103 protein-coding genes and 1 pseudogene (1 of these 104 cut by a window edge) are annotated in these 112447 nt (G+C 69.0%); 43 read left to right on the forward strand and 61 right to left on the reverse strand.

Translation table 11 applies throughout. The annotated features are described in order from the left end of the window. Positions 1 to 140: 140 nt before the first annotated feature. A complete protein-coding gene (locus ACZ7OI_RS23225) occupies positions 141 to 1082 on the reverse strand; it encodes a zinc-binding dehydrogenase (protein WP_470266279.1) in 942 nt (313 codons plus the stop codon). A 190-nt stretch (positions 1083 to 1272) separates the two neighbouring features. Here ACZ7OI_RS23225 and ald point away from each other — a divergent pair, with 190 nt between their 5' ends. Together ald and ACZ7OI_RS23235 are read left to right on the forward strand one after the other, a co-directional pair. After that, positions 1273 to 2388, forward strand: a complete 1116-nt coding sequence (gene ald / locus ACZ7OI_RS23230) for an alanine dehydrogenase (protein ID WP_470266280.1) — start codon at positions 1273 to 1275, stop codon at positions 2386 to 2388. Positions 2389 to 2956: 568 nt separating this feature from the next. Then, positions 2957 to 6673 carry an ABC transporter ATP-binding protein gene (locus tag ACZ7OI_RS23235; RefSeq protein ID WP_470266667.1) on the forward strand — a complete coding sequence of 1239 codons (3717 nt, stop codon included), beginning with the start codon at positions 2957 to 2959 and terminating at the stop codon, positions 6671 to 6673. 435 nt (positions 6674 to 7108) lie between these two features. Here the strand turns inward: ACZ7OI_RS23235 and ACZ7OI_RS23240 are convergent, their stop codons facing one another. The 5 genes from ACZ7OI_RS23240 to ACZ7OI_RS23260 form a co-directional block, all read right to left on the reverse strand. Further along, positions 7109 to 7870, reverse strand: coding sequence for an ABC transporter permease (locus ACZ7OI_RS23240; protein WP_470266281.1), 762 nt, complete (start codon positions 7868 to 7870; stop codon positions 7109 to 7111). After that, positions 7831 to 8637 carry an ABC transporter ATP-binding protein gene (locus ACZ7OI_RS23245; RefSeq protein ID WP_470266282.1) on the reverse strand — a complete coding sequence of 269 codons (807 nt, stop codon included), beginning with the start codon at positions 8635 to 8637 and terminating at the stop codon, positions 7831 to 7833. The genes ACZ7OI_RS23240 and ACZ7OI_RS23245 overlap by 40 nt, the downstream gene beginning before the upstream one ends. Further along, positions 8634 to 9017: a DUF1048 domain-containing protein gene (locus ACZ7OI_RS23250; protein ID WP_470266283.1), complete on the reverse strand. Its 384-nt coding sequence runs from the start codon at positions 9015 to 9017 to the stop codon at positions 8634 to 8636. The genes ACZ7OI_RS23245 and ACZ7OI_RS23250 overlap by 4 nt, the downstream gene beginning before the upstream one ends. Further along, positions 9007 to 9348, reverse strand: a complete 342-nt coding sequence (locus tag ACZ7OI_RS23255) for a PadR family transcriptional regulator (RefSeq protein WP_354747336.1) — start codon at positions 9346 to 9348, stop codon at positions 9007 to 9009. The genes ACZ7OI_RS23250 and ACZ7OI_RS23255 overlap by 11 nt, the downstream gene beginning before the upstream one ends. A 288-nt stretch (positions 9349 to 9636) precedes the next feature. After that, positions 9637 to 9909, reverse strand: coding sequence for a hypothetical protein (locus ACZ7OI_RS23260; protein WP_470266284.1), 273 nt, complete (start codon positions 9907 to 9909; stop codon positions 9637 to 9639). A 751-nt stretch (positions 9910 to 10660) separates the two neighbouring features. Between ACZ7OI_RS23260 and ACZ7OI_RS23265 the strand changes: the two genes are divergently transcribed. Continuing rightward, on the forward strand, positions 10661 to 14344 hold the full coding sequence (locus ACZ7OI_RS23265; protein ID WP_470266285.1) for a multifunctional oxoglutarate decarboxylase/oxoglutarate dehydrogenase thiamine pyrophosphate-binding subunit/dihydrolipoyllysine-residue succinyltransferase subunit: 3684 nt from the start codon (positions 10661 to 10663) through the stop codon (positions 14342 to 14344). Positions 14345 to 14402: 58 nt separating this feature from the next. Here ACZ7OI_RS23265 and ACZ7OI_RS23270 read toward each other — a convergent pair whose 3' ends face one another. Next, entirely contained in the window at positions 14403 to 14852 is a 450-nt protein-coding gene (locus ACZ7OI_RS23270) for a nitroreductase family deazaflavin-dependent oxidoreductase (RefSeq protein WP_470266286.1), read from the reverse strand. Positions 14853 to 15002: 150 nt separating this feature from the next. Between ACZ7OI_RS23270 and ACZ7OI_RS23275 the strand changes: the two genes are divergently transcribed. Both ACZ7OI_RS23275 and ACZ7OI_RS23280 read left to right on the forward strand, forming a co-directional pair. Further along, entirely contained in the window at positions 15003 to 16241 is a 1239-nt protein-coding gene (locus ACZ7OI_RS23275) for an FAD-dependent oxidoreductase (RefSeq protein WP_470266287.1), read from the forward strand. A 115-nt stretch (positions 16242 to 16356) separates the two neighbouring features. After that, positions 16357 to 17553, forward strand: coding sequence for an MFS transporter (locus ACZ7OI_RS23280; RefSeq protein ID WP_470266288.1), 1197 nt, complete (start codon positions 16357 to 16359; stop codon positions 17551 to 17553). 31 nt (positions 17554 to 17584) lie between these two features. Here ACZ7OI_RS23280 and ACZ7OI_RS23285 read toward each other — a convergent pair whose 3' ends face one another. Further along, positions 17585 to 18016, reverse strand: coding sequence for a WapI family immunity protein (locus tag ACZ7OI_RS23285; protein WP_470266289.1), 432 nt, complete (start codon positions 18014 to 18016; stop codon positions 17585 to 17587). 163 nt (positions 18017 to 18179) lie between these two features. On the opposite strand from ACZ7OI_RS23285, the gene ACZ7OI_RS23290 reads away from it, so the two are divergent. After that, positions 18180 to 18707, forward strand: a complete 528-nt coding sequence (locus ACZ7OI_RS23290; RefSeq protein WP_470266290.1) for a GNAT family N-acetyltransferase — start codon at positions 18180 to 18182, stop codon at positions 18705 to 18707. On the opposite strand, the gene ACZ7OI_RS23295 is transcribed toward ACZ7OI_RS23290, so the two are convergent. Then, positions 18680 to 19465, reverse strand: coding sequence for a Scr1 family TA system antitoxin-like transcriptional regulator (locus ACZ7OI_RS23295; RefSeq protein ID WP_470266291.1), 786 nt, complete (start codon positions 19463 to 19465; stop codon positions 18680 to 18682). The genes ACZ7OI_RS23290 and ACZ7OI_RS23295 overlap by 28 nt on opposite strands. A 36-nt stretch (positions 19466 to 19501) precedes the next feature. Continuing rightward, complete coding sequence (locus ACZ7OI_RS23300; RefSeq protein ID WP_470266292.1) at positions 19502 to 19765, reverse strand: hypothetical protein; 264 nt, start codon at positions 19763 to 19765, stop codon at positions 19502 to 19504. A gap of 338 nt (positions 19766 to 20103) precedes the next feature. Here ACZ7OI_RS23300 and ACZ7OI_RS23305 point away from each other — a divergent pair, with 338 nt between their 5' ends. The 3 genes from ACZ7OI_RS23305 to ACZ7OI_RS23315 are packed head-to-tail and all read left to right on the forward strand — an operon-like array spanning position 20104 to position 22061. Next, a complete protein-coding gene (locus ACZ7OI_RS23305) occupies positions 20104 to 21405 on the forward strand; it encodes a helix-turn-helix domain-containing protein (protein WP_470266293.1) in 1302 nt (433 codons plus the stop codon). Positions 21406 to 21423: 18 nt separating this feature from the next. Continuing rightward, entirely contained in the window at positions 21424 to 21795 is a 372-nt protein-coding gene (locus ACZ7OI_RS23310) for a hypothetical protein (protein WP_470266294.1), read from the forward strand. After that, positions 21792 to 22061 (forward strand): hypothetical protein, encoded by a 270-nt coding sequence (locus ACZ7OI_RS23315; protein ID WP_470266295.1) that lies wholly within the window; start codon positions 21792 to 21794, stop codon positions 22059 to 22061. The genes ACZ7OI_RS23310 and ACZ7OI_RS23315 overlap by 4 nt, the downstream gene beginning before the upstream one ends. Here the strand turns inward: ACZ7OI_RS23315 and ACZ7OI_RS23320 are convergent. From ACZ7OI_RS23320 to ACZ7OI_RS23335, 4 genes are read right to left on the reverse strand one after another with little or no spacing between them, the layout of a single operon-like run. After that, complete coding sequence (locus ACZ7OI_RS23320; RefSeq protein ID WP_470266296.1) at positions 22058 to 22948, reverse strand: ABC transporter substrate-binding protein; 891 nt, start codon at positions 22946 to 22948, stop codon at positions 22058 to 22060. The genes ACZ7OI_RS23315 and ACZ7OI_RS23320 overlap by 4 nt on opposite strands. Beyond that, positions 22945 to 23649: an ABC transporter permease gene (locus tag ACZ7OI_RS23325; RefSeq protein ID WP_470266297.1), complete on the reverse strand. Its 705-nt coding sequence runs from the start codon at positions 23647 to 23649 to the stop codon at positions 22945 to 22947. Before ACZ7OI_RS23325 ends, ACZ7OI_RS23320 begins: the two co-directional genes overlap by 4 nt. Beyond that, positions 23646 to 24338, reverse strand: coding sequence for an ABC transporter permease (locus ACZ7OI_RS23330; protein WP_470266298.1), 693 nt, complete (start codon positions 24336 to 24338; stop codon positions 23646 to 23648). The genes ACZ7OI_RS23325 and ACZ7OI_RS23330 overlap by 4 nt, the downstream gene beginning before the upstream one ends. Continuing rightward, complete coding sequence (locus ACZ7OI_RS23335; RefSeq protein WP_470266299.1) at positions 24338 to 25426, reverse strand: ABC transporter ATP-binding protein; 1089 nt, start codon at positions 25424 to 25426, stop codon at positions 24338 to 24340. The genes ACZ7OI_RS23330 and ACZ7OI_RS23335 overlap by 1 nt, the downstream gene beginning before the upstream one ends. A gap of 96 nt (positions 25427 to 25522) precedes the next feature. Here ACZ7OI_RS23335 and ACZ7OI_RS23340 point away from each other — a divergent pair, with 96 nt between their 5' ends. Next, entirely contained in the window at positions 25523 to 26947 is a 1425-nt protein-coding gene (locus ACZ7OI_RS23340) for a bis-aminopropyl spermidine synthase family protein (protein ID WP_470266300.1), read from the forward strand. 514 nt (positions 26948 to 27461) lie between these two features. Here the strand turns inward: ACZ7OI_RS23340 and ACZ7OI_RS23345 are convergent. Both ACZ7OI_RS23345 and ACZ7OI_RS23350 read right to left on the reverse strand, forming a co-directional pair. Then, entirely contained in the window at positions 27462 to 28331 is an 870-nt protein-coding gene (locus ACZ7OI_RS23345; protein ID WP_470266301.1) for a TIGR03620 family F420-dependent LLM class oxidoreductase, read from the reverse strand. Between the two features lie 104 nt (positions 28332 to 28435). After that, a complete protein-coding gene (locus tag ACZ7OI_RS23350) occupies positions 28436 to 29617 on the reverse strand; it encodes an NAD(P)-dependent malic enzyme (RefSeq protein ID WP_470266302.1) in 1182 nt (393 codons plus the stop codon). A gap of 371 nt (positions 29618 to 29988) precedes the next feature. On the opposite strand from ACZ7OI_RS23350, the gene ACZ7OI_RS23355 reads away from it, so the two are divergent. Further along, positions 29989 to 30597, forward strand: coding sequence for a dTDP-4-dehydrorhamnose 3,5-epimerase family protein (locus ACZ7OI_RS23355; RefSeq protein WP_470266303.1), 609 nt, complete (start codon positions 29989 to 29991; stop codon positions 30595 to 30597). Here ACZ7OI_RS23355 and ACZ7OI_RS23360 read toward each other — a convergent pair. After that, positions 30594 to 32216 carry a GMC oxidoreductase gene (locus ACZ7OI_RS23360; protein ID WP_470266304.1) on the reverse strand — a complete coding sequence of 541 codons (1623 nt, stop codon included), beginning with the start codon at positions 32214 to 32216 and terminating at the stop codon, positions 30594 to 30596. The two genes, ACZ7OI_RS23355 and ACZ7OI_RS23360, sit on opposite strands and share 4 nt — an antisense overlap. A gap of 124 nt (positions 32217 to 32340) precedes the next feature. After that, positions 32341 to 32817, reverse strand: a complete 477-nt coding sequence (locus tag ACZ7OI_RS23365; RefSeq protein ID WP_470266305.1) for a hotdog fold domain-containing protein — start codon at positions 32815 to 32817, stop codon at positions 32341 to 32343. An 86-nt stretch (positions 32818 to 32903) separates the two neighbouring features. On the opposite strand from ACZ7OI_RS23365, the gene ACZ7OI_RS23370 reads away from it, so the two are divergent. Both ACZ7OI_RS23370 and ACZ7OI_RS23375 read left to right on the forward strand, forming a co-directional pair. After that, positions 32904 to 33494 carry an acid phosphatase gene (locus ACZ7OI_RS23370; protein ID WP_449670460.1) on the forward strand — a complete coding sequence of 197 codons (591 nt, stop codon included), beginning with the start codon at positions 32904 to 32906 and terminating at the stop codon, positions 33492 to 33494. 1 nt (position 33495) lies between these two features. Further along, positions 33496 to 33978 (forward strand): GNAT family N-acetyltransferase, encoded by a 483-nt coding sequence (locus ACZ7OI_RS23375; protein WP_470266306.1) that lies wholly within the window; start codon positions 33496 to 33498, stop codon positions 33976 to 33978. Between the two features lie 51 nt (positions 33979 to 34029). Here the strand turns inward: ACZ7OI_RS23375 and ACZ7OI_RS23380 are convergent, their stop codons facing one another. After that, positions 34030 to 35619 (reverse strand): alpha/beta hydrolase, encoded by a 1590-nt coding sequence (locus ACZ7OI_RS23380; protein WP_470266307.1) that lies wholly within the window; start codon positions 35617 to 35619, stop codon positions 34030 to 34032. A gap of 120 nt (positions 35620 to 35739) precedes the next feature. Beyond that, on the reverse strand, positions 35740 to 36222 hold the full coding sequence (locus ACZ7OI_RS23385) for a hypothetical protein (RefSeq protein ID WP_470235902.1): 483 nt from the start codon (positions 36220 to 36222) through the stop codon (positions 35740 to 35742). Between the two features lie 353 nt (positions 36223 to 36575). Between ACZ7OI_RS23385 and ACZ7OI_RS23390 the strand changes: the two genes are divergently transcribed. Continuing rightward, entirely contained in the window at positions 36576 to 37502 is a 927-nt protein-coding gene (locus ACZ7OI_RS23390; RefSeq protein ID WP_116202565.1) for a diacylglycerol/lipid kinase family protein, read from the forward strand. A 271-nt stretch (positions 37503 to 37773) separates the two neighbouring features. Continuing rightward, the gene (locus ACZ7OI_RS23395; RefSeq protein ID WP_009082948.1) at positions 37774 to 38028 is read left to right on the forward strand and encodes a WhiB family transcriptional regulator; all 255 of its coding nucleotides are present in this window, start codon (positions 37774 to 37776) and stop codon (positions 38026 to 38028) included. Positions 38029 to 38294: 266 nt separating this feature from the next. On the opposite strand, the gene ACZ7OI_RS23400 is transcribed toward ACZ7OI_RS23395, so the two are convergent. Both ACZ7OI_RS23400 and ACZ7OI_RS23405 read right to left on the reverse strand, forming a co-directional pair. After that, positions 38295 to 39251, reverse strand: coding sequence for a GNAT family N-acetyltransferase (locus ACZ7OI_RS23400; protein WP_470266308.1), 957 nt, complete (start codon positions 39249 to 39251; stop codon positions 38295 to 38297). A 44-nt stretch (positions 39252 to 39295) separates the two neighbouring features. Further along, positions 39296 to 40816, reverse strand: a complete 1521-nt coding sequence (locus tag ACZ7OI_RS23405; protein WP_470266309.1) for a sensor histidine kinase — start codon at positions 40814 to 40816, stop codon at positions 39296 to 39298. A gap of 192 nt (positions 40817 to 41008) precedes the next feature. Here ACZ7OI_RS23405 and ACZ7OI_RS23410 point away from each other — a divergent pair, with 192 nt between their 5' ends. After that, positions 41009 to 41083 (forward strand): 50S ribosomal protein bL37, encoded by a 75-nt coding sequence (locus ACZ7OI_RS23410; protein WP_098515123.1) that lies wholly within the window; start codon positions 41009 to 41011, stop codon positions 41081 to 41083. Positions 41084 to 41146: 63 nt separating this feature from the next. On the opposite strand, the gene rsrA is transcribed toward ACZ7OI_RS23410, so the two are convergent. Then, entirely contained in the window at positions 41147 to 41470 is a 324-nt protein-coding gene (gene rsrA / locus ACZ7OI_RS23415; protein WP_116202568.1) for a mycothiol system anti-sigma-R factor, read from the reverse strand. Further along, on the reverse strand, positions 41467 to 42093 hold the full coding sequence (locus ACZ7OI_RS23420; RefSeq protein ID WP_037816837.1) for a sigma-70 family RNA polymerase sigma factor: 627 nt from the start codon (positions 42091 to 42093) through the stop codon (positions 41467 to 41469). Before ACZ7OI_RS23420 ends, rsrA begins: the two co-directional genes overlap by 4 nt. A 189-nt stretch (positions 42094 to 42282) precedes the next feature. On the opposite strand from ACZ7OI_RS23420, the gene ybaK reads away from it, so the two are divergent. Then, positions 42283 to 42762 carry a Cys-tRNA(Pro) deacylase gene (gene ybaK, locus ACZ7OI_RS23425; protein ID WP_470266310.1) on the forward strand — a complete coding sequence of 160 codons (480 nt, stop codon included), beginning with the start codon at positions 42283 to 42285 and terminating at the stop codon, positions 42760 to 42762. On the opposite strand, the gene ACZ7OI_RS23430 is transcribed toward ybaK, so the two are convergent. Together ACZ7OI_RS23430 and ACZ7OI_RS23435 are read right to left on the reverse strand one after the other, a co-directional pair. Then, positions 42759 to 43454, reverse strand: a complete 696-nt coding sequence (locus ACZ7OI_RS23430) for a class I SAM-dependent methyltransferase (RefSeq protein WP_470266311.1) — start codon at positions 43452 to 43454, stop codon at positions 42759 to 42761. The genes ybaK and ACZ7OI_RS23430 overlap by 4 nt on opposite strands. 26 nt (positions 43455 to 43480) lie before the next feature. After that, complete coding sequence (locus tag ACZ7OI_RS23435) at positions 43481 to 44455, reverse strand: Lrp/AsnC family transcriptional regulator (protein ID WP_470266312.1); 975 nt, start codon at positions 44453 to 44455, stop codon at positions 43481 to 43483. A gap of 169 nt (positions 44456 to 44624) precedes the next feature. Here ACZ7OI_RS23435 and ACZ7OI_RS23440 point away from each other — a divergent pair, with 169 nt between their 5' ends. Together ACZ7OI_RS23440 and ACZ7OI_RS23445 are read left to right on the forward strand one after the other, a co-directional pair. Next, positions 44625 to 45521, forward strand: a complete 897-nt coding sequence (locus ACZ7OI_RS23440; protein ID WP_470266313.1) for an MBL fold metallo-hydrolase — start codon at positions 44625 to 44627, stop codon at positions 45519 to 45521. Further along, positions 45518 to 46933 carry a carboxylesterase/lipase family protein gene (locus ACZ7OI_RS23445; RefSeq protein WP_470266314.1) on the forward strand — a complete coding sequence of 472 codons (1416 nt, stop codon included), beginning with the start codon at positions 45518 to 45520 and terminating at the stop codon, positions 46931 to 46933. Before ACZ7OI_RS23440 ends, ACZ7OI_RS23445 begins: the two co-directional genes overlap by 4 nt. A 558-nt stretch (positions 46934 to 47491) precedes the next feature. On the opposite strand, the gene ACZ7OI_RS23450 is transcribed toward ACZ7OI_RS23445, so the two are convergent. Together ACZ7OI_RS23450 and ACZ7OI_RS23455 are read right to left on the reverse strand one after the other, a co-directional pair. After that, positions 47492 to 48100, reverse strand: a complete 609-nt coding sequence (locus ACZ7OI_RS23450) for an alpha/beta hydrolase family protein (protein WP_470266315.1) — start codon at positions 48098 to 48100, stop codon at positions 47492 to 47494. After that, positions 48097 to 48852 (reverse strand): SOS response-associated peptidase, encoded by a 756-nt coding sequence (locus ACZ7OI_RS23455; protein WP_470266316.1) that lies wholly within the window; start codon positions 48850 to 48852, stop codon positions 48097 to 48099. The genes ACZ7OI_RS23450 and ACZ7OI_RS23455 overlap by 4 nt, the downstream gene beginning before the upstream one ends. A 113-nt stretch (positions 48853 to 48965) precedes the next feature. On the opposite strand from ACZ7OI_RS23455, the gene rsgA reads away from it, so the two are divergent. From rsgA to ACZ7OI_RS23475, 4 genes are all read left to right on the forward strand, one after another. Next, entirely contained in the window at positions 48966 to 49985 is a 1020-nt protein-coding gene (gene rsgA, locus ACZ7OI_RS23460) for a ribosome small subunit-dependent GTPase A (protein ID WP_470266317.1), read from the forward strand. 72 nt (positions 49986 to 50057) lie between these two features. Beyond that, positions 50058 to 50858, forward strand: a complete 801-nt coding sequence (locus ACZ7OI_RS23465) for an SCO4651 family lipoprotein (protein ID WP_470266318.1) — start codon at positions 50058 to 50060, stop codon at positions 50856 to 50858. Between the two features lie 179 nt (positions 50859 to 51037). After that, positions 51038 to 51940, forward strand: coding sequence for an SCO4651 family lipoprotein (locus tag ACZ7OI_RS23470; protein WP_470266319.1), 903 nt, complete (start codon positions 51038 to 51040; stop codon positions 51938 to 51940). A 151-nt stretch (positions 51941 to 52091) separates the two neighbouring features. Next, positions 52092 to 52889: an SCO4651 family lipoprotein gene (locus ACZ7OI_RS23475; RefSeq protein ID WP_470266320.1), complete on the forward strand. Its 798-nt coding sequence runs from the start codon at positions 52092 to 52094 to the stop codon at positions 52887 to 52889. On the opposite strand, the gene ACZ7OI_RS23480 is transcribed toward ACZ7OI_RS23475, so the two are convergent. The 3 genes from ACZ7OI_RS23480 to ACZ7OI_RS23490 all read right to left on the reverse strand — a co-directional run bounded on the left by ACZ7OI_RS23480 (position 52873) and on the right by ACZ7OI_RS23490 (position 55492). After that, the gene (locus tag ACZ7OI_RS23480; RefSeq protein ID WP_470266321.1) at positions 52873 to 53475 is read right to left on the reverse strand and encodes a MarR family winged helix-turn-helix transcriptional regulator; all 603 of its coding nucleotides are present in this window, start codon (positions 53473 to 53475) and stop codon (positions 52873 to 52875) included. The two genes, ACZ7OI_RS23475 and ACZ7OI_RS23480, sit on opposite strands and share 17 nt — an antisense overlap. A 131-nt stretch (positions 53476 to 53606) precedes the next feature. Continuing rightward, positions 53607 to 54098: a DUF6912 family protein gene (locus ACZ7OI_RS23485; protein ID WP_470266322.1), complete on the reverse strand. Its 492-nt coding sequence runs from the start codon at positions 54096 to 54098 to the stop codon at positions 53607 to 53609. Further along, on the reverse strand, positions 54095 to 55492 hold the full coding sequence (locus tag ACZ7OI_RS23490; RefSeq protein ID WP_470266323.1) for a WS/DGAT/MGAT family O-acyltransferase: 1398 nt from the start codon (positions 55490 to 55492) through the stop codon (positions 54095 to 54097). Before ACZ7OI_RS23490 ends, ACZ7OI_RS23485 begins: the two co-directional genes overlap by 4 nt. Positions 55493 to 55526: 34 nt before the next feature. On the opposite strand from ACZ7OI_RS23490, the gene ACZ7OI_RS23495 reads away from it, so the two are divergent. Then, the gene (locus ACZ7OI_RS23495) at positions 55527 to 56291 is read left to right on the forward strand and encodes a TrmH family RNA methyltransferase (RefSeq protein ID WP_470266324.1); all 765 of its coding nucleotides are present in this window, start codon (positions 55527 to 55529) and stop codon (positions 56289 to 56291) included. Here ACZ7OI_RS23495 and ACZ7OI_RS23500 read toward each other — a convergent pair. Next, complete coding sequence (locus ACZ7OI_RS23500) at positions 56284 to 56667, reverse strand: HAD-IA family hydrolase (protein ID WP_470266325.1); 384 nt, start codon at positions 56665 to 56667, stop codon at positions 56284 to 56286. The two genes, ACZ7OI_RS23495 and ACZ7OI_RS23500, sit on opposite strands and share 8 nt — an antisense overlap. 164 nt (positions 56668 to 56831) lie before the next feature. On the opposite strand from ACZ7OI_RS23500, the gene ACZ7OI_RS23505 reads away from it, so the two are divergent. After that, positions 56832 to 57311 (forward strand): Rv3235 family protein, encoded by a 480-nt coding sequence (locus ACZ7OI_RS23505; RefSeq protein WP_470266326.1) that lies wholly within the window; start codon positions 56832 to 56834, stop codon positions 57309 to 57311. 523 nt (positions 57312 to 57834) lie between these two features. Here ACZ7OI_RS23505 and secA read toward each other — a convergent pair. The 6 genes and pseudogenes from secA to mtrA form a co-directional block, all read right to left on the reverse strand. After that, a pseudogene (gene secA, locus ACZ7OI_RS23510) lies at positions 57835 to 60391 on the reverse strand (preprotein translocase subunit SecA); the annotation flags it as partial. A 262-nt stretch (positions 60392 to 60653) separates the two neighbouring features. Then, on the reverse strand, positions 60654 to 61337 hold the full coding sequence (gene hpf / locus ACZ7OI_RS23515) for a ribosome hibernation-promoting factor, HPF/YfiA family (protein WP_451997816.1): 684 nt from the start codon (positions 61335 to 61337) through the stop codon (positions 60654 to 60656). A 1103-nt stretch (positions 61338 to 62440) separates the two neighbouring features. Further along, positions 62441 to 63079 carry a ComF family protein gene (locus ACZ7OI_RS23520; protein WP_470266327.1) on the reverse strand — a complete coding sequence of 213 codons (639 nt, stop codon included), beginning with the start codon at positions 63077 to 63079 and terminating at the stop codon, positions 62441 to 62443. Positions 63080 to 63163: 84 nt separating this feature from the next. Further along, the gene (locus ACZ7OI_RS23525) at positions 63164 to 64918 is read right to left on the reverse strand and encodes an LpqB family beta-propeller domain-containing protein (protein ID WP_470266328.1); all 1755 of its coding nucleotides are present in this window, start codon (positions 64916 to 64918) and stop codon (positions 63164 to 63166) included. Beyond that, on the reverse strand, positions 64915 to 66645 hold the full coding sequence (mtrB, locus tag ACZ7OI_RS23530; RefSeq protein ID WP_470266329.1) for an MtrAB system histidine kinase MtrB: 1731 nt from the start codon (positions 66643 to 66645) through the stop codon (positions 64915 to 64917). Before mtrB ends, ACZ7OI_RS23525 begins: the two co-directional genes overlap by 4 nt. A 7-nt stretch (positions 66646 to 66652) precedes the next feature. Beyond that, the gene (mtrA, locus tag ACZ7OI_RS23535) at positions 66653 to 67330 is read right to left on the reverse strand and encodes an MtrAB system response regulator MtrA (RefSeq protein ID WP_005150760.1); all 678 of its coding nucleotides are present in this window, start codon (positions 67328 to 67330) and stop codon (positions 66653 to 66655) included. Positions 67331 to 67503: 173 nt separating this feature from the next. Between mtrA and ACZ7OI_RS23540 the strand changes: the two genes are divergently transcribed. The 3 genes from ACZ7OI_RS23540 (at position 67504) to solA (ending at position 71830) form a co-directional block, all read left to right on the forward strand. Then, entirely contained in the window at positions 67504 to 68289 is a 786-nt protein-coding gene (locus tag ACZ7OI_RS23540; RefSeq protein WP_470266330.1) for an IclR family transcriptional regulator, read from the forward strand. Positions 68290 to 68474: 185 nt separating this feature from the next. Next, on the forward strand, positions 68475 to 70709 hold the full coding sequence (locus tag ACZ7OI_RS23545; RefSeq protein WP_470266331.1) for an FAD-dependent oxidoreductase: 2235 nt from the start codon (positions 68475 to 68477) through the stop codon (positions 70707 to 70709). After that, positions 70706 to 71830 carry an N-methyl-L-tryptophan oxidase gene (solA, locus tag ACZ7OI_RS23550; RefSeq protein ID WP_470266332.1) on the forward strand — a complete coding sequence of 375 codons (1125 nt, stop codon included), beginning with the start codon at positions 70706 to 70708 and terminating at the stop codon, positions 71828 to 71830. The genes ACZ7OI_RS23545 and solA overlap by 4 nt, the downstream gene beginning before the upstream one ends. On the opposite strand, the gene ACZ7OI_RS23555 is transcribed toward solA, so the two are convergent. Next, positions 71820 to 72722 carry an SDR family oxidoreductase gene (locus ACZ7OI_RS23555; protein ID WP_470266333.1) on the reverse strand — a complete coding sequence of 301 codons (903 nt, stop codon included), beginning with the start codon at positions 72720 to 72722 and terminating at the stop codon, positions 71820 to 71822. The two genes, solA and ACZ7OI_RS23555, sit on opposite strands and share 11 nt — an antisense overlap. 84 nt (positions 72723 to 72806) lie before the next feature. Between ACZ7OI_RS23555 and ACZ7OI_RS23560 the strand changes: the two genes are divergently transcribed. Beyond that, the gene (locus ACZ7OI_RS23560) at positions 72807 to 73379 is read left to right on the forward strand and encodes a TetR family transcriptional regulator (protein ID WP_470266334.1); all 573 of its coding nucleotides are present in this window, start codon (positions 72807 to 72809) and stop codon (positions 73377 to 73379) included. On the opposite strand, the gene ACZ7OI_RS23565 is transcribed toward ACZ7OI_RS23560, so the two are convergent. Both ACZ7OI_RS23565 and ACZ7OI_RS23570 read right to left on the reverse strand, forming a co-directional pair. Continuing rightward, positions 73376 to 74017, reverse strand: a complete 642-nt coding sequence (locus tag ACZ7OI_RS23565; RefSeq protein WP_470266335.1) for a dTMP kinase — start codon at positions 74015 to 74017, stop codon at positions 73376 to 73378. The two genes, ACZ7OI_RS23560 and ACZ7OI_RS23565, sit on opposite strands and share 4 nt — an antisense overlap. Positions 74018 to 74043: 26 nt before the next feature. Next, the gene (locus tag ACZ7OI_RS23570) at positions 74044 to 74289 is read right to left on the reverse strand and encodes a hypothetical protein (protein ID WP_470266336.1); all 246 of its coding nucleotides are present in this window, start codon (positions 74287 to 74289) and stop codon (positions 74044 to 74046) included. 366 nt (positions 74290 to 74655) lie between these two features. On the opposite strand from ACZ7OI_RS23570, the gene ACZ7OI_RS23575 reads away from it, so the two are divergent. Further along, positions 74656 to 75618: a hypothetical protein gene (locus tag ACZ7OI_RS23575; protein ID WP_470266337.1), complete on the forward strand. Its 963-nt coding sequence runs from the start codon at positions 74656 to 74658 to the stop codon at positions 75616 to 75618. A 3-nt stretch (positions 75619 to 75621) separates the two neighbouring features. Here the strand turns inward: ACZ7OI_RS23575 and ACZ7OI_RS23580 are convergent, their stop codons facing one another. Then, positions 75622 to 76086, reverse strand: coding sequence for a YbaK/EbsC family protein (locus ACZ7OI_RS23580; RefSeq protein WP_470266338.1), 465 nt, complete (start codon positions 76084 to 76086; stop codon positions 75622 to 75624). 47 nt (positions 76087 to 76133) lie between these two features. On the opposite strand from ACZ7OI_RS23580, the gene ACZ7OI_RS23585 reads away from it, so the two are divergent. Beyond that, a complete protein-coding gene (locus tag ACZ7OI_RS23585; protein WP_470266339.1) occupies positions 76134 to 76676 on the forward strand; it encodes a helix-turn-helix domain-containing protein in 543 nt (180 codons plus the stop codon). On the opposite strand, the gene ACZ7OI_RS23590 is transcribed toward ACZ7OI_RS23585, so the two are convergent. The 3 genes from ACZ7OI_RS23590 to ahcY all read right to left on the reverse strand — a co-directional run bounded on the left by ACZ7OI_RS23590 (position 76673) and on the right by ahcY (position 78974). Then, positions 76673 to 77119, reverse strand: a complete 447-nt coding sequence (locus tag ACZ7OI_RS23590) for a type II toxin-antitoxin system VapC family toxin (protein WP_470266340.1) — start codon at positions 77117 to 77119, stop codon at positions 76673 to 76675. The two genes, ACZ7OI_RS23585 and ACZ7OI_RS23590, sit on opposite strands and share 4 nt — an antisense overlap. Further along, a complete protein-coding gene (locus ACZ7OI_RS23595; RefSeq protein WP_470266341.1) occupies positions 77113 to 77400 on the reverse strand; it encodes a FitA-like ribbon-helix-helix domain-containing protein in 288 nt (95 codons plus the stop codon). The genes ACZ7OI_RS23590 and ACZ7OI_RS23595 overlap by 7 nt, the downstream gene beginning before the upstream one ends. A 101-nt stretch (positions 77401 to 77501) precedes the next feature. Next, entirely contained in the window at positions 77502 to 78974 is a 1473-nt protein-coding gene (ahcY, locus tag ACZ7OI_RS23600; RefSeq protein WP_470266342.1) for an adenosylhomocysteinase, read from the reverse strand. A gap of 128 nt (positions 78975 to 79102) precedes the next feature. On the opposite strand from ahcY, the gene ACZ7OI_RS23605 reads away from it, so the two are divergent. Next, the gene (locus tag ACZ7OI_RS23605; protein ID WP_470266668.1) at positions 79103 to 81340 is read left to right on the forward strand and encodes a hypothetical protein; all 2238 of its coding nucleotides are present in this window, start codon (positions 79103 to 79105) and stop codon (positions 81338 to 81340) included. Between the two features lie 64 nt (positions 81341 to 81404). Here the strand turns inward: ACZ7OI_RS23605 and ACZ7OI_RS23610 are convergent, their stop codons facing one another. From ACZ7OI_RS23610 to ACZ7OI_RS23620, 3 genes are all read right to left on the reverse strand, one after another. Next, positions 81405 to 82124, reverse strand: a complete 720-nt coding sequence (locus ACZ7OI_RS23610; protein WP_470266343.1) for an LPXTG cell wall anchor domain-containing protein — start codon at positions 82122 to 82124, stop codon at positions 81405 to 81407. Positions 82125 to 82416: 292 nt separating this feature from the next. Continuing rightward, positions 82417 to 83961, reverse strand: coding sequence for an amino acid permease (locus ACZ7OI_RS23615; protein WP_470266344.1), 1545 nt, complete (start codon positions 83959 to 83961; stop codon positions 82417 to 82419). A 78-nt stretch (positions 83962 to 84039) separates the two neighbouring features. Continuing rightward, positions 84040 to 84954, reverse strand: a complete 915-nt coding sequence (locus ACZ7OI_RS23620; protein ID WP_470266345.1) for a cation diffusion facilitator family transporter — start codon at positions 84952 to 84954, stop codon at positions 84040 to 84042. Between the two features lie 170 nt (positions 84955 to 85124). Between ACZ7OI_RS23620 and ACZ7OI_RS23625 the strand changes: the two genes are divergently transcribed. Beyond that, on the forward strand, positions 85125 to 85643 hold the full coding sequence (locus tag ACZ7OI_RS23625) for a helix-turn-helix domain-containing protein (RefSeq protein WP_470266346.1): 519 nt from the start codon (positions 85125 to 85127) through the stop codon (positions 85641 to 85643). After that, positions 85640 to 85909: a hypothetical protein gene (locus tag ACZ7OI_RS23630; RefSeq protein ID WP_470266347.1), complete on the forward strand. Its 270-nt coding sequence runs from the start codon at positions 85640 to 85642 to the stop codon at positions 85907 to 85909. Before ACZ7OI_RS23625 ends, ACZ7OI_RS23630 begins: the two co-directional genes overlap by 4 nt. Before the next feature lie 7 nt (positions 85910 to 85916). Here the strand turns inward: ACZ7OI_RS23630 and manA are convergent, their stop codons facing one another. From manA to ACZ7OI_RS23655, 5 genes are all read right to left on the reverse strand, one after another. Next, on the reverse strand, positions 85917 to 87149 hold the full coding sequence (manA, locus tag ACZ7OI_RS23635) for a mannose-6-phosphate isomerase, class I (protein WP_470266669.1): 1233 nt from the start codon (positions 87147 to 87149) through the stop codon (positions 85917 to 85919). An 82-nt stretch (positions 87150 to 87231) separates the two neighbouring features. Then, the gene (locus tag ACZ7OI_RS23640) at positions 87232 to 88317 is read right to left on the reverse strand and encodes a hypothetical protein (RefSeq protein ID WP_470266348.1); all 1086 of its coding nucleotides are present in this window, start codon (positions 88315 to 88317) and stop codon (positions 87232 to 87234) included. Between the two features lie 2 nt (positions 88318 to 88319). Further along, the gene (locus ACZ7OI_RS23645; protein ID WP_344286243.1) at positions 88320 to 88535 is read right to left on the reverse strand and encodes a Trm112 family protein; all 216 of its coding nucleotides are present in this window, start codon (positions 88533 to 88535) and stop codon (positions 88320 to 88322) included. A 68-nt stretch (positions 88536 to 88603) separates the two neighbouring features. Next, entirely contained in the window at positions 88604 to 89959 is a 1356-nt protein-coding gene (locus ACZ7OI_RS23650) for a phosphomannomutase/phosphoglucomutase (RefSeq protein WP_470266349.1), read from the reverse strand. Positions 89960 to 90034: 75 nt separating this feature from the next. Then, positions 90035 to 90388: a DUF3499 domain-containing protein gene (locus ACZ7OI_RS23655; RefSeq protein ID WP_116206536.1), complete on the reverse strand. Its 354-nt coding sequence runs from the start codon at positions 90386 to 90388 to the stop codon at positions 90035 to 90037. 115 nt (positions 90389 to 90503) lie between these two features. On the opposite strand from ACZ7OI_RS23655, the gene ACZ7OI_RS23660 reads away from it, so the two are divergent. Beyond that, complete coding sequence (locus tag ACZ7OI_RS23660) at positions 90504 to 90932, forward strand: metallopeptidase family protein (RefSeq protein WP_116206535.1); 429 nt, start codon at positions 90504 to 90506, stop codon at positions 90930 to 90932. Between the two features lie 236 nt (positions 90933 to 91168). Further along, a complete protein-coding gene (locus tag ACZ7OI_RS23665; RefSeq protein ID WP_470266350.1) occupies positions 91169 to 92374 on the forward strand; it encodes an IS110 family RNA-guided transposase in 1206 nt (401 codons plus the stop codon). Between the two features lie 204 nt (positions 92375 to 92578). Here the strand turns inward: ACZ7OI_RS23665 and ACZ7OI_RS23670 are convergent, their stop codons facing one another. Continuing rightward, positions 92579 to 95881: a glycosyltransferase gene (locus tag ACZ7OI_RS23670; RefSeq protein WP_470266670.1), complete on the reverse strand. Its 3303-nt coding sequence runs from the start codon at positions 95879 to 95881 to the stop codon at positions 92579 to 92581. Between the two features lie 456 nt (positions 95882 to 96337). Further along, positions 96338 to 96661 carry a WhiB family transcriptional regulator gene (locus ACZ7OI_RS23675; protein ID WP_037355639.1) on the reverse strand — a complete coding sequence of 108 codons (324 nt, stop codon included), beginning with the start codon at positions 96659 to 96661 and terminating at the stop codon, positions 96338 to 96340. Between the two features lie 223 nt (positions 96662 to 96884). On the opposite strand from ACZ7OI_RS23675, the gene ACZ7OI_RS23680 reads away from it, so the two are divergent. Continuing rightward, entirely contained in the window at positions 96885 to 97634 is a 750-nt protein-coding gene (locus tag ACZ7OI_RS23680; RefSeq protein ID WP_470266671.1) for a site-2 protease family protein, read from the forward strand. 4 nt (positions 97635 to 97638) lie between these two features. On the opposite strand, the gene ACZ7OI_RS23685 is transcribed toward ACZ7OI_RS23680, so the two are convergent. Genes ACZ7OI_RS23685 through mshB form a run of 3 tightly spaced genes read right to left on the reverse strand, consistent with a single transcriptional unit; the run spans position 97639 to position 99657 of the window. Continuing rightward, the gene (locus ACZ7OI_RS23685) at positions 97639 to 98430 is read right to left on the reverse strand and encodes a hypothetical protein (protein WP_470266351.1); all 792 of its coding nucleotides are present in this window, start codon (positions 98428 to 98430) and stop codon (positions 97639 to 97641) included. After that, complete coding sequence (locus tag ACZ7OI_RS23690) at positions 98423 to 98785, reverse strand: hypothetical protein (protein WP_470266672.1); 363 nt, start codon at positions 98783 to 98785, stop codon at positions 98423 to 98425. Before ACZ7OI_RS23690 ends, ACZ7OI_RS23685 begins: the two co-directional genes overlap by 8 nt. Positions 98786 to 98829: 44 nt before the next feature. Then, positions 98830 to 99657, reverse strand: a complete 828-nt coding sequence (gene mshB / locus ACZ7OI_RS23695) for an N-acetyl-1-D-myo-inositol-2-amino-2-deoxy-alpha-D-glucopyranoside deacetylase (RefSeq protein ID WP_470266352.1) — start codon at positions 99655 to 99657, stop codon at positions 98830 to 98832. Positions 99658 to 100314: 657 nt separating this feature from the next. Here mshB and ACZ7OI_RS23700 point away from each other — a divergent pair. The 5 genes from ACZ7OI_RS23700 (at position 100315) to ACZ7OI_RS23720 (ending at position 106306) form a co-directional block, all read left to right on the forward strand. Beyond that, a complete protein-coding gene (locus tag ACZ7OI_RS23700; protein ID WP_470266353.1) occupies positions 100315 to 102063 on the forward strand; it encodes an ABC transporter family substrate-binding protein in 1749 nt (582 codons plus the stop codon). 188 nt (positions 102064 to 102251) lie between these two features. Beyond that, complete coding sequence (locus ACZ7OI_RS23705) at positions 102252 to 103232, forward strand: ABC transporter permease (RefSeq protein WP_470266354.1); 981 nt, start codon at positions 102252 to 102254, stop codon at positions 103230 to 103232. Continuing rightward, positions 103225 to 104184, forward strand: coding sequence for an ABC transporter permease (locus ACZ7OI_RS23710; protein WP_470266355.1), 960 nt, complete (start codon positions 103225 to 103227; stop codon positions 104182 to 104184). Before ACZ7OI_RS23705 ends, ACZ7OI_RS23710 begins: the two co-directional genes overlap by 8 nt. Further along, entirely contained in the window at positions 104181 to 105278 is a 1098-nt protein-coding gene (locus ACZ7OI_RS23715; RefSeq protein WP_470266356.1) for an ABC transporter ATP-binding protein, read from the forward strand. Before ACZ7OI_RS23710 ends, ACZ7OI_RS23715 begins: the two co-directional genes overlap by 4 nt. Continuing rightward, positions 105275 to 106306 (forward strand): ABC transporter ATP-binding protein, encoded by a 1032-nt coding sequence (locus tag ACZ7OI_RS23720; RefSeq protein ID WP_470266357.1) that lies wholly within the window; start codon positions 105275 to 105277, stop codon positions 106304 to 106306. Before ACZ7OI_RS23715 ends, ACZ7OI_RS23720 begins: the two co-directional genes overlap by 4 nt. Before the next feature lie 58 nt (positions 106307 to 106364). Here the strand turns inward: ACZ7OI_RS23720 and ACZ7OI_RS23725 are convergent, their stop codons facing one another. The 3 genes from ACZ7OI_RS23725 to ACZ7OI_RS23735 all read right to left on the reverse strand — a co-directional run bounded on the left by ACZ7OI_RS23725 (position 106365) and on the right by ACZ7OI_RS23735 (position 111419). Continuing rightward, positions 106365 to 108095, reverse strand: coding sequence for an ABC transporter family substrate-binding protein (locus ACZ7OI_RS23725; RefSeq protein WP_470266358.1), 1731 nt, complete (start codon positions 108093 to 108095; stop codon positions 106365 to 106367). Positions 108096 to 108311: 216 nt separating this feature from the next. Further along, the gene (typA, locus tag ACZ7OI_RS23730; protein ID WP_470266359.1) at positions 108312 to 110243 is read right to left on the reverse strand and encodes a translational GTPase TypA; all 1932 of its coding nucleotides are present in this window, start codon (positions 110241 to 110243) and stop codon (positions 108312 to 108314) included. 873 nt (positions 110244 to 111116) lie between these two features. Beyond that, entirely contained in the window at positions 111117 to 111419 is a 303-nt protein-coding gene (locus ACZ7OI_RS23735) for a YciI family protein (RefSeq protein WP_470266360.1), read from the reverse strand. Between the two features lie 175 nt (positions 111420 to 111594). On the opposite strand from ACZ7OI_RS23735, the gene trpS reads away from it, so the two are divergent. Next, a protein-coding gene (gene trpS / locus ACZ7OI_RS23740) for a tryptophan--tRNA ligase (protein WP_470266361.1) crosses the window boundary here: on the forward strand, positions 111595 to 112447 show its 5' portion. Its footprint extends 113 nt past the window's final position; 853 of the gene's 966 nt are visible here — the first part of the coding sequence; its start codon is at positions 111595 to 111597; its stop codon lies off the right edge, out of view.

The following is a 112447-nucleotide window of genomic DNA, read 5'->3' on the forward strand; positions in this document are numbered from 1 at the left end:
AAATGCTGCGGGGGGGTGTTGTCCAACCCCTCTTCCCCCCCTCGAAAACCCCCCCCGCGCCGTCGTCACAATCAGCTTCGGGGTGCCCACCCAACGAACCCGGCGCAATGTCGCCGCCAGGCGACGAGCGGCGAAGCCACTCACGCGATCAACAGCGTCTTCCCAATCGTCCCGCGAGACTCGATCGCCGCATGCGCGTCAGCCGCGCGTTCCAACGGAAACCGCTGCCCGATCACCGGAGTGAGCTGCCCAGCCGCCGCAGCCTCCAACGCCGATTCGGTATAGCCGCGCATCGCCTCCGCGTCACCGATCGACCGCACCAGCTTCACGCCGCGCACCGCAGCGTCCTCTTCGGACACTTCCGCCCACGAACCACTCGCCAGACCGTAAATCGCCATCCGCCCGCCAGACCGCAGCAAGGAAAACGCCGCAGTACCGACCGCTCCACCCACACCGTCGAACACCACGTCCACCTCACCGGCCTCCGCAGTCCACTGTGGATCGGTGTAGTCGACCGCCAAATCCGCACCCAATTCCCGGGCACGGGCAAGCTTTTCCGCCCCTCCCGCGGCAGCCACGACCTCCGCCCCCGCGGCCTTCGCCAGCTGCACCAAGAGGCTGCCGACCCCTCCTGCGGCAGCCTCGACGAGCACCCGTTCCCCCGGAGCCACCGCGGTCGCGTGCACCAACCCGGTCGCAGTGCGGCCGTCGGCCAGCAGCGCGACGGCTGCGTCGAGGCTGAGCGCGTGCGGCACCGGGAACACCAACGCCGCGTCCACGACCACGCGCTGGGCGTAACCGCCGCTGCCGCCGGTCGACGTCACCACGCGTTTCCCGATCAGCGCCGGGTCCACGCCCTCCCCGGCGCGGCTGATCACACCCCCGACGCCGTTGCCCGGCACCATCGGCAGCGCGCCCGCGAACGGCCCGGTGCCGGTCGCCCGGAACTGCGTTTCCACGAAGGTGACGTTGGCGAACGCCACCTCGATCAGCACCTGCCCCGGCCCGGGAGCCGGATCGGGGGCGTCCCCCGCCTCCAGCACCGCCGGCCCGCCGAACTCCCGCAGCCACACCGCTCGCATTTAAGCCCTTCCTCGAGTCTCCGCCATGAGCCAGCCAACTACCTCAAGTGCGGTCGAGGTCAAGTGCGTTGTCCTCGCAGCACTACTGACCCGACGCAAGACTGTGGCGGCGGGATGATGACACCGCCGTCCGGGTAGATCACCGTGAGTGGCAACACCTTCGCCAGAACCGCCGCCAGGAGGCAAGACAGTGCGCATCGCCGTTCCCCGTGAGATCAAGAAGCACGAGTACCGGGTCGCGTTGACCCCGGCAGGCGTGCACGAGCTGGTCGGTCGCGGGCACGACGTCTTCGTCGAGACGGGTGCCGGGACCGGGTCGTCCATCACGGACGAGGAGTACGTCGCCGCGGGCGCGAAGGTGCTCGCCACGGCGGACGAAACGTGGTCCGAGGGCGAACTCGTGCTGAAGGTGAAGGAGCCGATCGCCGAGGAGTACCCGCGACTGCGCAAGGATCTGGCGCTGTTCACCTACCTGCACATCGCCGCGGACCGTCCGCTGACCGACGCGCTGCTTGCCGCGGGCACCACCGCGATCGCCTACGAGACGGTGCAGAAGCCGAACGGCGCGCTGCCGCTGCTGGCTCCGATGTCCGAGGTCGCGGGCCGGCTGGCCCCGCAGGTCGGCGCTTACGCCCTGATGAAGCCGAGCGGCGGCCGCGGCGTCCTGCCCGGCGGCATCCCCGGCGTGCACCCGGCCCGCGTGGTCGTCATCGGCGGCGGCGTGGCAGGCCTCAACGCCGCCCGCGTCGCCCTCGGCCTTGGCTCCGACGTCGAAATCCTGGACACGAACGTCGACCGCCTCCGCCAGATCGACAACGACTTCGGCGGCCGGATCCGCACCGTCACCTCGAACCGCCTGTCGGTCGAAGAGTCGGTCCTGGAAGCAGACATGGTCATCGGCGCAGTCCTGGTCCCCGGCGCCAAGGCCCCGAAGCTGGTCTCCAACGACCTGGTCTCCCGCATGAAGCCAGGCAGCGTCCTCGTGGACATCGCCATCGACCAAGGCGGCTGCTTCGCGGACTCCCGCCCCACCACCCACGACGACCCGACCTACACGGTCCACAACTCGGTCTTCTATTGCGTAGCCAACATGCCCGGCGCAGTCCCGCGCACGAGCACCTACGGCCTCACCAACGTGACCCTCCCCTACGCAGTCCAGTTGGCGGACAAGGGCTGGAAAGCCGCCCTCTCCGCCGACCCCTCCCTGGCCCTGGGCCTGAACACCCACTCGGGCGCCCTGACCAACGCCCCAGTAGCCACCGCCCACAACCTCCCCCACACCCCCGTAGAAACCGCCCTGGCGTAACCCCCCAACGACGAAAAAGCGGCGAGGCCCCACAGGACCTCGCCGCTTTCCTTACGCCACAACTCTTTTTTGTTCCAACAGACCCACTACCCAACCCGCCGCCTCAAGCACCGCGGGGGTCCGGGGGGCTCGGCCCCCCGGGCAATACGACGCCCCTTCCCCGACGAAGCGCGGCCACGCGCGAGTAGGGGAAGGCCAGAAGGGGCGACCCGCTCAACCAGCCTGGGGGTCACTGGGAGCGGGTCGCCGAGTACTAGCTTAAAGAACATTGGGCGGGAGCGCGCGCCCGGGGGTGGATTTGGCCGGGGTTCTTCCCGGTGACCAGGTGAACGTTCAACCTTCCACCTTTGGCCGCCGGACCAGGGTTTCCCTGCTCCATGCGGCTTCCAAGGTCCGGGGAAACCCGCTGGGGTGCCGTTCGTCACCTCTGCCTTGAAGCCGCTCGCGACCGCGCCGGTTGTGCCCGTTTGGTCCGGGGCGGCGGCTCGTTGGGGAATAAATTGTCGGTGCCGCTCCCTAACCTTGTGATGTGACCACCACTGCGACGCCCGCGCGTCAAGACCGTCCGATTGCTGAGACGGCGCCCCGACCGGCCGGCTGGGTGCGCCGGTTGTCCGCTGCCTGCTGGGAGCACCGCGGCGTTGTCGTGCTCGCGATGACGGCGGCGATCTTGAGCGTCGGCGTGCAGGCGGCGAGTCCGTTGCTGGTGCGGTCGGCGGTGGACGACGCGGTGGCCGGGCACACGTCGCAGCTGGCCGGGCTCGCGGTGGGGCTGGTGGCGTTGCAGGTCGTCGCGTTCGGCTCGGCGTTCCTGCGCCGGTATGTCGGCGGACGGCTGGCGCTGGACGTGCAGCACGATCTGCGGAACCGGGTGTTCGGCGCGGTGTCGCGGCTGGACGGCGGGAAGCAGGACGCGTTGCGCACCGGGCAGGTCGTCTCGCGCGCGATTTCGGATTTGCAGCTGGTCACCGGGTTGCTGATGCAGGTTCCGCTGTCGGCGGGCTCGGTGATTTTCGCGGTGCTGGCGCTGGGGGCGATGTTGTGGATGTCGCCGCTGCTCACGCTCATCGCGCTGGTGGTCGCGCCCGCGGTCGGGATCGTCGTGGCGCTGAGCAGGCGGCGGCTGTTCCCGGCGACCTGGTCGGCACAGCAGCGCGCGGCGGATGTCGCGCAGCACGTCGAGGAAACCGTCACCGGCGTGCGCGTGGTGAAGGGGTTCGGGCAGGAGGCGCGCGAGGTCGCCCGGCTGGAGCGCACGGCACGAAAGCTTTTCGCGGAACGGTTGCGCGCGGCGAAGCTGTCCGCGCTGCCGACAGCGACCACGTCGGCATTGCCTGCCGCGGGTCAGGTCGCGGTGCTGGCGATCGGCGGCATGCTGGCGTTGAACGGGCAGATCAGTCTCGGCACGTTCCTCGCGTTCGCCACCTACCTCGCGGCGTTGATCGGCCCGGCGCGGTTCTTGTCCGGTCTGGTCGTGCAGGCGCAGCTCACGCGCGCCGGCGCGGAGCGGGTGTACGAGCTGATCGACGCGCAGCCGGAGGTCGCCGACAGCCCGGACGCGCGGCCGTTGCCGCCCGGCACGCTGGGCGTGGAACTGGACGACGTGAAGTTCGGCTACACCCGCAGCGACCCGGTGCTCGACGGGCTCACCCTCGAAGCGCGCCCCGGCGAAACGCTCGCGCTGGTGGGCACGGCGGGGTCGGGCAAGTCCACGATTTCCATGCTGCTGCCCCGGTTTTACGACGTGCATTCGGGTTCGGTGCGAGTCGGCGGGCTGGACGTGCGCGACGCGGCGCTGAAAGACCTGCGGCAGGCGATCGGCGTGGTCTTCGAGGAAGCGTTCCTGTTCTCCACGTCGGTGCGCGACAACATCGCTTACGGCCGCCCGGACGCGAGCGACGAGGAGGTCTTCGCGGCCGCCCGCGCGGCGGAGGCGGACGAGTTCATCCGCGCGCTGCCGGACGGATACGCCACCGAGGTCGGCGAACGCGGGCTCACGCTGTCCGGCGGGCAGCGGCAACGGCTCGGGCTCGCCCGAGCACTGCTCACCGACCCGCGCGTGCTGATCCTGGACGACGCGACGTCGGCCATCGACACCGTCACCGAAGCCGCGATCCACGACACTCTGCGCGCGGTCACCGCCGAACGCACCACGCTGCTCATCGCGCACCGGCGATCCACGCTGCAACTGGCGGACCGGATCGCGGTGATGGACCAGGGCCGAGTGGTCGACGTCGGCACCGAAGAGGAACTGCTGGCGCGGTGCGCGCTGTTCCGCGAACTGGTCGCGGGGCCGGGCGACGACGTCGAAAAACCGCACCGTTGCGACAATCTCGAGCCCGGCGCGGACGGCACCACAGCAGTCCTGTGGCCGCACGACGACCGCGACGAGGTCGACGCTCTCGCCGAAGCCGCGCAGTCCCGCGGCGGCGCCCCAGGCGGTGGGACCGGCTTCGCCGGCAGCGGCGGCGCGGACGTGCCGCCGACCCCGGAACTGCTGGAAGGCGTGCGCCGGCTGCCGCCGGCGACCGACCGGCCCCGACTGTCCGATGTGGACGTCACGGCCCCCGATCCCGGCTTCCGGCTGTCCCGGATCCTGCGTCCGGTGCGGTGGCCGCTCGCCGGAGTCGTCGGCTTGGTCGCGGCCGACGCGCTGGCGTCGCTCGCGCTGCCCGCTCTGTACCAGCGCGGGGTCGACCACGGCGTGCTGCCCGGGGTGGCGAGCGTGGTGTGGCTGCTGGCCGGGATCGGCGTACTCGTGGTGGCGGCCGACTGGTTCGTAGTGCGCTGGCAGACGCGGCTCACCGCGCGCGTCGGCGAGACGGTGCTGTACTCGCTGCGCGTGCGCAGTTACGCACACCTGCAACGGCTTGGGCTGGACTATTACGAGCGCGAGCTGTCCGGGAAGATCATGACCCGGATGACCACGGACGTCGACGCGTTGTCCACGTTCCTGCAGACCGGCCTCGCCACCGCGGTCGTCAGCGCGCTGACGTTGGTGGGCATCACGGTCGCGCTGCTGGTCACCGATGCCGCTCTGGCCGTGTACGCGCTGGCCATGCTGCCGATCCTGCTCGTCGCGACGTTCGTGTTCCGGCGGGTCGCTTCGCGCGCGTACAGCGAGGCGCGCGAGAAGGTGAGCGTCGTCAACGCGGACATGCAGGAGAACGTCAGCGGTCTGCGCGTCGCCCAGGCGTACACGCGCGAAGAGCGTTCGGCGGCGGTGTTCGCGTCGCGCAGTGACGACTACCGGCGGTCGCGGCTGCGCGCGCAGCGGTACATCGCGACGTACTTCCCGCTCGTCTCGCTGATGTCGGATCTGGCGACCACAACGGTCCTGGTCGTCGGCGCGCACCGCGTCGCGGGCGGCACGCTCGAAGCCGGTGTGCTGCTGGGCTTCCTGCTGTACCTGCAGCAGTTCTTCTCGCCGATCCAGCAGCTGTCGTCGGTCTTCGACGGCTACCAGCAGGCCCGCGTCGGCCTGAGCCGCATCGGCGACCTGCTGCGCACGCCGACGTCGGTGCCCGCGGCCGAGCAGCCGGTCGAACTGCCCACGCGCCTGTCCGGCGAAGTACGGTTCAAGGACGTCGATTTCGCCTACACCGGCACGGAAAAGCCCGCGCTGGAGAACCTGACGCTCGACGTCGCGGCAGGCGAAACCGTCGCACTGGTCGGCGCGACCGGCGCGGGCAAGTCCACCGCGGTGAAGCTGGTCGCGCGCTATTACGACGCCACCGGCGGCGCAGTCTTGATCGACGGGATCGACGTCCGCGAATACGACCTGCCCGCACTGCGCGCTCGGATGGGCGTGGTGCCGCAGGAAGCCCACCTGTTCTCCGGCACCGTCGCGGACAACGTGCGATACGGCCGCCCCGAAGCCACCGACGCGGAGGTCGAAGCCGCCGTACGCTCAGTCGGCGCCTTGGACGGAGTAGCCGCGCTGCCGGCCGGTTTCCGGCAACCAGTAGGCGAACGCGGCCGCTCGCTGTCCGCCGGCCAGCGGCAGCTCGTCGCGCTGGCCAGGGCCGAACTGGTCGACCCGGACGTTCTCCTGCTGGACGAAGCCACCGCCGCCCTGGACCCGGCCACCGAAGCCGCCGTGCTGCGAGCCACCGAACACCTCGCCCGCCGCCGCACCACGTTCGTAGTCGCCCACCGTCTGGCAACCGCCGCGAAAGCCGACCGCATCGTGGTGCTCGACCACGGCCGCATCGTCGAACAGGGCACGCACGCGGAGTTGGTCGCAGCAGAGGGCCACTACGCGCGGTTGTGGGCGCTGGGATAACGGCGACCGCCAAGACCCCGGCGCACCACGCGAGCGCCGCTGGCTACTCGGGCGCTCGCGTGGTGCTCGCCACAACCGCATTGCTGGACAACTAACACCGAACCGGTCGCACCGCCCGTCGCCGCGAGCGCTGAGGTGAGCCAGGAGGTCTTCCGGCGCTAATCACGTTCGTGAAGAAGGACGCCGACCCACCACGCGAGCGCCCTACCTACCTGACGCTCGCGTGGCGACCAACCAAAACCGCAAAACCGAACCGCCCTGCCCCAGACACCACCCGCGGCCACGGGCGCCGAGACGAGCCAGAAAAGCCTGCGGCGACAGATCACGTCGGCAAGCAAGCACGCTCCCGACCCACCGCCGCATCGCCAGACAACACACCCACCGAACCAGCCGCGACCACCAGCCCCGACCCGCCACAGCGAGCGCCGGAGAAACTCAGGAAATCTTCCGGCGATAAATCATATTCGCGAAGACATACGCCACCGCCAAAATCCCCACGCACCAACCGAGCGCGACCCAGATCCCGCTCCCCACCGGACGCTCCGCGAACAGGTCCCGGATGGTGTTCACGATCGACGTCACCGGCTGGTGTTCGGCGAACGCGCGCACCGGCCCGGGCATCGTGCCGGTGGGCACGAAGGCCGAGCTCACGAACGGCAGGAAGATGAGCGGGTACGAGAACGCGCTCGCGCCGTCCGCGGATTTCGCGGTCAGCCCGGGGATCACCGCGATCCAGGTCAGCGCCAGGGTGAACAGCACCACGATGCCGAGCACCGCGAGCCAGGCCAGCGGTCCCGCGCTGGTGCGGAAGCCCATCGCGAACGCGACGAGCACCACGACCGCGACCGAGATCAGGTTCGCGATCACCGACGTCAGCACGTGCGCCCACAGCACCGCCGAGCGCGCGATCGGCATGGACTGGAAGCGCTCGAAGATGCCGCCCTTCAGGTCCAGGAAAAGCCGGAACGCGGTGTAGGCGATGCCGGACGCGATGGTGATCAGGAGGATGCCGGGCAGCAGGTAGGTCACGTACGACTCGGAGCCGGAGTTGATCGCGCCGCCGAGGACGTAGGTGAAGAGCAGCAGCATGATGATCGGCGTGACCGTCGTGGTGATGATCGTGTCCAGGCTGCGGGTGATGTGCCGCAGCGACCGTCCTAACAGGACGGAACTGTCGGCGACGAAGTGATTTCCCATTGCCCTTCCCCCTTTCTTCCGGTGCCGACGAGGGAAAAGAAGACGTCTTCCAGCGTCGGCTGCTTTTCGACGTACTCGACCTTCGCCGGCGGAAGCAGCTGCTTGAGCTCGGCGAGCGTGCCGTTCACGAGCACCCGCCCCTCGTGCAGGATCGCGATCCGGTCGGCGAGGTGTTCGGCCTCGTCCAGGTACTGCGTGGTGAGCAGCACCGTCGCCCCCTGTTCGGCGAGCTCCTCCACCGCCTCCCAGACGTCGTTGCGCGCCTGCGGATCGAGCCCGGTCGTCGGCTCGTCGAGGAAAATGACCTGCGGGTCCCCGATCAGACTCATCGCGATGTCGAGGCGGCGACGCATACCCCCGGAATACGTCGACACCTTCCGCGCCCCGGCGTCGGTCAACGCGAACCGCTCCAGCAGCCCGTCCGCGATCTCGCCCGGATTCTTGAGATGCCGCAGCTTGGCGACCAGCACCAGATTCTCGCGCCCGGTAAGGATTTCGTCGACCGCCGCGAACTGCCCGGTGAGGCTGATCGACTCGCGCACCTCCGCCCCCTGGCCGGCGACCGCGAACCCGTTCACCTCGGCCTCCCCCGCGTCGGCCTTGAGCAACGTGGACAAAATCCGCACGACCGTGGTCTTGCCCGCGCCGTTCGACCCCAGAAGCGCGAAAATACTGCCCCGCGCCACCTCGAAATCGACCCCGCGCAGCACCTCCAATGTCCCGTACGACTTCCGCAGCCCCCGCACCCGAATCGCCGGCGCCGTCATCGCGCACCCCCGGCCGCGCGGTCGATCGATTCGGTCAGCTTTGCCCGCTCCCGGGAAATCCAGCTTCCCTCCGGGTAACTCCGGAGAAACTCCTCCGCGAACTCGACCGGCTCGTCGCCGACGATTCCCCGGACGGTCGTCCCGTTCGCCACGCTCTGCTCGAACAGGTCGATGAGATCGCCCAGCATCCGCAGATGGCTCTCCGACGTCCCCGGCCCGAAGTACTGCAGGTACCGGTGCAACGCCTTGATCGCCGCCCGGTAATCCGGCGGCAGCTCCTCGACGCGCGCCTTGTACCGCCGGTACCGCTTCTTGTCCTCCAGCGGCCCGGTGACCACTTCCAGGTAATGCAGATACTTGCTCTTGGATTCATTCCCCATGATCGATTCCCTCCTTGCGCAGCTGTTCGAGCCGGTCCGAGAGAAATCGCCAGTTCCGCCAGAATTCGTCGAGACTCGCCCTCCCTGGCGCGTTCAACGAATAAACCTTCCTCGGCGGCCCTTTCTCGGACGGCACTTTCTCGACGTCGACGAGCCCGCGCTGCTCGATTCGCACGAGCAGCGCGTAAACGGTGCCCTCGGCGAGATCGGTGAACCCCCGTTCGCGCAACCAGGAGGTGATCTCGTACCCGTAGGCGGGCCGCCCGGCAAGAATCGCGAGGACGATGCCCTCCAAAGTCCCCTTGAGCATCTCCGTCGCCTGCTTGCCCATCGAACGCCCTTCAGCTAGTCAGTGTTGCTGAGTACCAGTAGATAGTAACACTGACTACCGGCGGCAGGGAGGGGCATCTCGCGAGCGCCGCGAGAAGGCACGCCAAACGGGCCCGAGCGACGCGGCTGCGTCCAGGCAGGACGAGGACGTGTCTACGTTCAGGCAGAACGAGGACGTGTCTACGTTCAGGCAGAACGAGGACGCGGCCAGGTCCAGGCAGGACGCAGCTACGTTCAGACAGGACGAGACAGGCAGGACAGGTTCACAAGACCTCGCGGGGCCGCGAGGTCAGGGCAGCTCGCGCCACCGGAGGTCGCCCCAGCCGGCCGAGGTGACGTCGGCCAGTTCGGCCCAGCGAGTCGTCCCGGGACGAACGTGCGTGTCCGAGCCGACGGCCCACTCGGGCGCCTCCGGCTCGACGTGCTCGAACTCGTCGATGCCGGACGGGGTTCGCCACACCGCGGTGCAGGAATCGCACATCAGCACGACCTTGCCGTGCTCGGTGACGAGCGGGCGAATCAATCCCTGGTCCCAGAACGACGGACATTCGACCAGCCACATCGCGTGATCACCGCCTCGCGCTTCGAAGACCGCTGCGCCCGGGGAGGCCGCAGCCTTTCGACAGCACAACACCGCACAGTGAACGACCCGCTACGCACATCCCAACGCGGCCGGAACAGGCGCGGACGACCGCACACCGCGCCACCTGGACGAACGACCCCGGCCGCCTCGGACGCCCGCTTCGGCCCCCGCGAGCACCGCGACGGTCGACGCGCAGCAGGGCGAGGACCACACCGGCACCTCCGCCAGACCGTGCGACCCGACCTCGCCGCCACACCGCGCCGCCCGGCCCCGCCGCAACCCCCGCGTCAGCACCCAACTCGCCCCAGGCCCGGCGACCAGCCCACCAGCGAGGCACCCCGCCCACGGCCCCACCCGCCGCGCGACTGACGGAAGGCGCGGACACGAGCCAGCCGACCTGCGCGAAGCCCGGCGCACATGGTCCGGACCAACCCGAACCACCACCGCCCGCCCGCGGCCTGCCCGCCACCGCCAGCCGAGCGAGCTGCGACACCGGGCACCTGCTGTGTCCGGGATCACCCCAAACCAGCCGAGGTGACGGCATTCGGCTCTTGCGACGCGTACGGTGGTCCCTGCTGTCTGTCAGGCTGGGCCTCTCAACCGATCCAGACAATGACCTGTCTCACGAGCGTCCAGGTGGCGTGTTTCGGGCCACCGGCAGGGGACTAGCCTGGCGGTCAGCAGATGCTTGTGATATCGGATCGAGAATGGATAGAGGCGAGAGCCAGCCGTGGCCAGCAGCAGTCCCGCATCGCAGTTCGGTGCCAATGAGTGGCTCGTCGAAGAAATGTACGAGCGGTTTCTCGCGGACCCCCAGTCGGTAGACGCCGCCTGGCACGATTTCTTCGCCGACTACAAGCCCACTCCAGGCGGCAACGGCACGCAAGCGGGAGGGAACGGAGAGGCCAAGGCCTCCGCGCCGGCCCCCGCCGCCAAGCCCGCCCCGTCCGCGAAAGCCCCAGCGGCTCCGGCGGCCAGCGCGCCCGCCGCCAAGGCTCCGGCGGCGAAGGCACCGGCCGCCAAGCCCGCTCCGGCGGCCAAGCCCGCGGCGGCCGCTCCGGCAGCCAAGTCCGCGCCGGAATCCAAGCAGCTGCGCGGTGCCGCCGCGGCGATCGCCAAGAACATGGACGCCTCGCTCGCCGTGCCCACCGCGACCAGCGTGCGCGCGGTCCCGGCGAAGCTGATGGCGGACAACCGCATCGTCATCAACAACCACCTCAAGCGCACCCGCGGCGGCAAGATCTCCTTCACGCACCTCATCGGCTACGCCATGGTGCGGGCGCTGAAGGACTTCCCGAACATGAACCGGCACTACCAGCTGATCGACGGGAAGCCGTTCGCGATCACGCCGGAGCACGTGAACTTCGGGCTTGCCATCGACATGAAGGGCAAGGACGACTCCCGCACGCTCGTCGTGGCCTCCATCAAGGCCACCGAGAACATGACGTTCATGCAGTTCTGGCAGGCCTACGAGGAGATCGTCAAGAAGGCCCGCACGAACAAGCTCACCGCGGACGACTTCGCGGGCACCACCATCTCGCTCACCAACCCGGGCGGCATCGGCACGAACCACTCGGTGCCGCGGCTGCAGGCGGGCCAGGGCGCGATCATCGGCGTCGGAGCGATGCAGTACCCGGCGTCGTTCGAGGGCACCAGCGAGAAGACCCTGGTCGACCTCGCGGTCAGCAAGATCATGACGCTGACCTCGACGTACGACCACCGCATCATCCAGGGCGCGGAGTCCGGCGAGTTCCTGAAGCGCATTCACGAACTGCTGCTCGGCGAGGACGGCTTCTACGACGACGTCTTCACCAGCCTGCGGCTGCCGTACGAGCCAATCCGCTGGGTCGCCGACATCCCGGACGGCCCGGTCGACAAGACCGCGCGCGTCATGGAGCTGATCGAGGCGTTCCGGATGCGCGGCCACCTGATGGCCGACACCGACCCGCTGAACTACCGCCAGCGCAGCCACCACGACCTTGACGTGCTCAGCCACGGCCTGACCCTGTGGGACCTGGACCGCGAGTTCGCGGTCGGCGACTTCTCCAGCCGCGAGCGGATGAAGCTGCGCGACATCCTCGGCGTGCTGCGCGACTCCTACTGCCGCACGGTCGGCGTGGAGTACACGCACATCCTCGACCCCGAGGAGCGAGGCTGGATCCAGGAGCGCGTCGAGGTCCGGCACAGCAAGCCGGAGCCGTCCGCGCAGAAGTACATCCTGTCGAAGCTCAACGCCGCCGAGGCGTTCGAGACCTTCCTGCAGACCAAGTACGTCGGCCAGAAGCGGTTCTCGCTGGAGGGCGGCGAGACCGCGATCCCGCTGCTGGACACCATCCTGGACAAGGCCGCCGAGCACGAACTCGACGAGGTCGTCATCGGCATGCCGCACCGCGGTCGGCTGAACGTGCTGGCGAACATCGTCGGCAAGCCGATCAGCCAGATCTTCCAGGAGTTCGAGGGCAACCTCGACCCGGGACAGGCGCACGGCTCCGGCGACGTGAAGTACCACCTCGGGGCCGAGGGCAAGTACTTCCGGATGTTCGGCGACGGCGAGACCCGGGTGTCGCTGGCGTCCAACCCGTCGCACCTGGAGACCGTCGACCCGGTGCTCGAGGGCATCGTCCGCGCCAAGCAGGACGTCCTCGACAAGGGCGGCGAGGGCTACACCGTGCTGCCGGTCCTGATGCACGGCGACGCGGCCTTCGCTGGCCAGGGCGTCGTGGCCGAGACCCTGAACCTGGCGCTGCTGCGCGGCTACCGCACCGGCGGCACCGTGCACGTCGTCGTCAACAACCAGGTCGGCTTCACCACCGCGCCGGAGCACTCGCGGTCCAGCCAGTACGCCACCGACGTCGCGAAGATGATCGGCGCACCGGTCTTCCACGTGAACGGCGACGACCCCGAGGCCGCGCACTGGGTCGCGAAGCTGGCGGTCGACTACCGCCAGGCGTTCCACAAGGACGTCGTGATCGACCTGGTCTGCTACCGCCGCCGCGGGCACAACGAGGGCGACGACCCGTCGATGACGCAGCCGGCGATGTACGACATCATCGATTCCAAGCGTTCGGTCCGGAAGACCTACACCGAATCGCTGATCGGCCGGGGCGACATCTCCGTCGAAGAGGCCGAGGCCGCGCTGCGCGACTTCTCCAGCCAGCTCGAGCACGTCTTCAACGAGGTCCGCGAACTCGAGCGGCACCCGGCGAAGGCGAGCCCGTCGGTCGAGGGCGAGCAGCAGATCCCGGCGAAGGTCACCACCGCCGTGTCGCGCGAGGTCGTCGAGCGGATCGGCGACGCGTTCGTCAACCTGCCCGAGGGCTTCACCCCGCACCCGCGGGTCAAGCCGGTCATGGAGCGCCGCCACAAGATGTCCCGCGAAGGCGGCATCGACTGGGCGTTCGGCGAACTGCTCGCGTTCGGCTCGCTGGCGCTGGAAGGCCGCCTGGTGCGCCTGTCCGGCCAGGACTCCCGGCGCGGCACCTTCACCCAGCGGCACTCGGTGTTCATCGACCGCAAGAACGGCCAGGAGTACTCGCCGCTGCAGCACCTGGCCGACGGCCAGGGCCGCGTGATGATCTACGACTCGGCGCTGTCGGAGTACGCGGCCGTCGGCTTCGAGTACGGCTACTCGGTGGCGAACTCCGAGGCGCTCGTGATGTGGGAAGCGCAGTTCGGCGACTTCGTCAACGGCGCGCAGACCGTCATCGACGAGTACATCTCCTCCGGCGAGGCCAAGTGGGGCCAGCGCTCGGACGTCGTGCTGCTGCTGCCGCACGGCCACGAGGGCCAGGGCCCGGACCACACCTCCGGCCGGATCGAGCGGTTCCTGTCGCTGTGCGCGGAAGCGTCGATGACCGTCGCGGTGCCGTCCACCCCGGCGAACTACTTCCACCTGCTGCGCCGCCACGCCCTCGACGGCATCCAGCGTCCGCTGATCGTCTTCACCCCGAAGTCGATGCTGCGGAACAAGGCGGCCACGTCGTCGGTCGAGGACGTCACCGGCCAGAGCCGGTTCATGTCGGTCATCGACGACACCACGCAGGACCCGGCGAAGGTCCGCAAGGTGCTGCTCACCTCGGGCAAGCTCTACTGGGAGCTGGTGGCCGAGCGCGAGAAGCGCGGCGCGGACGACGTCGCGATCGTGCGGATCGAGCAGTACTACCCGCTGCCGAAGAAGAAGCTGCTGGCGGCGGTGGAGCGCTACACGAACGCCCAGCAGATCGCGTGGGTCCAGGAAGAGCCGGAAAACCAGGGCGCGTGGCCGTTCTTCGGCCTCAACCTGCCGCGGAAGTTCCCGGAGTTCTTCGGAGGGCTCGACGTGGTGGCGCGGCGTCCGATGGCCGCCCCGTCGGCCGGTTCGTCGAAGGTGCACGAGGTCGAGCAGAAGGCGTTGATCGCCAAGGCGTTCGACTGATTTTTGCTTGCTGCGAAGGCCGTCGCGGGACCCGTTCCCGCGGCGGCCTTCGCCGTTGTCAGACGGCTTCCACTCGAAACACCGCGATCTTTGCCGCGGCCGCCGCGACCCCGTCCGGCGTCGGTGACTCCGCCAGCCCTGTCGTCACGTAACGCTTCCCGACACTCGCCGGCCCGCCCGCCACTACCTCCCGCAGCACCGGCCCCCGCTCCCCGACCGGCAGTTCCGCGAACCGCACCCGCCGCGACCGCCGCCCGCGAGACAACGTCCCCTCCCCAGCCGCCCGCACGTTCGCGACCCATGCCGCCTTCGGGAACGCCTGGATCAGGTACTGGTCACCCTGGACTTTCAATACTGCCAACGGAAACGTCCGCGGTTCGCCGCTGCGCCGTCCGGGGACGGTGAGCAGCTCCATCGGCCCGAACGCCAGCCCCGCGCGCTGCAGGGCGGTGATGACCCGGTTGATCGTGTTGACCTTGCGCCGGTATCCGGCTGCCTTGGTGTCCATGGTCTCGAGCGTACGCCAACTTGTATGAGTTTCATACTTTCTCGACTTCATAGCTATACCTTCCGGTTATGCCCGGGGTGCCGTAAAGGCAGTGGCGACGCCCCGGCCGCACCCAGTTGACTGGTCGGCAAACACCCGAGGAGGGCTGAAGTGCACTACGACGTCGTCGTAGTCGGAGGCGGTGCTGGGGGTATCGCCTCCGCGGCCGGGGCGGCGCGGACCGGGGCGCGGGTGCTGCTGGTCGAGCAGTACCCGTACCTTGGCGGCGCGGCGACGATCAGTTCCGTGCTGACCCTGTGCGGTTTCTTCGACCAGACCGGCGAGCAGGTCGTCGCGGGCGTCGGCGAGGAGGTGCTGCGGCGGCTGCGCCAGCGCGGCGCCTACGAAGAGAAGACGATGGGCTGGACCGGCAACAAGATCGTCCTGCTCGACCTGGAGACCACCAAACTGGTCTACGACGAGCTGGCCGCCGACGCCGGCGTGGACGTCCTCCTGCACACCAAACTCATCGGCGCGAAGCGGACGCACGGCGTCGTCACCGAAGTCGAGCTGCACCATCGCGGCGGCATCGAACGCGTCACCGCCGGAGCGTTCATCGACGCCAGTGGCGACGGCGCGCTCCTGGCCGCCGCCGGAGCCGCCGTCCGCGTCGCGCCGCTGAGCGACCGGCAAACCAGCACGCTCGTCTGCCGATTCTCCGGCGTCCCCGAAGACGCCGACCTTTCGCGCGAGGGCCTGCGCGCCGCAGTCGCCGCGTACCAACGAGAAACCGGCGTCCAGCTGGCCCGCGACTACGGCATCGCCGTGCACCTTCCCTTGACCCGCAACGTAATCGCGCTGCTAGTGGACGAACAAACCGACGTCCTGGACGCCGCCGCGCTAAGCCGCGACGAAGCCAACGCGCGACGTCAGGCGTGGCAATACCTGGACGCCCTGCGCAAACACCTGCCCGGCTGGTCCTCCGCACGACTCGAGGAAACCGGCCCACAGCTAGGCATCCGCGAAGGACGTCACCTGGTAGGCCGCGAACAACTCACCGGCCGCGACGTCCTGACCGCCCGCAAACGTCCCGACGCGTCCATCGGCCGCTGCGGCTGGCCGATCGAAGACCACGCAGGGCCAGGCGTCACCCGCTACGAACCGATCGCCGACCGAGGCTGGTACGACCTCCCCTACGGCGCGATCTGCTCCGCCGACACCGCGAACCTCTGGGCCGTCGGCCGCCTGACCAGCTCCGACGACGACGCGTACGCCTCAGTCCGCGTCATGGGCACCGCCTTCGCGACCGGACACGCCGCTGGAGTGGCCGCCGCACAGTACGTCGACGGCCGCGCCCACGACGTCCGCGCGATCCGCGCCGAGCTGCACCGCCAAGACGCCCTGGCTTGATCCGGGAGTACGTCGGCAATCGGGCGGCAAGGCCCAGATAAGGGTGCCTCGGCTTGACCCGCCGAGCCCGGTAACGAGAACCTTCCCTGATCGTCCCCAGGCCGAAGGAGCCCTCATGCCGAGCCGCTATCGCTGGGTCATCCTGCTGCTTTGCTGGGCAGTGTTCACGATGACCTCGGTAGACCGGTCGACCTGGGGACCGGCGTCGTCGGCGGTCAGCGATTCGCTCGGCGTCCCGCTGGCCGCGCTCGGGATCTTCGCCACCTGCTACTACATCGGCTACGTCATCTCCAACACCGCGGGCGGCTTCCTCTCCGACTGGCTCGGCAGCCGGGCGATCCTGGGCATCAGCTCGCTCGTGGCGGGCGCGCTGATGGTGGGGTTCGGCTCGACCACCTCCATCGCCTGGGGCCTGGTCCTGCAAGCCTTGCTGGGCCTGTTCGCCGGAGTCGACTTCTCCGCCGGGCTGAAGCTGATCACCACCTGGTTCCGCCCGGAAGAACACGGCCTGGCGAGCGGCATCTTCATGACCGCGACGTCGCTGGGCACCGTCGTGGCCAACGCCGTCGTCCCGACCCTGGTGAAGAACAGCGGCTGGCCAGTGTCGTACCACCTTTTCGGCGGAGTCACCGTCGTACTCGGGCTGCTGTGCCTGGCCTTCATCCGCAACGGCACCCCCTCGACGGCCCGCCGCGCCCTGCCCAACCCGCGCCCGCTTTTCCGCAACCGCGACCTGCTGCTGCTCGGTTTGGCCGGTTTCGGCGGCCTGTGGGGCACCTACGGTTTCGTCACGTGGTCCAACACCCTGATGATCCGAGGCGAACACATCGACCCGGTGCGAGCGGGCGTGGTCCTGGTGATCTTCTCCGGGACCGCGGTGGTCATCAAACCGCTGATCGGCTGGCTCACCGACAAAGTCGGCCTGGGCAGGCGAATCCCCATCATCGCCGTCCTCATCCTCTTCGGTGCGGCGTTATTGGTCTTCGGTTCCCTGAACAGCTACAGCGCTTTCCTAGTCGTAGCCCCGATTCTCGGCATCGGCGCATACGCCTACAGCCCGCTGACCGCCGCCATGATCCCCGCCCTGACCGGCGCGCGCCTAGCCGGTTCCGCCGCCGGCGCGGTGAACGCCTTCTGGCAGTTGGGCAGCGTAATCGTGCCCGCTGTGGTCGGCCCGGTCTTCCATGCGAGCGGCTCGTTCTACGCGGCCTTTCTCACCCTGGCCGCCGGACCGCTCGCGGGAGCGGCGGTTCTGCTCTTCATGCGCGACGACCGTCCAGCGAGGGTTTCCCCGCAAGCAGCGACGATGTGAGTGATCAGCCTTCCTCACGTGCGGCCGGAGATCAGTGTTGGCCGAACACCGGGAACACCTCCTCGATCGAGGACAGGCCGTCGAGGATCGCCGGAAGGTGGGTCTGGTCAAGCTCGCCGATGCGGAAGGACAGCTTGTTCCCCGTCCTGTGTCCGTCGATGGCCACGCCCTCGACCTCGACCGCGCCGGATGCGGCCACGGTGACCGTCAGGTCGAGCCACTTCTCCATCGACGTCAGCCGGGCGACTCCGCCGAAGCCGTCGTAGGCCTTCGCCAGCTGCTCCCGGAAGCTTTGCAGTTCGTCGGCCCGCAATCCCGCGGGCACCCGGGCGGTGAACCCGCCGGCCACGAGGCCAACCGGGCTGAAAAGCCAGTTGCCGTCCCAGGAATCGGTCGCCCCGGCGTGCATCCGCCCCAGGACGGTGATCACCAGCCGATCACCAGCCTTCGCGCCGATGGTCACTGAAGGGTGGTCTTCGCTTCCACCGAAATCGCTCAACGCATGATCACCGTCATCCCGTCGGCCGAGCCCTCGAGAAGCACCTTAATGCGACCGGGCTGGCCATCGCGGTCTCCACGCGAAATCAATTTCCGCGCAGCCCCGTCGCTCAGGGAGACTGAGCGGCATGCAGATCCGCCAGTCGACCGCCGACGACGCACCCGCGATCCACGCCGTGCACACCGCCGCCTTCCGCGTCCACAACAAGGACGTCACCGGCGAAATGCCAGAAGCCAAGCTAGTCACCGAACTTACCGCGGACGGCGATCTGCTCCCCGCCCTCTCGCTCGTCGCGATCCGCGACGGCGAGGTGATCGGCCACGCCTGCTCCAGCCCAGGCCGCCTCGGAGACGACCCAGAATCCGCCATCGGTTTCGGCCCGCTCGGCGTCCTCCCCTCCCGCCAACGCAGCAGGGCGGGATCAGCCTTGGTCCACGCGACGGTCGGTGCCGCCAATGCCCTTGGCTACGGCCTGATCATTCTCCTGGGAGACCCGGGCTACTACTCCCGCTTCGGCTTCGTACTGGCTGAGACGCTCGGCATCACGCCCCCGGTGCCGGAATGGGCCCCGCACTTCCAGGCCCTCCGACTGGCTGCGTATGCGCCGGAAAACCGGGGCGCGTTCCGCTACGCTGCGGCCTTTGACCGGCTTTGAGCTTTCCGGAGAAGAAGTTCCGCAGTCTCCTGCTCACTCAACGCCAGCCTGCGCAGCGACGCGACGACAGGCCGATGTCGGCTGTTCGCCTTGTCCTCAAAGAGAAACGTGGCAGCGCCGTGGTGCTGACAGTGCACCACCGCGGCATTAGCCGTTTGATACAACGTGAACGGCCCTGAAAGGGCGGGATGCCAGCCGACGCTTGTCGGGACGACCCTCACTACTGGACCTTCTGCCGACACCGCTGTGTCAGCCAGGAAACTGAGCTGCCGTCCCATCGTGTCCGCATCACCCACCACAGTGGAGAGAGCGTTTTCTCCGACATAAGCTTCAGTCGGCACCGAAGAGCCGTGGGGCGCGGCGGACGACGCGATTCGTCCGTATTCAGCGGTTTGCAACGTGCGAGGGATGATGAGCGGGTGCCAGGCAATCACGATGGCTGCCGTCCTCTCCAGCGACGAAACGATGTCGGCAACCGTTTGGCCGCTTTCGGCTACCCAATTCGGCCCGAGTACCCCACGCGCCAACCCGAGCAATTCTTCTTTGCGCCGGCCAGTGACACCAAGCGCGCCGAGAAGACCGGCCACGTCTTCCGCACTGGGCACGCGCAGCGCCGACTCCCAGTTCGACAAGAGGGCGGCATTGATCCCGACCCGCCGCGCCAACTCCCGCAGCCCGAACCGCGCGTCGACTCGCACACGACGCAACGCGGTGCCAAGGGCTCTAGCACGCGGCGTCAGCGCACTCGTGCCTCGCATTCCGTCCCCTGATCTCTCCCGGAAAGATTCTCAGCCTCAACGTCGACGCACAGCCGAGTGTCCAGGAGGAACGACCCAGCCCAGCGACTGCCGGTAAATCAGGTCGCAGTACGGGCACTGCTTGAGCGGACCGTTCGCGCTTCGCTGGTCATAGCGTTCGAACGCCGCGGAGGCGACCAGCCCGCACAGCATCGTCACCGACTGGCCTGGTTCCGGGATCTCGGTCACGTCGGTCCGGTGCCAGATGCCCCGGGCAACCGGGTGAATATGTGCGAGATCCAGGTAGATCACTGCGTCCATCTCAACCTCCGTCGACGCTCGCCGGTGTCCTGGACCAAAGGTTCGTCGCGGAGGTCGACAGCGGCTATCGCGATCTTTCAGTGGAAAAAATGCGCGCGACGCATACGCAACGCGCATAACGACTGTCTAGGCTGGTAGCACACGGAGCCACAGGCACTTCACGTGAAGTAAGGACCGGGTACGAGATGGGGATGCGCCCGATCGCGCGGCACTGTCGCTGCGGAGCGCGCCTGGCCGGGGACCACCGCGGCAGGCTGTGCTCAGCCTGCTGTGGCCAACGGCGGAACACGCTGGTCAGCGCCCCGCACGTACCGGCGGAATTCTGGCACACCGACCAGATGCACGAGGCAGTCGATGCCTGGCACATGGGCCGGGTCATCCAGGCCTACCGCTACCACCCGTGGCATGGTCGCCCGCTCTCGCAGAGCGTGGTCGCGGGCTGGTTCGGCCTCACGCAGCCGCAACTCAGCCGAATCGAAAACGGCCCGGCACCGCAAGACCTCGCCACCCTCATACAGTGGGCGGGTGTTCTTCGAATCCCGGGCGAGCTGCTGTGGTTCAAGGTGCCAGCCGCCAGCGCGGCCCCGGAGCCCGCAGCCGACGAAGGGCGGGAAGACGTGAACCGTCGCGAGGTGTTGCGCCTGCTGAGCCTTGCCAGCAGCCTGCTCGCCCTGCCCGCAGCGGATCAGCTTGATCTCGACCGGCTGTCGGCGGCTGACTCCCGCCCGGTGGGGCTGGACCAGCGAACGCTCGACGAATACGACAAGGTCAACGAGCAACTCTGGCGCACCTTCGCGCAATCCAAGTCCAAACGCCTGGCCTTTCCGGTAGTGCACAGTCAGCTGTCCGTTCTCAACCAGGCCCTGCACGAGCCGCAAACTTCGGCCGGAAGACGTCGGCTATGCCTGCTCGCGGGAGACTTGTTCCAGCTTTGCGGCGAGATCTTCTTCGACAGCGACCAGTACCAGCACGCCGCACAGTGCTACTCCTTGGCCGCAAATGCCAGCAAGGAGGCGGAAGCCTTCGATCTGTGGGCCTGCGCGATGACCAGGCACGCATTTCTGGGCGTCCACGAGCGGCGATTCAGCGACGCGGCACCACTCCTCAAGGGCGCCGCTGTCCTCGCTGAACGCGGCGACTCCACCCTCGCCACCCGATATTGGGTCGCCGCGGTGCAGGCGCAGACCTATGCCGGACTCGGCGACCTGGCGGCCTGCGAGCGCGCCCTCGACACCGCAGAACAGGTCACCCAACTCAGCGGGCCGCCGCGCACGAGCGGCTGGCTGCGGTTCGAAGGTTCGAGACTGGCCGAAGAACGCGGCCGCTGCTACGTCGAACTACACCGCCCCGAACTGGCGGAAGTCGCCCTTGCCGACGCACTCGACCGGAACGCTTCCGCACGCAGGCGAGGAAGTCTTCTAGCTGACCTCGCCTTGGTCGGCGTACAGCGCCGGGACACCGACCAACTCGTCATGTACGGCAACGCAGCGCTCGACGCGGCCCGGCAGACCGGTTCGACTGGTTACCTGGGCCGAATGCTGCGCAACCTCCGACCGCAACTGAAACCGTTCCTGGCAGACAGTCACGTCGGGCATCTCGACCAGCAAATCGTCCAGCTCAAGACCGTCTCGGTCCTCTGACTCGCAAGGAGTGCCATCGTGCCCGAGGAATCCGGCCGCATCTTCCGTGACGCCTGGATCACTGGCGTCAAGCGGCATTTCCCCGGCGAACCCAAGCCCGGGTACATCACGCCGTGGGAAGAAACGCCGGACTGGGAGCGGGCCAGCGCCACCGCGGTCTACGCGCAGGTGCGACAGTTCGTCGAGATCTCCGGTGGCAGCACTGCGAAACTGACCCGAGCGCAGAAGAGCCGCTTCGTGGCGTTGTGCTGGATCGCGCAGATCTACCAGCACATCCCGGACCCGAAGCCAGCGTACGTCGCCGATTGGGATCAGCTCCCGCAGTGGCAGCAGGAGACCGACGCGGACATTTTCGAGGCTATCGAGAAAGCAGTGAGCCCCGAGCAGTGACAGAGGAAGAATACGTCGAATACCTCGACGACGAACGCCGTCACTTCGCCTGGGTCATGCAGCACCACGGCGAAATGACCCCATCCGAAGCCGAAGCAGCCGCCCTGAAGCGATACCCCTACGAACCACCCGAAGCACCGTATCGCTGGCTGATCTTCCACGACCACGCCTGGCATTGGGCAATGTTAGAGATCCACGGAGAACTCTACTGGACCAAGCACCCAGAGCTGCTCCGCCCACCACCCGAATACTCCGCACTCAGCTAAGACTTCAACCCATTCCGCTGCAAAAACTCCTCAGCGATGTCCTTCGCATTCCGCTTCTCATCCGTGTACTGCACGTTCAACTCAGTCAACTGCTCAGTAGTCAACGCAGCCGAAACCCGGTTCAACGCAGCCGTCTCGGCAGCGTTCAACGTCCCCCGCGACACCAACGGCACGATGTTCTGCGCCGGGAACATGTGCTTGTCGTCCTCCAGCGGAACAAACCCATTGGAGGCGATAGTCGCCGACGTGCTGAACAGGTCCGCCACCTGCACGTCGCCCGACTTCAGCGCCGCCACCGTCACCGGACCGCCGGTGTCCGTGGTGCGGATTTCCTTGAACTCGCACCCGTACAGCTGCTTGATCCGGTCCTTCCACCGGCTGCTCCACTGGCCCGGACCGCCCATCACCAGGTCCTTGCAGCGCGGCCCGAGATCGGAGAACGTCTTCACCCCGGTGGCCGCGAGTTCCTTGCCCACCACGAGCAAATCCTTGTCCTGCGCGGGCGACTGCGCGAGAACCTCGAACCCAGCCGGGATTTTCTGCTTCAGCTGCGCATAAACATCTTCCGAAGTGGTCGCCGGGGTGTTCTTGTCGAAGTACCGCAGCAGGTTCCCCGAGTAATCCGGGACCACCGACAAAGACTTGTCCTGCAAGGCTTTCACCACGACCTCGCGACTGCCGACCGGCGGCCGGACCGTCACGTTGTGCGCGCCGACATTGCGCAAAGCCCCGGCGTAAATCTGGGCCAGCAAAGAGCTTTCCCCGACATCGGACGCACCGATGATGATATCGCCGGTACTGCCGCCCTCACCACCGCCGGACAGCGGGTTTCCGCACGCCGAAGCCACCAGCGCCAAGCCAGCAACCAGGATCCCCCACCGTTTCACGCCGCTCCTCCCGCAGCCACTGCCCGGCCGGACGCCGCCTGTGCGGCCAGCCGGACCCCCTTGGGCACCAATGCCCGCTGCGCCGCGGCGAGCAGCAGGTCGACCACGATCGCCAGCAGCGCGGTGAGAATCGCGCCCGCGACAACCTCGGTGTAGTCCAAAATGGCCAGTCCGTCGAGCAGGAACCGGCCCAGGCCGCCGAGACCGACGTACGCGGCCACCGCGGCGGTCGCGATCAGCTGCAGCACGGCGTTGCGGATTCCGCCCAGCACCAACGGAAGCGCGATCGGCACCTCTACTTGCCACAGCCGCTGCCAGCCGGTCATTCCGATTCCTTGCGCGGCGTCGACGACATCGTGTTCGGCCGCCTGCAGACCGGCGTACGTCCCGGCCAGCACCGGCGGAATCGCCAGCACCACCAGGCCGATGATCGTCGCCGTCGTGCTCTCGGTGAAGAGCAGGAACAGGAACGTGACCAGCCCGAGCGTCGGCAGCGCGCGGATCGCGTTGCCGACGCCGACCAGTACGACGCCGCCGCGGCCGGTGTGGCCGACGAACAGTCCGATCGGGATCGCGATCACCAGTGCGATGACCAGCGCCAGCGCGATGTAGCCGACGTGCTGGGCCAGCCGGACGAGAATGCCGTCCGAGCCCTGCCAGTTCGCGGCGGTGGTGAACCAGGTGAAGACGTCGCCGATCATCCCGCCACCTCCGCGGCCGGCGCGCGACCCGCTCTCTCCCAAGGTGTCAAAAGATTGCGCAGCAAAACCAAAAGCAGATCGACGATCAGCGCGAGCAGCATCGTCAGCACGATTCCGACCACGATCGGCGAGAAGTACTCCCGCTGGAATCCGTCGGTGAACAGCACGCCCAGCGCCCCGGTCCCGATCAGCGCACCGACGCTGACCAGGCTGATATTGCTCACCGACGCCACCCGGACCCCAGCCGCGAGCACCGGCACCGCGAGCGGCAGTTCGACGCTGAAGAACCGGCGCGGTCCGCGATATCCGATCGCCGTGGCAGCCGCGACGATGTGCGGCGGCACCGCTTCCAGCGCGTCGAGCACCGGGCGCACCAGCAGCGCGGTGGTGTAAATGGTCAGCGCGACGATCACGTTGACGCTGTCGAGAATCTTCGTTCCGATGATGCCGGGAATCACCACGAACAGCGCCAGCGACGGAATCGTGTACAGCAGATTCCCCACTACGAGCAGCACACTGCGCGCGGGCCGCCAGCTATGCCCGAGCCAGCCGAGCAGAATCGCCAGCACGATGCCCGCGACCAGCGGCACTAGCGCGAGATAGATGTTGTCGAGCAGATTGGCGAAGATCTCGCCGCGGTTGTTGGCGCTCGAAAGGTATCGGCCGAGCTCGCCGAAGAAGTCGCCCATCAGGACGCCTGCGGGGAGGCCTCGATTACATCCAAGACCTGGTGCGCGACCACCGTCCCGAGCACGCGGTTCTCCTCGTCCACGACGACGCCGAGGCTGGCGGGCGACGACAGCGCCGAGTCGAGCGCCCCGCGGATCGGCGTGCCCTGCACGTACAGCGATCCGCCTGCCACGAGGTCGGTTTCCGCCAACGGACCGTCCACAGTGGAGCCTGGCGGCAGCCACCCGCGCGGCTGCTTCTCGTCGTTCACCGCGAGCAGCCAGCCCTCCGACGGACCGTCGACCTTGCTGCCGAGTTCGATAGTGCGAGCCGGCGAAACCTCGACGCCGCTCGCCGGAAGGAACGAAAGCCCGCGATACCCGCGATCGCGGCCGACGAACGACGCGACGAAGTCGTCCACCGGATGCCGCAGCACCTCGGCCGGAGTGCCGTACTGCGCGAGCTTCCCGCCGACGCGCATCACCGCGACCTTGTCGCCGAGCCGCACGGCCTCGTCGATGTCGTGCGTGACGAACACGATTGTCTTGCCCAGCTGGGATTGCAGCCGCAGCAGCTCGTCCTGCAGCCCTTCGCGGACCACCGGGTCGACCGCGGAGAACGGCTCGTCCATCAGCAGCACCGGCGAATCAGCGGCAAGCGCGCGAGCCACGCCGACGCGCTGCTGCTGCCCGCCGGACAGCTGCGCCGGATACCGCTTCCCGAGTTCCGTCGGCAGGCCAACAGTCTCGAGCAGCTCGCCCGCGCGAGCGCGCGCTTTGCGTTTGTCCCATCCGGACAGCAGCGGCACGGTGGCGATGTTGTCGAGCACTGTCCGGTGCGGAAAGAGACCCGCGTGCTGGATCACATAACCGATGCCGCGGCGCAGCACCGCCGGGTCGCCTTCGCTGACGTCCTTGCCGTCCAGCAGCACCGCGCCCGAGGTCGGCTCGACCATCCGGTTGATCATCCGCAGCGAGGTGGTTTTGCCGCAGCCGGAGGGTCCGACGAACACCGTGATCGTGCCGTCTTCGACGGTCAGCGAGAGGCCGTCGACCGCGACCGTGCCGTCCGGATAGCGTTTGACGACGTCTCGGAATTCGATGGTCACAGACTTCTCCCCACGTCCGGTGCAGAGTCCGACGGTAGCCCACTCGCGCAGCCTTGGCAGCCCGTCCCGGAGGGTGGCCTACTACCCTCGAACCCCGTGACCGCCCTAGACGACGTCCTCGCCGCACACGGCGCCGCCGTCCGCCCGCTCTACGAAGTGCTAGGCCTGCTGCGCAGCGGCTCGTACGAGTTGCCCGACCTAGTGCGGCTCACCGCTGCCCCGCGCCGAAGCGTCGAAGACCTGTTGGCGGCGCTGGAACCGGACCTGGAACGCTCCCCCGCCGGCGTCCGGATCGCCCCCCAAGCGCGCCCCGCCTACGCGTCTTACTCCCTGCCCTCTCTGCCCGACCCCCTCGACGCAGCCGTCGCCGCCCAGCCCGCCCTGCTCACCATGCTGGCCGAACGAATCGCCGCCGTCCCGCCGCCGCTAGCCGCCCTGGACCACGTGCAAGCGACCCCGGAGACGGTGCTGCGCCGCGCATTGTGGCTGAACTCTCGCTACGACCTCCGCCGCAGCAAGGTCCTGTTCCTCGGCGACCACGACCTGACCTCCCTTGCCGTGCGCGCAGTGTGCCCGGAAGCCGAACTGTCCGTAGTGGACCTGGACGAACGCGTCCTGTCCTACCTGGACACAACCGGCGAACGCACCATCTTCACCGCCCACGCCGACCTGCGCGTGGGCCTGCCGCCCGCCCTGACCGGCAAAGCAGACCTGGTGTTCAGCGACCCGCCCTACACGCCAGAAGGCATGGGCCTCTTCGCCGCCCGCGCGGTGCAGGCTTTGAAGGAACCCACCGAAGGCCGAATCCTCCTAGCCTACGGCTACAGCCCACGCCACCCCGCCCTAGGCGCACAGGTACAGCGTTCCCTAGCCACCCTTGGCCTGACCTTCGAAGCGATCCTCCCCGACTTCAACCGCTACACCGGCGCACAAGCAATCGGCAGCGCAGCGGACTTGTACGTCTGCCAACCCACCGCCAAAGCGAAAAAGTCCTTCGCCCGCAAGGGAAGCTCCGCGATCTACACCCACGGCCCGCAGTCAGTAGAATCGGCCGCGACTAAACCGGGCCTGCTGGCAGCCGCCCGAGAAATCGCCTCCGAAGGCGGCCTAGCCCTGGAAACCCGCCCCGTCGGCTGGGCCACGTCCGGCCCGGAAGGCGACGCCGTCGCCATGGACCTCTCGGCAGATCCCGGCCCATGGCTCCTGCGCACCCTGCTGGGCACGAACGCCCGCCGCCTGGCGCTGCTGGTACCGAACAACCACCCCGACCTCGCAGACGCCGCCGCCCAAGCAGCCCTGACGTCGCTGGTGGCGGACAAATATCGGCTGCGCCTGCTCCGCAGCACCCCCGACAACCGCCACGCAATCGTCGCGGCAGACGTAGTGGACCACCCGTCCGACCTGCTGACCCGAGCCCACGCGAGGCTGGCGAACGCCGCACTGAACGTCCCCGCGGACTTGGCGGACCTGCGCCTGGTGGACGTGCCACGACACCGGCTGGCGGAGCTTCTCCCCGACTGAACCCAGCGCAACTGGGGCGCCAGGGTGAAGCAGCTGGGGCGGCCAGATTGAAGACCTCGTAGCGGCCAGATCGCAGTCCCCGCCCCGCACCAGCGCAATCACCTCGCCCGAACTCGCGCGTCGCCAGCCAGGCCGTGAGGGCCACCCTGCAGGACTCTGATTCCCTCAGGGCCCCCCTCACGACCAGCACGGCCGTGAGGGGCCCCTTCACGGAACTAGATTCCCTCAAGGACCCCTTCACGGACCGCCCCCACCCCACCCGGCCCGCGAACCCAACACAACCAACCACCCAACCCCCCGCGCACCACCCACCCACCCGCAGCCCGCGCACCCAACCCCACCAACGCACCCACACCACCCCCGCACCCCGATACGAAGCCAAAAATGCAGTCTGCGGGGGCTTGTCAAGGCATCTTTCCCGCCTTGACAAGCCCCCGCAGACTGTCATCACAATGAGCTTCGGGGTGCCCCACTAAACAAGGCGCAATGTCGCCCCCAGGCGACGAGCCGCCCCCTAAAACAACTCCCCAGCCAACTCCCGATAAACCCGAATCACCTCATCGTCATAAACCTGCAACCGCACCCCCGGCAACCCAGGATGCATCTGGTACTTCCCCGTAACCACCTGCACCACAACATGATCCGCCCCAGCCGCCACATGCTCCCCCAACCTCCGAGCAACCGCGCCGACACCCCCCAACGCGACCACTTCGTCAATCAACCGATCAGACCCGGCCAAATCCTCCTCCGAATACCCCAACCGCCGCAAATTGCTCACATAATTGCTCAACCCCAAATAAGGATTCTCCACCCGAGGCCGAGCCACCTCCCGAGCCCGAACCAGATCCGAATCCACCACCACCTTCTGCTCGGGAGCCACAAACCCGCCAGCCCCCACCGCCTCCCGAGCCACCCTCGTATGCCCAGGCGGAACCAGATACGGCACCACCCCACCAGCCCTCTCCGCAGCCAACTCCAGCATCCTCGGCCCTAACGCAGCGAGCACCCGCCCAGAAACCGGCACCCCGCCCTCATCCAACACATCGAGAAACCGCCGAACCGCATCCATCGGCCGCGCATACCCCGCCGACTGCTCCCGATGCCCAGCCCCGATCCCGAGCACGAACCGGCCAGGAAACCTCGACGTCACCCGCTGATACGAAGCAGCCAGCACCGCCGGATCCCCCGACCACACATTGATGATGCTCGACCCCACCACCAACGACTCGGTAGCCCCCAGCAACTCGTCAATCCCCGCCAGATCGACCCCAGGCCCACCGAGCCACAGCCCCGAGTACCCCAGCTCCTCGATCCCGGCAGCCATGGCCGGAGTAGTCAACGCCCCGACCTGCCAAACCCCATACCCGCGCAATCCGATCTTCATGAAGACCACCGTGGCCACCAAAAAATGGACCAGCAAGTCCAAAGCAGAGCCAAAAAAAGGCTCCCCGGCACCAAAGCCGGGGAGCCTTTCCCGAGAAAAAAACCTCAGCCAGTCACGCCATCCTGCTCAGCAGCCTTGGCCACCGCGGCCGCCACCTCCGGCGCAACCCGAGGGTCCAACGGACTCGGCACGATCCGATCCCGCCCGAGATCATCCGAAGCCACCGCAACGATCGCCTCCGCGGCGGCCAGCTTCATGTTCTCCGTGATCGCCCGCGCCCCCGCGTCCAGCGCCCCCCGGAACACCCCGGGGAACGCCAGCACGTTGTTGATCTGGTTCGGGAAGTCGCTCCGCCCAGTAGCGACGATCGCCGCGTGCTGCGCGGCCACCGCCGGATGCACTTCCGGGTCCGGATTGGACAGCGCGAACACGATCGAGTCATCCGCCATCGTCGACAGCAGCGACGGGTCGATCGTCGCCCCGGACAGGCCGAGGAACACGTCCGCCCCGCGCAACGCCTCGGCCAGCCCGCCGGTCAGCCCTGCCTTGTTCGTGGTCTCCACCAGCTGCCGCTTGATCGGGTTCAGGTCGTCGCGCCCGGCGTGCACGATGCCGCGCGAGTCGAGCACCGTCACGTCCGCGACGCCGGCCGCGAGCAGGATCTTCGCGCAGGCCACCCCAGCCGCGCCCGCTCCGGACACCACGACTCGCTCGCCGGCGATGTCGCGGTCGAGCACCAGATTCGCCCCGCGCAGCGCGGCGAGCGTGACGATCGCGGTGCCGTGCTGGTCGTCGTGCATGACCGGGCAGTCCAGCGCTTCCTTGAGCTTGTCCTCCAGCTCGAAGCAGCGCGGCGCGGAGATGTCCTCGAGGTTGACCGCGCCGAACGACGGGCGCAGCCGGACCAGGGTCTCGACGATCTCGTCGACGTCGGTGGTGTCGAGCACCAGCGGGATCGAGTCCAGCCCGCCGAAGGTCTTGAAGAGGACCGATTTGCCCTCCATGACCGGCAGTGAAGCGCTCGCGCCGATGTCCCCGAGCCCGAGCACCGCGGTGCCGTCGCTGACCACTGCCACGAGCCGGTCCGCCCAGGTGTACCGCTTCGCCTTGGCCGCGTCCTCGGCGATCGCGCGGCTCACCTTCGCCACGCCGGGCGTGTAGGCGATCGAGAGGTCGCGCGGGTCGGAGATCGGCCGGGTCGCCGCCACGGAGAGCTTGCCGCCCTCGTGCCCGGTGAAGATCTCGGCGTCGGTCACGGCCGCGACGGTGCTGGCCTGGTCGGTCATCGGGGTTCCTGTCGTGGGAATGACGGAAGCGGGCGGATGGGTCTGGGTCATCGAACGTACTCCTGGGACTGCGAGCGGGGGACCACCTGGTCGACGGGCGAACACGCCCGTCGCGTGTGGGAACTCGTCCTCCGGACGGCAGCCCAGCGCGGTAGCGCCGGCCTGTCGGCGAGGCGTCTGCACGGCCATCCGATCCGTGGGGTGTGGCGATGGCCGCCGACGCTGCGGTTCGTCAATCATGACAGGCCCCCGGTCGGACCCGACCCCTCGGTGCGGCTCATGTCACAGATTCGCGATTCCCAAGACGTCCGTCCGGTTTCGGAAGCAGTTCCGTTCCGGGTCCGGAAATCGCACTCGATATGGTGACGGCCATGGACTTCCGCCCGCTCAAGGTCCCCGACGCTTTCGAGTTCGTCCCGCGCGTCTTCCCCGACGAACGCGGGCTCTTCGTCGCGCCGTTCCAGGAGGAGGCGTTCGTCCGCGCGGCCGGGCACCCGCTGCGGGTCGCGCAGACGAACCACAGCGTTTCCCGAGCGGGCTCGATCCGCGGCGTGCACTTCGCCGACACCCCGCCGGGACAGGCGAAGTACGTCTACTGCCCGAGCGGTTCGCTGCTGGATGTGGTGGTGGACCTGCGCGTCGGCTCGCCGACGTTCGGCGAATGGGACTCGGTGCGGATCGACTCGGCCGAGTTCCGCGCGGTGTACGTCGCGGAGGGCATCGGGCACGCCTTCATCGCGCTGGAAGACAACACCGTGATGGCATATCTCTGTTCGGAGCCGTACAACCCGGCAGGCGAGCACGGCATCAACCCGCTCGACCCGGCACTGGACCTGCCGTGGCCCGCCGGACTGGCGCCCATTGTGTCCGAAAAGGACAAAGCAGCGCCGACCCTGGCCGAAGCGCTCGGCCAGGGCCTGCTGCCCTCGTACGCGGATTGTGTGGCGTACTACGAAAAGCTGCGGTCAGCGCACCGCTAGGCGCGCACGCCGTCCTCGGCGATGACCCGTTCGATATTGCGCTCGGCCAGCGCGGTGATCGTCACGAACGGGTTCACGCCGGTGCTGCCCGGAATCAGCGAACCGTCCATCACGTACAGATTCCGGTACCCCTTCACGCGCCCGTAGTTGTCCGTCGCGTCGCCGAGCACCAATCCGCCGAGCGGGTGGTAGGTGAAACGGTTCTCGAACGCCCGCGTGTCGCCGAAGAGGTCGTAGCGGTAGATCGTGGAATTCGCCTTGTTGATCCGGTCGAACAACGACTTCGCCGCGTCGATCGACGGCTGCCCCTGGTCCGGCGTCCACTGCAGTTTCGCCGAATCGCTGGCGGCGTCGTAGGTGAAGTGGCCGCGCTCCGGGTTCTTGGTGATCGCCAGGTACAGGCTCGCCCACGTCTCGAGGCCGGCGGGCACCGGCGCGATCTCGGCGAACACCGGATGCGTCGGGTTGTCCCAGTCGTCGATGCCGAGCGCGGGCATTCCGGCCTCCAGGCTGCCGGTCGTGTCCCACACGTGGTTGGCCCGGCCGAGCATCACGTTGCCGTTGGTGCCCCAGCCCTGGCCGACGGCCTCGGACAGCCGCGGCAGCCGTCCGGTGTCGCGGGCGCGCACCAGCAGTTCGGTCGAACCGAGGCTGCCCGCGCCGAGGAAGAGGTACTTCGTGGACAGGTGCTTGGTGGAGAGCACGTTGCCGAGCGCGTCGGACTCGCGCACGACGAGCGTGTACGTGCCGTCCGGCTGCTGAATGATCTCGCGGACCTGGTGCAGCGTCTGGATGGTCACGTGCCCGGTGCCGAGCGCGGCGGCGAGATACGTCTTGTCCAGCGAGCGTTTGCCGTGGTTGTTGCCGTAGATGACCTCGGACGCCAGCGCCGAACGCTCGACGGTGCCCGCCTCTTCCTTCTTCATGTACTCGAAGTCGTAGACGCTCGGCACGAACGTGGTCTTCAGCCCGGTTTTCTGCGCGGCTTTCCGGGAAACCCGCGCGAACTGATACGACTTGCAGGTCTCGAACCAGTCCTCGTCGATGTGGTTCACGCCGAGACCGGCGTTGGCGCGCGGGTAGTACTTGCCGTACATCTCGTCGGCGTCCACCTGCGGCAGGATTTCCTCGAAGTACGAACGCTTCGGCTGCACCGCCATCGCGCCGTTCACCAGCGATCCGCCGCCGACGCCGCGCCCGACGTACACCGACATCCCGCCGTAGTTCACCCGGTCCAGCACTCCGGCGTACGGATCGATGTCGTGGTTCGCGACGTCCAGCCACAGGAACGAGGCGAGCGGCGCTTCAGTGCGCTTCTTGAACCACATCGACCGCCGGTCCGGCTTCAGCATGTCGCAGAAGACCTTGCCGTCCGGGCCGGGTTCGTTCCACAGCTGGCCCATTTCGAGCATCACCGTGGGCACGCCCGCCTCGCCGAGCCGCAGCGCGGTGACCGCCGCGCCGTACCCGGTGCCGATCACCACCGCGGGCGAATAGTCCGGCAGCGGCGCGACGGTCGCGGCCCGCGCGGTCGTCGCCGAAATGCTGGTCAGTCCGAGGGCCGCGGCGGAGTTCAGCGCGGCGAGGCCGAGGAATCGGCGACGGTTGAGGGAGGCCATGCCCGGCATGCTGACGTGGTGCCGAGCACCCTGGCAAGGCTAAAACGAACGCTATTCGCATTTGCCCAGTAAACGGTGTTAATTTTCACTCGCCCGGGGGAACGGGAAGTACAGGTTTCGCCGGTCAGGCGGCTTTCCGGGGCGTGACCCACACGGTGATCGTCGCGGTGACCACTTCGGCCCCGCGGGCGTCCACGATCCGCACCGGAACCGGAAGATCGAATCCCTCGGAACCGAACTCGGGGATCTCCGGCAATTCGGCGATCGCCCGCAGCCCGGTTTCGGCTTTCGCGACGTAACTCACTTCCATGCCCTTGGGCAGCCACCGATGCGTGGCCGGGACGGTGGCCTCGGCCAGCATGCCCATCGCGATTTCGGCGAGGTTGCAGGCGGCGATCGCGTGGAAGGTCTTGATGTGGTTGTGGACACCCCACCACTTCGGCGCGGTCACCGAACAGTGCCCGGGGCGGATCTCCCGGATGCTCGGCAAGACGGTGCCGAAGTAGGGCACGCGCAGGCACATCGCGGCGGAAAACAGCTGCTTGCCACCGGGTTTGGCGGCCAGCTTGCGCCACAGCCCGTACGTCGACGGCGAACCCATCAGCACCTCCCAGGTGAAGTTACTCGTCAGTAGCCTCGCATACGACGAGCCTGCCGGGCAAACCCGCCCCGGCTATATTCGGCCGCGTGGCACATCGGCTCTTTCTTCTCCGGCACGGCCAGACCGAATGGTCGTCGAACGGCAAGCACACCGGGCGCACCGACATCCCGCTGACCCCGGCGGGCGAGGACCAGGCGCGCGCGGCGGGCGGCACCCTGCGAACCCTGCTCGGCGGACCCGGGCTGGTGCTTTCCAGCCCGCGCGGCCGCGCGCTGCGCACGGCGGAACTCGCCGGCCTGCGCGTGGACGAGGTCACCGAGGACCTGGCCGAATGGGACTACGGCGACTACGAAGGCGTCACCACGCCGGAGATCCGCGAGACGGTTCCGGATTGGACCGTCTGGACCCGCCCGATCCCCGGCGGCGAAAGCGCGGAGGACGTGCAGGCGCGCGCGGACAAGGTGCTCGACCGGGCCCGGCGCGAAATCGAGAACGGCGACGTCGTCCTGGTCGGGCACGGGCACTTCAGCCGCGTGCTCGTCGCGCGCTGGCTCGGCCTGCCCGGCACCGCGGGCGTCCACTTCGGACTGGACCCGGCCGGTCTCGCGGTGCTCGGCGACGAGCGCGGCGAACCGCAGATCGAGCACCTGAACCTGCTGCCCGCGTTGGAGGGATGAAGTGACCGACCCCCGCGTGCGGCGGATCAAGCCGGAAGACGTCGACGCCGTCGTGGAGCTCGTCTACGCGCTGGCCGAGTACGAACGCGCCCCGCAGGAATGCCATCTCACCTCCGAGCAGCTGCACGGCGCGCTGTTCGGCGAGGCGCCCGCGCTGTTCGGCCACGTGGCCGAAGCGGACGGCGAGATCGCCGGATTCACCTTGTGGTTCTTGAACTTCTCGACTTGGCGCGGCACGCACGGGATCTACCTGGAAGACCTGTACGTGCGCGAGGAGCAGCGCGGTTCGGGCCTCGGCAAGGTGCTGCTGGCGACGCTGGCCGCGGAGTGCGTGGACAAGGGCTACCACCGGCTGGAGTGGTCGGTGCTCAACTGGAACCCGGCGGTCGGGTTCTACCGGGCGCTCGGGGCATTGCCGCAGGACGAGTGGTCGGTGTATCGGCTGACGGACGAGCCGTTGAAGGTGCTCGCCAAAGAAGCGTGAGACTCGTGAGTGCCTACGCCGGTTAGAACCGGCGTAGGCACTCACGACCGCTTACGGCGTCGGCAACGGCAGCCCCGGCAAGCTTTGATCCGCCGGGACAACGCCGTCGACCAGGTAGTCGTCGACCACCTTGTCCACGGCCTTGTTGCCGCCGATTCCGTAGATGCCGTGGTCGCCTTCCCCGGTGACGGTCAGCATCCGCGAGTTCTGGAACGCGGCATGCGCCTTCCGCGCACCTTCGATCGGCGTGGCCGGGTCGTGCTCGGACTGGACGATCACCACCGGCGGCACGCCCTTCCCGTTCAGCACCGGCATCGGCCGCGGCTGTCCCGGCCAGAACGCGCAGACCTGGAGCCCCATCCACAACGAACTGTCCAGGGTGATGCCCCGGTCGAGGTATTCCTGCGACCGGCGGATCAGCGACTGCCGGTCCCCCTTCCACGGCCCGTCATTGCACAGGGTGGTGATCAGCGTCGACACCATCGCGTCGTCAGCACCAGCCTGCGCCGCTACGCCCATCGGGCCGGTCTTCTTCGCCTCCGACAACGTCTTGCCGAGCGCCGCCCGGGCGTCGCCCTTCGCCTGCGCCGAAACCCGCGCGTCGGTCAGCGTTTTGACCCGGACCAGCACGGAGGCGATGGCCGGGAACTGGCTCTTGGCCTTGAGCGCGCCGATGATGAAGGAGTCCAGCGCGACCGCGCCGAGCTTCGTGCCGTTCACCTCGACCGGCGCGCGGGTCAGCGCGTACCGGACGCTTTCGTAGGTCTGCCGGGCCGCCTCGCCGCTGGTGCCGAAGTGGTATTCGGCGTCGTAGCGCGCCAGCCACGGCATGAAGTCCTGCCGCCAGCGGCGTTCGTAGCCCACCGGCTGGAAGTCGAACGACTGCTGCCAGCTGCCGGTGAACTGGGTCGAGGAATCCAGCACGAACCGGCCGGTGTGCCGCGGGAACTGCTGGGCGTAGTGCGCGCCGAGCCAGGTGCCCGCCGAGTACCCGATCCAGTTGATCCGTTCCCGGCCGAGCAGAGTGCGCAGCAGGTCGAGATCCCGGACGTTCTGGAAGGTGCTGATCAACGACCCCAGCTCGCCCGCGGCCCGGTGGCAGGCGGTCGCGGTGTACCGGGTCGCGTCGACGATCTGGTTCAGATTGCGCGGATCGCGGTCCCGCGGATCAAGGTCCGCGCCGGTGCCGAACGCTCCGCCGCAGCTGACGTTCGTGCTGCGGCCGGTGCCGCGGGTGTCGATGCCGATGATCTCCTGGTGCTCGCGCAGTTTGTCTTGGCCGCGCAACAGCACCGGGAACCAGCGGCCGGGGCCGCCGGGGCCGCCCGGGTTGGTGAGCACCGACGCCGTGGTGGCGCCGGTGGACTTGAGCCTGCTGATCGCGATGGTCAGGTACTGCCCGTCGTCCGGGCGGTCCCAGTCCCGGGGCGTGCGATAGCTGGAGCATTCGAGCCCCGAGATGTCGGTGCCCGGCGGCAGGTCGGCCAGCTCGCCCGGTGCGCAGGCGTGCCAGTCCAGCACCTGCCCGGTGTAGCGGGCCGGGACCTCGGCGGCACCAGGACTCGCCACTGCCGGAGCCGCACCGGCGAGCAGTCCGCACAGGGCCGCCGTGCTGGTCACGACGAGACGCAGTCTCCTCATGGGTTCCCCTCTTCGGAATTCGGGTGAATTCGGTTGCGCAGTCCCGATTCCATCGGCTGAGGGGTGCCGCTACCAGTGCCGCCGCGTCACCTGTCCGCTATGACGTGACGTCACTGTCGCTCAATCCTGTTCGCGGCGCTCCCGCTCGGCACGCCGCCCCGCGAGACCGCCGCGCTCGGCCGCTTCTTCCTCGGTCTCGTCGTCGTGCATTCCGAGCGCCCACGCCCGCGACGGACGGCGGAACAGCAACACCAGCGCCGCCAGCCCGCACAGCCCGATCGGCACGCCCCACAGCGGCTGTCCGGACGGCCCCAGCAGGTACCAGCCGACCCCGATCAACAGCAGCGCCACGACGACGCCGGGCGAACGCGCCCACGTCTGGCCGAGCAGCAGTCCGACCGAAGCGGCCAGGAAGATCAGCGCGAGAACCGCGTAGGTGCCGAATTCCGCCCACACGTTGTTGCCCGGGATCGGCGGGGTCCGCAATCCGTGCACCAGCAGCACCACGCCGAAGACCAGCAGGCCCAGCCCGGGCAGCCCGGTCAGGACGCCGGCGAGGCGGACCTCGAACGGGGTGGGCGGCGGATTCTCGGGATGAGACACGGTCGCGGCCCTTTCAGCTGCTGTGCGGAACTTCGCGGGAACTTGCCGGGGCACAGCCACCCGACCAGCGCGAGTCACCGTGCGTGAGCACTACCGATCGTATGCCACCCGGTCGGCCGTTTTCCGGGGCGGCGGCCGAAGAGAAAATCGGGGTAGTCGTCGATGAGCGGGCGGTCGGCCCGGGTGCACTTGTCACGACGCGCGGAGTTTTCGCCGTCTGCAGAGGAGGACCGCCCGCCACAGGGTCGCCACAGGTCACCGAGCCGGGACGGCGTGCGCAAGCGGCTGAGCTTCGCGTCACCATGTGGCGCTGGAGGTACGTCCGCCGGGCGGAAAGCACTTACCCTGCGGTAGTGCGCGCCATCCTTGTCGTGAACCCCCAGGCCACCTCGACCACCGCGGGTGGCCGGGACGTGCTGGCGCACGCGCTGGCCAGCCAGGTGAAGCTGGACGTCGTCGAAACCGACTACCGCGGGCACGCGCTCGCGGTGGCCCGTTCGGCGGCGAGGGACGGCTACGACCTGGTGGTGGCGCACGGCGGCGACGGCACGGTCAACGAGGTCGTCAACGGCCTGCTCGCCGATTCCGCGGGCGCTCCCGGACGCTCCGGGTCCGTCCCGATGCTCGGCGTCGTGCCGGGCGGCTCGGCCAACGTGTTCGCGCGCGCGGCCGGACTGCCCGCCGATCCGGTCGAGGCGACCCACCAGCTGCTCACCGCGCTGGAAACCGAACGGACCCGGCGGATCGGCCTCGGGCTGGCCGACGGGCACTGGTTCACCTTCAACGCGGGGCTCGGCTGGGACGCCGACGTCGTCGGCCGCGTCGCGAAACGGCGCGGCAAGCAAACCAGCGCGAGCCTCTATCTGCGGGCCGCCGTCCGCTCCTACTTCCGTCCTCCGCTCGGGCGCCCGGCGCTGACCGTCCGGATCCCCGGCGAGGAGCCGGCCGAGGCGGTGACCGCGTTCGTGTCGAACACCGATCCGTGGACTTACCTCGGGGAACGTCCGGTCCACCTCAACTCCGGCTGCTCGTTCGAGACCGGATTGGGCCTGTTCGCGTTGAACGGTCTGCGATTGCCCACCGTGTTCACGCATGTACGGCAAGCTCTCCTCACGGAGAGCGATCAGCACGGCCGCCGTCTGCTCCGCCGCGACGATGTGCCTCTGATCCGCATCGACGCAGCTGAACCGGTCAACTTCCAGGTCGACGGGGACCTCGTCGGGCAACGCACCCGGGTCGAGTTCCAGAGCGTTCCCGATGCACTCACCGTAGTCGGATAGCCGAGTGACCACTGATCGCCCGCGGCAAAGTGCGCCCTGCCGCTCGGCGACGCAAACCCTCCGTTCACCGCACCGGCCTTCCGGCGAGCGGACATTTTCAGAACGAAACCGCAGGTCAGAGGCATAGCTCGGCCGGGTGAGCTGACTCACCGATCTTGTCGAAACCCTTGTCGAACGCGGTGCTTCGTGAAAGCATTCACAAGCACCCAAAAACACGACCGCCACTACTGTGGCGCGGCCCTCCCGCGTCACTGTGAAGGAGCTCACGAACATGGACTGGCGCCACGACGCGGCCTGCCGAGATGAGGACCCCGAGCTGTTCTTCCCGGTGGGAACCAGCGGTCCGGCTCTGTTGCAGGTCTCCGAGGCGAAGGCCGTGTGCCACCGCTGCCCCGCGGCTTCCGACTGCCTGGCCTGGGCTTTGGCCAGCGGCCAGGACGCCGGCGTCTGGGGCGGAATGAGCGAAGACGAGCGACGCGCGCTCAAGCGCCGCCGTACGCACATCGGCACGCGTACCACCGCCTGAGTCTTTACGACTCAGCTGCAGCACCCAGAATCGCAAGCACCACCACCTCGGACCGGACTTTCGCCCGGCGGGCATTCGCGTGCCCGTGCCGCACATGGCGACACATACCCGGTTCGAGCGTAACAACCGAGGTCGGCCACCCCGCATCCGGGTGCCGCCTCACCCAGGACTATCCAAGTCCTCCCGCGGAACGTTGAACGGGCCGGTACCGCCGAGCTTCACGGGTACCGGCCCTTCAACGCGTCTGGGGTCCGATGTGGACGCACTCAGACTTCGAGCGCCCAGCGCACGTAACGTGTCTTCGGCGTGAATCCGGCGCGCGCGAAAACTCCGGGCGCTCCGGACGGGCTCGCCGAATCCACCACCAGACTGGCTTGGTCGTAGCCGTTTTCGGCGGCAGCCCGCAACGCACACCCGATCGCCGCGCTGGCGAGCCCGCGGCTCCGGTCAGCGGGGCGGGTTCCGATCACCATGAAGTGCGCGTCGCGAATTCCCGTCGCCTCGGAGTCAGCGGCCCAGGAGTTGGCCAGCACGAGACTCGCCGGAACCCCGGTTTCCTTGTCCCGCAGCAGGAAGCTGAGTTCCGGCCGCAGGGTGTGGTTGGCGGGCTTGTTCTGCCACGCCTCCTTCGACAGCGGCGCTGCGGACCAATGGTCCACAAAGGACTCGTTGCGGACGAGCCGGAACTCGTCCGCGTTCTCCGCCGACCACTGCTCGGCCTGAAACCCGTCGGGCACCGCCGCGACGGGGCCGCCGAGCGGATGCTCCATCCGCTGGAAATAGCGGACCGGCGCGAACCCTTGCGAGCGAACGAGTTCCGGCACCCCCGCGATGTGCTCGGCTTTGTGGACGTCCACCACCAGCCTGAGCGCCGGGTGCCGCGCCGCGTGCACGATCTTCGCGGCGTCGATCCCGGCCGCCACGAGCGTGGTGCCGATTCCGCGACGGCGGTACGCCGGATGAACCCCTCCGTCGAGAAGCATCCGGTCGACCTCGTCCGCGAATTGCTTGTAGCGGATCTTCATGTAGCCGACCATGCGCTCGCCGTCGAAGGCGGCGAGACTCGCGCGTTCGAGATCGGCGTACGGATCGACCAGTTCCTGGAGAGTGTCTTCCGCGGTGTAGTACTCGCCGATCCGGTCGACCGTTTCGATGGCGTTGAGCAGATCGGCCGAGGACTGGGCGTCCGCTTTCGTGAGCGGCCGCCACGTGACGTCAGGCATGCGCCGGACAGTAATCCGGCGTCACCAGGCTGTCGCCGGATTTTCTAGAGCCGCCGCGACAACGGGATCCGCAGCGCCGCTTCGGTGCCCGGCACCCGGTTGCCCGCCTCGTCGGTCCGGACCTGGCGCAGCGAAAGCGACCCGCGCAGCTCCGATTCGACCAGAGTCCGCACGATCTGCAGGCCCAGCCCGTCGCTGCGCTCCAGCGAGAACCCGGACGGCAGCCCGCGGCCGTTGTCGCGGATCAGGATGTCCAGCCAGCGCGCCGACCGCTCCACGATCAGCTCGACCTTGCCCGGCCGTCCCTGCGGGAACGCGTGCTCGATCGCGTTCTGCACCAGTTCGGCCAGCACCATCACCAGCGGCGTCGCGATCTCGGCCACGACCACGCCGAACGAGCCCTTGCGGCTCATCCCGACCTTCGATTCCGCGGTGGCGACCTCGCCGACCATCGGGAGCACGTTGTCGAGCAGCTTGTCCAGGTCCACGCGCTCGTCGACGGAGATCGACAACGCCTCGTGCACCATCGCGATCGACGACACCCGCCGCACCGATTCGCCCAGCGCCAGCCGGGCCTCGTCGCTCGTGGTGCGCCGCGATTGCAGCCGCAGCAGCGCGGCGACGGTCTGCAGGTTGTTCTTCACGCGGTGGTGAATCTCGCGGATCGTGGCGTCCTTCGACATCAGCGCGCGGTCGCGGCGCTTGACCTCGGTGACGTCGCGGACCAGCACCAACGCACCCGCGGGCTGTCCGGCCGGGCGCAGCGGCAGCGCACGGAACAGGACCACCGCACCACGCTTCGAATCGGCCTCGGTGCGGGTGGACGGCTTGCCGTCGAGGGCCTCGATGATCCGGTGCGACACCTCGGTGGCGTCGAACGGGTCGCGGATCAGCGACCGGGTGAGCGGGGCCAGCCGCTGCCCGACGAGGTCCGATTCGTGGCCCATCCGGTGGTAGGCGGACAGGCCGTTCGGGCTGGCGAAGACGACGGTGCCGGCCTGGTCGAGCCGGACGAGGCCGTCGCCGACGCGCGGGCTGGTGTGCGTGTCGGTCTGGTTGCCGCCGGCGGGCGGGAAGGTGCCGTCCACGATCATCTGGCACAGGTCGCCCGCGCTGCCGAGGTAGGCGATCTCCAGCGGGCTCGGCACGCGCGGCGCGGCGAGGTTGGTCTCGCGGCTCAGCACGGCGATCACCTCGCCGCCGAAGCTCACCGGCACCGCTTCGCGGCGCATCGGCAGGTCGCGGTACCAGTGCGGGTCTTCCTCGCGGCAGATCTTCACCTCGCGCATGGCCTTGGCCAGCTGCGGGTGCTCGTCCACGGTGAACCGGGTGCCGACGACGTCCTCGGGATGCGCGGTCGGCGCGGTGGTCGGCCGGGCGTGCGCGACGCACACGAAATCGCCGCCCTCGGGCTGGTGTTCGGCGGAAACCGGAACCCAGAGCAGGAAATCGGCGAACGAAAGGTCGGCCAGCAGCTGCCACTCCGCGACGACGGTCTGCAGGTGGTCAGCCGCTTCGCCGGGGAGGCCGGTGTTCTCGGCGAGCAGGTCGGAAAGGGTCGACACGGCTACCGGCCGCCCTCGAATGCGGTGTGTTCGTTCATGCCTGCGCACCTCCTGAGTCCATCCAACCAGAGCGTACGGCGGGCGCCACCGAGGTGTGGAGGAGCCGCATGACACACTTGAGCGGTTGACCCGTGCCCGGCCGGTGTGTCGCACCCCGCCCCGGGCCACTCAGCGGACACCCGAGGAGAGAACATGTCGAAGCGCGCCCGCAAGCGTCGCGACCGCAAGAAGAACGGCGCCAACCACGGCAAGAAGCCCAACGCCTGAGTCCGCGCCAGGACCTGACACGGCCCCCGCACCTGATCGGTACGGGGGCCGTTGTCGTGGTGGTCAGTCGCGGCTGGTGCGCTGTTCCACGGTGATCTCGGTGCGCTCCACGGTGACGCCGCCCTGCGTGGCGACGGTCTGCCGGATCGACGCGCGCAGCCTGCTCTTCAGCTCCGCCGGGGCGAGGTCGCCGCCGCATTTGCGGGCCAGCAGGTGCTTGAGCTGCTCGTCGATGCCGTACTCCTCGAGGCACGGCGGGCAGTCCTCGATGTGCCTGCGCAGTTCCGCGTCCCGCTCCGGACTGCATTCGCGGTCCAGCAGCAGGTAGATCTCCGCGAGCGCGTCCTCGCAGGGCATCTTCTCCGCGGGCACGTCTTCCGAGCTCATCGTTTCGCCACCTCCTCGCGGTTCCCCCGGATGAAGCCGCGCTCGCGCGCGACGTCGGCCAGCAGGTCGCGCAGCTGCGCGCGGCCGCGGTGCAGCCTGGACATCACGGTGCCGATCGGAGTGTCCATGATCTCGGCGATCTCCTTGTACGCGAAGCCCTCGACGTCGGCGAGGTAGACCGCGAGCCGGAACTCCTCGGGCAGCTTCTGCAAAGCCGCCTTCACGTCGGTGTCCGGGAGGTTGTCCATCGCCTCGACCTCGGCCGAGCGAAGACCGGCGGAAGTGTGGCTTTCCGCCCTGGCGATCTGCCAGTCGCTGATCTCGTCCGTGGGCTGCTGCACCGGCTGCCGCTGACGTTTGCGGTAGCCGTTGATGTAGGTGTTGGTGAGGATGCGGTACATCCACGCCTTGAGGTTCGTGCCCGCCTTGAAGGACGCGAACGCCGCGTACGCCTTCAGGTAGGTCTCCTGGACCAGGTCCTCGGCGTCGGACGGGTTGCGGGTCATCCGCATCGCGGCCGCGTATAGCTGGTCGAGCAGGGGCATCGCGTCGCGCTCGAAGCGCTCGGCGAGCTCCAGTTCGTCGGCCGCCGTCTCCGGCGCGGAGTTGGGGGTGCTCGGCAAACCGTTCCCTTCCCGTTCGGCGTCGATGCGCGTCTGCGCATACGGCAGCACCGAGTTTACGCGGGGGTTCGGGAAGCCGGTCCCGGGACGGCTCCTGCTGGCGCGGGGAGTGGCGAGCGTGGTGGTCACGATGGGTGTAACAGAACGTGCCGACCGGGCATTCCCGGACGGTTTCGTAGACTCGCCGCCATGGCGGGCAAGGGCACTCCGGCGACGGCGCTGCTGCAGAAGCAGAAGGTGCCGCACACCGTGCACACCTACGACCACGATCCCCGGGCGGAGTCGTTCGGCCTGGAGGCGGTGGAAGCGCTGGGCCTGGAGCCGGGCCGGGTGTTCAAAACCCTGGTCGCGGACGTGGACGGAAAACTCGTCGTCGGCGTGGTGCCGGTCACCGGCCAGCTGGACCTGAAAGCCCTGGCCGCGGCGGCGGGCGGCAAGAAGGCGAAAATGGCCGATCCGTCCGCTGCTCAGCGGGCTACCGGGTACGTGCTCGGCGGGATTTCGCCGCTCGGCCACCGGAGCCGCCTGCCGGTGGTCGTGGACGGCTCGGCGCTGGACTACCCGACGATGTTCTGCTCCGGCGGGCGGCGGGGGCTTGAGGTGGAACTGGACCCGGCTGAGCTGGTCCGGCTGACCGGCGCGGTGGTGGCCGGGATCGCGGCGGGTTAAGCGGCTTCGAGGACGAAGAACAGGAAGCAGAGGAAGGCTTCCTTGCCTTGCATTTCGTCCGGGAACTTCTCCCGGGCACCTTCTGCCGGATAGGGCTCGCTGATCACTGCCGTGCGGAATCCGGCCTTGGTAAAGGCGTTGGACATCGCGTGCAGCGGGCGATGCCAGTATTCGAGCACGCCCTTCTGACCGTTGAAGGTGTACTCCTCGGACCATCTTTCGGTGGCGAAGTAGTTGCCCTCGGGGTGAACGATTTTGTAGATGATCGGGTGGTTGACCGCCAGGATCAGTCGCCCGCCAGGCCGGATGATCCGCCGCAGTTCGGCCAGCGGGGCGGTCCAGTCCTCCAGGTAGTGCAGCACCAAGGCCGCGATGACGTCGTCGAATTCCTGGTCGGCGTAGGGCAGTGGCTGGCTGATGTCGGCGACCCGGAGGTCCGCGTCCTCGCCGAGTCTTTTCCGGGCGAGCTCGACCATGGTGGTGCTGAAATCGAACCCGCTCACGTGCGCGCCGCGGTCCCTCAGCGAGGCGAACAGCGGCCCGGCACCGCAGCCCGCATCGAGAATCCGTCTGCCTGCCACGTCTCCGGCGAGATCCAGAATCGCGGGGCGGGTGTAGTAGGCGTTGATGAGACTGTGCTCGGTTTCGATCGCGTAAGCCTCGCCGAAAGTGTCGTAGTCGTTGGCAGCCATGGGATCCACCCTGGCACGGACTTCGGTCAGGGGGTCGGCGCGCGCCAGTAGCGTTTCAGGATCTCCAGTTGAAGGGTGCACTCGACAGCGGTGATGTCGTCGCTGCCGGGCAAACCGCCGCTCACGAAATCGGCCAGGTCGTCTTCGCCGCGGAAGACGCCGTCGTAGACGAAGGTGGACGACGCCGCGGTGAGCGCGAGGTACCGGGTCGCCGGGTGCGCGGCGATCGCGGCGCCGAGCCGGGCCGTCGCCGCCGGCGGACAGGAGATGCCGAGGACGGCCTCGACCCGGTAGCCGAGCTTTCCCGGCTCGATCTCGACGCGAGGCCGCAGCAACCCGGAACCGAACATCGCGGTCGCGACGCGGCGGGCCCGGGACTCGGAGATGTCGAGCACGCGAGCGACGTCCGAGTAGGGCGTCCGCGCGTCGTCGCGCAGAACCGCCGCGACTTCGCGCTCCAGCGGGCCGAGCTCGGTCCCGGGTTCCTCCCCCGCCGCCCCGGCGTGCCCGGCGAGCATCTCCTCCTGTTCGCGAGTCAGCCGCCGAAGCCGCCACGCCGCGGAGCTGGTGAGCCGGCGCAACGCCCACTCCGCGCGCACCGAGCGGATGCCGGGCACGGCGGGGATCTCGTCGACCAGCGCGCGGGCCGTCGCGGCGCGGGTCATCCCGTGGACCACGGCGTACACCTCTCCGCGGCCCGCGGCGAGTGCGAGGTGAGTGGTGTCGGCGCGGCGCACCAGTGCTTCCGCCACCTCGCGGGCCCGACCGGGCTCGGCGCCGATCCACACGTGCACTGGCGGAGCCTCGGCGAGCAGCGACCAGTCGACCTCGCAGATGACGCGGAGCAGGCCTTCCTCCAGCATCCGGCCGTAGCGCCGCCCGACCGTGCGCGCCGAGCTGTCCAGGACGCGGGCCAGCACGTCGAAGGGTGCGCGGGGCGCGTGCTGCAGCGCGGCGACCAGGTCGAGGTCGAAGTCGTCCAGTACGCCGTCGTCGGCCACCGGGTGCCCTCCTTCGAGTTCGTGCAGCGCAGCCTACCCAAGAGAGATCATGACTGAATCAGGCGAATATCACTACTGATTGCCTGGATACGGCACTTCATGGAATTCTTGTGCAGGAACACGGCCAAACAGAGGCGTCGAGCTTGTCTCGGACGGAGAAAGTGACCGCATGACCCACCCGATCGCCTTGGGCTCGGTGACCGCGACGCGCGTCGTCGAGTACGAAGGAACCACCCGCCCGCCCGAAGCGATGTTTCCCGGCCTCGCGCAAGACACGTGGCGAGCGCACGAATCCGGGTTTCCGCCGGATTCCTGGGACCGCGAGTCCGGACTGCTGCGCACCTGCGTGCAGACGTGGGTGCTGCGCAGCGGGGGCGCCACGATCCTGGTCGACACCGGTGCCGGCGACGGCAAGGACCGGCCCGGCACCCCGGCGTTTCACCAGCTGCGCACCGGGTTCCTCGACCGGCTGGCCGCGGCGGGCGTCGCACCCGAAGACGTCGACTTCGTCGTGAACACGCACCTGCACGCCGATCACGTCGGCTGGAACACCCGCCTCGACAACGGCGAGTGGCGCCCGACGTTCCCGAACGCGACCTACCTGCTGCCGCGCGCCGATCACGACTACTGGAACCCGGCTGGCCCGCATCGGCCGAAACTGGCCCAGATCAACGAAAATGTCTTCGCCGACAGCGTCGCTCCGGTGGTCCACAGTGGACAGGCCCGACTGTGGGAGGGCAGCTGCGAGATCGATGGAGCTCTCCGGCTCGAACCGGCTCCCGGGCACACGCCCGGGTCGTGCGTGCTGACCGTGCGTTCCGGCGCCGACCGGGCGCTGTTCGTCGGCGACCTGCTGCACCACCCGCTGCAGTTCGCCGAGCCCGGCCTCAACAGCTGCTTCTGCGAAGACCCCGTGCAGGCAGCGGCGACCCGGCACCGGTTGCTCGGCCAGGCCGCCGAGGACCGCGCGCTGGTCTTCCCCGCACATGTCGGAGCCGGACCGGCTGTGGAGGTCGTCCGGGACGGATCGAAGTTCGCCGTGACGCGATGGGGGTCTGACGCATGACCGTGGTTTCCACCACCGCCGGGCGAGTCCGGGGCACTGTGCGGAACGGGGTGCACACGTTTCGCGCGATCCCCTATGCCGCGCCGATGTCCGGCGCGGCTCGGTTCCGCGCTCCCTCCCCGGCACCGCGCTGGGACGGCGTGCGCGACGGCACCCGCCCTGGCCCGACCACGCCGGCCGCGCGGCGCGATTTCGGCGGCACCGACCTGCGGCCGGTGCTGGGTTCCGGCTGGATTCCCGGTGCGGACTACCTGTCGGTCACCATCAGCACGCCCGACCCGGCCACCGCGGGCCTGCCGGTGTTGGTCTTCTTCCACGGCGGCGGGTTCACCGCGGGCACCGGGCAGACCGAGCTCTACGACGGCGACACCTTCGCCCGCGACGGCGTCGTCCTGGTGACAGTGCAGTACCGCCTGGGGGTCGCCGGGTGGTTGCGGCTCCCCGACGCCCCGGCCAACCGCGGCCTGCTCGACGCGCTCGCGGCTCTGCGCTGGGTGGCCGGGAACATCGCGGCGTTCGGCGGCGACCCCGGCAACGTCACGGTGGCCGGACAGTCCGCCGGGGCCATGCTTGTCGCCGCGCTGCTCGTCGCTCCGGGCGCCGAGGGCTTGTTCCGCCGGGCGATCAGCCAGAGCGGCAGCGGCGAATGCGCTTTCCCGGCGGAGAAGGCCGACCTGATCACGCGGGCGACGGCCGACGCGCTCGGGGTGGCTCCTACCGCGGCAGCGCTGAGCGAACTGGACGACGAGCAGCTGGTCTCCGCACCGGCCGCGATGCCCCCGGCCGCGATCGCGGGATTCCGCGATACGTCGCTGGGCACCAGCGCGTACAAACCAGTCCTGGACGAGGAAACGCTGCCGGATCAGCCCGCGTCGGGGCGCACGGCCCCGGTCAGCCTGCTGATCGGCACCAACGCCGACGAGGCGAGGCTGTACACCGCGAACGTCGACGAGACCCAGCTGTACGCCGCCGCGGCCCGCCGGTTCCCGGACCCCGACGCAGCCATCGCCCGCGCACGGGAGCGGCGCCCCGGCTCGTCCCCGGCCGAGCTGGCCGCGCGCTTGATGACCGAGGCGTACACGGCGAGCAACCTCCTCCTCGCGGACGCGCACAGCGGAGCCGGAAACCGCACCCACGTCTACGAGTTCGCGTGGCCCCAGCCCGGCCCGGACCACCCGCTGGGGGCGTGCCACTGCGCCGAGCTGCCGTTCGTGTTCGACCACGCCGCCCTGCCCGGCCTGTACGGCCAGTCGGGCTTGCTCGGCAGCGAACGACCGGATTCCGAACTGGCCGCCCGCACCCACACGGCCTGGGTCTCCTACGTCACGAACGGCGACCCGGGCTGGCCCGCCTACCGCCCGGACGCGACCGCGGTCATGCGCATCTCCGAAGACTGGGAGGTGAAGATCTGACGCCGTGCTACCGCCCAGGCTATCCGGCGCTCTCCGCCCGAGATCTGTCTCAGCGCCAGTTGCCCACAGGCCAGCAAAGCTGTGGATAACTCCACGGAGCTGGCGCTGAGCAGGCAAAATGACTGTTTGAACTGTCCACAGCCAGTCGCGTGCCACCGACGCGACCGAACTACCCGAAGCGGGCCTGCCGGGGGCGGCGGGACAACCCCGCCGCAGCCAGGATCAACCGTCCGCCGGGCTGGATGATCCGCCGCAGTTCGATCAGCGGGTGGTCCAGTCCTCCAGATAGTGGAGCACCAGCGCGGCGACGTAGTGGACCCCAGCGCGGCGACGGCGTCATCGAACGCCTCGTCGGCTCAGGGCAGCGGCTAACCGCGGTCCGCGCCTTCGCCTAGCTCTTCCGGGCCAGCTCGACCGAACGGCGGGCCAGCACCGCAACCCGCGTCGAGGATTTCTCTGCCTGCCACGTCACCGGCGAAAACCAGAATCGCGGGACAACACTATCCAAGGAGCACTGACCTGCGGCTTTCCGAGCCGAACCACCCACAGCCAGCACCGTCACAGATGCGGCCGGACAACCCGCCCCAACCACTCCGCCGCAGCACGAGCCACCGCGTCCAGATCGCTCGCCAACGTATGGTCCCCAGCCACCACGACGATCTCGTGATGCGGTGCCGCCGAAGGCCTCCCGAACGGATCCCGCTCCCCCTGGATCACCAGCGCGGGAACCTCCACCGCATCGAGCTCCGCCTGCCGCGACTTCTCCGGCTTCCCCGGCGGATGCTCCGGAAAAGCCAGACACAGCACCGCAACCGCCTGCCCGGCCGAAGCCGTCCGGCAAGCAACCCGCGCACCCGAAGAACGACCGCCGAACACCAACGGCAAGTCGTCAAACCGCGCGGAAACCTCATCCGCCACCGTCAGCCAAGCCGTATCCAGCTGCTTAGCCGGCGCCGGAGCCCGACGGCCAGCCACCCGATACGGCTGCTCCACCAGCGCCACATGCATCCCGGCCGCCTTCGCCGCCTGGGCTACCGCCACGAGATCCTTCGCTCCGATGCCCCCGCCCGCGCCGTGGCCGAGGAGCAGCACCGCGTCACCGTCGGGCGCGCAATGCAGCTCGACCCGCGCGAGTCCGTGTTCGGTGTCGATCTCGAGGGTGGTCATGACAAATCGAAGAGCGAGTCGACGGATTGCTCGGTTTCCGTACGCCGCAACAGTTCCGGGCCGTTGTTGCGGACGTTGTTCACCAGGCTCGACACCGGCCGCAGCTCCAGCGATTCGACGACCGCGGGCGAGGTCGGCACCATCAGTTCGTCCACTTCGGACCGATCCGGGTCGAGCCATCCCGCCCAGTTGTCGCGCGGCACGATCAGCGGCATCCGGTGGTGGACGTCGGTGAGCTGGCCCGCGGCGTCCGTCGTGAGGATCGAGAAGGTGATCAAAGGCTCGGCGTCGGCGTCGTCCTTCGGCCGCCAGCTTTCCCAGATTCCGCCAAAGGCGAGCGAATTCCCGGAGGGATCCGTCATGTAGAACGGCTCCTTCTCCTTGCCCGTGCGCCGCCACTCGAACCAGCCGTCGGCGGGGACCAGGCACCGCCGCGACGCCAGCGCGCGCTTGAACGCGGGCTTTTCCTTCGCGGTTTCCGCACGGGTGTTGATCATCCGCGAACCCGCCGAAGGATCCTTGGCCCAGAACGGAACCAGGCCCCACCTCATGATCCGCAGCGAGCGCTCAGCCGGCTCCTCTTCCAGGACGAGCCCGTCGGCGTCGCGGGGATGCCGCTGCACCACGGTCACGACGTTCTTGGTCGGCGCGACGTTGTGGTCCACTCGCGCCCGGCCCTCGGTCAGGTCGACCGCGGCGAACTCCTCGACCAGCTTCGCCGGGTCTTTCGTCGCGGCGTAACGGCCGCACATGCCAACCTCCTCGGGGTGCCTCGGCGGCCATCGTCGCACGCAAACCGGGCCTGGCGCGACCGGCATGGGATCATTCGACCAGGCAAAGGGCGACGCGGGAGGACGTGGGCGGCTTGGGTCGAGGCGACTGGAGGCGGCTGGACGAATCCGACGTGCGGGTGCGTCCCGGCAAGGGCACCAGGCCACGCAGCAAGCGCAGGCCCGAGCACGCCGACGCGGTCACCGCGATGGTGATCGGCAAGGACCGCGGACGCTGGACGTGCGCGGTCGACGCCGATCCGGGCCGCGTCGTGATGGCCATGCGGGCCCGCGAAATGGGCCGCGTCTCGGTGGTCGTCGGGGACACGGTGGCGCTGGTCGGCGACGTCTCCGGGCGGCCGGACACGCTCGCCCGGATCGTCCGCGTCGACGAGCGTTCCAGCGTCTTGCGCCGCACCGCCGACGACACCGACCCGTACGAGCGCGTGGTGGTCGCGAACGCCGCGCAGCTGCTGATCGTCACCTCGCTGGCCGATCCTCTCCCCCGGCCCGGATTCATCGACCGCTGCCTCGTCGCGTGCTACGCGGGCGGCCTGGAACCCGTGCTGTGCCTGACGAAAGCCGACCTCGCCAGCCCGGATTCGCTGCTCGCCGGATACGCCGGCCTGGACGTCCCGGCCATCGTCACCCGGCACGACGAGGAACCCGAGGGCCTGCGCGAACGGCTCGGCGGCCGGATCACCGCCCTCGTCGGACACTCCGGAGTCGGCAAGTCGACATTGGTCAACCGTCTCGTGCCCGCCGCCGAACTGGCGACCGGCGTCGTCAGCTCGGTCGGCAAAGGCCGGCACACCTCGGTGGCCGCGGTGGCCTTGCCGCTGGCAGGCGGGGGCTGGGTGGTCGACACCCCCGGCGTCCGCTCGTTCGGGCTCGCGCACGTGACCGCGGACGACATCGTCAACGCCTTCGAGGAGTTCGCCGAGGCCGCCGAGGAATGCCCGACCAACTGCGGCCACCTCGGCCCGCCCGAGGACCCGGACTGCGCGCTGGACGCCGTGGTCTCCGACGGCAACGCCGGGGCGGACCGGCTGGCGTCGCTGCGCAGGCTGCTGGTCTCCCGAGCGGGCGGCGGCAGCGGCGGCGCCGAATCGTGATCTGACCGGCGTAACCCCTGGCGTCCGCTGCCGATACGGAGTGCGACAGCACCACAATCCAGGGGGAACTTCATGCGGCTCCGCGTTGGCGCCGTGGCCGTTTGCGCCGCGCTCGCGCTGGCTGGGTGCGGCGCGCCCGCATCGTCGACGGCAAGCCCGTTCACCGACGCCCGGTCGCTCGCCGCAGCCGTCCGCCAGAGCCTCGGCAAGACCGGCACGGTGCGGCTGATCATGTCCGAAGAGGGCGGCACGAAAGCGACCGAAGTCGAGGTCGGCCTCCTCTTCAACGGCCCGCGCACCGCGGTCGACATGCGCCTGTCCAACGGCAGCGAACTTCGCATGCCCGGCGAGACGCTGTTCTTCAAACCGGCCAGCGCGCAGGCTGACCAGCTCGATTCCGCTCGCCGGTGGATTCGTTTCTTCCCGCTCGCCACCGACATGTACTCCAGGGCGTTCTGGAAGCTCGCGAAGCAAACCGCCGAACAGACCGACCCGCTGCGCACCGTCGACCAGCTCGCCAAGGCCGGCGAACTGACCGGGTCCGCGCCGGCCGAACTCGACGGCCGCAAGCTCACCCACTACACCGTGCAGCTCGATTTCGACCGTGTCTCCGAGCATCTGATCGGGTTCATCGCCGACGAATCGCAGGACCGGATCCGGTCGCGGCTGTCCGGCAAGGGCGTCCGGATCCCGCTGGACCTGTGGCTCGACGACTACCAGCGGCCGGTCAAGGTCACCCTGGACGAACGGCCTATGGCCCGGTTCGACCACGACATGACCGGCTCCGTGCTGACCGTCCGGTACCAGCGCTGGGGCACTCCGGTCGAGGTCGCCGCGCCAGCTGCGGATCTGGTGGACGACATGGGCGGATAAGATAAACCGGAAGAAACCTCTCCGGCGGAGGGAACCTTTCGCCGCCGGAGCGCGTCACAGAAGCAACCTCGCGGAGTCACCCCGCCAGTGGCCCGCGCGCCGGACCGCAGGGACGCGGCCCTCAAGGCCGAACGGCGACAACGCAGGTGAAAGACCGATTCCTTCCTAGGGGGAGAACCATGCGCAAGACCACGACGTTCGCCGTCGCCGCCGGTGCGGCGCTGGCGCTGGTGCTGACGGGCTGCGGCTCGAGCGCCGAGAACGGCACCGCGGCTCCGGCCGGGCAGTCCAAGGACGGCGGGTCCGGCCTGGCGTCGCCGTTCAGCGACGCGCTGAAGCTGGCCGACGCGGCCAAGCAGGGCACCGAGAAGGCCAAGTCGGCGAAGATGTCGATGGACATGAACATGGCAGGCCAGTCCGTCAAGGCCGAGGGTTCGATGCGCTTCGACGGCGAGAACTCGGCCATGACGATGACCATGAACACCCCGCAGGGCGCCACCGAGATGCGCTACGTCGACAAGACCCTCTACATGAAGGTCCCGGCCGCGCAGGCCAAGCAGTTCGGCTCGGACAAGCCGTGGCTGAAGATCTCGCCGGACGCCACCGACCCGATGTCGCAGTCGTTCAGCAAGGCCATGTCGCAGTCGACCCAGCAGAGCGACCCGACGCAGATCCTCGACCAGGTCTCCAAGACCGGCCAGATCATCGGGGCCGACCAGGTCGACCTGAACGGCGAAAAGGTCAACCACTACAAGGTGGAGCTGGACGTCAGCAAGTCCGTCGAGAGCTACTCCAAGGGCCAGCCCGCCGAGGTCCAGGAGCAGATGAAGAAGATGCTCTCGGGCAAGAACATCAAGATCCCGGCCGAGATCTGGATCGACAAGGACCAGCTTCCGCTGCAGGTCACGATGGACCAGTCCGAGATGATGAAGTCGCTGGGCGCGCCGACGGGCTCGGGAGCCTCGGCCGGCGGCAAGATCACCGTCAAGTACACCGACTGGGGCAAGCCGGTCGACGTGGCCGCGCCGCCCGCCGACCAGGTCACCGACTTCGGCGAGATGATGAAGAAGATGGGGCGCTGATCCCCGGAGCTTTTCGCGGGCCCCGAGCCGTTCCGGCTCGGGGCCCGTTTTTTGTGCGCTACTGCCGGTAGCACGCGTTCCCCCGAACGGGGCGGCCCCGCCCGCTGTGCTTGGCTGGAGGCACTTACGGCCGGTCAGAGAGGGTTTTCGGATGCGCAGGACGGCCGTCGCGGGTGTCGCCGCGCTGCTGGCGATCGCCTCGGCGGGATGCTCCAGCACCCCGGCACCGCAGCGCTTCACGGACGCCCGCACGCTCGCGGACGCCGCCTCCGCCGCGACCTTGGCCGGACACACCGCGAAGTTCACCGCTGACGTCACCACCGGCACCCTCGTGTCCCACGGGAAGGGCCAGGCGAAATTCGACCGCGCCGGAACAGCGCTGTCGATGACGACGGACTACGTCGGCGAGCCGCTCGAACTGCGCCTAGTCGGCAAGACGCTGTACGCGAAGGTCCCGGAGAGCGCGCGGGACCAGGTCAGCGACCACAAAGCGTGGGTGAAGGTGTCGCCGGACGGCACCGATCCGCTTTCGCAGGTGCTGGGCGGCAGCCTGGCGCAGCTGGCCGAGCAGAACGACCCGGCGCGCACCCTCGCGCAGGTCCGCACGGCGGGGACGGTGGCTTCCAGCGAGGAAACCACCCTCGACGGAGCCTCCGCCGAGCACTATCACCTGACCGTCGACCTGGCGAAACTCGGCTCCGAACTGCCCGGCGGCCTGCCCGCCGAAGCGCTGACCCGCCTCGGCGACCGCGGCAAGACGGTCCCGTTCGACCTCTGGCTGGACTCGCAGCACCGGCCGATGCAGCTGGTCCTGGACCTGACGCCGGTCATGCAGGCGACCGGCCAGACCGGCGTCGCCACGGTCAAAGCGCGCTACACGGACTGGAACTCCCCGGTCACGATCGACGCCCCCGCCCCCGCTGACATCGGCGTCATGACCAGCGGCTAAGCGAGGTCAGCGGCCGCACCCGCAGCTTGGCCGCGATCCGGGCGAGCGCCTGCTGATCCGCGACGCTGAGCGGCTCCAGCACGAACTGCCGCACCGTGCGCACATGGACAGGCGCGGCCTCGACGACCACGGCGTAGCCGGACTCGGTGAGGGCGACGAGGGTGTAGCGGCCGTCCTCCGGATCCGGTGACCACTCGACCCAGCCGCGCTGCTCGAACCGTTTGACGACGTTGGACAAGCGGGAGAGCGAACCGTTGGCCAAGTAGGCGAGTTCGCTCATCCGCAGGCGGCGTTCCGGTGCTTCCGAGACGTGGCTCAACGCCAAGTACTCGAAGAGGGTCAGCCCGGCTTCGTGCTGCAGCGGGGATTCCAGCCGTCCCGGCAGCAGCAGGACCAGCGAAACCAGCCCGGTCCACGCTTCTTTCTCGGCGGCGCTGAGCCACTGCGCCTCGTCCGGCGTGCGGGCGCTGGGCGGGTGGGACGACGACTGGAACTTCCCGGACGCGCTGGAGGACGAGATCGTCCAGGCCTTCGACGACGTCGAGCAAACCCTCGCCACGGCCGGAGCCACCTGGCGCGACGTCATCGCCGTGAGCTCCTACCACCTGCCGGAATCCGCGGGCGGGTCGAAATCCGCGTGACCGCCGTGGTCGGCTGACGTGCCGTGAAGGGCCCCTTGAGGGAATCTGATTCCCTCAAGGAGCCCTTCACGGACCGCTAGAGCAGTTCGAGCAGGAAGGGCAGTTCCTGCAGTGCGTACCAGGCCAGCTCGTGGTCTTCGGCGTCGCCGAGGGTGAATTCGGCGTCCTCGTCGCCGAGATCCGCCGCGTCGATCACGGCCGCGGCGGCCGTCACCGCCTCCTCCGCCTCGGCGGAGTCCACGTGGATCGCGGCGATCTGGGATTTCGGCACCGGACCCGCGAGACGCACGACAGCCGCGTCCAGATCCGGGCGCAGCGTCGCGTCGTCGACGTCCACCGAGACCACCGCCCGCCGCGGTTCGCCCTTTTCCTCAGCGGCGATCAGGCGCAGCGACGCCCGGGCCGCGTCCAGCAGAGCCGCGTATTCCAGTTCCTCGTCGGAACCGCTCGCGTACGCCTCGCGCAGGGCGGGCGTCAGCGCGAAACCGGTGCCGCTGCGAGCGCGGAATTCGCCATTGGCCTCCAGGTCTCGCAGCATCGCGATCGTCGCAGGCAGATAAACCCTCACCAGTGCGCACCCTTCAGCTCTTCCAGCGCTTCTTCGATCATCCCGCCGAGCAGCCCGACGTCGAACGCGGCCTTGCGGTCGCCGTTGAGTCCGAAGTAGACACCGCCGTGGTAGGAGGTGACCCCGATCGCCAGCGCCTGCGTGCGCATCAGCGGCATCACCGGGAACATCTCCACCAGTCTCGCCTCTCCCGCGTACATCGGCACCTGCGGCCCCGGCGAATTCGTGATCATCAGGTTGAAAATCCGCCCGGACAGCGATCCGCCCGCCCGCGCGCCGAGCGAATGCAGCGTCGCCGGCGCGAACCCGCTCACCTTCAGCAACCCGCGCGCGGCCACCGATCTTCCCGAATTCAGGTGCTCGGCCATCGCGTGGCCGATGTGCTGCAGCCGCAGCACCGCGCTCGGCTCGCCGACCGGCAGGTCGATCAGGTACGCCGCGACCTCGTTGCCGACCAGCGCGGGCGTGGCGAACTCGGCGGTTTCGGCGTCGGTGACCGCCATCGGCACGAGCGCGCGCACGGTTTCGGTCGGCGTGAGGTTCTCCCCGCGCGACAGCAGCCATTCCCGCAGCGCGCCGGTGATCGCGGCCAGGATGACGTCGTTGACCGTGCCGCCGTGGTTCGCGCGGATCTTGCGGAAATCCTCCAGCCGCGTGCGCACGACCGAGAACACGCGGCCGCCGGACACCCGGACGTTCAACGGCCCGGACGGAGCGGGCCGGGCCACCGTCGCCGCGACACCACCGAGCGTCTCGACGGCCTTGCTCACCGTGGTCACCGCGTCGCCCGCGATCGAGCGCACGTTTTCGATCAGCTCGCCGGGGCGTTGCACGGTCTCGCTCATCGCGTCGAGGACCAGTTGCGCACGGCTCGGCTCGCGCCGCGGCGCCCACATGTCCTCGAACGGTTCGGGCGGTTCGGAGGTCTCGTCGAGGATCAGCTGGCCGAGGTCGATCGTGCCGACACCGTCCACAACGGACTGGTGCGTTTTCGTCACCATCGCGACCCGGTCGCCGGCCAGTCCCTCGACGAAATACGCCTCCCACAGCGGGCGTTCCGGCGCGAGGCGGCGCGACATCAGGCGCGCGACCAGGTCGAACAGCTGGTCGTCGCTGCCCGGCTGCGGAAGCGCGGAGCGGCGGACGTGGTAGTTCAGGTCGAAGTCGACGTCGTCCACCCACACCGGGCGCGCGAGGTGCCCCGGCACGGCGAGCACGCGCTGGCGGTAGCGGGGCAGGAACGCCAGCCGCGCGCCGACGAGGTCGAGCACCTGCTCGTAGGCGAAGCCGGACGACGGCCGTTCGAAGATCGCCACGCCCCCGACGTGCATCGGCGTCGTCTGGTCCTCGACGTACAGGAACGAGGCGTCCAGCGCGGACAGGCGGTCGGGCATGAGCCGATCCTTACACAATGCGAGACTGGCCGGTGTGGGTGATGAGCTGGCGGGTTCGCCGAAAGACCGCTTCCTGACCGTTTACGGGCGCAAGCCCGTGCTGGAGGCGCTGGGCGATCCGGACCTGCGCGTGGACAAGGTGATCCTCGCCGACACCGCGCGCGGCCCCGCCGCCGCGGAGATCCAGCGCGCCGCGAAAGCCGCCGGGGTGCAGGTGCAGCGCGCGAGCGCGCACCGGGTGAAAGTGCTGGCCGGCAACGGAAAACAGGACCAGGGCGTACTGGCCGACGTCGTCGCGCCGCGAATGCGCGCCCTCGCCGCCGCCCTCGACGACCGCCGCCCGCCCGCCCGACTGCTGCTCCTCGACGGCATCACCACGCCGGCCAACGTCGGAATGATCCTGCGCACCGCGACGGCCGCTGGGTTATCCGGCGTGATCGTGCCGCGCCGGGGCGTAGCCGCGCTGGACCCGATGGTGGTGAAATCCTCGGCGGGCGTTGCCTTCCGGGCACCGGTGCTGCGCTGCGGATCGGCGCGCGAGGCGGCGGAAATGCTGGTGGAGGCCGGATACAGCCTGTTCGCGCTGGGCGCCTCGGCGGCGACGTCGGTCTTCGACGTCGAACTGCCGCAGCGGTCGGCGTTCGTGCTGGGCGGCGAAACCGAAGGCGTCGGCGAGGCGGTCGCGGAACTGGTCACGGAGTGGGTGTCGATCCCGATGCCCGGCGACGTCGAATCGCTGAACGTCTCCGCCGCGGCCGCGGTGCTGTCGTTCGAACTCGTGCGGCGCGGGGTCAGCTGAACAACGCCCCGAGTTCGTCGAGAGTGTCGGCGATCGTGCGGTGGTGCACGCCGACCATGCCCGCGGCGACCGCCCCGCGCACATTCCGCTCGGCGTCGTCCACGAACACGCATCTGGGCGCGGCCAGCCCGATCCGCTCGGCCGCGACGAGGTAAATCTCCCGGTCTGGCTTGGCCACGCCGACCTCGCCGGAGAAGACGAGCGCGTCAAAGTATTGCGACAGCTCGGTTTTCACCCCCGGCGCGGCTCCTGGCGCGTTCGACACGAGCGCGGTGCGCATGCCGTTCGCGCGGGCGTCGCGGAGGTACTCGTAGAGCAGCGCGGCGTCCGGGTCGGTAAGCACTCCGGCGTAGTCGACTAGCAAGCCCTTCAGCACTTCGCCAGCCTATCTGCCCTCGCCCGGACAAGGCCCTTAGCGCATCCGACGCATCCCGTCTGCACCGTTCTGACCTTTTCGCCGGATCAGGCACTCAACGTCCCATCGCGCGGCGGCCGCGCGCACTAAACAGGCGGACGTCCATGTTTCGGGGAGGGAACTCAATGACGAACCACAGCCTCCGGCCGCTGTCTGCTGTCCTGGAGGTCACGGGCCGACGAACGCACCGCCGCGGCGCGTGGCCGTCGCCGTACGATCTGCCGCCCGCCGGGCACCGGCTGCTGCGGCTCACCGATCCGCCGACCGGACGACGGCTCAGCCAGCGTCTCAACGCCATCCTCGAAGTCCTCGCCGGACGACGGGCGGCCGGGCAGATCCGTCCGCTCGTGGACGAGGCGTTGTTCTCCCGGCTCAGCAGCCAGGGTCTGATGCCGGGCATCCGCCATCACGTCGCCGGGGATCTGCGCGTCTGCCGTCCGACCGAGACGGCGCTGGAGACCAGCGCGGTCATCCATTCCGGACCTCGGGTGCTCGCGCTGGCGGCCAGGTTCGAGCGCACGCGGACGGGCTGGGTGTGCACGCGGTTTCACGTGCTCGCACCGCGAGCCGAGAGCGCGCAGGCCGGACGTCCGTCAGTCGCCTGAACAGGACACGTGTCCTGAGTCTTAGGACAACGGGCCAGCGGCGAGTCTAATGTGGACTGGCCAGGACAGGAGACGACAGAACGGCAGCACGAGCGTTCTCGTGCTGCCGTTCTCAGTCGTGCTCAGCCGTCCACAGTGGACGGATCAGGGACGCGTCAGCGACGCGGTCCCTTCTTGCCCTTCTTGGACTGCGCCCGCTCGGCGGCCCGGCGTTCGCGCCGGGTGCCACCGCCCGCGCCGCCCGCTTCCGCGTCGTTCGCGCTGTCCGAATGGGACTCGACGCCGCCGCCCTCAGACGGCCCGGACATCGTCAGTCCGGATTGGACACCGCCGCCGAGTCCCTTGCCGCGCAAGGCGGACGGGACCGAATCGGAGTCGGTGGCCGGCGGCTGGGGCGGGGCCGGGCGAGCGTGCTTGCCGCCCTCGTCCTCGCCCTGGTTGCCGAAGGCGCCTGCCGCCGCGGCGGTCGCGGAGGTGACGCCGCCCGGGAGCGCCGACGGTTCCGGCTGCTGCGCGGTTTCCGGCTCGGCGCGCTCGACCTGAAGGTTGAACAGGAAGCCGACGGCCTCCTCCTTCAGCGAGTCGAGCATCGCGCGGAACATGTCGAAGCCCTCGCGCTGGTACTCGATCAGCGGGTCGCGCTGCGCGAGCGCCCGCATCCCGATGCCCTCCTTGAGATAGTCCATCTCGTAGAGGTGCTCGCGCCACTTGCGGTCCAGCACGGTGAGCATGACCTGACGCTCGAGGCGGCGCATCGAGCCTTCCTCGCCGACCAGTTCGTCGATCTCGGCCTCGCGCTTGGCGTACGCGGCGAGCGCGTCGTCGACCAGCGCCTGGGTGAGGCCTTCCGCGTCGAGGTCGCCGTCCTCGACCAAGTCGTCCCAGTCGAGGCTCACCGGGTACAGCGTCTTCAGCGCGGTCCACAGCTGCTCGTGGTCCCAGTCCTCGGCGTAGCCCTGGGACGTCGCGCCCGCGGCGTACGCCTTGACCACGTCGATGATCATGTGCTCGATCTGCTCGCGCAGGTCCTCGCCGCCGAGCACGCGCAGCCGCTCGGCGTAGATCACCTTGCGCTGCTCGTTCATGACCTCGTCGTACTTGAGGACGTTCTTGCGGGTCTCCATGTTGAGCTGCTCGACCTGGGTCTGCGCGCTCTTGATCGCCTTGGAGACCATCTTGTGCTCGATCGGCACGTCGTCCGGCAGCCGCATCGTGGTCATGATGCGTTCGACCAGCACCGCGTTGAACCGGCGCATCAGGTCGTCGCCCAGCGAGAGGTAGAACCGCGATTCGCCGGGGTCGCCCTGACGTCCCGAACGACCGCGCAGCTGGTTGTCGATGCGCCGCGACTCGTGCCGCTCGGTGCCGAGCACGTAGAGCCCGCCCGCCTCGCGCACCGCGTCCGCTTCGACCCGCGCCTCTTCCTTGATCTCCTCGAGCACCTTCGGCCACGCGGCCTCGTACTCCTCGGAGTGCTCGACCGGGTCGAGGCCGCGCTCGCGCAGCACCTCGTCGGCCATGATGTCCGGGTTGCCGCCGAGCACGATGTCGGTACCGCGGCCCGCCATGTTCGTGGCGACCGTGACCTGGCCCTTCTTGCCCGCGCGCGCGACGATCAGCGCTTCCTTGTTGTGGTACTTCGCGTTCAGCACCTCGTGCGGCACGCCCAGTTTGAGCAGCAGCTTCGACAGGTGCTCGGACTTCTCCACGCTCGTCGTGCCGACCAGCACCGGCTGGCCCTTTTCGTGCCGCTCGGCGATGTCCTCGGCGACGGCCTCGAACTTGGCCTGCTCGTTCTTGTAGATCAGGTCGGCGCGGTCCGCGCGGACCATCGGCCGGTTCGTCGGGATCGGCACCACGCCGAGCTTGTAGGTCTGGTGGAACTCGGCCGCCTCGGTCTCGGCGGTACCGGTCATGCCGGACAGCTTCTTGTAGAGCCGGAAGTAGTTCTGCAGCGTGATCGTGGCGAGCGTCTGGTTCTCTGCCTTGATCTCGACGCCTTCCTTGGCCTCGATCGCCTGGTGCATGCCCTCGTTGTAGCGGCGGCCGACGAGGATGCGCCCGGTGAACTCGTCGACGATCATGACCTCGCCGTCGCGGACGATGTAATCCTTGTCCTTGTGGTAGAGCTCCTTGACCTTGAGCGCGTTGTTCAAGTAGCCGACCAGCGGGGTGTTCGCCGCCTCGTAGAGGTTCTCGATGCCGAGCTGGTCCTCGACGAACCGGACGCCCTTTTCGGTGACCGCGACGGTGCGCTTCCGGACGTCGGTCTCGTAGTGGTACTTCGAGTTGATCAGGTTGGCCTTCTCGACCCGCTCGCGCGTGCCCATGGTGGTGGTGTCGATGCCCTGCATCAGCGGCGCGAGCCGGGCGAACTCGACGTACCACCGCGACGACTGGTCCGCCGGGCCGGAGATGATCAGCGGGGTGCGCGCCTCGTCGATGAGGATCGAGTCGACCTCGTCGACGATCGCGAAGTTGTGCCCGCGCTGCACGCATTCGTCGAGCGACCACGTCATGTTGTCGCGCAGGTAGTCGAAGCCGAACTCGTTGTTCGTGCCGTAGGTGACGTCGGCGTTGTAGTGCTTGCGCCGTTCCTGCGGGTCCTGCTCGGCGATGATGACGCCGACCTCGAGACCGAGGAAGCGGTGGATGCGGCCCATCCACTCGGCGTCGCGCTTGGCGAGGTAGTCGTTGGTGGTGACGACGTGCACGCCGTCCCCCGGGATGGCGTTCAGGTAGGCGGCGAGGACGCAGGTCAGCGTCTTGCCCTCGCCGGTCTTCATCTCGGCGACCTGGCCGAGGTGCAGCGCCGCCCCGCCCATGAGCTGGACGTCGTACGGCCGCTGGCCGAGCACCCGGTGCGCCGCTTCCCTGGCGACGGCGAACGCCTCCGGCAGCAGCTCGTCCAGGGATTCGCCCTTGCCGTACCGCTCGCGGAACTCGTCGGTCTTGGCCCGCAGTTCGGCGTCCGACAGGTCCTTCACGTCGTCTTCGAGGGTGTTGATGTGATCGGCGATGTTGCGCAGCCGCTTCACCATCTTGCCCTCGCCCGCGCGGAGCAGGCGGTTCAGCACCATCCGGTCGACCTCACTAGCTGATCATGATCGAGCCCAGGCCGTTCCCGGGCAGTAATCGCCACGGCTGGCGCCCGTGTGCGCCGCCGCCGTCTCCCCCATCGTAGGGAACGCGGACTGGTCCGCGCACGCACGTCGTCGCAGAAGGTCACGGGAGGTTTGCACAGGTCCCGACGAAGGTCGTGTCGCGGGTCGCGCTCCGGGCGCGCGGACGGCCCGCACGCGTTCGCGTGCGGGCCGCCGGCGAGGTGGTGTCCGGGCGGGGTCAGCCCAGCCGGATCACGCCGTAGTCGAAGCCCTTTCGCCGGTAGACGACACTCGGCCGACCGGCCTCGGAGTCGTTGAACAGGTAGAAGTCGTGGCCGACCAGCTCCATCTCGTAGAGAGCCTGGTCCACCGTCATGGGGTCCGCGTCGTGTTGCTTCTCGCGGACGACGCGGCCGGGCTGATGGCCCAGGTCCTCGTCTTCCCAGCGCCCCTGCCGGGGAATGTCGCCCGCACTCGTCGCCGCGAAACCGTTCACCATGGATTCGGTCGCGTCGGGTGCGTCCAGGACGGCCGTGCCCATGGCGGGCCCGGCGACGGCATCGGATCCGCCGACCATCGACGTCGCCTCGGCGACCGACTCCGGACGGCTGCGCCCGTAATGCACGCGCCTGCGGTCGTGTGTCCGCCGGAGCCGGTTTTCCAGCTTGGTGACGGCGGAGTCGAGCGCTGCGTAGAAGTCGGCTGCGCTCGCTTCCGCGCGAACAGCCGGACCGCGGCCCTTTCCGGTGATCTCGACGCGCTGGCAGCTCTTGGCCTGCCTGCGGTTGGGCTCGTGGAAGAGCTCCACGTCGTAGCGGATGACCTTCTTGTCGTAGCGCTCAAGGCGGGCCAGCTTTTCGCTGACAAGCGCCCGGTAATGCTCGGGCACCTCCACGTTGCGGCCCTTAACGACGATGTCCATACACGACCTCCCTCGCTGAGGAAACTGCGAGCTGTTGTGTTCTCACGGCACCGGTACTACAGCGGTTACTGCACGGGTTCGGCGGGCTGATAAAGAATTCGCGACCGGATCACGACGTCTCGTGGCGGTAGCGCGAACGCGAACTCAGCGGGCCGCCGGCGCCAGGGACATGGGCTGCACACCTCCCTGCCTGCGGGTATTGCTGATAGCGGTGCACGTTAGCTTCATCACGCCGTCCGCAACAGCCCCCGAGCCGGGGGATGTCACGATCCGGGAACTCGTCACGGGGCGCAGTGAATCATGCGTGCGCAGCCCGAAACCGCCGCTCGGAAGGCCGAGCGCGCGTGCCCAAGTTTCACGCGGACGGCGCAACCCGGCGACACCTCGGACGCCGAGGGTGACCGAGGCCCTCAGCACAGCCGCCACCTCGGCGAACTGCCCCGGTGCGGGTGTGATTCCGGCCTTGACCCTCATATCCGGACAACGGGCGACGACGGTGGGAGGTTCCCTCTTGACATCACTCGTGTAGGTGACACCTGGCGGTAGTGGGCGTTTGAGCGCGAGTTACCTCCTCGGAGAGAAAGCGGGGAAAGTTTTTCGGGCGGGTGGTTTTTGGAAGCGTTCCGTTTTAGCGGGCGGCCGGAGCGGACGATCGGTTTCCGGGTGACCGGATTTCGGTTTCGGATGTGGCCGGGCTCGGGCGCGGCGGGTTCTCGGGGCGCGGCGGGTCGGGGCAGGTCAGCTTTGGGACGCCGCCGGTCCCGGCGTACGGCGGATTCTCAGGATGGACTCGGGCCAGGGCGCGTTCGGGTTTAGGACGCCGCCGATCTCGGTGCTCGACGGACTCTCAGGACAGACCGGGCCCGGGCACGTCCAGCTTTCGGACGCCGCCGATCCCAGTACACAGCGGACTCTCAGGACAGACCGGGCCAGGCCACGTCCAGCTTGCAGACGCCGCCAGTCCCGGTACACAGCGGACTCTCAAGGCAGACCGGGCCAGGCCACGTCCAAGTTTCAGACGCCGCCGTTCCCGGCTCGGCGGATTCGAGGGATGGACTCAGGCCATAGCGCGTTCGGGTTTCGGACGTGGGACAGGCTGCCCTTCAGACTGTCGCCAGCAGGGCGAGTACCGCCACCACCGGCACGCCCGCGTTTTTCAACGCCGTGACGCATGCGGCGGACGTGGCGCCTGTGGTGATCACGTCGTCCACCACCACGACCCGCGCGCCCGGCGGCGGACGACCGGCCGCGGCGAAGCGAAGTCGTCCTTCCAGGTTGGCCACGCGCTGAGCCCGGCTCAGGCCGACCGCGTCCCTCCCGCCCGTCAGCACCAGGGCGGGCGCGACATAACCGCCAGTCAACCGAGCGGCTTCCGACGCGATTCGCAGGACGTGCGGGCCTCCGCGAACCCGTGCAGCGGTCCGTCTGCTCGGGGCTGGAACCAGGCACCACGGACTGGCGCGAGGACCGCCCGGCAGCAACGTCATCAGGCCGGCGGCCAGCACCCGGCCCAAAAACGGGGCCACGTCGCGACGGCGGCGTTCCTTGCAGGCGATCAAGGTTCGCTTGGCGACGCCCTCGTAGCGCGCCATGGCGTAGGCCGGGGCTGCCAGCGGCGCGCGAAACACCTCAGTGGGGGACCCCCACGCCGTGGAGCATCCGGCGCACACGGCCGCGCCGCGGGTTTCACAGCCGGCGCAGAAGGTCGGCAGGATCAGGTTGAGCAGAAGTCTCAGCACCATGACTAAGAGTGTGCAGCCAACCACCGACAGTTTCGGGCCGCGCGAATGCCAGCGCCCGAAATTCGCGCCGAAAAAGTCCAGGGATCACCCCGGATAGAACGGCTCCGCGTTCTGCATCGAGTGCGACTGCGGCCGCCACACCTCGCCCAGTTCGGTCGCCGTCCACAGTCCTCCGGCGTCCGCGACCACGATCGGCTGGCCCGGCGCCGCCGCGACCGCGCGCACCGGAGCGGTGAGGTTCGAACTGTTGTAAGCGTCCATCCGCCGTCCGTCGACCGACAGGCGCTGGACCGGCTGCGACGGCGAGGATGTCGCGGCCACGAGAGTGTCCGGCGTGGAACCCCAATCCACGTCCAAGACGTCGATCAGCACGCCAGGCTGCAGGACGCGCGGCTCGCGCAAGGTGACCGTGTCGCCGCTGCGCACCACCGACGCCACGACCAGCTGGCCGTTCACCGTCGCGGCCACGCGGGCGCCGTCCCGGGAAAGCCGGAGAACGCCGATCGGCCCGAGCGCCAGCAGGTCGTTCGCGTTGACGCTTTGGCGCAGCCAGCGGCCGTTCGGATCGAGCACCATCCGCGCGATGATCGAATGGTCGACGACCGTCCACACCTCGTTCGACGGACCGGCTCCGGTCGGGGCGGGACGCCAGGTCGGGCGGCTCAGCGAACCGCCGCCGAGGTCGACCGTCGGCAGGTCGCGGCCGAGGTCGCCGATGCGCAGCCGGACCCGGTCGCCGTCCTGTTCGACCACCGCGAGCCGTTTGCCGTCGATCGACTGGGCCGCGTTCACCACCTGGTACGCGCCGTTGCCCACCGCGCCCGCGATCGGCGCGCCGTCGCTGAGCGAGCGCACGCGCCCGCCGATCGTCATCAGGCCCCGCAGATCCGGGCTCGCGTTGTACGAGGGCACATCGCTGCTGCGCCAGTACTCGTGGTCGCGCACCAGCGGCGCGCCGTCGGCGAGCAGCCGGATCCGGGTGGACGTGACGGTCTGCATCGACAGCACGATCTGCGCGGCGATCAGCGACCGGGTTTCCGGACTGGTCCCGGTGAGCCCGCTCAACGGGACGGTGAGCGAACCGTCGTCGTTGTTCTTCACGTTGTTCTCGAGCGACACCCCGTCGCCGAAAAGGTTCTTCACCGCGCCGGTGAGCCCGGCCGACGGTCCCTGCAGGATCAGGTCCATCACCCGGCCCGGCATGCCCGACTGCGGTTTCGCCGGGACGTAGCGCAGGTCCGGCACGAAGGCCCCGGAATCGGGCGAGTAGAAGCTCACCGCGACCGGGTTGTAGTTGCCGTCGAACTCGTCGTCGGTCACCAGCAGCACCGGCGGGGGCGGGCTGGAGATCCGCCATTGGCCGTCGGCCTGCTTGCGCACCTGGAAGGTCTGTTCGGCCGGGCCGCTGCCGGGGATGAACGCCGAGTCCGCGCTCAGCGTGCCGAGCACCGAACCGCGCACCGTGACCGTGCGGACGTTCGGATCCGGCGTGGTCGACGGCGGAGTCGACGTCGCGGTCGGGCCGGAGGCGGCGGTGTCGTAGACGGTGCTGAAGGTCTTGTCGATGATCGTGAACGAACGATTCGGCCGCCACGCGCCGCGCTGTTTGTCGTCGAGGAACGCCTTCGAGGCCGCGTTGCTCGAGCGCGGATCGGCGTTGGCCTTGATGAACAGCCGCACGATGTCGAGCGGTTCGGCGTTGGCCGGCGGCTCCGGCGCGTTGTTGGCCTGCTGCGGCGCCTTTTCCGCGGACACCACGACCGGCAGTGACTCCTGCGGAACGTTCGCGCAGCTCGCGAGCACCAGCGCGCAGGCGAGAAGGAGAAGCACCCGCCTCACTGACCGACCTCCTCCCGGTCCGGGGCCGGATCGGCGAGGATCGCTTCCGGCGCGGGGTGCAGTTCGGCGACCGACGACGGCGACAGCGTGATCTCCGAAACGGCGTCGGGCGGCGGCAGCACCAGCGGGCTTTCCGCGATCGGCACGCCCTGGCGGCGCGGCACCTCGAGCCGGAAGCAGGCGCCGTGTCCCGGCTCGCCCCACGCGTCGAGGACGCCGCCGTGCAGCCGCGCGTCCTCCTGGCTGATCGCGAGGCCGAGCCCGGTGCCGCCGGTGCGCCGGTTGCGCGACGGGTCGGCGCGCCAGAACCGGTTGAACACCAGGTCGGCCTCCCCCGCCCGCAGGCCGACGCCGTAGTCCCGGACGGTGATCGCGACCGCGGTCTCGTTCACCGCGACCGTCAGCACCACCGGTTTGCCCTCGCTGTGGTCGACGGCGTTGGCCAGCAGATTGCGCAGGATCCGCTCGATCCGGCGCGCGTCCACCTCGGCCGAGGTGTCCTCGTCCGGCAGCACCAATTCGACCGCGCTGCCCGCGGTTCCGGCGAGCACCCGCACCTGCTCGACCGCGCGGGTCGCGATCGGCCGCACGTCGATGTACTCCGCGGACAGCTCTTCGACGCCCGCGTCGAGCCTGCTGATCTCCAGCAGGTCGCCGAGCAGCGCCTCGAACCGGTCCAGCTCGTCGACCAGCAGTTCGGTGGAACGCGCGAGCCCGGGCGGGAACTGCTCGCGGGACGCGTGCAGCACGTCGGCGGCCATCCGCACGGTAGTCAGCGGGGTGCGCAGCTCGTGCGACACGTCGGAGGTGAACCGGCGCTGCAGGCCGCCGAATTCCTCGAGCTGGCGGATCTGGTTCTGAATGCTGGCCGCCATGCTGTTGTAGGACACCGCGAGTTTGGCGAGGTCGTCCTCGCCCACGACGGCGAGCCGCTGGTCGAGGTCGCCGCCCGCGAACTGCTCGGCCGCCGCGACTGCTTGCCGGACCGGCCGCACCACCTGCCGGACCACCAGGTTCGTGATGCCGGCAAGCAACAGCAGCAGCACGATGCCGGCCACGAACAAGGTGTTCTGGACGGTCGAGACGGTGGTCTGTTCGCTGGTGAGCGGGAACAGCAGGTACAGCTGCAGCGGACTCGCCCCGGACATCAGCGAGGTGCCGACGATCAGGTACGTGGTCCGCACGCCGTTCTCGTCGACGGTGTGCTCGAGCCGCGCGAGGTGGTCGGCCTCGACGAACTGGCGCAGCCGCTCCGGCACCGAGTTGAACGGCCCGACGTACACCGGGTCGGCGTCCGACTGCCCCCGCCCGACGCTGGCCAGCACCGGTTCGAAGGTGCCCGCGGTGGAACCCGCGCGCGACGAGGACGTGGTCGAGATCTTCTTGAGCGCGTTCTGCAGGCGCGTGTGCAGCGCGTCCGGGGACTCGCCGCCGATCCCGACCAGCTCGCGCGCGGCGGTGTCGGCGAGTGCCTGGGTCTGCTCGATCGCGGCGCGGCGCTTCGTGTCCAGCAGCCGTTCAGTGATCTGGTTCTGCAGGACCATGCCCAGCACGAACACGACGGCCGAGGACAGTGCCAGCGTCGAGATCGTGACGCGGAACTGCAGCGAGTGCTTCCACAGCTCGTTGAACGCCACCGCGCGGCGGCGGGCGAAAACCACGACCCGGCCGGCGAGCCGGGCCGTGGCGCGGACGGCGGCGCGAAGCCGCCCCGCGAGACCGGTCATCGCACGCTCACGGCGGGCCGGCCTTGTACCCGACTCCGCGCACCGTCAGCACCACCTCGGGGTGCTCCGGGTCCTTCTCCACCTTCGAGCGCAGGCGCTGGACGTGCACGTTCACCAGCCGGGTGTCGGCCGCGTGCCGGTAGCCCCACACCTGCTCCAGCAGCACCTCGCGGGTGAACACCTGGCGCGGCTTGCGGGCCAGCGCCACGAGCAGGTCGAACTCGAGCGGGGTCAGCGGGATCGCCTTGCCCTCCCGGGTGACCTCGTGCCCGGGAACGTCGATCGCGAGGTCGCCGATGGTGAGCGATTCGGCGGGCTCGGCCTCGGTGCGGCGCATCCGGGCGCGCACGCGGGCGACGAGCTCCTTCGGCTTGAACGGCTTGACCACGTAGTCGTCGGCGCCGGACTCGAGTCCGAGCACGATGTCCACGGTGTCGCTCTTGGCGGTGAGCATGACGATCGGCACGCCGGACTCGGCGCGGATCGCCTTGCACACGTCGATGCCGTTCATGCCGGGCAGCATGAGGTCGAGCAGGACGAGGTCCGGTTTCAGCTCCCGGAGCGCGGGCAGCGCCCGCGAACCGTCCGCGACGACCGCGGTGTCGAACCCCTCCCCGCGCAGGACGATGGTGAGCATCTCCGCCAGCGCCGGGTCGTCGTCGACCACCAAGACACGTGCCTTCATGACCACATGTTCGCACTACCGCCCGCACCCGCGCGCACGACCCGCGCGTTTGACCACCGGAAAGATCAAGATCACCGGCCCGGTTGGGCCATCCGGACCCCTCTGGCGTCCGGCGGCGACCGGATTCGCCCGCTCAGCCGAACAGATCGCAGCCGAACGGTTACTGTTGCGCTATGCGGAACCAGGACTCGGGAAACGCAACGGGAAGCGCGGTGCAGTCCGTCGACCGGGCGATCACGGTCCTGGAGCTGCTGGCCCGCAACGGCGAAACCGGCATCACCGAAATCGCGGGCGAGCTGGGCGTACACAAGTCCACCGCGTCGCGGCTGCTGAGCGTGCTGGAGGCGCACGGGATGGTCGAGCAGCTGGGCGAACGCGGCAAATACGCGATCGGGTTCGGCGTGGTCCGGCTGGCCGGTGCCGCGACCGGACGGATGGACCTGGCGAAGCTCGGCAGGCAGACCTGCCAGACGCTCGCCGAGGAGCTGGGCGAGACGGTCAACATCGCGATCGCCGACGACGGCGTCGCGATCAACATCAGCCAGGCCCGCGGGTCGGCGGCGATCACCACGCAGAACTGGACCGGCCAGCGCACGCCGCTGCACGCCACCTCCAGCGGCAAGGTGCTGCTCGCCGCGATGGACGACGCCGAACGCAAGCGGATGCTCGCGCACGAACTGGAGCAGTACACGCCGCGCACCACGGTCGACCGGGACGAGCTGGCGGCCGAGCTGGAGCGCGTCGCCGAAGACGGCTACGCGGCGTCCTTCGAGGAGCTGGAACTGGGCATGCACGCGGTCGCGGTGCCGGTGCGCGGGCCCGGCGGCGACGTCGTGGCGGCGATGAGCGCGTCCGGTCCCTCCTACCGGCTGTCCAAACAGCGGATCCGGCAGATCGTCGCGCCGATGGCAGACGCGGCGCGGGAGCTTTCCGCTCAGCTTGGCTACTTTTCCGCGTGACCTCTCCGGCCGCGGCGGCTCTCTTGACAGCGCGCCCGCGATCCCGCAATTTGTGAGTTGCAGCAGACGGAACATCGATCTCCATCCGCAACGCGTCCGTTCCCCGGCGGGGGCGTTCCGGCATGCCTGTCTCGTCCCGAGCCGGGCCGTCCGAGCGACGGCCGGCAGGCAGGAGGTACCTCGCGATGGCGGTGCGACCGCGGGTGGTTGTGCTCGGCGCCGGGCTCCTCGGCTGCGCGGTCGCCGACGAGCTGACCAAACGAGGCTGGACGGACGTCACCGTCCTCGAACCGGAACCGGCGATCGCCTCGGCCGGGCCGGGGCTGCTCTTCCGCACATACGCCGACCGCACGGCGTCCGAGTTCGCGAAGTACACCGCGGAGAAGTACAGCGGGCTGACCGTCGACGGCGGCTGGTGTTTCCAGCCGGTCGGGAGCCTGGAACTCGCGACCACGCCGGAGCAGCTTTCCCCGCTGCGGCAACGGCTTGGCTGGGCGACGTCGTCCGGCGTGCGCGGCTATCTGCGCGAACCGGGCGAATGCGCCCAGCTGCACCCGCTGCTCGATCCCGCGAAGGTGGTCGGCGGCCTGCACCTCCCCGGAGACGGGCTCGTCAAACCGATCCGCGCGGCACTCGCCCAGGCGCGCCGCGCCAAGGAGCGGGGCGCGAAGTTCCTTACCGGGCAAGAGATTGTCGAGATCGTGCGCACGGCGGGGCGGGTGACCGCGGTGGCGACCGCGACCGACCGGTTCCGTGCCGACGTGGTCATCTCGTGCGCCGGAGTGCGCGGGCCGAAGTTCGGGCGGCTGGTCGATCTCGCCGTGCCGGTGGTGCCGATCGCCGTCGATCACGCGCGGACGACGCCGTTGACGCAGCTCGCCGGGGACAACGACCACTTCACCGAGGCGGACAAGCCGATCCTGCGCGGTGCCGGGCTGTCGCTGCGCGAGCACGTCGACCGGATGGGCATCAGCGCGCTCGGCCCGGTCGAGACCGGCGCCGAGTTCGCTCCGGCGGGCTTCGAGGAGTCGTGGACGGCCGCGCTCGGGCTGGTGCCCGCGCTCGCCGAGGCGAAGGTCGAGGAGGGTGTCCGGCAGCTGGTTCCAGGTACGCCGGACGGGTTGCCGTTGCTGGGCGAGCATCCGGACCTCGACGGGTTCTGGGTCGCCGAGGCGGTGGACTGCGCGTGGTCCGCGGGGGTCGCGCGGGAGTTGACGCGCTGGCTCATCGAGGGGCAAGCGCACCTCGACCTGCACTCCGTCGACCTTGCCCGGTTCGATCGGCTGCAGCTGTCTCCAGGCCGCGTCCGGGAACGGAGTTTGGCGACGGCGGGGCATCGACGGCCGGCGCCGGAACTGCTGCGGACCACGCCCTGCTACGAGCGCGAAGTCGAACTGGGCGCGGAGTTTCGCGAGGAAGACGGCTGGGCGCGGCCGCAGCGGTATTCCGACAGCCGCACGGAGGCCGTCGCGACTCGGAGCCGGGTGGCGTTGTTCGACCTGACCCCGCGGCGACGGCTGGAGGTCACCGGCCGCGGCGCGCTGCCGTTCCTGCAGACGATGACCACGAACCAGCTCGACCGTCCGCCCGGCTCGGTCGCCGGGACGTTGCTGCTCGGCGAAGACGGCGGGATCCGCAGCGATCTCACTGTCGCCCGGCTGGGCGTGGAGGAGTTTCACGTCGCCGCGCACCACCACCGGGATGTCGCCTGGCTGCGCCGTCATCTGCCTGGCGACGGCTCGGTCCAGCTGCGCGAAACGACCGGCGGCACGTGCTGTCTCGGCTTGTGGGGGCCGCTCGCCGAGCGGGTGCTGCCCGAACTGTCCACATCGGACTCTCGCGTTTGGCGGACGTACGTCGGCGACGTGCCGGTGACCGTGCTGCGCGTGTCGGAGGTGGGCGAACCCGGCTGGGAGCTGCACACCGGCGCGGATCTCGGCCGGGCGCTGTGGGACACGCTCTGGGCGGCCGGGCAGCCGCACGGGATCGTCGCGGCCGGCGAGGACGCGCTGCGCAGCCTCCGGATGGAGGAAGGGCGCCGAAGCTGCGGTGTCGATGCGACCACCGAGCATGATCCGTACGAAGCCGGGCTCGGGTTCGCGGTACGGATGGACAAGGGCTACTTCCTCGGCCGGGACACGCTTCTTCACCGTTCTCCTTCGACGGTGCGGCGGAAACTGGTGTGCTTGACCGTCGACAACGCGCATTCCGTCATGCAGGGCCGGGAGCCGGTGTATGCCGACGGCCGCCCGGCGGGATACGTCACGAGCGGCGCGTACGGCTACACCGTCGACAAAAACCTGGCCTACGCCTGGCTTCCCGTCGAGGACACCCGGCCGCGGACGCCGGTGGAAATCGAACACTTCGGGGAACGGTTCGCGGCGAGGGTGGCCGCGGAGCCGTTGAGGAGCAGGGAATGACGCACTACGACGTGATCGTGATCGGTCTCGGCGGAATGGGCAGCGCGGCTGCCTACCGGCTGGCTCAGCGGGGCCAGAAGGTGCTCGGGATCGACCAGTTCGCGCCGGTGCACAACCTCGGTTCGAGCCACGGCGGTTCGCGGATCACGCGGCAGGCGTACCTCGAAGGTCCGGATTACGTACCGCTGCTGCTGCGCGCGCACGAGATGTGGGATCAGCTCGAACGCGACTCCGGACGGTCGCTGTTCACCCGCTGCGGCGCGGTGATGGGCGGACCGCCGGAGTCGCGCACGATCACGGGCAGCACGCTTTCCGCGGAGAAGTTCGATATCCCGCACGAAATCCTGGACGCGGCCGAGATCCGGCACCGGTTCCCCACCATCACCCCGGCCGAGGACGAGGTGGCGCTGTGGGAACCCGGCGCCGGTTTCGTGTCGCCGGAAGGAAGCGTCGCCGCGCACCTGCAACTCGCCGCGCGCCACGGCGCCGAACTGCACCACGAAGAGCAGGTTTTCACCTGGACCAGCACGGAAACCGGAGTGCGCGTCGGCACCGCTTCGAGCTACTACACCGCCGAGCGGCTCGTGCTGTGCCCCGGCGCGTGGGCGCCGGTGCTGCTCGGCGATCTAGGCGTCGATTTCGAGGTGCGCCGCCAGGTCCAGTACTGGTTCGAACCGGCGGACGTGCGGCCGTTCGCCGATCATCCCGTGTACATCTGGGAAACCGCGGCAGGCGGCCAGTTCTACGGTTTCCCCGCGCACACCGCGCAAGGCGTCAAAGTCGCCGTGCATCTTGGCGGCGAGCCGTGCACCGCCGACACCATCGACCGGCGGATCCGCGACGACGAGGTGCGCGCGGTCGCGGCCGTCGTCGGGTCCCGGATGCCGACGCTCCCGGCGACCTTCCGCCGCGCGGCGACCTGCCTCTACACCAACACCCCGGACGAACACTTCGTGATCGCCCCGCACCCGAGGCATCCGCGCGCGGTCGTGGCGTGCGGATTTTCCGGTCATGGCTTCAAATTCGTGCCAGTGGTCGGAGAGATCCTCGCCGACCTGATCGTCGACGGCACGACGCGGCATCCGATCTCGCTGTTCGATCCGGCGAGGTTCACGCCGTAGCGAAGTAGTGCTCCTCCGCCAGATCCTCAAGCAGGCCAGGGTGTTCCGGCTTCCAGTCGAGGATCTCGCGAGTGCGCACGGCGGACGTCGGCGCGTCCGACTGCACCATCGGCGCCAGGAACGCGAAGTGCGCCGCGGCTTCCTCCGGGGCGATGGACTTCGCCGGAACACCGAGCCGCGCACCGATCGTCTCGGCGATCTGCCGGAGCGAGACGGCCTCGTCGCCGACCGCGTGGAGCATGGTCCCGGACGGAGCCTTCTCCAAGGCCAGCCGGTAGAGCCGGGCCGCGTCCAGCGTGTGGCCGGCGGACCAGCGGTTGGCTCCGTCGCCGACGTACGGCGAAACCCCGGCCGCGCGGGCGAAACGGATCATGGTCGGAACGAATCCGTGCTTGTCGAGCGAACTGTGCACCGACGGCGGCAGCCGCACGACTGACGACCGGACTCCGCGATCGGCGAGCCCGAGGACGTAGTTTTCCGCGTCGACCCGCGGACCGCCCGGGAGGCGGTCGTCCTCGGTACCGACGCGGCCGAGCCCGGCGAACATCAGGGTTCCGGAGGTCGAGACCAGGGGTTTCCCGGTGCCGGCGAGGGTTTCGCCGAGTGCTTTCAGCGCGGCGAGATCCGCGTCGACCGCTCCGGCGAACTCGCCGCCGGCCATCAGGTCGTGCTTGAACGCCAGATGCACGACGCCGTCTGCCTCGGCGGCCGCCGCGCGCAGGCCGTCGAGATCGTCGAGGTCGCCGCGCCGCACCTGCGCCCCGCGTTCGACGAGCGTCGCGGCGGAGGCGTCCGACCGGGCGAGGCCGACCACCTCGTGCCCGGCGGCGAGGAGTTCGGGGACGAGAGCCGAGCCGACGTGGCCGCTGGCCCCGGTGACGAAAACCCGCATGGGCTGTCCTTTCAGCGTTGATGACACCTAGTGCCATCACCGTACGCCTGATGTCATCTGGTGTCATCACCTAGACTGGACGACATGGGCCGCTGGGAACCGAACGCACGCGAACGCTTGGAGCGGGCCGCGCTCGACCTGTTCGCCGAACGCGGCTACGACCAGACCACTGTCGCCGAAATCGCCGAACGCGCCGGTCTCACGAAGCGGACCTTCTTCCGCTATTTCGCCGACAAACGGGAGGTGCTGTTCGGCGGCCAGGAGGAACTGACCCGGCTGTTTTCCGAGAGCATCGCCGGCGCGCCAGCGGACGCGACGCCGTTCGAAGCGGTCGGCGGGGCACTGGATGCCGTCGCCGCGGTTTTCACCGGCGAGCGACTGCCTCAGGCCCGCGCGCGGCAGCCGGTCGTGGCGGCGAACAGCGAACTGCTCGAACGCGAATTGCTCAAGCGCACCAAGATGGTCCAGGCCATGCACGACGCGCTCGCCGCACGCGGATTCGGCGAGCCGACCGCGCGTGTCGCGGCCGAATTGGGCTGCCTCGCGTTCGGAACGGCCTTCCACCGATGGATCGAGGAAGGCAACCGGCGGAAGTTCGGCGCGCTGGCGGGCGAGGCGCTCGACGAATTGCGCACCGCGACCGCGGCCTTGGGCTAGGCGAGCAGAGACTTCGCCAGCGTCGGCAGATCAACGCCGGCCACGCCGTCCAGCACATGCCACGGCGCGAGCCACGACTCGGCAGCAAGCTCGTCGTACACCGCGGCACAACGCTGCTGCAGCGAATCGTCCGACTCGAACGCGTCCCGCGCCCGCGCCGCGTCCGACTCCGCCCGGCGCACCGCCCGCTCGGCAGCGACCTCCGGGCTCACCCGCAGCAGCAGATGCGCATCCGGCCGCGGCAACCCGAACCGCGTCACCTCGAGGTCCCAAACCCACTGCACCACAGCGCCATCAGCGTGCTCGCGCAGGCGCGCGGCGGCGTACGCGGCATTCGAGGCGACGTAGCGATCCAGCAAGACCACGTCGTTGGCCGCGAGCAGTTCGCGGATCTCGTCAGCCGCGCCGCTGCGGTCGAGGGCGTAGAGCATCGCCATTCCGTACACCGAATCGGCGAGGTCGCCGTGCCCGCGATGCAGCGCTTCCCGCACCAGATCGGCGTGCACGCTGCGGCCGTAACGCGGGAAGGCGAGACTGCCGACGCTCGCGCCGACGTCCTTCAGCGCAGCAGTCAGCCCCTCGGACAACGTGCGCTTGCCCGCGCCGTCCAAACCTTCGATTACGACCAGTCGCCCCACGCCGTCGAAGATACTTGGTGGCGTCCTCAGGCCGTCTCGCGGCGCGCGCGGACGAAGCCGAAGTAACCCACCGGCACCGCGACCAGGAGCCCGGCGAGGCACAGCAGCGGAATCCAGTCGTCGCCGTGCGGCTGCGCCGGCGTGCTCTGGCCGTCCCTCGGCACCACCTCGCCGCGCGGCACGGCCGTAAGGTGGGCGTTGCCGGTGTCAGCGGGCTGCGCCGCGCCCGCGCCCGGAGCCGACACCGGCAACGCCAGGCCCGTGAACGCCACGAGGAGCAGCAAGCGTCCGACGTGCCTTCGGCAAGTGGTCGAGGACCGCCGGACGCGCCCGGCAGTGCTCCCCACGTGATTCGGTTTCCCCAAGCCCATGACGCACCTCCCGCCTAGACGTGGCCAGTGGTGGTCACAACGGTGAACCGGTCGATCACTCCGAGCAAGATGCCCGTCCGGCGACGGGGGTGTTCCGGGTCGGCGGTGGAACACGGAACGGTTACCCTTCCGTGGCCAAGCACACCAAACGGGGGCCGGACCCGTGACCGCGCGCTGCTAACGTGAACGTTCCGCGGCATTCACGCCCAGCGCACGGGCGGCGTTGAAGGGACAGCGGTGGCACGAGACGGGGATGGCCCACTGATCATGGAACCTGGCCGGCGCGGCGCGGGTGAACTGCCGCCCGAGCTCGGCGAAGCACTGCGATCCGGAGAATTCCACCAGGCGCTGCGGCTCGCGATCGCGCATCGCGGCCTGTCGCTCGCCCGGCTGCGGGCGCACCTCGCGCTCCGCGGCGTCCACATCGGACAGTCGACGCTGAGCTACTGGCAGCGCGGGCTCCGCCAGCCGGAGGTGCCGAAGGCGCTGCCCGCGGTCCGCGCGCTGGAGTCGGTGCTGCAGCTGCCTGCCGACTCGCTGGTGGTGCTGATCGGCCCGCGCACGGCGCGTCCGCGCGGGCACCAGGCGGCGGCGTCGTTCCACGACCTGCGCTCGGGCGAGATGGGCGCGATCGTCGAGCAGCTGATGAGCGACCTCGGCGCGGCGCCGGCGTCGCGGCAGTCGAACTCCGACCTGGAAATGCTGTCGGTGCACGACCAGATCACCATCGACGAGCAGCAGCACCAGGTCAAATTCCGGACCCGGCTGGTCACCCGCGCGCGGCGGCACGGCCCGGACCGGTACGTGGCCGTCTACAACGGCGACCCCGGCTGCCGGATCGACGACGTCGAGCTGATCACCGCCGAAGGCTGCCGCGTCGGCCGGATCCGCAGGCACCCGGCCCGCGAGACGATGGCGACGGAGCTGCTTTTCGACCGGAAGCTCGCCGAGGGCGAGATCCACGTTTTCTGCTTCGAAATCCACGACAATTCCGCCGTGACGTTCCCCGGGTACTACCGGATGCTGCGCGACCAATGCGCGAGCTATCTGCTGCAACTGCAGTTCGCGCCCACCGCGATGCCCGCCCGGATCACCCGCGAGGTCCGCGCCCGCGACGACGCCCTTCCGGTCGAGGCGGAGGAATTGCCGTGCGACACCGGCGGCGTCACGAGCGGGTATTTCCGCGACACCGGCCCGGGGCTGGCCGGGATCGCGGTGGAATGGAACTGAGTTTTATCCGTCGACCCGCTGCGGCGTGCCCTTGGTGATGCGGACCAGTTCGTCGAACGTCGTCGGGAAGACGGCGTTCGGCGTACCGGCCGCGGCCCACACCTCGCCGTACTGCCGCAACGCCTCGTCGACCACGGTTTCCAGCGGAGCCGGGTGCCCGACCGGCGAGACCCCGCCGATCGCCTGCCCGGTGGCCGCGCGCACCTCGTCCGGCTTGGCCCGGCGGATCCGGCCGCGCCCGAGCTTCGCGGCGAGCGCGTCGACGTCGACCCGGTGCGCGCCGCTGGTCAAGACCAGCAGCGGGGCGTCGTCGGCCATGAAGACCAGGCTGTTCGCGATCGCGCCGACCGGACAGCCCAGCGTTGCCGCCGCCTCGGCCGCCGTCCGCGTGGACTGCGGGAGAGTCCGCGCCTGACCAGTGACGCCTGCCTCGTCGAGCGCGTCCTGCACGTTCTGCATTGCCGACATCCGCACACCTCCTGCTGTTCTGTAAACAGAACACTAGACTAGGCCGGGTGTCGACGTCACCCGCCCCGGACGGCCGCGCCCTCGCCGCGGCGGTCGGTACCCGCATCCGGACGCTGCGCACCCGCGCGGGCGTCGGCCTGACCACGCTCGCCGCCGACAGCGGCCTCGGCAAGGGGACGCTGTCGGAACTGGAAAACGGTCGCCGAAACCCGACGCTGGACACGTTGTTCGCCATCGCCACGGCGCTGTCGATCCCGTTGAGCGACTTGCTCTTCGGCGACGACGGCGTGGCCGAGGCGCACGGCGACAGCGTGGCCGCGACCCTGCTCGGCCGGTGGGAGGATCCGGACGGCGTGACCGAGGTGTACCGGCTGACGATCCATGAGCGAGTTCAGGTGTCGCATCCGCACAGCCCTGGGGTGCGGGAAGTGCTGACCGTGCTGACGGGGACGGCGGAGGTGGGGCCGGTTGACGCGCCGGTGACGGTTTCCGCGGCGGGGACGCATACGTTTATCGCGGAAACGGATCATGTTTATCGCGGAATTGGCGGGGAGGCTACGGCGGTGTTGACGATGCGCTATCCGCGTTAGCGAACGAGGAGTCCATTGGCTTTTGCCGCATCGGCCTGACGCGCGTCACAGGTCACCACCGTGACGGGTTCGCCGCCGGTGAGGTCAGCGGTTTCCCGCATCGCGACCGCCAGGTGAAGCGCGTCCAGCGTGCGAAGGGAATAGTTCTCGATGACCAATCGCTGCGCTGCAGGAAAAACGCGCGAAGGCCGAAACGGGATCACGCCTAACGTCGAAGTACGACTCATAGCATCGAACTGATCCAGGAAATCCCGCGCATCCGGGATACGCCCGGAACGCTTGGCCGCCGCCATCGCGCTAGCGAACTCAATCCGGGTCAGCTCACTCGTAAGAACCCGATTCCGGCCGCTCGCGAGCAAGTCGCGCAGCTCAGCATGCTCAGGTTCGTCAGCGAAGAACACCCGCACGACCGCACTCGTATCGGCGTAATAGACGGTCACCATTCACCCCGCGTCCAGTCGAGCGCCTCGCCGACCGACGTGCCCCATCCGGCCGAACGCCGCTCCAATTCGTCGAGGCCGACCGGCTCCCGTTCGGGCTCGAAGGCGATCAGCTTGCCCTCGGCGAGCAGCCGGGCTTTCCATGCCTCCGGCGTCTCTTCCCGGTTGAGGGCGTCACTGAGCACCTCGGTGACCAGGTCGTTCATGCTGCGACCCTCAGCCTCGGCCCTGGCCTTGAGCCGAGCGTGCAACTCGTCGTCGACACGAGTGATCAATTGCTTCACCACACCATGATAACACGTCACCCATTAGAGATATCAGGTGTTTTCAATTGCAGACAAAAGCCGCCCCGAAACGCATTCCGGGGCGGCTTCAGCGTCAATGATCAGTAACGGTAGTGCTCCGACTTGAACGGGCCCTCCACGTCCACGTCGATGTATTCCGCCTGTTCCTTCGACAGCTTCGTCAGCTCGCCGCCCAGTGCTTCCAGGTGGATCCGGGCGACCTTTTCGTCCAGCTTCTTCGGGAGGCGGTAGACCTCCTTGTCGTACTCCTCAGTCTTGGTGAAGAGTTCGACCTGTGCGATGACCTGGTTCGCGAAGCTGTTCGACATCACGAAGCTCGGGTGCCCGGTCGCGTTGCCCAGGTTCAGCAAGCGGCCCTCCGACAGCACGAGGATGCTCTTGCCGTCCGGGAACACCCACTCGTCGACCTGCGGCTTGATGTTCACGCGCCGCACGCCGGGGTAGCGGGCGAGACCGGCCATGTCGAGTTCGTTGTCGAAGTGGCCGATGTTGCCGACGATCGCCTGGTGCTTCATCCGCGCCATGTGCTCGACCATCACCACGTTCTTGTTGCCCGTGGTGGTCACGTAGATGTCGCCCTCGTCCAGCACCGTCTCCAGGCGCTTGACCTCATAGCCGTCCATCATCGCCTGCAGCGCGCAGATCGGGTCGATCTCGGTGATGATCACCCGGGCGCCCTGGCCGCGCAGCGATTCCGCCGCGCCCTTGCCGACGTCGCCGTAGCCGCAGACCACCGCGACCTTGCCGCCGATCAGCACGTCGGTGCCGCGGTTGATGCCGTCGATCAGCGAGTGCCGGATGCCGTAGCGGTTGTCGAACTTCGACTTCGTCACCGAGTCGTTGACGTTGATCGCCGGGAACAGCAGCTCGCCCGCGGCCGCCAGCTGGTACAGCCGCAGCACGCCGGTGGTCGTCTCCTCGGTGACGCCCTTGACGCTCTGCCCGATGGCGGTCCACTTGCCCTTGTCCGCCGCGACCGAGGCACGCAGCAGCTCGAGGAAGACCTTCCACTCTTCGGGGTCCTCGTCGTCGGCGGACGGAACCACGCCTGCCTTCTCGTACTCGGTGCCCTTGTGCACCAGCATGGTGGCGTCGCCGCCGTCGTCGAGGATCATGTTCGGGCCTTCGCCCTCCCACGTGAGCATCCGCTCAGTGCACCACCAGTATTCCTCGAGCGTTTCGCCCTTCCAGGCGAACACCGGGACGCCCTTGGGCTCCTCGGCGGTGCCGTGCGGCCCGACGACGACCGCGGCCGCGGCGTGGTCCTGGGTGGAGAAAATGTTGCACGAAGCCCAGCGCACCTCCGCGCCGAGCGCCACCAGCGTCTCGATCAGCACCGCGGTCTGCACGGTCATGTGCAGCGAACCGGCGATTCGCGCCCCGCGCAGCGGGTACACCTCAGCGTATTCGCGACGCAGCGCCATCAAGCCGGGCATCTCGTGCTCGGCGAGCCGGATCTCCTTCCGGCCGAACTCGGCGGCCTCGAGATCGGCGACGGCGAATTCGAGGCCGCCCCGGGTGTCGTGCCGCTTGACAACGCTTTCGGGGGTCATAGTGCGGTTCCTCCAAGGTTTGATGGCACCTGAACAGTACCGTTGTCGGCTCGACCCTGACTCGAACGGATGAGGAGAGAATCACCGTGCCCGCCCCGCTCCCCGGCCCTGACACCCGCATCGTCGAAATGAGGGTGTCCGGACTCGTGGGCACGAGCGGCGAGACGCTCCTCGACACGGTCCAGACCGTCGACGTCGCCGGCGACGAACTCGGCCGCGTGGTGCGCCCTGCCGACCGGCTGCGGCGTCCGGCACCCGGTCCGGTGGTGCCCGCGCTCGGCCGGTCGATCCCGCGCACCGTCGAAGGCTACCTGTGGAGCGGCATGACGTCCGGCGGCGTCGCGAAGGCCGCCTGGGCGCTGCTGTTCCCGTTCTCGCTGGCGAACGTCGCGTTCTGGATGCTGCCGCCGGTGCACCGCGGCCGCTGGCTCGGCGGCCTGTGCCGCGGCCTGCTGCGGATCGCCTCGGTGCTGCTCACCATGCTGCTGGTCAGCCAGGTCGCGGCGGCCGTGCTGGACCTCGTCGCGACGCAATGCCTCGCACCCGGGCGAGCGTGCCTGACCTGGGTGACTCCGGAGCTGCGCAAGGGCCCGCTGCGCATCGGCGTCGGCGTCGCAGTGCTCCTGGCCTTGGTCTACGTCCTGCACCGGATCTCGTCCACGAACTGGCGCGTTCGCCCGCCCGAACAACCCGGCCGCAAAGGCGTCCCGATGCGGTTGCGCGCAGATCCGGAAGCGCCCGGAATGTCCGCGACACACGCGGTTGCCGCACTTGCCTGCATTGCCTTGCTGTTGCTCGGCGGCCCCTTCCACGTGCCCACGAAAATCCCCCAATTGATCGCGTGGATCTGCACTCTCGCGCTCGTCCTCGCGGTCCTGATCGGAAGCGCGATCGGCAGCGACACCGGCGCCATCGCCCGCCGAAGCCTGATCACCTTCGCGACGCTGCTGGTCATCTTCTCCGCCGTGCTGGCCAAGCCGGTCGACAACCGGCTCCCCGGCGTCGACAACACCGTCGAAGGCCTCGGCGGCTCACTGCTCGTGGTCACCTTGCTGTTCGCACTCGCGCTGATCCCGTCAGCGCTGCTGGCGCGCTCAGCCTGGCGCGACCGCCCGCGCCGGCTCCGCCCGTGGCTCGGCGGCTGGGCCGCGGCCCCGGTTCTCGCCCTGGCCGGACTCCTCGGCGGCGGTTTCGGCGCCGGGCTGGCGATCGCCGTCCGAAAACTGCTCCGCGCCGAAAAGCTTTCCCTGCCCACGACGTACGACCTGGTCACCGTCCTGTGGGGCGGCGGACTGGGCCTGATGGCCCTGCTGGCCATCGCGGGGTACGCCATCGGCGTGCCGCTGCGCCGACGCCGGCGCGGCATCCCGCCCATCGTCGAACTGATGGAACACGACGAGCAGCAAGAACAAGACGCCGCGCGAGCCTGGGCCCGCTCCGCCTGGGAACGGCGGCACCTGCACCACCTGGCGTTGATCGTCGCGCTGGGCCTGTGCGTCGGCGCGATCGCCCTGCTCGTCGTGCGGTTCGGCTTCAACCTGCAGCCAGGCTGGTTCACCACCGTCTCGGCGATCGGCGTATTCGCCCTAGGCGCGCTGGCCGCCGGCCTGCTGCGAGTGGTCTACTCCGCGGCCCGCTCCCCCCAGCGAAGCCGGCACCTGGGTGCGCTGGCGGACCTCGTCTCCTTCTGGCCGCGCGCCGCACACCCCGGCGTACCGCCTTGCTACGCGCTCAAAGTCGTCCCCGAACTGGCCGAGCGAGTCAAGGAACATCTGGCCGAACCCGGCACCCGCGTCGTGCTGTCCGGCCTGAACCTGGGCAGCATCCTCACGGTGCTCACGGCTGCCCAGCTCTGCGCCGAACTTCCCCCGGACGAACGCAATCGAGTCGGCCTGCTCACCGCGGGCTCACCTCTGCAGTGGGGCTACCAACGGGCCTTCCCCGCAGTCCTGCCACAGGATTCGCTGGCCGAACTGTTCGCCTCGCTGGACGGCCGCTGGCGCGCGCTGTGCCGGGGAACAGACATCTTCGGCGGCGGCGTAACCACCTGGCGGCACCAGACAAGCAACGGCCACCTGCTGGGCGAGGGCTACCTCCCCGAAGGCAAGTGGGGAGCTTTGGAAGCAACTCCGGACGACGCGGGAGTCCTCATCCTCGGCGGCGACCACTGGGTGCCTGACCCCCTGCGAGCCCCCGACGGCCGCAGCCGCTGGGCCCCCGGAGTCCTCAAGCACACCGAGTACCTGGCCGATCCGGAGTGGGACAACGCAGTCGCGATGGCCGCGGGGCTGGGCCGCCCCAACGGCCGCGCCCGCTCCCTGGGCGAACAAGGTTCCCTCTTCGGCGACCTGCCCCGCCCCCGCTGAAAACGACGGTGCCGGGTCTCGTGAGGGGAGATTCCCTCACGAGACCCGGCATCGGGCGTTCAGATCAGTTGGTGCCGCGGCGACGCAGCTTCAGCAGCACGAGCAGACCGCCGCCGGCGACGATCAGCACGCCGGCGATCCAGAACAGCCAGGCGTTGTCGAACCCGGTGTTGGCCAGGCCGCCGCCGGTGCCGTTCTGGTTGCCCGCCGGGACGACGGCCGGGGCGCTGGTGGTGGCGGGAGCGGAGGTCGTACCTGCCGGGGCCGAGGAAGTCGTCGGGGTGCCCGGCTTGGTGGTCGGGGCTTCCGAGGTCGAGGGGGCCGGAGTCGTGGTCGGGGTCTCCGAGACCGGCGGCTTGGTCGGCGCGGTCTTGGTCCCGCACGCGAACCAGTGGCTGATCGTGGGCAGCTGCTCGCCGTGGTTGAACGGCGAGCGCAGCTTCTCCCACGGCGGCGTGGCCGACATGCCGCGCTTGCCCGGCACGTACGTGTTGTAGCCGGGGCCGCCCTTGACCACGATCGCGGTGACCGTGACGCCCTCGCCGACGGCCGTGACGTTCAGGTACTGGTCCTTCTGCGTTCCGCCGGTGACGGTGAGGTCGCCCGCGCCGAGCAGGTCGCCGGACACCTTCGCCTGCGCGCAGGTCGTCGCGTTGCCCTCGGTCGGCTTCGCCCGGCTGTCGTCCGTGGTGCAGGCGAGAGCCGAGGTCGCGGTGCCGAGCAGGGCGAGTCCGGCCACCGCGGCGACCGTGAAACCGGCACGCAGTCTGGTGCTGATGGGCATGGAGTTACTCCTCAGGGAAAAATCCGAACGGGGGATAACACACGCGGAGAACTGCGACCCCCGTAGGAACCCCGACCACTGTTCGTGCGAATTACCCGAGAGTGATTAACCCGTCAGAGGGAAGACGACGCGGAGGGTATCGCACCCTCAGAAGTCCTTCTCCGCCGGGACCGGGCAGCCGCCCGAACCGAGATCCGCGAGTTGCGCATCCGTGACCACCGGCTCGCCGACCACGGGAAACGGCCCGCCGTCCAAGGTGGACGGCGGGCCGTTGGGAACGACGGGGAGCGGGTCAGTCGGCGACCGGCGGCGCGGATTCGGGCACCGCGCCTCCCTGTCCGACGCCCGACTGGCGCTTCCCGAGCAGCGAATGCCGCCGGCTGTAGGCGAAGTAGATGACCACGCCGATGATCATCCAGACGACAAACCGCAGCCAGGTCAGCACGGTCAGGTTCAGCATCAGCCACAGGCACGCCAGGATCGCCAGCGGCGCGATGACCCACACGGCGGGCACGCGGAAGGCGCGCGTCAGGTCCGGGCGCGTCTTGCGCAGCACCAGCACGCCCGCGGACACGAGGATGAACGCGAACAGCGTGCCGACGTTGACCATTTCCTCGAGCTTGTCGGCCGGGAAGAACGTCGCACCCGCCGCGACCAGTGCGCCGACCACGATCGTCGCGCGCTTCGGCGTCCCGCGGTCGCTCGTCTTGGCCAGCGAACGCGGCATGAGGCCGTCGCGGGACATCGCGAAGATGATCCGCACCTGGCCGAGCATCAGGACCATGACGACGGTGGTCAGGCCGGCCAGCGCGCCGACGGAGATGATGTTCGCGGCCCAGTCGACGCCGTTGGCGGAGAACGCGGTGGCGAGCGTCTTGTGGCTGCCGTCGCCCGCCGAGGTCGAGAGATCGGTGTAGGGCACCATGCCGACGACCACGAGCGACACCGCGACGTACAGGACGGTCACGATCGCCAGCGAGCCGAAAATGCCGCGCGGCACGGCCTTCTGCGGGTTGCGGGTCTCCTCCGCGGTGGTCGCGACGATGTCGAACCCGATGAACGCGAAGAACACGATCGACGCGCCCGCCAGCAGCCCGAAAATGCCGAACGAACTGCTGCCGCCGCCCGCGATGAGCGAGAACAGCGACTGGTCGACGCCGCTCGACCCGGACCCGGCGGGTTTGCCCTCGGGGACGAACGGCGTGTAGTTGCTGGACTTGATGTAGAAGATGCCGAGGATGACCACGAACAGCACGACGGCGACCTTGATCCCGGTGATCACCATCGAGAACCGCGACGACAGCTTCGTGCCGAGCACCAGCAACGTCACCAGCGCGGCGACGACGATGAACGCTCCCCAGTCGATGCCGAAGCCGCCGCCGAGATCGATCGACGTTTTGGTGCCCTTGCCGAAGATGTACTCCAGCACCGTCTGCAGGTAGGACGACCAGCCCTTGGCGACCGCGGCGGCGCCGACGGCCAGCTCCAGAATCAGGTCCCAGCCGATGATCCACGCCATGAACTCGCCGAAGGTGGCGTAGGAGAACGTGTACGCGCTGCCCGCGACCGGGACAGTCGAAGCGAATTCGGCGTAGCACAACGCGGCGAGCGCGCAGGCGATCGCGGCGATGACGAACGCGACGGACACCGACGGCCCGGCGAAATCGCCCGCCGTGCGCGCGGTGAGCGTGAAGATTCCGGCGCCGATGACCACCGCCACGCCGAAGACCGTGAGGTCCCAGGCGCTCAGGTTTCTGCGGAGTTTCGTCTCCGGCTCATCGGTGTCCGAAATGGACTGCTCGATTGATTTGGTGCGCCACAACCCAGTGCCGGGCAACTTTGACCTCCTGCGGTGACCTTCGTGGGGACCGGGCGCCACCCTAGCCTGTCAGTTGGGCGCCAGCTGTCCGGACAGTCAGCGCGTCTCGCGGTCGAGGTCGGGCTCCAGGTAAATCAGCGTCGCGACGGGAACCTTCGCGCGCACGCGGGCCTCCGCGTCGTCGATCGCGCCGGCGATCGCGGCGGTGTCGAGGCCGGGCACGAGCGCGAGCTTCGCGGCGACGAGCAGTTCGTCCGGGCCGAGGTACTGGGTGCGAATGTGGATGACCCGCTCGACCTTGCCCGCAGCGAGTTCGTCCACGATGGTCGCGAGATCGGTGTCGGTCGCGCCCTCGCCGATCAGCAGGCTCTTCATCTCGATGATCAGGATGACCGCGATGACGCCCAGCAGCGCGCCGATGAAGACAGTGCCGATGCCGTCGAAAACGGGGTTGCCGGTCAGCACCGACAATCCGACGCCGAGCAAGGCGAACACGAGGCCGAGCAGCGCGCCGGAGTCCTCCAGCAGCACGACCGGCAGTTCGGGCTCCTTGGCCTGGCGGATGAACCGCCACCAGCTCACATTGCCCTTGATCTTGCGCGATTCGCCCATCGCGGTGAGGAAGCTGTACCCCTCGAGACAGATCGCGACGACCAGAATAACCACCGCGACAACCGGAGTGTCCAGCGGCTGCGGCTCGATGATCTTGTGAATGCCCTCGTACAGCGCGAACGCCGCGCCGAGCGTGAAGAGCATGAGCGCGACGATGAACGAGTAGAAGTAGCGGTCCCGGCCGAAGCCGAACGGATGCTCCCGGGTCGCGCGCCGCTTGGAGGTCTTCTGCCCGAGCAGCAGCAACCCCTGGTTCGACGTGTCGGCGAGCGAGTGCACCGCCTCCGCCAGCATCGACGACGACCCGGTGACCAGGAAGCCGACGAACTTGGCCACCGCGATCCCGGCGTTGGCGGCGAGCGCCGCGATGATCGCCTTGGTTCCCCCGCCAGCTGACACTTCCCGCTCCCTGCTCCGCGCCCGAATTGCCCGGTGGGAGCCTAGAGGAGCCTTGGGGGAGGGAAGCGCTGGGCTGCCACCCTTCCCGCTCTTCCTCGTTGAGGTATCCGATCGGATACCTTTCTCGTGGTATCCTATCGGATACATAGCGGCCTTGGAGGACGGCGACGATGCGCACAGCCGAACTGCTCACGACAGCACGCAAGGCAGCGGACTTGAGCCAGCAAGAACTGGCTCAGCGAGCGGGCACCTCGCGACCCACCCTGTCCGCGTACGAGAGGGGCAAGAAGTCGCCCACTGTCGACACAGTCATCCGCCTGCTCGCCGGGGCGGGATTCACGCTTGCCCTTGAGCCGCAGCTCCTTTTCCACGAACACACGACCAGCGGCCGTTCGATTTCGGTACCCGCCAGCTTGCCCCGGCTGGCCCTCGCGAAAGCCTTCGCGAGGGTTGCTCTGCCGATCGAACTCAACTGGTCAGAACCGGAACGCCGCTTCGACCTCGCCGTACGCGCGGAACGGGCCCGCGTCTACGAGATCGTGTTGAGAGAGGGCACCAGCGAACACATCGCGGAATACATCGATGGCGCATTGCTGATCGACCTGTGGGACGAATTGGTCCTTCCTCGGGGCGTGCGAGCCGCGTGGGCTCCGCTCATTGAGAGCGTCCGGCCGGTCGCTGCGTCGTGACCGCGCCCGAGGGGCTGACTTCGTTCCAGGTGGCTGTCGCGAAGGTCTTCTTCGAACTGCCGCAAAGCGATGGATTCCTGCTCGCCGGCGGCGCGGCTCTGCTGGCGCAACAGTTGACGACCCGGCCGGGCTTCGACACCTCGGTGTTCGCGCAGATGCTCGGCTCCCTGTCCCGCTTCGAAGACCGGGACCTGCCAATCGCGCTCTCCCAGGTCTCCGCTCTGCGCCGTTTCTTCGCGACCTGGTCCGCCGAACTGAATGTCTGAAGTCAGCTCACAGCTCACAAGCCCCAGCAGTAGCCCGGAACAGCTGCGACCGCGCCCCGCTCCCCGGCCGCACCCGCACCGCCGGATCCGCGGCGGGCAGCCACACCGACTGCCCCCGCTGCAGCTCCACCCGTTCCCCGTCCGAGGCGAGCACCAGAAGATCCCCTTCGGTGCACAACAGGATCTGCGGCCCGGCCGAGTCGACCTCCAGCTCGGCGTCGTCCCCAGCCGCCCATTCCATTCGCGACAGTTCGAATTCCGGCGCGTCCGTGTGGTACACCGCCATCCGCTGGCCGGCGCATTCTCCGTGCTGCACCGGCATTTCCCCGCACGCGAAGTCGACCACGCGCAGCAGTTCCGGCACGTCCACGTGCTTCGGCGTGAGCCCGCAGCGCAGGATGTTGTCCGAGTTCGCCAGGATCTCCACCGCGGTCCCGTGCAGGTACAGGTGCAGGTTCCCGGCAGGCAGGTAGATCGCCTCGCCGGCACGCAGCGTCAGGCGGTTGAGCAGCAACGCCGCCAGGACACCGGCGTCGCGCGGGTGCGCCTCGCCCAGTTCCAGGATCGTGCGGCATTCGGTCGCGAACTCGCCGTGGTCCTGGACGTGCCGGACGCACGCGTCGAGCACCTCCGGCAGCAATTCGTCCAGCGAGGACTGCGGCAGCGTGATCCAGGTGGTGAACAGCGCACGCAGACCGGCCGGATCCGGTTGGGCTTCCAGCAGGCCGGTGTACTTGCCCAGCCCGGGCGTCTCGATCGCCTTCAGCAGTTTGACCGTGCGGTGCGGGTCGCGGAACCCGGCCAGCGCGTGGAACTCCGTCAGCGCGCAGACCAGCTCCGGCTTCGCCGTCGGGTCCGGATAGTTCCGGTTCGCGGCGTCGCGCGGGATGCCCAGCTTCTCCTCGCGGGCGTGGCCTTCGGCAGCCTGCGCCGCGGACGGGTGTGCCTGCATCGACAGCGGTTCTTCCGCGGCGAGGATCTTCAGCAGGAACGGCAGCCGGTTGCCCCAGCGTCGCGCGCAATCCTCGCCCAGCTGGCCGACCGGATCGGCGTCGACGAGTTCGAGCAGGCTCACCTCGGCGCCGTCCGGGCCGAGCACGTGCGACGGGTCCCCCGGGTGCGCTCCCATCCACAGCTCGGCTTCGGGGTGCGGCGCCGGCACCGGACGTCCCTGCAGCTGCGGGATGGCCGTTCGCGATCCCCAGGCGTAGGGCCGTACGGCGTTGCGCAACAGCTCCACTGTCAACTCCCAATCCTTCCCGTCGGCACTGGGCCGACGCACGCGGCGGCGGAACCGCCTGCCCGCGTTCCCCCCTGCTCCCTCAGGCGGAGGCCGGTTCGTATCTTCCGGCCCCGCCGATGCTGCCCGCCGCCAGCCCCAGGTACACCGCGGCCAGCTCGAACCGCAGCGCCAGCACCGCGGCGCGGACGATCTCGTCGGCCTCGATCTCCTCGGCGGGCGCGATCAGGTCCGCGCCCGGCAGGAACTCCTCGGCTTGGTACCGGGCCGCCTCGGTGGCCGGACCGGTCCGCACCGACAGCAGCAGCACCCGCGTCGCGACTCCACCAGGAGAGTCGTCCGGGTCGGCGAAAATGTCTCGCTCCACGCCGCCTGATTGTGCGATCCGGCGCAAGGCCGGGCGAGCGAGCGCCTGCCGGTAGTCCTCCACGTCGCACACCAGCGCGGCGTGCGCGGCGAACGCGTGCGCCGCGTGCTCGCCGACCGCCACCGCGACCGGGTCGAGCCCCCACAGCAGCGGCACCCGGTCCGCGACCCGCAGCGCGAGCGCCTTCGCCGGATTGGCGAACGACTCGCGCGCCAGGTAGTCCTTCTCCGCTTCGAGGTCGAGCTGGTCAGCGAGCGCCTGCACGTCCGCGACCAGCAGGCCGAGCGCGTTCGCGGTGAGCAGCCCGGCGGCCAGCCCGCGCGGGAACGCCAGCTCCGGCGGCACCGGAACGCGCGGCGCGAGCAGCACGCCCTTGCCCGCCACCGCCGCCGCGACCGGCCCCTCCGCCGGCGCGGACAGCACCACCGACGCGCCGAACCGGGCGGCGCGCTCCAGCGAAGCGGCCAGCTCGCGGTCGCCCGCGTCGTCGGTGTGCGCGAACACCACGTCCAGCGCGCCGATCCAGGCCGGCACCGATTCGGCCACCACGACCGGCACCGGGCACGACGGCGCGAGCAGCGCGGCCAGCAGCCGGGTGAGCGTGCGGCTCACCCCTGGCCGGTCGATGAGCACGAGCGAACGCGGACGCCCGACGTCCAGCCGGTCGCTCAGCTCCAGTTCGGCCGCCGCCTCGGCGGTGGCCCGCACCTGCGCGCCCGCCATCGCGGCGGCGCGCAGCAACCCCGCGCGGTCGGCGTCGGCCAGCCGCGCGGAGTCGTCGAGCAGGGAATCGTCAAGCATGGTCAAGCACTGTCGCCGTGGTCAGCCGAGCCGGGCAGCGTCGCCTCGTCGAGCAGCAAGACCGGGATCCCGTCGCGCACCGGGTACACCCGGCCGCATTCGGTGCAGGTCAGCGCGTCCGCCTCGGCGTCGTCCGGCGTGCCGGGACGCAGCGGAGCGTGATCCGGCGACGGGCACGCGAGGATCTCCAGCAGCTGTGCGTCAAGCGTGATGGCCATAGTTCCTCCATACCACGCGTCGTTGGGGTGTTAAGGGCGCCTTCCGGACACAATCCGGCACCAGCGGGTCAGGCCCGGACAATGGCCAGCACCTCGGCGGTGAGCGCCTCGACCGCGGCCCGGTCGGCGGCCTCCACGTTGAGCCGCAGCAGCGGTTCGGTGTTGGACGGGCGCAGGTTGAACCACGCGCCGCCGGGCAGCTGCACGGTGAGCCCGTCCAGCTCGTCGATCTCGACGCCGGACTTGCCCGCGTACGCGTCCTTCACCGCGAGCATCCGCGCGACCTGGTCGCCGACCGTCGAGTTGATCTCGCCGGACGCCGCGTAGCGCGAGAAGTCCTGGGTGAGCGCGGACAGCGGCCCGTTCTGCTCGCCGAGCGCGGCGAGGACGTGCAGCGCGGCCAGCATGCCGGTGTCGGCACGCCAGAAATCGCGGAAGTAGTAGTGCGCGGAGTGCTCACCGCCGAAAATCGCACCGGTGCGGGCCATCTCGGCCTTGATGAAGGAGTGCCCGACGCGCGTGCGCACCGGCTTGCCGCCGTGCTCGGACACGATCTCCGGCACGCCCTTCGACGTGATCAGGTTGTGGATGACCGTCCCGCCCGGCTCCTTCGCCAGCTCGCGCACCGCGACCAGCGCGGTGATCGCGCTCGGCGACACCGGCTCGCCGCGCTCGTCGACGACGAAGCAGCGGTCCGCGTCGCCGTCGAACGCCAGCCCGGCGTCCGCGCCGACCTCGCGCACCTTGGCCTGCAGGTCGACGATGTTGGCCGGGTCGAGCGGGTTGGCCTCGTGGTTCGGGAAGGTGCCGTCGAGCTCGAAGTACATCGGCACGACGTCGATCGGCAGGCCCTCGAAGACCGTCGGGACGGTGTGCCCGCCCATGCCGTTGCCGGCGTCGACCACGACCTTGAGCGGCCGCGAGCCGGAGAGGTCGACGAGATTGCGCAGGTAGGCGGCGTAGTCGCTGAGGACGTCGCGCTCGGAGACGGTGCCGCGCTGTCCGTCGAAGGCGGGAACGCCCTGCTCGACGGTGTCGCGGATCTCGGCGAGGCCGGTGTCCTGCCCGACCGGGGAGGCTCCGGCGCGGCACATCTTGATGCCGTTGTACTTCGCGGGGTTGTGGCTGGCGGTGAACATCGCGCCGGGCAGGTTGAGCGAACCGGACGCGAAGTAGAGCTGGTCGGTGCTGGCCAGGCCGATCGACACCACGTCGAGGCCCTGCGAGGTGACCCCGTCGGCGAACGCCTCGGCCAGGCCGGGCGACGAGTCGCGCATGTCGTGGCCGATCACGACGGCCGGCGCCTCGGGCTTGATGAGCAGCGCGAACGCGGCCCCGAAGTCCCGGACGAGGGCGGCGTCCAGCTGCTCGCCGACCACGCCGCGAATGTCGTAGGCCTTCACGATGCCCGAAAGGTCTGGCACGCCTTCTCCCCGCCGCTAGTTCCGTGGCGACGCCAGTCGCGCCGCGGGCGAAAGCCTACCGGGCGGGAGGACGGCTCAGGCGCGCCCCGGGAGGACGCGCAGATGGCCGCGCCTGCCGGAGGGGCCTTCCGGCTCGGGCTGCGCCGCCGGGACGTCGGAGCGACCGGCCTCGCGCACCGCCTCGGCCAGCGCGGTCAGCTCGTCGGCGGACTGCTCCGGAGCGGCGAAGGCCCCCTCGTGGCGGACGACTTCCCAGCCCTTCGGGACGGTCAGCCGCAGCGCGTGGGCCTCGCACAGGTCGTAGGAATGCGGTTCGGAAGCGGTGGCCAGCGGTCCGACGACCGCGGTCGAGTCCTGGTAGGCATACGTGAGCGTGGCGACAGCGGGTTCGAGGCAACCCGTTCGCGAACATTTCCGTACGCTCCGCACGATCCGAAACGATAGCGCGTCGCCGCAAGCGAGTACCGGCGACACGCGCGTTGTCCTGGCGACCGCATAGACTTGGACGGTGGCGACGGCTCGTGACTACCGACAACGGCAGCGAATGCGACGGGACCGGCACGGCCGGGGCCTGCGCGGGACGCTCTATCCAGCGTCCCTGCCCGCGGCGGCGAGCCGCGCGGAGCGCTTCGACGCGCTGGTGCTGGACGCCCTGGAGCCCATCGAGGCCCGCTGGCGACACGAACTGACGAAACTGGACGTAGCGGTAGACGACGTCCCAGAAGTCCGCCTGGACGGCCGAGCCCCCGCAGACGGCGTACTTCACGACGGCGCAGTACCGCTGTCACGCCTGGTCCCAGCCGGAGTAGACCGCACCGGCCTCCCCACCCGCGCCCGCATCGTCCTGTACCGACGCCCCCTGGAAGCACGGGCAAAAGACCCCTCAGAACTGGCAGACCTAGTCCACGACGTCCTAGTCGAACAGGTAGCCGGCTACCTAGGCGTAGAACCAGACGTCATCGAAGGCGACTAACGCCCCGTTACCGTTTTTCGTGGTTCCTGATCAAGGAGCTGTGGTCGCCAGGCCTGGCATGACTGACGCCCCCAGTCGAGTGCATGATCCGGGGGGGGTGGTGTCACCGGGCCTGGTGGCATCGAGGGACCGCTGATAGGGACACGGCCGCCGGAAAGGCAGGTCTCGTCGTAACGTGGGTGCCGGCGCTCGATGCCTGACCGGCGACCACCCGGGACTCGGCGAAAGACCTGGTGATGAGCAGAAGTTACGGGGTGTTCCTCGGCCTGGACGTCGGCAAGGAGGCCCATCACGCGGTCGGCCTGGATCCGGACGGCAAACGCCTGCACGACGGGCCGCTGCCCAACAGCGAACCCAAGCTGCGGGCCCTGTTCGACACGCTCGCCGCGCACGGGCCGCTGCTGGTGGTGGTCGACCAGCCGGCGACGATCGGGGCGTTGCCGGTCGCCGTCGCCCGCGCCGCGGGTCACCAGGTGGCCTACCTGCCGGGCCTGGCGATGCGCCGGATCGCGGACCTCTATCCGGGCCGGGCGAAGACCGACGCGCGGGACGCGTTCGTCATCGCCGACGCGGCCCGCTCGCTGCCGCACACGCTGCGCCCGGTCGACGTCGGCGACGACGCCCTGGCCGAACTGGACGTGCTGGCCGGGTTCGACGACGACCTCGCCGCCGAGGCCACCCGGATCGGCAACCGCATCCGCGGCCTGCTCACCGGCATCCACCCCGCCCTCGAACGCGCCATCGGACCGCGCATCTCCCACCCGGCGGTGCTGGAAATCCTGTCCAGATGCGGCGGACCCGCCGGAATCCGCAAAGCCGGACGCCGCAAAATCACCGCCATCGCGAAAGCCCACGCGCCCCGCATGGGCGAGCGGCTGGTCGAGGCGATCACGACCGCGCTGGCCGAACAGACCGTCACCGTCCCGGGCACCGCAGCCGCCGACACCGTCCTGCCCCGGCTCGCGGACAGCCTGAAAACCGTTCTCCAGCAACGCAAACAAGTCGCCGAACAGGTCGAGGGGATACTCGATGCGCACCCTCTTGCCGGGGTCCTGACCTCGATGCCCGGCATCGGCGTCAGGACCGCAGCCCGCATCCTCCTCGAGATCGGCGACGCCTCCCACTTCGCCAGCTCCGCACACCTCGCCGCCTACGCCGACATCGCCCCCGTCACCCGCAGCTCCGGAACATCCATCAAAGGCGAACACCCCGCCCGCACCGGCAACCGCAAACTCAAGCGCGCGTTCTTCCTCGCCGCCTTCGCCGCCCTGTCCGACCCCACCAGCCGCGCCTACTACGACAAGAAAAGAGCCGAGGGCAAGAAGCACAACGCCGCCCTCATCTGCCTCGCCCGACGCCGCTGCGACGTCCTCTACGCCATGCTCCGCAACGGCACCCACTACCGACACCCCGAACCCGACTCCGCCCCGGCTGCGGCTTGACAACCACATAGGGACACCCCCCCACAGTCGAGGCACCCAGCCCCTCCCCCAACCCCGATACGAAGCCTCCCTGCGGTTCGGGGGTGCTTGTCAAGGCATCTTTCCCGCCTTGACAAGCACCCCCGAACCGTCAGCACAATCAAGCTTCGGGGTGGTGGGCGCCCACCAGGCCGCAATGTCGCCCCCAGGCGACGAGCCGCCCCCTCACCCCCGCCTCCGAGACGGAATCGCCGTCAACGCCGTAAACAACACCGCCGCAAGCTGAACCAACAGCAACAACCCCCGCTCAGTCCCAGGAAAACTCACCGAGACTTCGGACGGCTGCGCCGGCACCGACACGGCAACCTGATGCCCCCAAGCAGGCACAATCGGCACAGCCTTCCCATTGACACTCGCCTGCCACCCAGCCTCCTGCTCAGCCGCCAGCACCAGCAACCGCCCAGTAGGCCCCTCCGACGCCCGCACCCGAACATCCGGCAACCGAGCAGCCACCGGCGAAATCCCCGGATTAGTCCCCGGCGCACCCCCACCGGTAACGGCCTGCTTAGCCAACTCCGGCGAAATCAACGCCACCACTCCAGCCTTGGGCAACAACCGCAACACCGGACGTCCATCCGCCATCGGCGCAGCCACCGCGGCAAAATCACTCACCGCCGCCGCAAACGCCCGAGCATCCGTCCCCGATGGCAACACCACGTACTGCACCCCAGAAGCCGCAGCAGCCGCGAACACCCGCTTGAGCGCCGCGACATCGCCCTGCCCCAGCCCCCGCCGCCACTCAGCCAACCGCTCCGGCGTCCCCTTGACCGGCGCAAGCTCGTCGTCCCCGAAGAGCGCCAACCGCCCCCCGGTCTGCCGAACCTGCCCAGAGCTCACGTCAAGCACCGACCGGCCGGTAGCCGCGACATCCGCAGCCACCTCAGGCGCAAGCTGCGGACGCGCCGCCGCCGTCAACGGCCCCTCGGACCCCGTCGCGACCGCACCGGCAGCCAACGCGGCCACCACCACAACCCCAGCCACCGCCAGCACCTTCGGCAACCAGGCAACAGGCATCGCCGAACCACCGCGCTGCCAAGTAGCCAGCACCGCCCACAACAGCCCAGCCCCGACCACCAGCAACGGCACCCCGGCATACCCCGACGCGGGCGCCCCGCCCTGCATCGGCGTCAGCTGCACCTGCCGAACCAAAACCACCCCGATCAGCCCCAGCACAGCCAGCGCCAACCCGCCGACGACCTGCTTCCGCGGCCGAACCACAAGCGCGACCAGCGTCGCCGCCAGCACCACGACCCCGATCGGCCACGCACCCGGCCCGCCCGGCGTCAGACCAGCGAGATCCGTAGCGGACGCCGGAGCGGCCGGACCGCCGAGACCTTGCAGCAGCAGTTCCGGATGCCGCAGCAGCACCGTCGGCCACGGCAGCAGCAAGACCAGCGGCAACAGCACCACGATCCCGACCGACGCCACCCGCCGGGCCAGCCCCGACGGCGCGGGCAGCACCACGAACCCGACCAACAGGCCCACCAGCGCAAGCCCATGCGCGAGCGGCGAAAACGCCCCGAGCAACGCGACACCGAACGCCGACAACGCCGAGACGTGCAACCACCGCGTGCCCGGCCGAGTCAGCAACCGGACGATCCCCGCGACCACAAGCGGCAACACGAGATGCACCACAACCACATCAAGCCGCCCCTGCGCGACCGACGCAGTAGCGGCGGGCAGCAACGCATACGTCGCCGCAACAGCAGCGCGCACCCAGCGACGCACGGCGAGCTTGCGCGTGGCGACATAAGCGCTGAGCGCCGCAAGCGGGATGTCGCCGATCAGCAAGATCGCCACCAGCGCGGCCGGACCGCCGATCGGGGCGAAGATCGCGCCGATCGTCCCGAGCACCGGCAGCGTCGCGGGAGCGGGCGCGCCGGTGCCGCCAGCGATCGAGTGCCACGGCGACAGGTACGTCGACCAGATCTCGCCGAGCCCGCCGACCGGCAGCAGCTGACCGCCCCACAGATCGAGGCCGAGCCGCCCGCGGTTGAGCACCAAAGCCAGCGCGGTGAGCAGAACGACCAGCACCACCGGCGGAGCGAAGACGGTCGCGGCGAGCACCCGTCGCCGGTTGACCTCCACGAACACCAGATCCGGTTCGGGCGCGGCCGGTTCCGGGCGGGGCGACGGCGACGGATGGGCCGCGGTCTCGTCTGCCGGTTCAGTGTCCTCTTCGGACACTGGCGCTTCGGGCAGCGTGACCGCGACGACCGTGCCCGGCCGGCGCAGCCCCCGGCCGCGAGTGCTCAGGCCGCGCAGGGCACCAGCAGGCAACGCGTCCGGCCCGACCGGACGCGCCCCGGACGCGGCGAGCGCCTCCGGCGGGATCCACGCGGACTCCTGCTCGACGCTGTCGGGCAGGGTTCCGAGCGCGACATCACTCTGTACCCCGCGCCGGACGAGTCCCACCACCCCGGCGCTGATTGCGTTGCGCAGCCTCGTGATCCGGCTCGTGAAGAGCCCGCGGACGGTGCCCGGCCTCGGCTGGTCGCGCCGCCGCGCACGGGCCGCGCGGAGATTTCCCTTGCCCCCGCACAAGTATCCGAGCGCGGCCAGTTCCGCGCCTGCCTCGGTGGTGCGCCGCAGCACGAAGAACACGAACGCGCGCAGCACCAGCATGACCGGCAGCCGGACGAGCCCGAACCAGAACGACGGGGCCGAGCAGTTCACCAGAAAGACGCGGAGGCCGTGCGCACGGTTGAGCGCGGCGAGCGGACGGCCGGCGGCGTCCGGAGTGCGTTGCCCGGTGGACAGGGCGCGGGCGTGCCGGACGCGCGCCGCGGGCACCGAGAGCACGAGCGAGCCGGCCGCGTTGGCGCGCCAGCCGAAGTCGAGATCCTCGCGCAGCAACGGGAAGTCCTCGTCGTAGCCGTCGAGGGTCTCCCAGAGTTCCCGCTGCACCAACGATCCGGCGCTCGGGACGGCGAGGACCTCGGTGGGTTCGCCGTCCGGCGCGGCCATCTGCTGACGGTGCCCCGAGGCGTCGGTGGACAGCCCGGCCTCGACGATCAGCCGCGGATCGGTCCAGTCGGTGCCGAGCGGGCCCAGCACCTTCGCGGACGGGTTTTCCTCCGCGGCTCGGACAAGCTGGTCGAGGCAGTCGGGTTCGGGGGCGCAGTCGTCGTGCAGCACCCACAGCCACGTTCCCGGGTCGCCCCACCGTTCCACCGCGTGCGCGACGGCCGCGGCGACCGCTTCCGCGAACCCGGTTTCACTCGTCAGAGTGACAACTCCGGACAGCACCGGTTCCTCGGCGGCCGCGCCCGGCTGTGCTGCGTCGGCGAGCAGTTTCGCGGTACGGTCGGTAGATCCGGTGTCCACGGCGAGCACGTGCCGCGGACGGACTGTGCTGCGCCGCAACGCGGAAAGCGCCAGCGGCAGCCATTCTTCGCCGTCGTGACAGACCACAATGGCCAGAACGGGCAACGTCCGCACAGCGGGCGGAACGACGGTGCGAGGCAAGAACGGCTCCTGCTCGGACGGGACGATGGGTGCGGTCACCCTACGGCCTGCGCCGACGCGCGGGCACCGGCCCACGCCGCGCGCCCGGCGGATCCCACCGCGTGGACGAACCGAGCACAAGAGAAATTCCGCGAGCGCCGAATCGCGCGCTCAAGGGAAGAACCGGCGGCCTCCGGTCCGGCCACGAGATCCGCGGCACTCCCGGGTTTCGGCGGCAGAAGACGAAGATCACAAAGAGAACCACGGCACAGCACGGGTTTTCCGGCCGCCGGGACGGCAGTTTTGCCCTCATGACAGCGATGGATCAGGCCGCGCGAATCCGGCGAATGTGCCCGGCGCCACCCCGGCGAGGACTCCCATCCCGCCGCGTCGCGCCGGCCGCAGCACTGCGTCGCCGCCATGACGGCGGCGGGGGCGCACCCCCGGTCCGCGTGGACCGGGGGAACCGAAACCCGTTTAGACGGCCCGTTTCTTCAGCTTGCGACGTTCCCGTTCGGACAGTCCGCCCCAGATGCCGAAGCGCTCGTCGTGCGCCAGCGCATACTCGAGACAGTCGTCCTTGACCTCGCAGCCAAGGCAAATCCGCTTGGCCTCGCGGGTCGAGCCGCCCTTCTCGGGGAAGAACGCCTCCGGGTCGGTCTGCGCGCACAGGGCGCGCTCCTGCCAGTCCTGCTCCTCGGGGACGTCGAAAAGGTCGGTCAGATCCCCGAGCTGCTGCTCCGGGTTCTCTCCCCAACCCACGACGTGCCCCCATTCCCTGTTGTCCGCTTCCAACCGCACGTCCGCCTCCTCGCTCCTACGCACTCCCCAGGCTGGCGGTGGTGAAACGACACCCGCTGCCCCCTCCGACAGCGAATGACATCACTGTGATTACACCTGTGTAGGTCGGCCAGGTCAAGCCGAGTAGCGAGTTCGGGGGATCTCTGTGCCCGGGTGCGCAAGGGGACACGCCGAAGACTTCACACCGGGCATACGGAAGACTGGTGGGGTGCAGAGATCAGCAGTGCGTCCGAGCCCGATCTTCCTCGGCATCCTCGCCGTAGCCGTCGCCGGTGGTTTCCTGGCTGCATACGGTGACTTCACGAATCTCCGCGACCCGATGCTGGTCGCCGGGGTCGTGCTGCTCGTTCTGGGCGGCTGGATGGCTTCGCTGACGCTCCACGAGTTCGGGCACGCCTTCGTCGCCTTCCGCGGCGGTGATCACGAGATCGCTCACAAGGGGTACCTCTCGCTGGACGTCCGGCGCTACGCCGACCCCGTCCTGTCCTTCGTGCTGCCGCTGATCTTCTTGCTGATCGGCGGCATCCCGCTTCCCGGCGGCGCGGTGTGGATCAACCGCGGCGCGCTGCGCAACCGAGCGACCGCGTCGTGGACCTCGCTGGCCGGCCCGCTCAGCAACCTCGCCGTCGGTGCCGCGCTGTGCCTGGCGACGATGCTGATCCCGATGGCGACCGGCCTCTACTTCGCGATGTCGTACCTCGCGCTGCTGCAGATGATGACGTTCGTGATCAACATCCTGCCGGTGCCGGGGCTGGACGGCTGGGGTGCGCTGGAGCCGTACCTCTCCCCGCAGGCGCGGGAGTTCGGCGCGCGGGTGCGGCCGTGGGCGCCGCTGGTGCTGTTCGCGCTGCTCTTCCTTTTCCGGCCGGTGTCGGATCTGCTCTGGAAGATCGCCGGGGCGATCTACGAACCGCTCGGCGGCAGCGCGAACGCGGCCGGCGCCGGGCAGCTCGCGTTCCTCTTCTGGCACTGAGGGCTCAGGCCCACTCCCGGTGGGCCATGAGCCAGGCGTGCGCGCGCTTCCAGACCTTTTTCAGTCCGGAGCGCTCGCCGAGGTAGTCGCCCGCCGCGCCGACCACCGGCAGCATCCCGAGTGCCCGGTGGAACCACCGGCCGCGCGGGCGCTTCTCGAGTTCGCCGGTGATCCCCCACAGCGACTTGCCGAGGTGCCAGAGGGTGGTCGCGACGGCTTTCGCTGTCACCTTGCCGTGTTTGCGATGGGATTCGTCGAGTTCCTCGGTGAGCCGCGCGGTCTCACTGTCCTCTGCGGACTGAGCGGACTTGTCGCGGCTGGCTCCCGCCGCGAGGTCGGCGTCGATGTCCCGTTCGAAAAGCACCGAGGCGATCAGCCGGACGCGGCTGCCGACGTCGGTCACGCCGTACTCCCCCGCGACCGCGCACAGCACCAACCCCTGCGAAGCGGCACCGAGGGTGTCCTGCACCGGCAGCCGGTCGGCGAGCGCTCCGCCGAGTCCGGGGATCGACGTCAGCAAAGACGTGAGCCGCCCGACGCGGTTGACCCACCAGCTCGCGCGCTGGTCGATGTCCATCGACGCCCACGCCGCGGTGCCCGGCACCTTCACCGACGTCAGCGCGTGGAGCATCTTCTTCTTGAACCCAGCGTCGGCGAATTCGTCCTCGCCGCGACGGGCACGCGCTTGCAGACCGAACGGATCGGATTCGCGCAGCGCGTCGAGCATCGGGGCGCAGGCCCGGACGAACGGGCGCAGAATCGCCACGACCTGACGGTCCGAAATGGCCTCAGACACGGGCACCTCCCTTCGCCGCGGCCCGGCCGAGCCCGCCGCCGAGAACGAGCGCGGCGGGCAGCGCGCTGGCGCCGAGCAGCAGCAGTGCGCGCCAGTCCTGGATGAGCACGACGTCGCCGCCCGGGCCGAACAAGCCGACCCCGAACACCACGAGTACCCACACCAAGAGCGGCACGAACGACAGCCCTGGCCGGACGAGCTTCGCCGCGGTCAGCACGAGCCACGGCGTGGTGACCGCTCCGACGAGCGCCGTGACCGGCATCGGCACCTCGCCGAGCGGGCCGAGCCGCAGCGGGAGGAAGAACAGTTCGAGCAGCGCCAGCACGACCGCGTCGAACGCCAGCAGCACCAGCATCAGCCACTGGTCGCGGGTGAGCGGGGCGAACGGAGCGGACACCGTCACCACCCGCCGAACAGATCGGTCTCGGCGCCGTGCGCGTCGCCGTGGGCGAGCACGAAGTATTCGGCGGACGGGATCGGCTGCGCGATGCTGTTGGTGAGCGCGAAGTGCGCGACGGCGCCGTCGACCACGGTCAGCTGGGTTTCGTGCGCGCGCAGTGCCGCCAGCTTCGCCTGCCGGTGCGCGGAGATGTCGACCACGGTGGTGATCTTGCCGTCCGGAGTGGACGGAAGCTCGTCGTCGGCGGCCACCCGGAACGGTGATGTTCCGTCGGCGCGCAGTTCGGCCAGCCCGGCGGTGAGCGCGGACTCGGACTGGACCACGTGAAAAACCCGCTCGACCGACGGGGCCTCCGGTGCCGCGGCCATGGTGATCTCGTGCGCGCGGATGTGGTCGGGATGGCCGTAGCCGCCGAAGGAGTCGTAGGTGACGACGACCTGGGGGGCGAAGTCGTCGATGAGTTCGCGCAGCTGAGCGGTCTGCTCCACCGCCGAACCGCCGGTGAATGCCCGCGGGTGCTCGGCGGCCGGCGTGCCCGCCATGCCCGAATCGCGCCACCGGCCGATGCCGCCGAGGTACTCGTGCCGGGCGAGACCGAGCGCGGCGGCCGCGGCGGCCATTTCCCCCGACCGGTATCCGCCGAGCTGGTCGGCCTCCGCCGCGACGAGGCGCGCGAGCCGCGGCGGGACGATTTCGCCCTCTTCGCCGAGCGTGCAGGTCACGACGCACACCTCGGCGCCTTCGGCCGCATAACGCGCGATGACCCCGCCGGTGGCGATGCTTTCGTCGTCCGGGTGCGCGTGGACCAGCAGCAGCTTCCGCTTCACGCCCTCAGGTTAGTGACCGTCGCGCCCGCACCCGGGACGCCGACCCCCGGCGCGGCGTTCCGGGAACGGAATCCGCAGCGTGCACGGGAAAATGCACCGGCATCCCACTAAGTCGGACCAGCGTCCCGGACCGTGGGCGTTCCCTTCCGCGGAACGTTCCGCGGTTCGGAATGCGCGGGCAAGGACGCAAGATGCTCGGAACACCCACCGAGCACCCGCCTCCGTCCGGACAGTCCTGCCCGCGCCCGGCGGCGGGCGCATTGTTTCGTTTCACGAGATCGGACCAATTTCTTGTCACTTCGGGTTCGTCGCGGCCGTGCGACTACTCCATTAGCTGGGGTACCGCACACGAAACGGGGCGGTTATTGTCCGCCGGGCCAGTCGGCCCGCTGGACCGAACTGCCACCCGAACTGGTTCCGAATTTCCGTGATCAACTACTAACCGTAGTCGATCGGACGCGGAAACCACGGTGCAACCAGGGGGTGCGAGATATCTGTTCCGCAACGATCTCACTGAGAGTGTCCGGATCGATAGGTTTGCCGTCTGTCCAATGCCTAAGTTTCACGGCTACGGTGAGCAACGCGATACCGATCGGTGCTTGCGCGTCAGGAAGAGCCGCCTCGCAAACCCGCGACGGCGTCGAGCAAGGAGAATGAATGTTAGTGACGACTAGGTCGCGCGCCGCGAAACTCGGCGCGTTCGTCGCGGGCGCGGCCCTTCTGCTCTCCGCATGCGGTGGTGGCGGAGGCGGCAACAGCGCGGTGCAGACCGGGCAGGCATTCGCCGACTGCGACAAGAACCCGAACAGCTGCAACACGGCGCAGGCCGATCAGCTGACCCAGGGCGGCGACGTCACCTACGCCATCGAGAAGAACGTCCCGAACTGGAACGTCATCTCGGCCGAGGGCAACGTCTTCGAAACCGGCGAGGTCACCAAGGGCCTGCTGCCCTACACCTTCTACGCGACCCCCGACCTCAAGCCGGTCCTGAACAAGGACTTCGTCGAGTCGGCCGAGGTCACGAGCACCAGCCCGCAGACGGTGGTCTACAAGATCAACCCGAAGGCGACCTGGTCGGACGGCACGCCGTTCTCCGCCGACGACTTCATCTACAACTACAAGGTCCAGAACGGCAAGGACTGCGCCGACTGCGCCGCGGCCAGCACCGCGGGCTACGACCAGGTCAAGTCCGTCACCGGTTCCGACGGCGGCAAGACCGTGACGGTCGTGTTCGACAAGCCGTTCACCGACTGGAAGCTGCTGTGGAGCTCCGGCGGCGCGATGTACCCCGCGCACCTGGCCAAGCAGCACGGCGACACCAACACCCCGGCCGGCCTCGCGTCGTCCTTCAAGTGGTTCGGCACGACCGTCCCGACCTGGTCCGGCGGCCCGTGGAAGATCTCGAAGTTCGTCAACAACCAGTCGGTCACCGAGGTCCCGAACGAGAAGTACTGGGGCGAGAAGCCGAAGCTGAACAGCGTCATCTTCCGCGTCATCACCGACGCGACGCAGGAGCCGACCGCCCTGCAGAACAACGAGGTGCAGGTCATCTACCCGCAGCCGCAGGTCGACCTCATCAACCAGGTCAAGAACATGCCGAACATCTCCTCGTTCATCGGCCTCGGCCTGACCTGGGAGCACTTCGACTTCAACCTGAAGAACCCGGCGCTGTCCCAGAAGCCGCTGCGCCAGGCACTGTTCACCGCGGTCAACCGCAAGGACATGATCGCCAAGACCGTCGGCCAGTTCACCAACAAGGTCGAGCCGCTCAACAACCACAACTTCGTGCCGCAGCAGACCGGCTACAAGGACACGGTGAGCTCGACCGGCCAGGGTTCCGGTGACATCGAGAAGGCCAAGAAGATCCTGACCGACGCGGGCTACAAGCTGGCCAACAACCAGCTGACGGACCCGAGCGGCAAGGCCGTTCCCGAGCTGCGCATCCGCTACACCGTCGGCAACCAGATCCGGCAGAACGAGTGCGAGCTGTTCGCGCAGACCGCTGCCCAGCTGGGCGTCAAGGTGAAGGTCCAGTCCACCGACGACCTCGGCCAGACCACCACCAGCGGCGACTACGACGTCATCGTGTTCGCCTGGGTCGCGTCGCCGTTCCCGTTCGGCGGCGCCATCCAGAACTGGGGCACCGGGCAGGGCAACAACTACGGCAAGTACAGCAGCCCGCAGGTCGACAGCCTGATGGCGCAGGCCAACGCCGAGACCGACCAGACCAAGGCGGCGGACCTGCTCAACCAGGCCGACCAGGTCATGTCGAGCGACGCGTACGTGCTTCCGCTGTACCAGAAGCCGACCTTCATCGCCTCGTCGGACAAGATCGCGAACATCCGCAACAACTCGACCCTCGACGGGCCGGTGTACAACATGGCGGAGTGGGGCATCCGGAAGTGATCAACGACCGGTAGATTCCCGCGGGACACCCGGTGAAGGGCCGGCCGAAGCTGCCGGCCCTTCACCGTATCCGCGAACGAGTGCCCTTTTAGTTCCCGAACACCACGATTGCCCCGTTTCGTCGCCAAGGCCCTGCCACCACGAGCGGCGGGCGCCGGCAGAACACCGTCCAGAGCAGGAAGACCTCCATGCTTGCCTTCGCACTGCGCCGGCTTTTCGTCTCGGTGCCGATCCTCATCGTGTCGACGTTCGTCGTCTTCGTGATGGTGTCGCTCTCGGCCAACCCGTTGACCCCGCTGATCGCGAGAAACCCGCCGCCGCCCCCTCGCACCATCGAACTCGAACGCATCCGGCTGCATCTCGACCAGCCGATTCTCGAGCGATACTGGCACTGGATCACCGGCGTGCTGCACGGTGATTTCGGCCCCTCGGTCCAGTCCACCATGAACATCGGCAGCGAGGTGTTCGGCCGCTTCGGCGTGACGCTCCGGCTGATCGTGCTCGCCATGGTGGTGGCTCTGATCCTCGCCGTGCTGATCGGCGTGATCAGCGCGTCGCGGCAGTACTCCAAGTTCGACTACACCGCGACCTTCTTCGGCTTCCTCTTCCTGTCGATGCCGTCGTTCTGGTTCGCGCTGGTGCTGAAGCAGGTCGGCATCTCGATCAACACGACGGTCGGCGACCAGGTCTTCTACACCATCGGTTCCTCGTCGGTGGTCGCCGCGGGCGGGTTCTGGACCCAGTTCGGCGACGTGCTCGGCCACCTGATCCTGCCGACGATCTCGCTCGCGCTGACCAGTTACGCGGCCTGGAGCCGGTACCAGCGCGCCTCGATGCTCGAGGTGCTCAACAGCGATTACGTCCGCCTCGCGAGGGCCAAGGGCCTGCCGCGCTGGACCGTGACGCGCAAGCACGCGCTGCGCAACGCGCTGATCCCGCTGACCACGGTGACCGCACTCGACATCGGTTCGATCCTCGGCGGCGCCGTCGTGACCGAGACCGTGTTCCAATGGCAAGGCGCGGGCGCTTTCCTGCTGGACGCGATCAAGCGAAGCGACGTGTACGCGGTGGAGGCGTGGCTTCTCATCGCGGCCACGTTCATCATCCTGCTCAACTTGGTCGCCGATCTGCTCTACGGCCTGCTCGACCCGAGGATTCGCTATGCCTAACGACGCAATCCCCACTCCGCCCACCACGCTGGGCAGCTCTCGGTTCGCTCCGGGCGATCCGCAGACCCCGAAGGGCGCGCCGGAGCGCGAGTTCACGGTCAAGGAACGCAGCCAGGCGCAACTGGTCTTCCGGCGGTTCCTTCAGCACCGGCTCGCGATGATCAGCCTCGTCGTGTTCGTGCTGATCATCCTGTTCGCCTACGTGGGCGCGGCGATCTGGAAGTACGACGCGGGCACCATCACCGAGCAGAACTCGGCCCCGCCCTCGGGCGACCACCCGTTCGGCACCGACGCCGTCGGCCACGACACCCTCGCGCAGGTGATGCGCGGGACGCAGATCTCGCTGCAGATCTCGATCCTCGTCGCGATCTTCGCGACCGTCGTGGGCACGGTGTGGGGCGCGGTCGCCGGTTATTACCGCGGCTGGCTCGACACGGTCCTGATGCGCATCGCCGACCTCGTGCTCACGCTGCCGCTGCTCGCGGTGGCCGCGGTGCTCGGCCACCAGTCCGGCGGTTCGTGGTGGCTGATCGCGGTCGTCATCGGCGGTCTCTACTGGGCGTACGTGTCCCGGGTGGCTCGCGGCGTCGTGCTTTCCCTGCGCGAGAAGGAGTTCGTCGAGGCGTCGAAGGCGCTCGGCGCGAGCGACAGCCGGATCATCTTCCGGCACCTGGTGCCCAACGCGCTCGGCGCGATCATCGTCAACCTGACGATCCTCGTGTCGATCGCCATCCTGCTCGAGACGGCGCTGTCGTTCCTCGGCTTCGGCGTGCAGCCGCCGGACACCTCGCTCGGCCTCCTGGTGAGCAGCGCGCAGACCGCGATCGACACGCGGCCGTGGCTGTTCTACTTCCCGGGCATTTTCATCATCCTGATCGCACTGACGATCAACTTCATCGGGGACGGCCTGCGGGACGCGTTCGACCCCCAGCAGACGAAGGTGCGCGCATGACCCAGAACGTCTCCGACGGACGCGGCGGCGATCCCGTCCTCGTCGTTGAGGACCTGACCGTGCAGTTCCCGACCGGGGAGGGCGTGGTCAGCGCCGTCCGCGGCGTGAACTACCAGCTTCGCCGCGGCGAGGTGCTCGGCATCGTCGGCGAATCCGGCTCCGGAAAATCGGTGACCTCGCTCGCGGTGATGGGCCTGCTGCCGAAGACCGCGAAGGTGTCCGGCTCGATCCGGTTCGGCGGGAAAGACCTGCTGAAGTGCAACGAGAAGGAACTGAACAAGGTCCGCGGCAAGGGCATCGCGATGGTCTTCCAGGACCCGATGACGTCGCTGAACCCGGTGTACACCGTGGGCGACCAGATCGCCGAGGCGATCACCGCGCACCACGACGTGCGCAGGGACGTCGCGAAGAAGCAGGCGATCGAACTGCTCGACCTGGTCCGCATCCCGAACCCGAAGCAGCGCGCGGACGAGTACCCGCACCAGCTGTCCGGCGGCATGCGCCAGCGCGTCGTGATCGCGATCGCGATGGCCAACAACCCGGACGTGATCATCGCGGACGAGCCGACCACCGCGCTCGACGTGACGGTGCAGGCGCAGATCCTCGAGGCACTGCAGGCCGCGCAGAAGGAAACCGGCGCGGCGATGGTGCTGATCACGCACGACCTCGGCGTGATCGCCGGCCAGGCCGACCGGGTGCACGTGATGTACGCGGGCAAGGTCGTCGAGTCCGGCACGGTCGACGACATCTTCTACAACCCGCGGATGCCCTACACGCTGGGCCTGCTCGGCAGCCTGCCGCGGCTGGACGTGAAGACCGAACGGCTCACGCCGATCACCGGTTCGCCGCCCGCCACGCAGAACATGCCGCCGGGCTGCCCGTTCAGCCCGCGCTGCCCGCTGTCGCAGCCGATCTGCGACGAAGAGGAACCTGAACTCGTCGCGGGTCCGAACGGCCAGCACGCGGCCTGTCACTTCACCGAGCAGGTCGTCGGGAAGGACCCGGCCGAGCTGTTCAGCCCCACCGCGGCCGACACGGCAGCCGTCCCGGTCGCCGTGGACGCCGTCGCGACCGACACGGAGACGAACCGATGAGCGAGACCACGACGGGGCAGGAGCCCGTCCTCTCCGCGCAGAACCTGGTGAAGCACTTCCCGATCCGCGGCGGCGGCCTGATCCGCCGCGTTTCGGGCGCGGTGCAGGCCGTGTCGGACGTGTCGTTCGACATCTACCCGCACGAAACGCTCGCGCTCGTCGGCGAATCCGGCTGCGGCAAGTCGACCACCGCCCGGATCGCGCTGGCACTGCAGCCGCTCACCAGCGGCAAGGTGACCTACGAGGGCAAGGACCTCGCGACGATGGGCAAGCGCGAACTGCAGCGGCTGCGGCGCAGCATGCAGATCGTGTTCCAGGACCCGTACGCCTCGGTCGACCCGCGGCTGCCGGTGAACGAGATCATCGCCGAACCGCTGCGCATCCACGGGCTGTACGAGAACGGCGGCAAGCAGCAGGTCCGCGACCTGATGAAGACCGTCGGCCTGCGGCCCGAGCACGGCAACCGGTTCCCGCACGAGTTCTCCGGCGGTCAGCGCCAGCGCATCGGCATCGCCCGCGCGCTCGCACTGAAGCCGAAGGTGCTCGTGCTGGACGAGCCGGTGTCCGCGCTGGACGTGTCGATCCAGGCCGGCGTGCTCAACCTGCTGAAGGACCTGCAGGCGGAGCTCGGGCTGTCGTACCTGTTCGTCTCGCACGACCTTTCGGTGGTGCGGCACGTGGCGGACCGGATCGCGGTGATGTACCTCGGCAAGATCGTGGAGACCGCGCCGTCGGAGGAGCTGTTCGAGACTCCGGCGCATCCGTACACGCAGGCGTTGATCTCGGCGATTCCGGTGCCGGACCCGCGCAAGGAGCGGACGCGCCAGCGGATCGTGATCACCGGTGACGTGCCCAGCCCGGCCAACCCGCCGTCGGGCTGCCGGTTCCGCACCCGGTGCCCGAAGTTCGCGAACCAGTTGGACGACGCCGGTCGCGAGAAGTGCAAGACCGAGGAACCCGCCTTGGTGGACCGCGGCCACGCGCATCCGGTGGCCTGCCACTTCGCGGAAAGCCTGCAGCTGATCTGACGCACTGTACGAAAAGGGCCTCGCACTTCACCGTGCGAGGCCCTTTTCCTATGTCGGATCAGGTGGCACCGCGGGTCCAGTTCACCGCGGAGCCGAAGGGGCCCTGCATCGGCGGACCAGGCGTCAGGCCGGAGATTCCCTTGCCCACAGCCAAAGTCTCGGCTTCCTGGAACAACGGGATCACGACGTTCTGGGACCACAGCTGCGGTTCCAGCGTCTTGAGCGAGTCGGCGACGGTCGCCGAACCGGTGATGGCCGAATCGATCGTCGCTTGCAGACCCTGGTCGCACAGCCCTGCCGGATTGGCTGGCACCACAGGCTTCGCCTTGTCCGCAGGCGTCGGTTCGGGGGCACAGCCGTAGCTGGACGCCAGGACCGTCGCCGGGTCGCCGCCTACTGGCTGGCCCACTACCGCGATGTCGACGCCCACCGTGCTGTTCGAATCCGGGCTCGCCTGTTGTTTTCCGTTCACCACCGGCATCGCCAGCAGGGACGAATACAGATCGCGCGGCTGCGGTTTGATCTGGTTGACCTCGATGCCGCCCGCGACCAGCTCCGACGCCAGTTCCTTCGCGATCGACGCGTAGGGCTCCTGTTCACCGGGCGACGCGAGCACGATCGAGAGCGTCTTGTTCCCTTTGCGCCACACGCCGGCTTCTTTCTTGTACCCAGCGGCGGTGAAGTACTGCTCAGCCTTGGTCGCGTCCGGGGCCGACGGCGGGCCAGCCGGAATGGTGGCCGCGTAACCCTTTGCCGAGGGCGGCAGAACCTGCGCGTCCGCCTTCAGCGTCGCGGACGGACCGCCCTTCGCCCCGGCGGAGATCAGCTTTCCGCGGTCCAGCAGGGAGGCGATGCCCGCGCGAACCTGAGGTTCGGACAGCGTCGCGCTGACCGGGCGCAGCAGCACCGAAGCGGTCAGCGGACGGGGCACGGTGTGCAACTGGACGGCCGAGCCCAGGTCGTTCAGCAGCTGCAGGCCGGTGGAATCGGTGTGGGTCAAGGAGAATTGGTCGTTGCCGCTGCGCAGTGCGGTCGCGATGCCCGAGGCGTCGGAGCGGCGCAGGATCAGCGTGTCGACCGCGGCCGGCTTCTCCCAGTACCGGTCGTTGCGCTGGAGGGTCGCTTCGCCGCGGGCGGTGTCGATCGTTTTGATCGCGAACGGTCCGGCTACCGCGGGGAAGCTCGTCGCGAGCGCGTTCGTCCAGCCGCCGGGCGAGTCTTTGAGCAGGTGCTGCGGCAGCAGATTGTCGAACAGCGTCTGCCAGGCCGGGTACGGCTTGCTGAAGGTGACCTCGACGCCCTTGCCGCCGTCGCGGGATTCGATGTCCGAGATCAGCCGGTAGCCCGCCGGGTCGATCACGCCGGGGTTGGTCTTCATCGCGTTGGCGAGGTAGATGAAGTCCTCGGTGGCGATCGGGGCTCCGTCGGACCACGAGGCGTCCGGGCGGATCACGTACTTCACCGTGAACGGCACCTGCGAGACGACCTCGGCCGAGACCATCAGCGTCTTGTCGAGCGTGCGCGTGCCGTCGTCGGACTGCCGGAACACCGAGGGCAGCAGCAGTTGCGACAGAGCGGTGGTGATCGTGGACGCGTCCGCGATGCTGTGCGGGTTGTAGCCGCCGACGACGTCGTCCACGCCGACCACGATCTGCGACTGCGCCGCCGCGCTGGTCGTGCTCGACGGCGGGGCCGACGTGACCACCGGGGGCGGCGGGGTGTTCGAACACGCGGCGAGCAGTACTCCCGCCAGCGCGAGCACCGGCGCAAGCCGGCGTCCGAATCGCACGCTCGTCCTCCTGAAAGTTCCCGCCGCGCTCCGTGGTCCGAGCGGACATGCTGTCACGCCAGGGCGGGGGCCGGCATCGAGATTCCCACATCGGCCGCCTCTCCGTGACATCGGAGGGGATACCGCCATAAGAGTGGACGCACGAACCGCTGCCGGGGTTCACGCGAAAGGGCGCCTCCCGGGAACGGGAGGCGCCCTTTTTCACCTTCGCGAGGTTCAGCTGTTGTTGTCGCGGCTCTTGGCCCGCGAGCGCTCCTTGGCGCGGGTGTTGATGTCGAGCGTGACCTTGCGGACCCGCACGACCTCCGGCGCGACCTCGACGCATTCGTCGCTCGCGCAGAACTCCAGCGCCTCTTCGAGGCTGAGCTTGCGCGGGCGGGCCAGCGTCTCCATCACGTCGGCCGAGGACTGCCGCATGTTGGTGAGCTTCTTTTCCTTGGTGATGTTGATGTCGAGGTCCTCGAACCGCGGGTTCTCGCCCACGACCATGCCCTCGTACACCTCCGCGCCGGGCTCGACGAAGAACGTGCCGCGGTCGGCGAGCTGGATCATCGCGTACGCGGTGATCGGGCCCGAACGGTCGGCGACCAAGGAGCCGCTGTGCCGGGTGCGGATCTCGCCCGCCCACGGGAAGTAGCCCTCGAACACGTGGTTCGCGATGCCGGTGCCGCGGGTTTCGGTGAGGAAGTCGGTGCGGAAGCCGATGAGGCCGCGCGAGGGCAGCACGTAGACCAGCTTGATCCGGCCGGTGCCGTTGCCGCTCATGTCCTCCATGCGGCCCTTGCGGGACGCGAGCAGCTGCGTGATCGCGCCGAGGTGCTCCTCGGGCGAGTCGATGTAGAGGCGCTCGAACGGCTCGTGCAGCTTGCCGTCGATCGTGCGCAGCACCACCTGCGGCTTGCCGACGGTCAGCTCGAAGCCCTCGCGGCGCATCTGCTCGACCAGGATGGCCAGCGCCAGCTCGCCGCGGCCCTGCACCTCCCAGGTGTCCGGGCGCTCGGTCGGCAGGACGCGGATCGAGACGTTGCCGATCAGCTCCTGGTCGAGACGGGCCTTGACCAGCCGCGCGGTGACCTTGTCGCCGCCGTTGCGCCCGGCCAGCGGCGAGGTGTTGACGCCGATGGTCATCGAGATGGCGGGCTCGTCCACGGTGATCCGGGGCAGCGCGACCGGGTTCTCCGCGTCGGCGAGGGTGTCGCCGATGGTGATGTCCGGGATGCCCGCGATCGCGACGAGTTCGCCGGCGCTGGCCTCGGACGCCGGGACGCGGGTGAGCGCCTCGGTGACGAGCAGCTCCGAGATCCGGACGTTCTGCACGGTGCCGTCCTCGCGCATCCAGGCCACGGTCTGGCCCTTGCGCAGCTTGCCGGCGTGGATGCGGATCAGCGCGATGCGGCCGAGGAAGTTCGACGCGTCGAGGTTGGTGACCAGCGCCTGCAGCGGGGCGTCCAGGTCCGCGGCCGGGGCCGGGACGTGCTGGAGCAGGGTCTCGAACAGCGGGTCGAGGCTTTCGCTGTCGGGAAGACCGCCGTCCTCGGGCTGCTCCAGCGACGCCTTGCCGGCACGCGCGGAGGCGTAGACGACGGGGAGGTCGAGGATCGCGTCGAGGTCGGCGTCCTCGATGTCGCCCGCCAGGTCGAGCAGCAGGTCGTGGGTCTCCTCGACGACCTCGGAGATCCGGGCGTCCGGCCGGTCGACCTTGTTGACCAGCAGGATCACCGGCAGCTTCGCCTCGAGCGTCTTGCGCAGCACGAAGCGGGTCTGCGGCAGCGGGCCCTCGCTGGCGTCGACCAGCAGCACGACGCCGTCGACCATGGAGAGGCCGCGCTCGACCTCGCCGCCGAAGTCGGCGTGGCCCGGGGTGTCGATCACGTTGATGGTGACCGTGCCGTCGGCGGTCTGGCGGTGGATGGAGGTGTTCTTCGCGAGAATGGTGATGCCCTTTTCCCGCTCGAGCTCACCGGAGTCCATCACGCGGTCGACCAGCTCGGCGCGTTCGGCGAAGGCGCCGGACTGGCGGAGCATGGCGTCGACCAGGGTCGTCTTGCCGTGGTCGACGTGGGCGACGATCGCGACGTTGCGCAGGTCGGGCCGGGTCTTGCCGGACGCGCGGCCGGTTTCGACCGCGGTGGCGCTGGCTGCGGGCACGCGAAGACTCCTGAACTTCGAAGAATAAGGCGGGTGGCACCGCGCGGCGGGCGGGATGACGGGCACCGGACACAGCGACCGGCTCTCGCTGACCGGCTTTGGCCACACGCGGACTTCAATCAGGATACCTGTTGGGTTGGTGTGAGGAGCGCCACGCCCTATGATCGGTTAGGCTCACCTAATCTCGTGGTGTCTCTCGTGGGTGTTTTAACGGCCGGTTTGAGGAGTACGCGGTGGGGAAGAAGCACGCGGATGATCCTCGGGCTGTGGTGCGGAAGTGGATGAAGGCCGGGAAGGTCAAGAAGAAGTGCTGCCGGTCCAAGGATCGGTGCAAGAAGTGTCCGGTTTTGGCGTTGAAGAAGGCTAAGAAGCGGGTGGCTGCGTAGCTGGTGGGGCTGCTCGTCGCCTGGCGGCGACATTGCGCCTCGATCGTGCGTGGGGCACCCCGAAGCCCGATTGTGATGACGGTCTGAGGGTGGTTGTCAAGGCGGGAAAGATGCCTTGACAACCACCCTCAGACCGCATTTTGGCTTCGTATCGGGGTGCGGGGGTGGTGTGGGTGCCTCGCCCGTTGGGTGCGATGGCTGCGGTTTGGCGGGGGGTGCTCGCGGGTTTGTGTGCGCGGGCTGCGGTTGAGCATGTGGGGCGGGGCTAGCGCCCCAAAAACCCGGCTGGCGGCGGGCGGGCTGTCCGTGAAGGGCCCCTTGAGGGAATCTAAGTCCGTGAAAGGCCCCGTCACGGACTGCTGGCAGTCGTGAGGGTGGCCCTCACGGACTGCTGGCAGTCGTGAGGGTGGCCCTCACGGCCGGTTGCGGGCCGTGAGGGGAACCCTGGGGGAATCAGCGTCTGTGAGGGTGGCCCTCACGGAATTCGCTAATTGTTATCCAGCAGTTCGTTCACCAGGTTGAGTTCTGGGGACGTGCGGGTGGGCTGGAAGTGGATGATTTCGTAGGTCGCGAGCTTGCCGATGGCGAAGGGGTCGGTGGCGAGGATCGCGTCCAGCTGGGCGCGCTCCATCGGGCGCGTGATCACCACGCCGCCGGTGCGGGGTTTTTGGCCTCCGGAAGCCAGGAAGTGGCCGTCCTCGTACTGCTTCGTGAGCCACTCGTTGTGCGCCGGGAGGGCGCGGTCGATTTCCTCTAGCGGAACGATGTACGTGAGCACGACGACGAACATGGTTCGAACCGTAGTCCGGTGCTAGGCTCGCCGCATGCGTTTCCAGAGCACTCAGTGGTGGCCGCCGTTGGCGGCCCTCTAGCTCTGCGCTGAAAAACCAGCGAAGGCCGCCCCGGTGGGCGGCTTTTTTGTGCCTGCTCCCGGGTCGGAACATCCACGGGAGAGGAAAGAACCCATGGTCCAGCTGTCCGGCATCACGCCGTCCGGTCACGTTCAGCTCGGCAACCACCTCGGCGCGTTGCGGCGGTGGGCCGCCGAGGGCGGGGCGGACGATCTGTACTTCGTGTCTGATCTGCATGCGATGACTACCGCGCACAATCCGGCGAAGTTGCGATCGCTGGCGACTGAACAGCTCGCCGTGCTGGTGGCTGCGGGGATCGCGCCGGAGCGGGTGTTCGTGCAGTCTGATCTTGCTCGCGAGCTGGGGGCGCTGACCTGGGTGCTGGAGTGCACTTGCTCTTACGGCGAGGCGGCGCGGATGATCCAGTTCAAGGAGAAATCGAAGGGCCAGGCGGGAGTCAGGCTCAGTTTGCTGACCTATCCGGTGCTGATGGCGGCCGACATTCTGTTGCAGGGCGCGGACGAGGTGCCGGTCGGCGAGGATCAGCGGCAGCACGTCGAACTGGCTCGCACGCTTGCCCGGCGGTTCAACTCCACTTACGGCGAGGTGTTCGTAGTGCCGGAGGCGACGTTGCCGCCTGCGGGTGCGCGGGTGAAGGATCTGGCGGAGCCGACGCGGAAGATGTCCAAGTCCGCGCAGAATTCCGTGGGCGTGGTGTTCGTGCTGGACGAGCCGGATCAGATTCGGCGCAAGATCCGCAAGGCTCAGACGGACGGGGACTCGGTGCCCGCGTACGACCCGGAGAATCGGCCGGGGATCTCGAATTTGCTGGAGATTCTGGCTGCTTGCGTGGGTGGCGAGCCCGCGGAACTGGCTGAGAAGTATCCGTCGTACGGCGTGCTCAAGGACACAGTCGCGGACGCGGTGATCGAGGAGTTGCGTCCGGTGCGGGAAGGCACGCGCGCGT

Source organism: Amycolatopsis sp. NPDC114503, from assembly GCF_055633655.1.

Coding starts and splice junctions, on each gene's coding strand:
- ACZ7OI_RS23225 (WP_470266279.1), bottom strand. CDS start 1,082: ATGCGAGCGGTGTGGCTGCGGGAGTTCGGCGGGCCGGCGGTGCTGGAG.
- ACZ7OI_RS23240 (WP_470266281.1), bottom strand. CDS start 7,870: ATGGGAAATCACTTCGTCGCCGACAGTTCCGTCCTGTTAGGACGGTCG.
- ACZ7OI_RS23245 (WP_470266282.1), bottom strand. CDS start 8,637: ATGACGGCGCCGGCGATTCGGGTGCGGGGGCTGCGGAAGTCGTACGGG.
- ACZ7OI_RS23250 (WP_470266283.1), bottom strand. CDS start 9,017: ATGGGGAATGAATCCAAGAGCAAGTATCTGCATTACCTGGAAGTGGTC.
- ACZ7OI_RS23255 (WP_354747336.1), bottom strand. CDS start 9,348: ATGGGCAAGCAGGCGACGGAGATGCTCAAGGGGACTTTGGAGGGCATC.
- ACZ7OI_RS23260 (WP_470266284.1), bottom strand. CDS start 9,909: ATGTGGCTGGTCGAATGTCCGTCGTTCTGGGACCAGGGATTGATTCGC.
- ACZ7OI_RS23270 (WP_470266286.1), bottom strand. CDS start 14,852: ATGGACACCAAGGCAGCCGGATACCGGCGCAAGGTCAACACGATCAAC.
- ACZ7OI_RS23280 (WP_470266288.1), top strand. CDS start 16,357: ATGCCGAGCCGCTATCGCTGGGTCATCCTGCTGCTTTGCTGGGCAGTG.
- ACZ7OI_RS23290 (WP_470266290.1), top strand. CDS start 18,180: ATGCAGATCCGCCAGTCGACCGCCGACGACGCACCCGCGATCCACGCC.
- ACZ7OI_RS23295 (WP_470266291.1), bottom strand. CDS start 19,465: ATGCGAGGCACGAGTGCGCTGACGCCGCGTGCTAGAGCCCTTGGCACC.
- ACZ7OI_RS23300 (WP_470266292.1), bottom strand. CDS start 19,765: ATGGACGCAGTGATCTACCTGGATCTCGCACATATTCACCCGGTTGCC.
- ACZ7OI_RS23305 (WP_470266293.1), top strand. CDS start 20,104: ATGCACGAGGCAGTCGATGCCTGGCACATGGGCCGGGTCATCCAGGCC.
- ACZ7OI_RS23325 (WP_470266297.1), bottom strand. CDS start 23,649: ATGATCGGCGACGTCTTCACCTGGTTCACCACCGCCGCGAACTGGCAG.
- ACZ7OI_RS23330 (WP_470266298.1), bottom strand. CDS start 24,338: ATGGGCGACTTCTTCGGCGAGCTCGGCCGATACCTTTCGAGCGCCAAC.
- ACZ7OI_RS23345 (WP_470266301.1), bottom strand. CDS start 28,331: ATGAAGATCGGATTGCGCGGGTATGGGGTTTGGCAGGTCGGGGCGTTG.
- ACZ7OI_RS23350 (WP_470266302.1), bottom strand. CDS start 29,617: ATGACCGACCAGGCCAGCACCGTCGCGGCCGTGACCGACGCCGAGATC.
- ACZ7OI_RS23355 (WP_470266303.1), top strand. CDS start 29,989: ATGGACTTCCGCCCGCTCAAGGTCCCCGACGCTTTCGAGTTCGTCCCG.
- ACZ7OI_RS23360 (WP_470266304.1), bottom strand. CDS start 32,216: ATGGCCTCCCTCAACCGTCGCCGATTCCTCGGCCTCGCCGCGCTGAAC.
- ACZ7OI_RS23365 (WP_470266305.1), bottom strand. CDS start 32,817: ATGGGTTCGCCGTCGACGTACGGGCTGTGGCGCAAGCTGGCCGCCAAA.
- ACZ7OI_RS23380 (WP_470266307.1), bottom strand. CDS start 35,619: ATGAGGAGACTGCGTCTCGTCGTGACCAGCACGGCGGCCCTGTGCGGA.
- ACZ7OI_RS23395 (WP_009082948.1), top strand. CDS start 37,774: ATGGACTGGCGCCACGACGCGGCCTGCCGAGATGAGGACCCCGAGCTG.
- ACZ7OI_RS23400 (WP_470266308.1), bottom strand. CDS start 39,251: ATGCCTGACGTCACGTGGCGGCCGCTCACGAAAGCGGACGCCCAGTCC.
- rsrA (WP_116202568.1), bottom strand. CDS start 41,470: ATGAGCTCGGAAGACGTGCCCGCGGAGAAGATGCCCTGCGAGGACGCG.
- ybaK (WP_470266310.1), top strand. CDS start 42,283: ATGGCGGGCAAGGGCACTCCGGCGACGGCGCTGCTGCAGAAGCAGAAG.
- ACZ7OI_RS23430 (WP_470266311.1), bottom strand. CDS start 43,454: ATGGCTGCCAACGACTACGACACTTTCGGCGAGGCTTACGCGATCGAA.
- ACZ7OI_RS23440 (WP_470266313.1), top strand. CDS start 44,625: ATGACCCACCCGATCGCCTTGGGCTCGGTGACCGCGACGCGCGTCGTC.
- ACZ7OI_RS23445 (WP_470266314.1), top strand. CDS start 45,518: ATGACCGTGGTTTCCACCACCGCCGGGCGAGTCCGGGGCACTGTGCGG.
- ACZ7OI_RS23450 (WP_470266315.1), bottom strand. CDS start 48,100: ATGACCACCCTCGAGATCGACACCGAACACGGACTCGCGCGGGTCGAG.
- ACZ7OI_RS23455 (WP_470266316.1), bottom strand. CDS start 48,852: ATGTGCGGCCGTTACGCCGCGACGAAAGACCCGGCGAAGCTGGTCGAG.
- ACZ7OI_RS23465 (WP_470266318.1), top strand. CDS start 50,058: ATGCGGCTCCGCGTTGGCGCCGTGGCCGTTTGCGCCGCGCTCGCGCTG.
- ACZ7OI_RS23470 (WP_470266319.1), top strand. CDS start 51,038: ATGCGCAAGACCACGACGTTCGCCGTCGCCGCCGGTGCGGCGCTGGCG.
- ACZ7OI_RS23475 (WP_470266320.1), top strand. CDS start 52,092: ATGCGCAGGACGGCCGTCGCGGGTGTCGCCGCGCTGCTGGCGATCGCC.
- ACZ7OI_RS23480 (WP_470266321.1), bottom strand. CDS start 53,475: ATGACGTCGCGCCAGGTGGCTCCGGCCGTGGCGAGGGTTTGCTCGACG.
- ACZ7OI_RS23490 (WP_470266323.1), bottom strand. CDS start 55,492: ATGCCCGACCGCCTGTCCGCGCTGGACGCCTCGTTCCTGTACGTCGAG.
- ACZ7OI_RS23505 (WP_470266326.1), top strand. CDS start 56,832: ATGACGAACCACAGCCTCCGGCCGCTGTCTGCTGTCCTGGAGGTCACG.
- hpf (WP_451997816.1), bottom strand. CDS start 61,337: ATGGACATCGTCGTTAAGGGCCGCAACGTGGAGGTGCCCGAGCATTAC.
- ACZ7OI_RS23520 (WP_470266327.1), bottom strand. CDS start 63,079: ATGGTGCTGAGACTTCTGCTCAACCTGATCCTGCCGACCTTCTGCGCC.
- mtrB (WP_470266329.1), bottom strand. CDS start 66,645: ATGACCGGTCTCGCGGGGCGGCTTCGCGCCGCCGTCCGCGCCACGGCC.
- mtrA (WP_005150760.1), bottom strand. CDS start 67,330: ATGAAGGCACGTGTCTTGGTGGTCGACGACGACCCGGCGCTGGCGGAG.
- ACZ7OI_RS23540 (WP_470266330.1), top strand. CDS start 67,504: ATGCGGAACCAGGACTCGGGAAACGCAACGGGAAGCGCGGTGCAGTCC.
- ACZ7OI_RS23545 (WP_470266331.1), top strand. CDS start 68,475: ATGGCGGTGCGACCGCGGGTGGTTGTGCTCGGCGCCGGGCTCCTCGGC.
- solA (WP_470266332.1), top strand. CDS start 70,706: ATGACGCACTACGACGTGATCGTGATCGGTCTCGGCGGAATGGGCAGC.
- ACZ7OI_RS23555 (WP_470266333.1), bottom strand. CDS start 72,722: ATGCGGGTTTTCGTCACCGGGGCCAGCGGCCACGTCGGCTCGGCTCTC.
- ACZ7OI_RS23560 (WP_470266334.1), top strand. CDS start 72,807: ATGGGCCGCTGGGAACCGAACGCACGCGAACGCTTGGAGCGGGCCGCG.
- ACZ7OI_RS23575 (WP_470266337.1), top strand. CDS start 74,656: ATGGAACCTGGCCGGCGCGGCGCGGGTGAACTGCCGCCCGAGCTCGGC.
- ACZ7OI_RS23580 (WP_470266338.1), bottom strand. CDS start 76,086: ATGTCGGCAATGCAGAACGTGCAGGACGCGCTCGACGAGGCAGGCGTC.
- ACZ7OI_RS23590 (WP_470266340.1), bottom strand. CDS start 77,119: ATGGTGACCGTCTATTACGCCGATACGAGTGCGGTCGTGCGGGTGTTC.
- ahcY (WP_470266342.1), bottom strand. CDS start 78,974: ATGACCCCCGAAAGCGTTGTCAAGCGGCACGACACCCGGGGCGGCCTC.
- ACZ7OI_RS23605 (WP_470266668.1), top strand. CDS start 79,103: ATGAGGGTGTCCGGACTCGTGGGCACGAGCGGCGAGACGCTCCTCGAC.
- ACZ7OI_RS23610 (WP_470266343.1), bottom strand. CDS start 82,124: ATGCCCATCAGCACCAGACTGCGTGCCGGTTTCACGGTCGCCGCGGTG.
- ACZ7OI_RS23625 (WP_470266346.1), top strand. CDS start 85,125: ATGCGCACAGCCGAACTGCTCACGACAGCACGCAAGGCAGCGGACTTG.
- ACZ7OI_RS23640 (WP_470266348.1), bottom strand. CDS start 88,317: ATGCTTGACGATTCCCTGCTCGACGACTCCGCGCGGCTGGCCGACGCC.
- ACZ7OI_RS23645 (WP_344286243.1), bottom strand. CDS start 88,535: ATGGCCATCACGCTTGACGCACAGCTGCTGGAGATCCTCGCGTGCCCG.
- ACZ7OI_RS23660 (WP_116206535.1), top strand. CDS start 90,504: ATGCGACGGGACCGGCACGGCCGGGGCCTGCGCGGGACGCTCTATCCA.
- ACZ7OI_RS23665 (WP_470266350.1), top strand. CDS start 91,169: ATGAGCAGAAGTTACGGGGTGTTCCTCGGCCTGGACGTCGGCAAGGAG.
- ACZ7OI_RS23690 (WP_470266672.1), bottom strand. CDS start 98,785: ATGCTGGTGCTGCTGGCGTTCGACGCGGTCGTGCTGGCGCTGCTCGAA.
- ACZ7OI_RS23700 (WP_470266353.1), top strand. CDS start 100,315: ATGTTAGTGACGACTAGGTCGCGCGCCGCGAAACTCGGCGCGTTCGTC.
- ACZ7OI_RS23705 (WP_470266354.1), top strand. CDS start 102,252: ATGCTTGCCTTCGCACTGCGCCGGCTTTTCGTCTCGGTGCCGATCCTC.
- ACZ7OI_RS23710 (WP_470266355.1), top strand. CDS start 103,225: ATGCCTAACGACGCAATCCCCACTCCGCCCACCACGCTGGGCAGCTCT.
- ACZ7OI_RS23715 (WP_470266356.1), top strand. CDS start 104,181: ATGACCCAGAACGTCTCCGACGGACGCGGCGGCGATCCCGTCCTCGTC.
- ACZ7OI_RS23720 (WP_470266357.1), top strand. CDS start 105,275: ATGAGCGAGACCACGACGGGGCAGGAGCCCGTCCTCTCCGCGCAGAAC.
- ACZ7OI_RS23735 (WP_470266360.1), bottom strand. CDS start 111,419: ATGTTCGTCGTCGTGCTCACGTACATCGTTCCGCTAGAGGAAATCGAC.